The organism is Clostridium tagluense (genome assembly GCF_003865095.1).
In the GTDB taxonomy this organism is placed as follows: Bacteria; Bacillota; Clostridia; order Clostridiales; family Clostridiaceae; genus Clostridium_AD; species Clostridium_AD tagluense.
The window spans coordinates 57,672-145,696 of sequence record NZ_BHYK01000011.1 but is presented as its reverse complement, the minus strand read 5'-3'; the positions used below and the strand labels follow the sequence as shown (position 1 = coordinate 145,696).

The 88,025-nt window shown below is 30.5% G+C and carries 86 protein-coding genes, 1 tRNA gene and 2 pseudogenes (1 of these 89 only partly in view); 29 read left to right on the top strand and 60 right to left on the bottom strand.

Translation table 11 applies throughout. The features are described from left to right. Window positions 1-312: 312 nt before the first annotated feature. From Ctaglu_RS11915 to Ctaglu_RS11905, 4 genes are all read right to left on the bottom strand, one after another. Complete coding sequence (locus tag Ctaglu_RS11915; RefSeq protein WP_125001864.1) at window positions 313-1,227, bottom strand: DUF4349 domain-containing protein; 915 nt, start codon at window positions 1,225-1,227, stop codon at window positions 313-315. A 192-nt stretch (window positions 1,228-1,419) separates the two neighbouring features. Beyond that, window positions 1,420-1,548 carry a CPC_1213 family protein gene (locus tag Ctaglu_RS26190; protein ID WP_258880982.1) on the bottom strand — a complete coding sequence of 43 codons (129 nt, stop codon included), beginning with the start codon at window positions 1,546-1,548 and terminating at the stop codon, window positions 1,420-1,422. 223 nt (window positions 1,549-1,771) lie between these two features. Next, a complete protein-coding gene (locus tag Ctaglu_RS11910) occupies window positions 1,772-3,250 on the bottom strand; it encodes a Na+/H+ antiporter NhaC family protein (RefSeq protein WP_125001861.1) in 1,479 nt (492 codons plus the stop codon). Between the two features lie 221 nt (window positions 3,251-3,471). Next, the gene (locus Ctaglu_RS11905; RefSeq protein ID WP_125001858.1) at window positions 3,472-4,089 is read right to left on the bottom strand and encodes an acetate uptake transporter; all 618 of its coding nucleotides are present in this window, start codon (window positions 4,087-4,089) and stop codon (window positions 3,472-3,474) included. A gap of 258 nt (window positions 4,090-4,347) precedes the next feature. Here Ctaglu_RS11905 and Ctaglu_RS11900 point away from each other — a divergent pair, with 258 nt between their 5' ends. Continuing rightward, complete coding sequence (locus Ctaglu_RS11900) at window positions 4,348-5,172, top strand: MBL fold metallo-hydrolase (protein ID WP_125001855.1); 825 nt, start codon at window positions 4,348-4,350, stop codon at window positions 5,170-5,172. 175 nt (window positions 5,173-5,347) lie between these two features. On the opposite strand, the gene Ctaglu_RS11895 is transcribed toward Ctaglu_RS11900, so the two are convergent. After that, on the bottom strand, window positions 5,348-5,551 hold the full coding sequence (locus tag Ctaglu_RS11895; RefSeq protein ID WP_125001852.1) for a cold-shock protein: 204 nt from the start codon (window positions 5,549-5,551) through the stop codon (window positions 5,348-5,350). A gap of 151 nt (window positions 5,552-5,702) precedes the next feature. Here Ctaglu_RS11895 and Ctaglu_RS11890 point away from each other — a divergent pair, with 151 nt between their 5' ends. After that, window positions 5,703-6,197, top strand: coding sequence for a LiaF transmembrane domain-containing protein (locus tag Ctaglu_RS11890; protein WP_125001848.1), 495 nt, complete (start codon window positions 5,703-5,705; stop codon window positions 6,195-6,197). 104 nt (window positions 6,198-6,301) lie between these two features. Here Ctaglu_RS11890 and Ctaglu_RS11885 read toward each other — a convergent pair. Beyond that, window positions 6,302-6,376 (bottom strand) — tRNA-Gln (locus Ctaglu_RS11885). Window positions 6,377-6,958: 582 nt separating this feature from the next. On the opposite strand from Ctaglu_RS11885, the gene Ctaglu_RS11880 reads away from it, so the two are divergent. Then, the gene (locus Ctaglu_RS11880; RefSeq protein ID WP_125001845.1) at window positions 6,959-7,588 is read left to right on the top strand and encodes a class I SAM-dependent methyltransferase; all 630 of its coding nucleotides are present in this window, start codon (window positions 6,959-6,961) and stop codon (window positions 7,586-7,588) included. Between the two features lie 280 nt (window positions 7,589-7,868). Here Ctaglu_RS11880 and Ctaglu_RS25915 read toward each other — a convergent pair. Next, window positions 7,869-8,102, bottom strand: a pseudogene (locus Ctaglu_RS25915) (ABC transporter ATP-binding protein); the annotation flags it as partial. 387 nt (window positions 8,103-8,489) lie between these two features. On the opposite strand from Ctaglu_RS25915, the gene Ctaglu_RS11870 reads away from it, so the two are divergent. The 3 genes from Ctaglu_RS11870 (at window position 8,490) to Ctaglu_RS11860 (ending at window position 10,012) form a co-directional block, all read left to right on the top strand. After that, on the top strand, window positions 8,490-8,918 hold the full coding sequence (locus tag Ctaglu_RS11870; protein WP_125001842.1) for a flavodoxin: 429 nt from the start codon (window positions 8,490-8,492) through the stop codon (window positions 8,916-8,918). 341 nt (window positions 8,919-9,259) lie between these two features. Then, window positions 9,260-9,553, top strand: a complete 294-nt coding sequence (locus Ctaglu_RS11865) for a DUF2325 domain-containing protein (protein WP_125001886.1) — start codon at window positions 9,260-9,262, stop codon at window positions 9,551-9,553. A gap of 6 nt (window positions 9,554-9,559) precedes the next feature. After that, the gene (locus Ctaglu_RS11860; protein WP_125001839.1) at window positions 9,560-10,012 is read left to right on the top strand and encodes a Fur family transcriptional regulator; all 453 of its coding nucleotides are present in this window, start codon (window positions 9,560-9,562) and stop codon (window positions 10,010-10,012) included. 159 nt (window positions 10,013-10,171) lie between these two features. Here the strand turns inward: Ctaglu_RS11860 and Ctaglu_RS25200 are convergent, their stop codons facing one another. The 18 genes and pseudogenes from Ctaglu_RS25200 to menA form a co-directional block, all read right to left on the bottom strand. Continuing rightward, window positions 10,172-10,321: a hypothetical protein gene (locus Ctaglu_RS25200; protein ID WP_185732688.1), complete on the bottom strand. Its 150-nt coding sequence runs from the start codon at window positions 10,319-10,321 to the stop codon at window positions 10,172-10,174. A gap of 99 nt (window positions 10,322-10,420) precedes the next feature. Further along, window positions 10,421-12,787: a heavy metal translocating P-type ATPase gene (locus Ctaglu_RS11855; protein WP_125001836.1), complete on the bottom strand. Its 2,367-nt coding sequence runs from the start codon at window positions 12,785-12,787 to the stop codon at window positions 10,421-10,423. Window positions 12,788-12,839: 52 nt separating this feature from the next. Beyond that, window positions 12,840-12,971, bottom strand: a pseudogene (locus Ctaglu_RS25910) (ArsR/SmtB family transcription factor); the annotation flags it as partial. Between the two features lie 434 nt (window positions 12,972-13,405). Then, window positions 13,406-14,893, bottom strand: coding sequence for a HAMP domain-containing sensor histidine kinase (locus Ctaglu_RS11845; protein WP_125001832.1), 1,488 nt, complete (start codon window positions 14,891-14,893; stop codon window positions 13,406-13,408). Next, the gene (locus Ctaglu_RS11840) at window positions 14,883-15,569 is read right to left on the bottom strand and encodes a response regulator transcription factor (protein ID WP_125001829.1); all 687 of its coding nucleotides are present in this window, start codon (window positions 15,567-15,569) and stop codon (window positions 14,883-14,885) included. The genes Ctaglu_RS11845 and Ctaglu_RS11840 overlap by 11 nt, the downstream gene beginning before the upstream one ends. A gap of 297 nt (window positions 15,570-15,866) precedes the next feature. Then, the gene (locus tag Ctaglu_RS11835; protein ID WP_125001826.1) at window positions 15,867-17,366 is read right to left on the bottom strand and encodes a sensor histidine kinase; all 1,500 of its coding nucleotides are present in this window, start codon (window positions 17,364-17,366) and stop codon (window positions 15,867-15,869) included. Continuing rightward, window positions 17,363-18,049, bottom strand: coding sequence for a response regulator transcription factor (locus tag Ctaglu_RS11830; RefSeq protein WP_125001823.1), 687 nt, complete (start codon window positions 18,047-18,049; stop codon window positions 17,363-17,365). Before Ctaglu_RS11830 ends, Ctaglu_RS11835 begins: the two co-directional genes overlap by 4 nt. Window positions 18,050-18,170: 121 nt before the next feature. Next, window positions 18,171-18,953: a DUF2705 family protein gene (locus tag Ctaglu_RS11825; RefSeq protein ID WP_125001820.1), complete on the bottom strand. Its 783-nt coding sequence runs from the start codon at window positions 18,951-18,953 to the stop codon at window positions 18,171-18,173. A 54-nt stretch (window positions 18,954-19,007) separates the two neighbouring features. Beyond that, entirely contained in the window at window positions 19,008-19,832 is an 825-nt protein-coding gene (locus tag Ctaglu_RS11820) for a DUF2705 family protein (protein ID WP_125001817.1), read from the bottom strand. Then, complete coding sequence (locus tag Ctaglu_RS11815) at window positions 19,832-20,575, bottom strand: ABC transporter ATP-binding protein (RefSeq protein WP_125001814.1); 744 nt, start codon at window positions 20,573-20,575, stop codon at window positions 19,832-19,834. Before Ctaglu_RS11815 ends, Ctaglu_RS11820 begins: the two co-directional genes overlap by 1 nt. Before the next feature lie 357 nt (window positions 20,576-20,932). Next, the gene (locus Ctaglu_RS11810) at window positions 20,933-21,607 is read right to left on the bottom strand and encodes a CPBP family intramembrane glutamic endopeptidase (RefSeq protein WP_125001811.1); all 675 of its coding nucleotides are present in this window, start codon (window positions 21,605-21,607) and stop codon (window positions 20,933-20,935) included. Window positions 21,608-21,883: 276 nt separating this feature from the next. After that, window positions 21,884-22,882 carry a LacI family DNA-binding transcriptional regulator gene (locus Ctaglu_RS11805; protein WP_125001808.1) on the bottom strand — a complete coding sequence of 333 codons (999 nt, stop codon included), beginning with the start codon at window positions 22,880-22,882 and terminating at the stop codon, window positions 21,884-21,886. 232 nt (window positions 22,883-23,114) lie between these two features. Further along, complete coding sequence (gene rbsB, locus Ctaglu_RS11800) at window positions 23,115-24,023, bottom strand: ribose ABC transporter substrate-binding protein RbsB (protein WP_125001805.1); 909 nt, start codon at window positions 24,021-24,023, stop codon at window positions 23,115-23,117. A 19-nt stretch (window positions 24,024-24,042) separates the two neighbouring features. Next, entirely contained in the window at window positions 24,043-24,972 is a 930-nt protein-coding gene (locus tag Ctaglu_RS11795; protein WP_125001802.1) for an ABC transporter permease subunit, read from the bottom strand. 39 nt (window positions 24,973-25,011) lie between these two features. Next, window positions 25,012-26,517: a sugar ABC transporter ATP-binding protein gene (locus Ctaglu_RS11790; protein WP_125001799.1), complete on the bottom strand. Its 1,506-nt coding sequence runs from the start codon at window positions 26,515-26,517 to the stop codon at window positions 25,012-25,014. 39 nt (window positions 26,518-26,556) lie between these two features. Then, window positions 26,557-26,952: a D-ribose pyranase gene (rbsD, locus tag Ctaglu_RS11785; RefSeq protein WP_125001796.1), complete on the bottom strand. Its 396-nt coding sequence runs from the start codon at window positions 26,950-26,952 to the stop codon at window positions 26,557-26,559. A 56-nt stretch (window positions 26,953-27,008) separates the two neighbouring features. Then, window positions 27,009-27,944, bottom strand: a complete 936-nt coding sequence (gene rbsK / locus Ctaglu_RS11780; RefSeq protein WP_125001793.1) for a ribokinase — start codon at window positions 27,942-27,944, stop codon at window positions 27,009-27,011. Between the two features lie 220 nt (window positions 27,945-28,164). Continuing rightward, entirely contained in the window at window positions 28,165-29,103 is a 939-nt protein-coding gene (gene menA, locus Ctaglu_RS11775; protein WP_125001790.1) for a 1,4-dihydroxy-2-naphthoate polyprenyltransferase, read from the bottom strand. A gap of 259 nt (window positions 29,104-29,362) precedes the next feature. Between menA and Ctaglu_RS11770 the strand changes: the two genes are divergently transcribed. Continuing rightward, a complete protein-coding gene (locus Ctaglu_RS11770; protein ID WP_125001787.1) occupies window positions 29,363-29,917 on the top strand; it encodes a biotin transporter BioY in 555 nt (184 codons plus the stop codon). Window positions 29,918-29,926: 9 nt separating this feature from the next. On the opposite strand, the gene Ctaglu_RS11765 is transcribed toward Ctaglu_RS11770, so the two are convergent. After that, window positions 29,927-30,265 carry an arsenate reductase family protein gene (locus Ctaglu_RS11765; RefSeq protein WP_125001784.1) on the bottom strand — a complete coding sequence of 113 codons (339 nt, stop codon included), beginning with the start codon at window positions 30,263-30,265 and terminating at the stop codon, window positions 29,927-29,929. 96 nt (window positions 30,266-30,361) lie between these two features. Beyond that, a complete protein-coding gene (locus tag Ctaglu_RS11760; protein ID WP_125001781.1) occupies window positions 30,362-31,732 on the bottom strand; it encodes a TRAP transporter large permease in 1,371 nt (456 codons plus the stop codon). A gap of 193 nt (window positions 31,733-31,925) precedes the next feature. On the opposite strand from Ctaglu_RS11760, the gene Ctaglu_RS11755 reads away from it, so the two are divergent. Further along, window positions 31,926-32,198, top strand: a complete 273-nt coding sequence (locus tag Ctaglu_RS11755) for a hypothetical protein (RefSeq protein ID WP_125001778.1) — start codon at window positions 31,926-31,928, stop codon at window positions 32,196-32,198. Window positions 32,199-32,223: 25 nt separating this feature from the next. Here Ctaglu_RS11755 and Ctaglu_RS11750 read toward each other — a convergent pair whose 3' ends face one another. The 6 genes from Ctaglu_RS11750 to Ctaglu_RS11725 form a co-directional block, all read right to left on the bottom strand. Further along, the gene (locus tag Ctaglu_RS11750; RefSeq protein WP_125001775.1) at window positions 32,224-33,435 is read right to left on the bottom strand and encodes an ABC transporter permease; all 1,212 of its coding nucleotides are present in this window, start codon (window positions 33,433-33,435) and stop codon (window positions 32,224-32,226) included. Between the two features lie 13 nt (window positions 33,436-33,448). Beyond that, a complete protein-coding gene (locus Ctaglu_RS11745; protein WP_125001772.1) occupies window positions 33,449-34,141 on the bottom strand; it encodes an ABC transporter ATP-binding protein in 693 nt (230 codons plus the stop codon). Between the two features lie 48 nt (window positions 34,142-34,189). Further along, window positions 34,190-35,344, bottom strand: a complete 1,155-nt coding sequence (locus Ctaglu_RS11740) for an efflux RND transporter periplasmic adaptor subunit (RefSeq protein WP_207669472.1) — start codon at window positions 35,342-35,344, stop codon at window positions 34,190-34,192. Window positions 35,345-35,600: 256 nt separating this feature from the next. After that, the gene (locus Ctaglu_RS11735; protein ID WP_125001767.1) at window positions 35,601-36,473 is read right to left on the bottom strand and encodes a tRNA 2-thiocytidine biosynthesis TtcA family protein; all 873 of its coding nucleotides are present in this window, start codon (window positions 36,471-36,473) and stop codon (window positions 35,601-35,603) included. A 97-nt stretch (window positions 36,474-36,570) separates the two neighbouring features. Next, window positions 36,571-37,623: an FAD:protein FMN transferase gene (locus tag Ctaglu_RS11730; RefSeq protein ID WP_125001764.1), complete on the bottom strand. Its 1,053-nt coding sequence runs from the start codon at window positions 37,621-37,623 to the stop codon at window positions 36,571-36,573. Window positions 37,624-37,809: 186 nt separating this feature from the next. Next, window positions 37,810-38,883, bottom strand: coding sequence for a protease complex subunit PrcB family protein (locus tag Ctaglu_RS11725; RefSeq protein WP_125001761.1), 1,074 nt, complete (start codon window positions 38,881-38,883; stop codon window positions 37,810-37,812). A gap of 244 nt (window positions 38,884-39,127) precedes the next feature. Here Ctaglu_RS11725 and Ctaglu_RS11720 point away from each other — a divergent pair, with 244 nt between their 5' ends. Next, entirely contained in the window at window positions 39,128-39,616 is a 489-nt protein-coding gene (locus tag Ctaglu_RS11720; protein ID WP_373861676.1) for a hypothetical protein, read from the top strand. Between the two features lie 129 nt (window positions 39,617-39,745). Here the strand turns inward: Ctaglu_RS11720 and Ctaglu_RS25195 are convergent, their stop codons facing one another. Together Ctaglu_RS25195 and Ctaglu_RS11715 are read right to left on the bottom strand one after the other, a co-directional pair. Further along, entirely contained in the window at window positions 39,746-39,904 is a 159-nt protein-coding gene (locus Ctaglu_RS25195; RefSeq protein ID WP_164943594.1) for a hypothetical protein, read from the bottom strand. Window positions 39,905-40,099: 195 nt separating this feature from the next. After that, complete coding sequence (locus tag Ctaglu_RS11715; protein WP_125001755.1) at window positions 40,100-40,759, bottom strand: hypothetical protein; 660 nt, start codon at window positions 40,757-40,759, stop codon at window positions 40,100-40,102. 193 nt (window positions 40,760-40,952) lie between these two features. Between Ctaglu_RS11715 and Ctaglu_RS11710 the strand changes: the two genes are divergently transcribed. Continuing rightward, window positions 40,953-41,168 carry a YwbE family protein gene (locus Ctaglu_RS11710; protein ID WP_125001753.1) on the top strand — a complete coding sequence of 72 codons (216 nt, stop codon included), beginning with the start codon at window positions 40,953-40,955 and terminating at the stop codon, window positions 41,166-41,168. A 682-nt stretch (window positions 41,169-41,850) separates the two neighbouring features. Continuing rightward, window positions 41,851-42,033, top strand: a complete 183-nt coding sequence (locus tag Ctaglu_RS11705; RefSeq protein WP_125001750.1) for a hypothetical protein — start codon at window positions 41,851-41,853, stop codon at window positions 42,031-42,033. Between the two features lie 147 nt (window positions 42,034-42,180). Here Ctaglu_RS11705 and pulA (Ctaglu_RS11700) read toward each other — a convergent pair whose 3' ends face one another. After that, window positions 42,181-44,070, bottom strand: coding sequence for a type I pullulanase (gene pulA / locus Ctaglu_RS11700; RefSeq protein ID WP_125001747.1), 1,890 nt, complete (start codon window positions 44,068-44,070; stop codon window positions 42,181-42,183). Window positions 44,071-44,158: 88 nt separating this feature from the next. Beyond that, the gene (locus Ctaglu_RS11695) at window positions 44,159-45,157 is read right to left on the bottom strand and encodes a LacI family DNA-binding transcriptional regulator (RefSeq protein ID WP_125001744.1); all 999 of its coding nucleotides are present in this window, start codon (window positions 45,155-45,157) and stop codon (window positions 44,159-44,161) included. A gap of 481 nt (window positions 45,158-45,638) precedes the next feature. Here Ctaglu_RS11695 and pgmB point away from each other — a divergent pair, with 481 nt between their 5' ends. From pgmB to Ctaglu_RS11675, 4 genes are all read left to right on the top strand, one after another. Continuing rightward, window positions 45,639-46,286 (top strand): beta-phosphoglucomutase, encoded by a 648-nt coding sequence (gene pgmB / locus Ctaglu_RS11690; protein ID WP_125001741.1) that lies wholly within the window; start codon window positions 45,639-45,641, stop codon window positions 46,284-46,286. Window positions 46,287-46,386: 100 nt separating this feature from the next. Then, window positions 46,387-48,696 (top strand): family 65 glycosyl hydrolase domain-containing protein, encoded by a 2,310-nt coding sequence (locus tag Ctaglu_RS11685; RefSeq protein ID WP_125001738.1) that lies wholly within the window; start codon window positions 46,387-46,389, stop codon window positions 48,694-48,696. Between the two features lie 195 nt (window positions 48,697-48,891). Beyond that, on the top strand, window positions 48,892-49,347 hold the full coding sequence (locus Ctaglu_RS11680; protein WP_125001735.1) for a hypothetical protein: 456 nt from the start codon (window positions 48,892-48,894) through the stop codon (window positions 49,345-49,347). A gap of 85 nt (window positions 49,348-49,432) precedes the next feature. Continuing rightward, window positions 49,433-50,020 (top strand): protein kinase, encoded by a 588-nt coding sequence (locus tag Ctaglu_RS11675; protein WP_125001732.1) that lies wholly within the window; start codon window positions 49,433-49,435, stop codon window positions 50,018-50,020. 67 nt (window positions 50,021-50,087) lie between these two features. Here the strand turns inward: Ctaglu_RS11675 and Ctaglu_RS11670 are convergent, their stop codons facing one another. Together Ctaglu_RS11670 and cysK are read right to left on the bottom strand one after the other, a co-directional pair. Next, window positions 50,088-50,567: a PIN domain-containing protein gene (locus tag Ctaglu_RS11670; protein WP_125001729.1), complete on the bottom strand. Its 480-nt coding sequence runs from the start codon at window positions 50,565-50,567 to the stop codon at window positions 50,088-50,090. A 72-nt stretch (window positions 50,568-50,639) separates the two neighbouring features. Further along, entirely contained in the window at window positions 50,640-51,551 is a 912-nt protein-coding gene (gene cysK / locus Ctaglu_RS11665) for a cysteine synthase A (protein ID WP_373861675.1), read from the bottom strand. A 184-nt stretch (window positions 51,552-51,735) separates the two neighbouring features. On the opposite strand from cysK, the gene Ctaglu_RS11660 reads away from it, so the two are divergent. Further along, on the top strand, window positions 51,736-51,924 hold the full coding sequence (locus Ctaglu_RS11660) for a hypothetical protein (RefSeq protein WP_125001723.1): 189 nt from the start codon (window positions 51,736-51,738) through the stop codon (window positions 51,922-51,924). 47 nt (window positions 51,925-51,971) lie between these two features. Here the strand turns inward: Ctaglu_RS11660 and Ctaglu_RS11655 are convergent, their stop codons facing one another. Next, complete coding sequence (locus tag Ctaglu_RS11655) at window positions 51,972-53,987, bottom strand: YgiQ family radical SAM protein (RefSeq protein WP_125001883.1); 2,016 nt, start codon at window positions 53,985-53,987, stop codon at window positions 51,972-51,974. 394 nt (window positions 53,988-54,381) lie between these two features. On the opposite strand from Ctaglu_RS11655, the gene Ctaglu_RS11650 reads away from it, so the two are divergent. After that, complete coding sequence (locus Ctaglu_RS11650; protein ID WP_125001720.1) at window positions 54,382-54,768, top strand: hypothetical protein; 387 nt, start codon at window positions 54,382-54,384, stop codon at window positions 54,766-54,768. Between the two features lie 94 nt (window positions 54,769-54,862). After that, window positions 54,863-56,098, top strand: a complete 1,236-nt coding sequence (locus Ctaglu_RS11645; RefSeq protein WP_307720485.1) for an MFS transporter — start codon at window positions 54,863-54,865, stop codon at window positions 56,096-56,098. 66 nt (window positions 56,099-56,164) lie between these two features. On the opposite strand, the gene Ctaglu_RS11640 is transcribed toward Ctaglu_RS11645, so the two are convergent. The 3 genes from Ctaglu_RS11640 to Ctaglu_RS11630 all read right to left on the bottom strand — a co-directional run bounded on the left by Ctaglu_RS11640 (window position 56,165) and on the right by Ctaglu_RS11630 (window position 59,425). Continuing rightward, window positions 56,165-56,476 (bottom strand): hypothetical protein, encoded by a 312-nt coding sequence (locus Ctaglu_RS11640; RefSeq protein WP_125001717.1) that lies wholly within the window; start codon window positions 56,474-56,476, stop codon window positions 56,165-56,167. A gap of 227 nt (window positions 56,477-56,703) precedes the next feature. Continuing rightward, window positions 56,704-57,567: a DegV family protein gene (locus Ctaglu_RS11635; RefSeq protein ID WP_125001715.1), complete on the bottom strand. Its 864-nt coding sequence runs from the start codon at window positions 57,565-57,567 to the stop codon at window positions 56,704-56,706. A 145-nt stretch (window positions 57,568-57,712) separates the two neighbouring features. Next, the gene (locus tag Ctaglu_RS11630) at window positions 57,713-59,425 is read right to left on the bottom strand and encodes a methyl-accepting chemotaxis protein (RefSeq protein WP_125001713.1); all 1,713 of its coding nucleotides are present in this window, start codon (window positions 59,423-59,425) and stop codon (window positions 57,713-57,715) included. A 416-nt stretch (window positions 59,426-59,841) separates the two neighbouring features. On the opposite strand from Ctaglu_RS11630, the gene gatE reads away from it, so the two are divergent. The 4 genes from gatE to Ctaglu_RS11610 all read left to right on the top strand — a co-directional run bounded on the left by gatE (window position 59,842) and on the right by Ctaglu_RS11610 (window position 63,783). Then, window positions 59,842-61,806, top strand: a complete 1,965-nt coding sequence (gatE, locus tag Ctaglu_RS11625; RefSeq protein WP_125001710.1) for a Glu-tRNA(Gln) amidotransferase subunit GatE — start codon at window positions 59,842-59,844, stop codon at window positions 61,804-61,806. Beyond that, window positions 61,803-63,185 (top strand): Glu-tRNA(Gln) amidotransferase subunit GatD, encoded by a 1,383-nt coding sequence (gene gatD / locus Ctaglu_RS11620; RefSeq protein ID WP_125001707.1) that lies wholly within the window; start codon window positions 61,803-61,805, stop codon window positions 63,183-63,185. Before gatE ends, gatD begins: the two co-directional genes overlap by 4 nt. 139 nt (window positions 63,186-63,324) lie before the next feature. Then, on the top strand, window positions 63,325-63,480 hold the full coding sequence (locus Ctaglu_RS11615) for a lmo0937 family membrane protein (RefSeq protein WP_125001704.1): 156 nt from the start codon (window positions 63,325-63,327) through the stop codon (window positions 63,478-63,480). Between the two features lie 150 nt (window positions 63,481-63,630). Continuing rightward, entirely contained in the window at window positions 63,631-63,783 is a 153-nt protein-coding gene (locus Ctaglu_RS11610) for a lmo0937 family membrane protein (RefSeq protein WP_125001701.1), read from the top strand. Window positions 63,784-63,898: 115 nt separating this feature from the next. Here the strand turns inward: Ctaglu_RS11610 and Ctaglu_RS11605 are convergent, their stop codons facing one another. The 4 genes from Ctaglu_RS11605 to pulA (Ctaglu_RS11590) form a co-directional block, all read right to left on the bottom strand. Further along, window positions 63,899-64,207, bottom strand: a complete 309-nt coding sequence (locus Ctaglu_RS11605) for a hypothetical protein (RefSeq protein ID WP_125001698.1) — start codon at window positions 64,205-64,207, stop codon at window positions 63,899-63,901. Between the two features lie 81 nt (window positions 64,208-64,288). Further along, entirely contained in the window at window positions 64,289-65,233 is a 945-nt protein-coding gene (locus Ctaglu_RS11600; RefSeq protein WP_125001695.1) for a TRM11 family SAM-dependent methyltransferase, read from the bottom strand. Between the two features lie 95 nt (window positions 65,234-65,328). Continuing rightward, a complete protein-coding gene (locus Ctaglu_RS11595) occupies window positions 65,329-66,237 on the bottom strand; it encodes an alpha/beta hydrolase (RefSeq protein ID WP_125001692.1) in 909 nt (302 codons plus the stop codon). 159 nt (window positions 66,238-66,396) lie between these two features. Continuing rightward, window positions 66,397-69,147: a type I pullulanase gene (pulA, locus tag Ctaglu_RS11590; protein ID WP_125001689.1), complete on the bottom strand. Its 2,751-nt coding sequence runs from the start codon at window positions 69,145-69,147 to the stop codon at window positions 66,397-66,399. A gap of 326 nt (window positions 69,148-69,473) precedes the next feature. Between pulA (Ctaglu_RS11590) and Ctaglu_RS11585 the strand changes: the two genes are divergently transcribed. After that, window positions 69,474-70,841 (top strand): MATE family efflux transporter, encoded by a 1,368-nt coding sequence (locus Ctaglu_RS11585; RefSeq protein WP_125001686.1) that lies wholly within the window; start codon window positions 69,474-69,476, stop codon window positions 70,839-70,841. 104 nt (window positions 70,842-70,945) lie between these two features. Here the strand turns inward: Ctaglu_RS11585 and Ctaglu_RS26185 are convergent, their stop codons facing one another. Both Ctaglu_RS26185 and Ctaglu_RS11580 read right to left on the bottom strand, forming a co-directional pair. Then, window positions 70,946-71,077: a hypothetical protein gene (locus tag Ctaglu_RS26185; protein ID WP_258880984.1), complete on the bottom strand. Its 132-nt coding sequence runs from the start codon at window positions 71,075-71,077 to the stop codon at window positions 70,946-70,948. A gap of 44 nt (window positions 71,078-71,121) precedes the next feature. Beyond that, window positions 71,122-71,358 carry a TIGR04540 family protein gene (locus Ctaglu_RS11580; protein ID WP_125001683.1) on the bottom strand — a complete coding sequence of 79 codons (237 nt, stop codon included), beginning with the start codon at window positions 71,356-71,358 and terminating at the stop codon, window positions 71,122-71,124. A gap of 304 nt (window positions 71,359-71,662) precedes the next feature. On the opposite strand from Ctaglu_RS11580, the gene Ctaglu_RS11575 reads away from it, so the two are divergent. The 3 genes from Ctaglu_RS11575 to Ctaglu_RS11565 all read left to right on the top strand — a co-directional run bounded on the left by Ctaglu_RS11575 (window position 71,663) and on the right by Ctaglu_RS11565 (window position 74,238). Further along, entirely contained in the window at window positions 71,663-72,286 is a 624-nt protein-coding gene (locus Ctaglu_RS11575) for a DUF47 domain-containing protein (RefSeq protein ID WP_125001680.1), read from the top strand. Then, window positions 72,279-73,277 carry an inorganic phosphate transporter gene (locus Ctaglu_RS11570; RefSeq protein ID WP_125001677.1) on the top strand — a complete coding sequence of 333 codons (999 nt, stop codon included), beginning with the start codon at window positions 72,279-72,281 and terminating at the stop codon, window positions 73,275-73,277. Before Ctaglu_RS11575 ends, Ctaglu_RS11570 begins: the two co-directional genes overlap by 8 nt. Before the next feature lie 160 nt (window positions 73,278-73,437). Further along, complete coding sequence (locus Ctaglu_RS11565) at window positions 73,438-74,238, top strand: EFR1 family ferrodoxin (protein ID WP_125001674.1); 801 nt, start codon at window positions 73,438-73,440, stop codon at window positions 74,236-74,238. 127 nt (window positions 74,239-74,365) lie between these two features. On the opposite strand, the gene deoD is transcribed toward Ctaglu_RS11565, so the two are convergent. Further along, on the bottom strand, window positions 74,366-75,079 hold the full coding sequence (gene deoD, locus Ctaglu_RS11560; protein ID WP_125001671.1) for a purine-nucleoside phosphorylase: 714 nt from the start codon (window positions 75,077-75,079) through the stop codon (window positions 74,366-74,368). Between the two features lie 364 nt (window positions 75,080-75,443). Here deoD and Ctaglu_RS11555 point away from each other — a divergent pair, with 364 nt between their 5' ends. After that, on the top strand, window positions 75,444-76,106 hold the full coding sequence (locus Ctaglu_RS11555; protein ID WP_125001667.1) for a TVP38/TMEM64 family protein: 663 nt from the start codon (window positions 75,444-75,446) through the stop codon (window positions 76,104-76,106). 141 nt (window positions 76,107-76,247) lie between these two features. Here the strand turns inward: Ctaglu_RS11555 and Ctaglu_RS11550 are convergent, their stop codons facing one another. Continuing rightward, on the bottom strand, window positions 76,248-77,402 hold the full coding sequence (locus tag Ctaglu_RS11550) for a ribose-phosphate pyrophosphokinase (RefSeq protein WP_125001664.1): 1,155 nt from the start codon (window positions 77,400-77,402) through the stop codon (window positions 76,248-76,250). A 333-nt stretch (window positions 77,403-77,735) separates the two neighbouring features. On the opposite strand from Ctaglu_RS11550, the gene nudC reads away from it, so the two are divergent. Further along, on the top strand, window positions 77,736-78,563 hold the full coding sequence (gene nudC, locus Ctaglu_RS11545; protein WP_233439764.1) for an NAD(+) diphosphatase: 828 nt from the start codon (window positions 77,736-77,738) through the stop codon (window positions 78,561-78,563). Window positions 78,564-79,129: 566 nt separating this feature from the next. Next, window positions 79,130-80,308: a DUF4317 family protein gene (locus Ctaglu_RS11540; RefSeq protein ID WP_307720484.1), complete on the top strand. Its 1,179-nt coding sequence runs from the start codon at window positions 79,130-79,132 to the stop codon at window positions 80,306-80,308. A gap of 74 nt (window positions 80,309-80,382) precedes the next feature. Here the strand turns inward: Ctaglu_RS11540 and Ctaglu_RS11535 are convergent, their stop codons facing one another. The 9 genes from Ctaglu_RS11535 to Ctaglu_RS11495 all read right to left on the bottom strand — a co-directional run. Then, complete coding sequence (locus Ctaglu_RS11535) at window positions 80,383-81,078, bottom strand: response regulator (protein ID WP_125001661.1); 696 nt, start codon at window positions 81,076-81,078, stop codon at window positions 80,383-80,385. Beyond that, window positions 81,071-82,654 carry an ATP-binding protein gene (locus Ctaglu_RS11530; RefSeq protein ID WP_125001658.1) on the bottom strand — a complete coding sequence of 528 codons (1,584 nt, stop codon included), beginning with the start codon at window positions 82,652-82,654 and terminating at the stop codon, window positions 81,071-81,073. The genes Ctaglu_RS11535 and Ctaglu_RS11530 overlap by 8 nt, the downstream gene beginning before the upstream one ends. 23 nt (window positions 82,655-82,677) lie before the next feature. Further along, window positions 82,678-83,025 carry an FMN-binding protein gene (locus tag Ctaglu_RS11525; RefSeq protein ID WP_164943627.1) on the bottom strand — a complete coding sequence of 116 codons (348 nt, stop codon included), beginning with the start codon at window positions 83,023-83,025 and terminating at the stop codon, window positions 82,678-82,680. 143 nt (window positions 83,026-83,168) lie between these two features. Next, entirely contained in the window at window positions 83,169-83,912 is a 744-nt protein-coding gene (locus tag Ctaglu_RS11520) for an ABC transporter permease (protein ID WP_125001652.1), read from the bottom strand. Next, on the bottom strand, window positions 83,909-84,661 hold the full coding sequence (locus Ctaglu_RS11515) for an ABC transporter ATP-binding protein (protein ID WP_125001648.1): 753 nt from the start codon (window positions 84,659-84,661) through the stop codon (window positions 83,909-83,911). Before Ctaglu_RS11515 ends, Ctaglu_RS11520 begins: the two co-directional genes overlap by 4 nt. Continuing rightward, window positions 84,658-85,239, bottom strand: coding sequence for a UbiX family flavin prenyltransferase (locus Ctaglu_RS11510; RefSeq protein WP_125001645.1), 582 nt, complete (start codon window positions 85,237-85,239; stop codon window positions 84,658-84,660). The genes Ctaglu_RS11515 and Ctaglu_RS11510 overlap by 4 nt, the downstream gene beginning before the upstream one ends. Before the next feature lie 16 nt (window positions 85,240-85,255). Then, the gene (locus tag Ctaglu_RS11505; RefSeq protein ID WP_125001642.1) at window positions 85,256-86,113 is read right to left on the bottom strand and encodes a UbiA-like polyprenyltransferase; all 858 of its coding nucleotides are present in this window, start codon (window positions 86,111-86,113) and stop codon (window positions 85,256-85,258) included. Beyond that, the gene (locus Ctaglu_RS11500) at window positions 86,094-87,539 is read right to left on the bottom strand and encodes a menaquinone biosynthesis decarboxylase (protein WP_125001639.1); all 1,446 of its coding nucleotides are present in this window, start codon (window positions 87,537-87,539) and stop codon (window positions 86,094-86,096) included. Before Ctaglu_RS11500 ends, Ctaglu_RS11505 begins: the two co-directional genes overlap by 20 nt. Window positions 87,540-87,563: 24 nt before the next feature. Next, a protein-coding gene (locus tag Ctaglu_RS11495; protein ID WP_148097592.1) for a polyprenyl synthetase family protein crosses the window boundary here: on the bottom strand, window positions 87,564-88,025 show its end. 510 nt of this gene lie beyond the right edge of the window; 462 of the gene's 972 nt are visible here — the last part of the coding sequence; its start codon lies off the right edge, out of view — the gene reads right to left on this strand; it ends in the stop codon at window positions 87,564-87,566.

Genomic DNA, 88,025 nt, shown 5'->3' with positions numbered 1-88,025 from the left:
TTTGTAAGAACAAAAACATTAAATTCCATAAGTTTAAGGCTAAAAAGACAACGACCTTATTTCTTAAAGTTGTAATTGACATACAAATATTCCTATGTGCTTTTTTCATAAGTCAGTTAACACTATCTAATTTTTTATATTATTATATATTTCGATGTTTTTCTCTTATTCTTTAGTGATTGTGTTTATATTGTTTTACGTTTTCATTGCTTTTCCTTCTCATATTCATATATAATACAAAAAAAAGAAGCATAATCATATGCTTCATAAAAAAACCTTTTTCATATTGTTTTTTTTAGCAAAGCTCTTATATCAGCTTTTTTTTATATATTTGTATATATATCTAACTATTAAAAATATAATTGATAAAACAAGCAAATAAGGTATGAGTATAGAAATAGTTAAAATTAAACTTTTACCAAAATCCACTACAGATTTCGCCGAGGAAACAAAGCCATTTACAATTTTTCCGACAAAAGACACAGGATTTTCTTTGATTTTATGAACTTCTACTAACTCTATATTTAGTGTGCAAAAATCAATTAAATTATCCCATTTTTTAAGGTTTCCTGTTAAACCTTCAATTTCATATCTAACTGTACTTAATTCTTTTTCTAATACTATTATATCTTTAAGTTCACCAGTTTTCTTTAAAAGTTCTAGTAACCTTTCCTCTTGAATAGTTAATGATTTTAAATGTGCCTGTGTATCGAAATATGCAGAAGTTACATCCTCCGTTGAAATCTGTTTGTTTGTAATGCTTCCTAAATTACCAATCTGTAATATAAAAGCATCAAATTCCGTCTTAGGCACCCTTAATATAAACACACCCTTCCTGCTTTGCTCCGATAACTTTGCCTCAATACTTGTACCTGATATATTGGAACTTTGTACATATCCTCCCATACTATTAGTTTTACTTAAAATCTGCTTTACCGCGACATCAAAGCTTAGTGTTTCCATCTGTATTATTCCATTCCTTATTATCTTACCTTGGCCCACTAAAGAAGCTTTCAAATTAGTCTTTGAATCAGTCCCTGACTTACCCTCATCTTTTGCAACACCAGTACTACCATCACTTAACCCACCATTCCCCTTTGAAACTTCTATACTAGATTTACTTTCATTATTACTAGATGCCTTTTTAGAACCACACCCCCCAGTTGCAAAGCTAATCATTATCATTAACATTAGTATTACTGCTATACTTTTAAATTTCTTTTTCACAAAATCTCCCCCTTTTTAATTATGAATAATATTAAAACTATAAAATTACACTATGTATCGATATATACGTAAGTTTTTTATAAAAATCCCTGCTTTCAGAAAACTTATATAATAATTTTATTAAAGAAATTATTTTTGATAATAAAAGAGAGTTCATAAAGCAGTAATACAGCTTTAGAACTCTCTTTTATTCTAATCTCTCTTTTCCATATGATCAAAAACTATTTTTGCACTTTCTTCATGACCATGTTTAATATTTTTTTTCTTGAAGTTATTATCTTGATTTTTATTATTCTTAGTTGTTTTCATTTTACTATCCATATACACTTCTCCTATCTCGCTATTTTATTTAATAAGCGTTCGCTTTTTTATGTTTATTATTATTTGAATAGCTATATACTATTTTCATCAATTTCTTAGAAAATATACATAATTTCTATTAGCCTTATGGTTCATTTTATAATTTCATCGTAAACAAAGAAAGCACTATGCTGTAATTACAGTATAGTGCTTTGCATATTATATATATTGTATAACTTTACATTTATATAACTAAATCTTCTTTACTACTTTTTACAATATTTTTCTTTAATCTAACATCAGGTTCAGATGGTAATTTAAATAATGGTATGAATCTATCTAACCCTGTTATAGTAAGTAGTAATAATGAACCTACTGCTACCATAGCCATAAAGTTATATCTTATTATGTCCATAGCTACAAACTTGTGAAGTGGATAAACTGCTGAGGCTATACCCACATAGAAAACTATGTATACATGCCATGGAATAAGCTGCGATCCAAATACTCCAAGTGCATCCCCGAAAGTAGCATTTCTTAAACGTAATGTATACATATCCTCTTCGCTACCCTCTACGTTATCTTCAAGTAAGGTTCTAATTATCGGCCCAATTGTTACTATTTGCGCCATTTCATCTGCCAATGCAGCATTTCCTGCAATTGACAATACACCATTCCAAAACATAAGTTCGCGTACATTTCTTGAAATATGCGAAATGAATCTTGATAATGGAGCAAATGCATCCATTTTACTCATGATTCCTCCAAAAGCACCAACCCACATCATCATAACAATAACCCCTGAACCCGCACCTTCAAATCCTGATTTCATTAATTGTAGGAATTTAGGTACAGATTCAATTGTTCCTGCTACGAGTCCAAGCACTAGAGATGTTACTATTCCAAGTCCTAAACATGCAAGAGTTGGAAGTCCCTTAATTGCTACTGCAAGTACAACTAATAATGGAATTATCATATACATAGGAACTCCTGTTTTAACTTGATTTAAAAGTTCGACCGCAGAAGGTTTAGCTTTTTCAAGTGATGCCCATACATCTTTTGGAATTTTATCTATTGCATCTGCTGCATTACAAATAACTGTTGGAAGTCCCATTCCCACGCTTACAGCGTAGAAAATGATTGCAGTTATTGTTAAACATATGAGAGACCATCCTCCTTGATGCTTTATTCTATGAATAACTTCAACCTTTTGGATACCTGAACTTACTACGGTGGTGTCAGAAATAAGTCCTATATTATCTCCAAAGCAAGCTCCACCAGCGATTGCTGCTGTAGTAAGTAATATATTACCTCCTACTATATGGTTTAACCATAGAAAAATTGGAGCACAGGCTGCAAAAGTTCCCCATGAAGTACCAGTTGCAACTGAAAGTACTGCTGTTACCATAAATCCTGTTACAGCTACAGTTCTAGCTGTTAATCCAAGAGTTAATGAAAAACTAATAATTGATGCCCCAACTCCTGTTGCCATAAAAGCCTCTGCCATTGCATAAGCTGCCATTAATATGAAGAAAACCAATTGCATTTCCTTTACATTATCCACAGCTGCATCAACTATGTCATTAAATTTAAACCTACATGTTAATGATGCTATTATAGCTCCGTAAATAGTTGCAATCGGTGCTGCAAGCAGTGCGTTCATTCCAGATATCATAAGACCTGCCATTACGAATACTGGTGATATTTTTAATAATGCAATCATATATAAGCCCCCATCCGACTTTGATTTCGTTTACATGAAGTTAATTCTCTTAACCCACCTAAACGTTTTTTATTACATGCAACATTATATACTATATTTTCTCAAAATTCAATTATTTTCACTGTTAATTGATAAAAATTAGTCATACTTTTGTCCATTTTTACATTTTCAACTTATATAATTGCAATAATATACATTTATTGCAATTATATTTTTGTTGACTATTTTTTAAATATACCAAAAGGTTGTCCAATTGGTAAAAATCGCTTGCCAAAATGAGCATTTAAAACTGCCGCTGCAGAACCATAAAAAGAAACTAGCGCAATTAAGAGTTCAGAATACGCTGCCAGGCTATGTGAAAATTTAGGCATAATTCCAAAAGTACTAAGCGATAATCCTATAAATAGAAAATCAATTAAAACAAAAATTGTAAATAGTACCTTATGTGTCTCTGTAGCACCTATTGTCATAAACAATGAGAATATCAAATATCCTACATAAGCAAACCCTAATTGTTTTGGATCCACAGTTGATGCCAAAGCTTGACCAAATACACCTGCTTTAATTAACCATGTGGCCGCAACTCCCATCCAAAAGAATGCAAAACCTCCAAAAGCTGTTGCTCCAAACACATTGTTACGTTTTGAATCATTTATACATGCAAATAGTTGAGCAAATCCTCCTAAGAATATAGCCCATGGAAGTATAAAAGATGTACCTTCTGTAAGTCCAAGTTTTTGCGAAGATGCTACAAGCGTTACCATGGCAAGTCCGAATAACCCTAATGCTGATGGATCTGCATTTGTTATTTTTACATTTTGTGTTTCGTTTGTAAGCATAATATTGCCTCCTTTTTATTTCCCTTAAAATAATAATTCCTATAAAAAAATAACAGAAAAAATTTACCTTGTCAATTGTTTTGTAGTGTTTTGTAAGTTTATTCTTTTTAATGTTAAATCGCAGAGTGCAAATTAATTTTTGCTACCTTATGTTATAATTCATTTATAGAAATTCTTTTATATAATTTGTTTAAGCTTTACATAAAAGAATATAATTATATAGTATAAACAAATATATTGAAAATTAAGAGGTATAAAATGAACTTTACTAAACTCCGTAAAATCACTGGATATATGTATGAACTACATCGTAGAAACTTTAAGTCTTACTTTAAGCCTATGCTTATTCCCTCCTATGAACCTTTAGTAACAGATTCTGTCCATTGGGTAGGGCATGCTACTGTACTTATTAATTTAAATGGAGTGATTATAGTAACTGACCCTGTGACCTCAATAAATCTTGGTCAAATAAGACGATTAATAAAACCATCCTTAAACTTATCTTCAATTAATATTGATTATATACTGCTATCCCATGGTCATATGGACCACATGAATTATTCAACTCTAATGAAACTAAATAAAAACGCAGTAGTTATTGCTCCTAAGAACTTAGATTTTCCTTTAAAAATTTTAGGATTTAAAAATAGAATACTTCTAAACCCAGATGAGGACTATAGTGGGAGCGGCATAAAAATAAGGGCTTTAAGAGCAAATCATGATGGTAGGAGATATCCTTGGGGCACTGCAGCTGATAGCAATTCTTATATAATTGAGAATAGCACAAAAAAGATTTTTTTCGCTGGGGATACAGCCTATACTGATGTATATAAAAATTTAATGGCAGATGTTGCTATTATGCCTGTAGGATGTTATAAACCTGACGAGTTTCAAGAAATGCATTGTTCTCCTGAGCAAAGCTTTAAAATGTTTAAAATGACAAATTCTAAACTAATGATTCCAATTCATTATAAAACCTATATTTTGGCTCAAGACGATGATAATGTTACCTGCGATACACTAGAAAGAATAAATGACGGAAGCATAAAAATTATCGATATCGGTCAAACTGTAAAATTATAAAATTCAAATAAAATAAGCAGCTGTCCTAGGACTTTTAGATAGTTCTAGGACATTTGCTTTTAAATAAATCTTGGATTTCTTTTTAACTCATCTGATATAGAAATAATGCTTCTATATATACCCCGGTTTGCAACTAGTTTTACAAAAAATAATATCAAAAGATAAAATCATGTGGTTAAAACTTTTGAACATTAATAGCTTGGGGTCCTTTAGGTGCATCAATTACATCAAATTGTACTTCTTCGCCCTCATGCAAATCCTTTCTTGGTCCTTGTTCCTTTATCGCCAAATGGTGAACAAATACATCCTCGCCTTCTTGAGCTGATATAAATCCATACCCTCTTTCAGCATCATACCACTTCACTACACCTGTTTTCATATAATTTCCTCCTTGTCCTTCTCTGAAATATAAAGGATTTAGTGTTTAAATATAGTATTAGCTATAAATGTCTAACTAATACTTTTAAATATGCATAAATTCTATATATAAACAATATAATTATGAATAGTGATTTAAAGAAGTGAATTACATGAAAAAACACAAGGCATTATTTGGTATTCTCTTGATTCTCTTAGGTTCAGTACTTCTAGCTGATCAAATATGCGACATTGACTTTTTTAGTTTTTCAAACTTTTGGCCTCTTTTTATTCTAATTCCAGGTATTTTGTTAGAAATAAGTTTTTTCTCACTAAAAAAGGAACCTGCTATATTAGTTCTTGCTGGAATCTTAACCACTACAGGTTTATTATTTGTTTTTGAAACTTCAACAAACTGGAAATACTCCACTGAAACTTGGCCCATTTATACACTAGGCCTTGCTATTGGTTTGTTTCAGTATTATTTATTTTCCAAAAAAAACAATACCTTACTATTTTTTATATTTTTGCTAGCCTTTATATCTGTATTTTCTTTTGCAGTAAATTTTTTAGGAAACAATTATACTTGGCTTACTTATGGACTATTATTTCCTTGCACAATTATTGTACTAGGCATCTATGTGTTTTTAAAAAACATATTTAAGTAAAAAAAAATCATATAAAAAAAATAATCCTAGCAAAATAAAATTTTGCTAGGATTATTTATATCCATCATTTAAAATATACTATTTTATATTAGACTTAAAATATTTGGCTAGGATGGCAGGATTCGAACCTGCGAATGCCAGAGTCAGAGTCTAGTGCCTTACCACTTGGCTACACCCCAATAAAAAAATAAATAAATAGTGACTCCTAGGCAAATTGAACCCTCGAGTCGTTAAATTACTTTTTTACAACTTCCTGTAATTTACTATAACATAGATTCACTATCTTTGCAAGCCTATATCATTTTATAATATTCTAAAGTAAAAATCTCTTATATTCCCCTATCTCCCACTCAAAACTTTGCTGTTGTAAATTTACAAGTTTACTAAACAATCCATTTTGCCTAAGCAATAGATCTTATAATTTTCCTCATCATAATTAATTTCTAGTGTCTTCATTATTGTATTCACTTTTTCAGCATCCTGTTTTCTCGTTCCTAAAAAGAGTTCTTTTTCTACACTTTATGTAAATAAGATTTACATCCTGCATTACAAAAATAAATAGCAGTAAAAATACCTATTACTATTTTATTGCTACTCTTAAAAGATTATTATGCTCCAAAACGTTATTGCATTTTCTTTGGATATTCCCTTGGAGTCATTCTAAAGGCAATGAAATATTGTATTATGTTCATAAATAGTTTATACTATAATTGATTTGATATTGATTATCATTATCTTATTAAATAGGAAGGTGGAACATTATGAGTGAAATTGCAAAAAGATTAAATCAATGTAAAAAACCAACTGGTGTGTTAGGAAAAGTTATAGCAGAAGGCATGAATATAGGACACTTTGAATTGACTAGTTGGGGATTAGAAAAAATAAATATTAAAAACAAGGATGTTATACTTGATATAGGTTGTGGTGGTGGTAGAACAATAAATAGAATGGCATCAATAGCAACCGAGGGCAAAATTTTCGGTATAGATTATTCATTAGATTGTGTAAAATGGTCAAAAGATTATAATACACAATTTGTAAAAACCAACAGAGTTGAAATTTTACATGCTAGTGTAGAAAAAATCCCATTTGAAAATAATAAATTTGATGTTATATCAGCAGTAGAAACTATTTATTTCTGGCCTAATCTTATTGAAAGTTTTAAAGAGGTTAAAAGAATATTAAAGCCATCAGGAAAATTTATTATAATATGTGAAATGTATTCTAGTGAAAACTTTAAAGAAAGAAATGATAAATTGATTGCACTATCAGATATGAAAATACATACTCCTAAAGAATTAAAAGAATTATTAGAAAAAGCTGGGTTCAATAATATAACAATAGACTTAATGGAAGAAAGAAATTGGTTATGCTGTATATGCGAAAAGTAGAGCTATTATCCATATAAGTCAATAATACGAACATCCTTCGTTATTCAGATATTTAACGTACTTTTAAATATCCACTATGTTAACCTTAAAAGCAAAAATATGCGATTATTTACTCATCGCCATTTTTGCTTTTTATGGGTAGATTTTAAAGCTTCTTAGCTTGTTCATTTTTATCCCAAACCTCGCAGTAATTATCTTTCGCTATGCAATACTCCATCCTTGATATCTAGGTTTACATTTTAGATAATATTATTCTTCCCGTCATAAGTAAATCTAAGGTTTATTTTGATAACTTCCATCCAATTGCCTTTTGGCGAATACCTATAAAATCCGCATAGATGCCTGGTTTCTTAATTAATTGAGTATGTGTGCCACTTTGCACAATTCTTCCATTGTGTATTACTATAATCTGATTTGCTGCTCTGACTGTTTTCAGTCTATGGGCAATCATAATAATTGTCTTATTTTTGGTAAGTTCTTCAATAGCTAATTGTAACTGTCTTTCATTTCTTGGATGGTAAATTTTAAGTGTTGATTAGTATTCAAACAATTTCTTTTTACATATTATCGAGTTCAAGAACTTTTTTATCTCCCTCAGAAGAGAAACATAACAGATATTTTTGAATACAGATTTAAATATTTAAGGCCAGTTCAGTATGATTGAGTAGATTTTTCATATCATTTCCTTAATATTTTTAAAAAAGATAGTAATAATTTTAAAAAATCCCTAACTTAAATATATTATAATGTAGTTGATAACGATAATCAATATCAAAGAAATTAAAATAGTTCTTTATCATCATGAATACAGTAAGAAAATTTTTATAGCTTAAAAACACTTAATTCTAAAAGGTGTTGATATTTATAGAACAATAGGAATATAAATGAGGAGGAAATTAATTTGAAAAATGTAGTAATTATTTATTGGAGTGGAACAGGAAATACTGAGGCTATGGCAGAAGGGATTATGGAAGGCGCAAAAAATGAAGATTCAAACGTTAGATTACTTAATGTGGGTGACGCAAAAGTAGAGGACGTAATAAATGCAAATGTAATAGCTTTCGGATGCCCATCTATGGGCGCAGAGCAGCTTGAGGAATCAGAAATGGAACCGTTTATTGAGTCAATTGCTAGTGTAGTAAGTGGCAAAAATATTGTTTTATTTGGTTCTTATGGATGGGGCAATGGAGAATGGATGACTGATTGGCAAGAAAGAATGGAAAAATACGGTGCGAATGTTATAGTAGATGGACTTATAATTAATAACGATGCTGACAAAGAAGGTATTGAAAAATGTAAGGAAATAGGTGCGTTGTTATCCACAAAATAAAAATATTTTTAATAAAAAATCGATAGTGTTAATACTATCGTGAAATTAATGGAGGGTGTTTTGTGGGAATAGTAGAATTATTTAGAATATTTATATTCAATAATAATACGTAATGCATGTCCAACTATCAAAAAGCATAAGACATCCTCTTTAATTAATTTTAGTAATAGTAATAGAAACTCAAATAACATATGGGAAAGATATAAAAATGAAATTAAATCTAGCATCATGAACTTAATGATGAAAGGGATGAAACCAACCGACCTATTAAATAAAGACCAAAGCCTAGCATATGAATAATAAAAATGAATATCATAATATGTATAAAAGGAAGTGAAACTATGGGAATATTACTCATAGGTGGAGATAATCTTGGCAGTATTACTAAAAATCTAATGAAGAATGGATTCAACGACATAGAACATATAACTGGTAGAAAAAATGATGCTAAAAATTTCAGAATACCTCGAAATATAGATTTAGTAATGATTCTGGTAGACTTTGTAGGTCACCAATTAACAACGGTTGTTAAAGAAGAATCAAGGAAAGCTAATGTAAAAGTTGCATTCTCTAAACGTTCATGGACACACATGGAAAAAGAAATACAAAAGTACATTAAGGAGATAGAGGTTTAATAAAAAATGATTAATAAAAATAAAGACATTGAATATATTGGAAACCAATTGATACGTGAAGGATATAAACATACTTACCAAAGATATCTAATAATAAAGGTGATTTTTGAAAATGATATGCTTATGAATGTTAATGAAATTTATAGTAAAGTCAAAAACGAAAACATAGGTGTTAGCACCATCTATAGGAATATTATAATTTTAGAAGAAGCTGGTATTTTAAAAAGGATAAATATCGCTAATACTAACTATTACACGTTAGAGAAAATAGGTAACAATAAGTTTCACATACATGCTGAATGTATTAAATGTAATAAAATAATAGATATAAGCGAAGGCGAAATATCAGAAATTTCAAATGTTTTAATAAAAGAATTAAATAAAAAACAAAAAATTACAGTTATAAGTACTAGTGTTGTATTATCCGGAATTTGCGAAGAATGTAAGCTGAAACTCTAAATTCAATGTTGAATATTTTCACCTTATTTATGAGCAAAAACATAATTTAACTATTTACTTTCGCTAAAGCATTAAATTTACATACATTTACACATGCCCCGCCTCCTATATACCAAATATTCCTTCGTTATCTTTTATAACCATCGACGTGCATACGCTTCATGGCAATACCCCTCCTTGTCCAATAATAAAAGCATGACAAACTTTTTTATCTTGCATAAGTTCGTTTTTTATAATAGTAAGTAATTCTAATTCCATTAAATTCAAATAAAGATTTCTCCCCCTTTCCACCACTTCAATAAATTTCATAGTTTGCTTCCTGTTTTATAGGACATAAGCGATTAGTTTAAAAGACTCATTCTACATTCACCCCCATATATAATATGCGGCTAAAAAGCCGCATATTTGTTATTTTATTTCACCAACTTTTATAACTCTCATAGAATTTAATACTGCAATTACAGTAACCCCAACATCTGCGAAAACTGCTTCCCATATTGTTGCTATTCCAATGGCTGCAAGTGCTAAGAATATAAGTTTAACTCCCATTGCAAAAACTATATTCTGCCAAACAATTCTTCTTGTTCTTTTTGCTATTTTAATTGCGGAAACTATTTTTGATGGTTCATCAGTCATTATAACAATATCTGCTGCTTCAATGGCAGCATCTGAGCCTAATCCTCCCATAGCAATTCCTATATCTGCCCTTGCGAGAACTGGTGCATCATTTATACCATCACCAACAAAAATCAGGTTTCCTTTTGATCTTTTTTCTTTGTCAAGCATCTCCAATTTCTCAACCTTTTGAACTGGAAGTAGTTCCGCATAGAATTCATCAAGTCCCAATTGCTCTGAAATTTTACTTGCTATTGACTTATTATCACCAGTAAGCATTACAGTCTTTTTAACACCAATCTGCTTTAATCCTTTTATGGCCTCTCTAGAATCTTCTTTTAGTTCGTCTGATATAATGATATATCCAGCATATTTTTTATCAATAGCCACATGAACTACGGTTCCAGCCACCTCAACATATTTGAAAACAATATTTTCTTTATTCATTAGTTTTATATTACCTGCTAAAACTTCTTTTCCTTTAACATTTACCTTTATACCGTGACCTGATATTTCATCATAGTTTTCGATTTCATTTTTGTTAACTTCTTTGCCATAATCTTTTATTATTGAAGCTGCAATTGGATGATTAGAATAACTTTCAGCATATGCAGTATATTCTAATAAGTCATCTTTAACAAAACTGTTTTGTGCATTTATTTCAGTAACCTTGAATACTCCTTTTGTTAGTGTACCAGTCTTGTCAAATACTACTATGTCAACATTATTAAGTGCTTCAAGATAGTTACTACCTTTAATTAATATACCGTTCTTTGATGCTGCACCAATACCCCCAAAGAATCCAAGTGGGATTGAAATAACCAATGCACATGGACAAGATATAACTAGAAATGCTAATGCTCTATATATGGATTCTGAAAACGTGATACCTTGCATTACTAAAGGCGGAATAACTGCCAATAAAACTGCAACGATAACTACTCCTGGAGTATAATATCTTGCGAACTTTGTTATAAACTTCTCTGTTGGTGCCTTCTTACTACTTGCATTTTGAACTAACTCCAATATCTTTGTAACAGTAGACTCTCCAAATTCCTTTGTAACTTCTATTGTTAAAAGCCCGTTCTTATTGATAGATCCGCTTAAAACTTCATTTGGGGCTTCTACGCTACGTGGTACGGATTCACCTGTTAATGCAGAGGTATCAATCATTGATTTACCTTCCACTACCTTACCGTCAAGTGGAACTTTTTCCCCTGGTTTAACTACAATGAGGTCTCCTACTTTAACATCACCCGGAGATACTCGTTGTAAATCATTTCCTACCTTTAAGTTAGCATAATCAGGTCTTATATCCATAAGAGCAGAAATAGATTTTCTTGAATTATTTACTGCTATACCCTGAATGAATTCTCCAACTTGATAGAACAACATTACTGCTACACCTTCTGGAAACTGTTTAATAGAAAATGCACCAATAGTCGCTATACTCATTAAGAAGTTTTCATCAAAAACTTCACCTCTTAAAATGTTCCTAAATGCTCTTAATAACACTTCTCCACCAACTAAAATATAACTGATGAAAAACAAAGTAAATTCAATTGTAGTAGAAAATTTAAATACCATAGCAGCACCAAAAATTGCAGCACCAATGCTTAATCTTATAAGTTCTTTTCTATTCTTCTCTCCTTCGCCAGGACTATTATCAACTTGTTCTTTCTTTTCATCCTCTGTTACGACTTTTACATCTGGTTCAATCTTTTTAACAATAACCCTCACTTCTTCAATGATGCTAGGTAATTCATCTTTGTTATTAACTTCTATAAATAATCTCTTTGAAACAAAATCTACTGAGGCTGATTTTACGCCACTAATATCTTGTACATTTGTTTCAATCTTTACTGCACAATTAGCACAGCAAAGCCCCATTAAAGTCACTACTTTCTTTTCAGCCTTTTGAATAATCTTTTCACGTACAACAACATCCGGTTCAATCTTTTTAACAATAACCTTTACTTCTTCAATGATGCCAGGTAATCCATCTTTGCTATTAACTTCTAAAAATAATTTCTTTGAAACGAAATCTACTGAGGCTGATTTCACTCCACTAATATTTTTTACCTTTGTTTCAATCTTTACTGTACAATTTGCACAATCTAAACCATCCAAGATAAGTTCTGTTTTTATATTTGAGCTCATTTGCACCACTCCCGAATAAATTATTTTATTTTTCATTAATGTGTTGTAATCCCTAATTAAATATTTGTTTAATATGGTCATCATCTAATGAATAGTAGACAACTTTACCTTCTTTTCGTGGTTTAATTAACTTTGATTGCCTTAACCCTTTTAACTGGTGTGATATGGACGATTGACTATATCCTCATGTATTATTGTACAATTGCAACTTTCTATATTATCAAAAGTTTTTTCCATTGTATCACCTATCCTCTCCGTTACTATATGTATTCATATGTTCATATGTTTGTATGTTCATACATAGTATATTACCAAATTTTTTTTAAGTCAAGTTATTCCCGCAGGAAAAAATAAAGCCATAGTTATTATTTGTATGAAAAATCATAATCACACCTTGCAACTAATTAAATTAAAAGCCTACTTAAACCAAATAGTTAAGCCACGCTCTCATAACCTTATTGATTTAATCCTTGCCTTCGCCACCCAAAAAAAAAGAATGTAGCTAGATTTATTTACACAAATCTAGCTACATTCTCTTTTTCATACCGTCTTTATATTACTATTATATTGCCAAAAGTTTATGCATTTCACACCATAGGAGCTATAATTACAGCCACATTATTGTTTTGTTAAAATAAAATAGAATTTAACTCCCATTTCTGTATTTTCCACTCCGCAGCTACCACCATGAAGTAAGATTATATTTTTAACTATGGAAAGACCTAGACCTGTGCCTCCAAGTTTTCTAGTCCTTGATTTATCGATTTTGTAGAAATTATCCCATATCTTACTCGTTTCTGAAAGATCAATTTTGTTTCCACTATTTTCTACTTCAACACAAATAGTATCTTCTCTATTTATCATGGTTACTGTTATAGAGCCACCCTCCTGCGTATGTCTTATTGCATTGGTCATATAATTTGTTATTACCTGTTCTATTCTGTTCCAATCTGCATTGACTTTTATATCTTCAATAAAACTTAATTCTAGTTTAATTTGTTTTTCATTAAATAGGGAGGAAAATTTCTTAGTAACTGATTTTACTAGTTCATGAAGAGTGAATTCCTCTTTAGTCAATTTAAAATTTCCTGATTCTAATTGAGATAAATCCAACATATCTGATACTAAACTGTTCATTTTCCTAGATTCATCCATAATTACATCAATGAAATATTGTTTTTCTTCCCCTTCTAAAACATCATCATTTAAAGCTAATGTATACCCTTCTATAAGGGTAATAGGTGTTTTAAGCTCATGAGAAACCGCTGCTACAAAGTCTTTTCTCATCTCTGTTAATTTTTTTTCTTTTTCAATATCTTTTTCTAATTGTGTATTAGCATCTGTAAGTGAGGTTAATGCTTCATTTAAATTCTCTGATAGAAGATTAAGTGAAGTAGCTAAAGCACCTATTTCATCTTCACTTTTAACCTCACATTTTTCTGTAAAATCAAGCTTTGCCATTTTAGAAGCCGTTTTGGTTATTTTTATAAGTGGCTTTGCAATCATGTTTGAGTAAAAGAAAGAAAGAAGTAAAATTGTAATTAGAGCACCTATATAAAAATACAAATAAAATTCCTTTATAACTTGGACTGCTTCATTTACTGGCTGTAGTGAAGAAAAAACACACACAGTTTCATCTTTCTTTTCATCATATAATATACCTGCTACACTTTTAGGCATATCGGGGTTTTGCTGCGTAATAAAAATAAAGGGTTTTCCCTCATCTTTAAATTTAGTAATACCACCCTGATTTTCTATTTCAGATGACATTATTTGGTTCATGATTCTAACTTTTATGGAGTCTTTTCTTACATCAGCTGTTTTTGCAAGATATTTCAAATTTCCTAATCTATCTCGTATAATTATTTTATAATTATTCGCTTCTTCAAAAGAACTAATTAGGTTAACCTCATCTTCATTTTTTTGGAGCAGACTATATTGACTTTTGAATTTAACAAGGTTAATTTCAAGATTGTCTATTTTCCATTTTTTATAAAACTGTTCAAAAAACTGGGACTGAACTATCAAATTAGTAGTTATGAAAATCACAAAAACTATAGAGGTTATGGCGAAAAGCTTTCTAGTAATGCTCTTTTTACTTTTCATTCTTCACCTCGAATTTATATCCAGCACCTCTTATAGTTGCTATAAGGTAAGATTTTTCACCTAGCTTTTCTCTTAATCTTTTTATAACAGTATCAACTGTTCTTAAATCTCCAAAGTAGTCAATACCCCATAGCGCATCTAATATTTTTTCTCTACTTAATACAATTCTTTTATTAAGTATAAAGTAATTCAGTAGTTCAAATTCCTTTGGGGATAAATTAATCTCAATATTGTCTACAGAAACCTCATGGCTTAAATTATCAACTACAAGGCCATCAAAGCTATCTTCTTCATTAAGAATAACCTCAGTACTATGAGTCCGTCTAATAATCGCTTTTACTTTAGCAACTAATAGCTTTGGAACAAAAGGCTTAGTGATATAATGATCTGTGCCGAGTTCAAACCCTAATAATTCATCATCTTCTTCAGACTTGGCTGTGAGCATTATAACAGGAATATTGGAGGTTTTCCTTATTTCCTTGCAGACGTCCCAACCATCCATAATAGGCATCATTACATCTAAAATAATCAAATCCACTTTATTTTTATTGAATATATCTACAGCTTCACTGCCATTTTCAGCTTGTAAAATAGTATATTTCTCTTTTCTTAAATAAATTGAAACAAGATTTCTAATTCTTTCTTCATCATCTACTATTAAAATGGTTTCATTCATATAATTTTTCTCCTTTATTAAAAGCTTTTCACAAATCAGCTCTATCTCTAAATTTAAATGTTAATTTCTAACTCTATTTTATATTATATAATAATACCACCAATAATCATAATTTTTTATATTTTACTAATACAAAAATTTCCTCTGCAAAAGGGAGGCACAGAGGAATTACAAATTAGTATATTAAATTTAATCATTTTATTAGCATGCTAATGAATTTATCCTTTATCTATATAATAAAGGTACATCATGGCAGTTAAATGGCAAATTTGTTAACAGCTTATGAATAAGAATAATTTATGGTTTAATTACAAAAGCTGGAGTGCCAATTTCTTTTATTACAAACTTTATTCTAGCACCACCTTTCTTTCTGTTTTCTGCTATAATCCATCCATTATGTTTTTCAACCAATGTTTTCACAATAAACATTCCTAATCCTGTATGCCCTTTTTCCCTAGAACGAGAAGCATCTCCTTTATAAAACTTTTGAAATACATAAGGCAAATCCTTTTCTTCAAAACCTTCACCTTCATCCTCTATGGTGAAACTCATAATTGTAGAAGTTATTTTAACAATCATTTTTATACTTTTTCCCTCGGGAGTATATCTTAATGCATTGGAAATTATATTATCTAAAATCTGTTCTACCCTTTGAATATCTATAAAAACCTCAGTAGTTATTACTCTCTCATCTTCAATGCACAGCTTAAATTCAACATTCTTACAGTTTGATAAAATCACATAATCATCTACCTTGTTTTCTAAAAATTCAATAATATTAAGTTTTACCCCATTTAAATCAAAGTCCTGCCTTTCAATCTCTGCTGCAGTATTCATGTCACTTATTAACTTGCCCATTCTTTCTGTATTGGACTTTATGGTATTTAGATATTTTTCTAACCTAATAGGATTGTTAGTATTTCCGCAAAGAAGCACCTCCACATGTCCTTGTATAATAGCAATTGGTGTCTTTAAATCATGGGCTATGGCTTTTATCATTTCTTTTCTGTCCTCTTCCATAATCCATTGATTGTGAAGAGCTTCCTTCAAAGCATTTTTCATATCCTGGAATGAAGCCGCCAGTTTGCCTAGTTCATTATTACTCTTATAGATTATATCAAAATCTAAATCTTTCTCCTTTATTTTATTCGATGCAGCTATTATCTCTGCTATTGGAGTTTGAATTATATAAATGAGCTTTCTAGTTAAAATAAGAGTGAAAAAAATTATAAATATGAAGGGCGAAAATATCAAGAAAATTTGAAAAGCTAACACTAATGTCTCATGTTTTTTATCTGTTATACTTTCTTTGATATTATATTGAAGTGCAATAGTTCCATTTAAAATGCCTTCATTATCCATAATCGGTATGAATTTAATTTTACTAGCTCCGAATATAGAAAAACCTTTTTTTTTAAGATCTTCATATTCGTTAATAGAGTTAATAGAGTTAATTAAAGCTTTTCTATCTTTAATTAATTTTCCTTGTAAAGTTCCATATATAGCATTGCCTTGAATATCTATGACTTGATATTTAATACCATCACCAGGTATTATATTTTCCAATGCTATTTTACTTTTATAATTCAATAAACTGTATCCTTTACTATTTATAAATTTTTCAATATTTGGAATCTGTTGCTCATAATAATTAGCTTGTGCTATTATAGGCTTTTCACCAAAAAACATTACAAATACATATGTAGCAAATGTACCTAAAATACATATGACACTGAGAAAAATAATTAATATAAAGGTAGTGATGATTTGAACCTTAAGGGATGCCTTTTTAATCATTTGCATCTCTCCCATCTATAACCTACACCCCATACAGTTGATATATGGTTAAGCTGTGCATCTACCTTTATAAATTTAGCTCTTATCTTCTTTACATGTTCTGCTACTGTACTAGAATCACCTTCTGCATCATATCCCCATACTTTTCCATAAATTTGTTCTTTAGAAAATACTTGCCCTGAATGTATCGCAAGCAGTTCCACAATATCAAACTCTTTAGCTGTAAGTAAAATTATTTCTTCTCCGTAATACACTTTATGAGCATTAATATCTAAAGTAAGCTTTTCAAAACTTATTTTTGATTTATTATTTAATGGAACTCTTTTTTCACGTCTAAGATGAGCTTCAATTCTTGCTTTGAGCTCCTTTATGCTAAAAGGTTTTACTACATAATCATCTCCACCCACCCCAAGACCTTTAATTCTGTCACTTTCACTTTGCCTAGCACTTAAGAATATTATAGGGCAGGAAATGGCTTCCCTTATTTTCTTGCATACTTCAAACCCATCAAAATCAGGCATCATTATGTCTAGTAAAATAAGATCTAGCGCTTTCGTTGAAGCTAGTAAAGCTTCGCGACCATTATTAGCTGTGTAAACTTCATACCCTTCATCTTCTAGATAATCTTTAATAAAAGATACTATATCTTCTTCATCATCTACAATCAGTATTTTTTCTCTCATAATCATACACCTCTTGATATATTTTCAAACTAACATGTATTATACCATTACATAAACATAAAACATAACATAGGTAAAAGAATTAAATTCTTTTACCTATGTTATGAAAAATCTAATTATATTATATCCTTAAATCTTTCTTGTTAAAAACTAATATGCTAAGTGCTAATCCTATAATTAAAAATCCTATAACCGGAATATAAACCTCCTGTCGCTCTCCCAAACTTAACAATCTTATTATTTTATTAAAAGGCATAATCAAAATATCTACTCCCTGACCAACATATACACTACCAATTAAAAAACTTAAAAGAATTATAAAGGATGCTACAACCTTTGGAATAATTGAAGAAATTAAAGCTGCTATAGCTAAAATAGCATTACTAACAAGATACAAGAGTACAATTATCTTGAAATTATATACAAAAGCTGCTGTAGCATTGTAAACTTTAGAGCTAGTATAAAAGGTAGTTGTAATGACCTTTGGAAAAATAACATATCCAATTATTGTAGAAAGTATAAAGAATGTAACAAGAATAAACATTGTAAATAAGCATTGGACTATTAATTTTGATAACCATAGTTCAGTTCTAGTATAAGGTCTTGTTAATATTAATCTATACTCACCTGATTCAAATTCTCCGCTTAAACTATCTGTAAAAAGCATTGGAAGTACCAGTATAAATAGTATAAATGTCATGTCCTTGAGAAAAAATACTGTAAAATTCAAAGAGTTTATTTCGGCCTTTATATTAGGAGCATAAAAGCCTATTCCACATCCTAAGAATGATGTTTTATACCAGATTACTGAAAATATAAAACTAAAAAGCATTATAAGTAAGCATACCTTATTTTTCTTTCTACTGCGCATTCTTGAAAATTCACTAATTATCAATTCTTTCATTTTATTACCTCCATTTTATAATTTATATAATTGTTTTATAAGACATCAATTTGCTTAAATAAGATGATCCTCTTTAGTAAATATCCTACAGGCTATTCCACCAAAAAATATTATGTGAGAAATCAGAACAATAATAATCCAAGGTGCTAGTGTAGGTTTTTCTGATAAAACCATGCATATTCCAAGGTGTTGTATTTTAGTGATTGTGGAAAAATATAAATGTGTAATTAGGTTTTCCCCTAAAATAGAGCCAAAATATATAATTACTTCTGAAAATACTAAACCACCTATTATTACAGCTATGCTACAGCCCATAGCTCCGGTTACAGTTTTACACTTAACAGCAAAAACCATAAATACTGAAATCATAGCTATAGTAGTTAAAAATCCTAATGCATAATATTTCCCAGAATATAAAAAGGCCTTTAAAATTGTTACTGAATTACTGTGATAGAAAAGCATTATCTTATCTAATCTAGTGGCTGCGAAGTACCCCCATACCGTACTTAGCAGAAAGAAAGTCAGAAAAAATATAAGCATTGTAGTAATTATGGCGGCCACTTTAGCAAAATATATCTCTAAAAATGAATACCCTCTAATCATAACTAATCGGATTTCTCCGCTTCTATATTCCTCAGTAACACACATACAAACAAACAACATAGTGAATATATTAAATAATGTAACTAACACTTCTTGAAATATCATAAAGGGGTAATTTCCAAAAGATACAAATTCAGCACTAGTAACTGCATGAATATAATTATTACTTAGGTAATATTTTGAGGCTCCAGCTATGGACAAGGGAATAAGTATAAAACAAATCCAGGTCAAACGCCTTTTCCATATTCTTTCGAATTCACTTTTATAAAGTTCCATTATGCTGATTCCCCTTTGGCACCTAAAATCTTCAAAAATATGTCTTCAATACTACCTTCACTTATAGAGAAAAATTCTTCAGAAGTGCCTTTGAATTTTAATTTCCCTTCGTTTATTATTACAAATTTCGTACAAATCTTTTGAAGTTCATCTAACAGATGACTAGATACTAAAAATGATATTCCCTGTTCTTTGTTTAGTTTAAGAATAAGTTCTCTTAACTCCTTCATCCCAAGAGGGTCAAGACCATTAGCTGGTTCATCTAAAATAATTATTTCAGGCTTTCCTAAAAGAGCTTGAGCTATACCTAATCTTTGATTCATTCCAAGTGAATAAGTAGAAACCTTATCATTTCCCCTTTTACTCAAGTTTACAATGTCCAAAACCTCTTCCACCCTATTAAATCTTTCTTCTTTGGCAATATTAGGATGTAACCTCACAAGATTTATCAAAATATCCCTTCCAGTCATATAGTTAAAGAATATTGGTGATTCTACTATAGCCCCAAGTTTTACTAGAGCTTGTTTTCTGTGCTTGGTAACATCTATTTCATTGATTAAAAGTTTTCCCGCATTAGGTTTAATAAGCCCTGTAAGAAGTCTAATAATAGTGGTTTTACCTGCCCCGTTAGGTCCTACAAATCCACATATTTCTCCTTTTTTAATTTCAAAAGACACATCTTCTATAATAGTTCTGCCTTTAATTTTCTTACTTACATTTTTGACTTCCATTACATTTTTCATATAATACCCCTCCTAAATTATTCTAATTATGATTTCAATTTATAAATCCAATTAGTACTAATGGTAAATGCTTCACTATTTAAAATTAACTGGTTTGTTTGACTATATTTCAAGTATAAGAGGTAATTATAAAGATTTCATAAAGAAAAATAAAAATTTATATAAACATATGTCAGATTTATTTGAAATAATTGTAAGGATGTAGTAAAAAATCTATCATTTAATATAATTGAAACCATTGCAACTATCGTATGTGTTAATAGAGACGAACTTATAATAAATTGAGATAACTCAAAAGACCAATTAACTGTATTTAGTTAATTGGTCTTTTGGAGTTATTCGATTAAAGAAAAACTTTTAAACTATTCCAAACATCCTTAATCCAATTATAATAATTGCACTATCTGCAAGAATGTGCACTAGCCATGAGTTAATAAAATTTTTAGATTTCGTATCAAGCCAGTTAAATATAAATCCTATGCTAATTAGTCCTATTAGCGCTAACCCAACAAGTCCACTATTAAACCATGTCTTAAAAATTGCTATATGATATAACCCAAATAGAAGTGAAGAATATATATATGCGAATTTTTTCGATTTAAGTTCATAAAGATTTAAGAAAATAAACCCCCTAAAAAAATATTCCTCTAAAAAAGAGTTTCCAAATGTTATATACAATCCAACATAAATAAAACTTGAAGCAGTAATTTTTGAATTGCTTTGGAGTTTTTCTGATATACTCTGCAAATCTATAATATTCCTCAATAGATAATAAGTAATTAGTACTATAAAAAAGGACATTATTCCAAATAAAAAACCCATTTTTAAATGTTCTTTATCTATATTCTTATAATTTATAGCCTTTGAAGGTTTCTGCTTTTTAATAAATTTACTATAGGCGTAAGGAATAAAAATGAAGAATAAGATTTTTATAATAGTTTTAACTACATAACTTACTACTAGCACCTGTTCTACAAAATATAATAAAATGCATGCAACTAAAGAACTTAAAATTATATACTTTTTTTTCATGTTATCTCTCCTTCATTAAATCATCACCGTATAGCTGTTCATCCTCTTTAAAACTGCAATATTAACGACTTCAGAAGGAGATTTACACTTTCTCCTCTACATCATTTTATCTAAAGTGAATAATTATCAAGGTGGTATTCTAATGTATTATCCGCTTGTTTTTTTAATAAAACGCTTATAAAAAACAGTAATTTCCGAAAATACTGTATTATATTTCCAAGGAAATATAATACAGTAATTATTTCCACAATTGCTTGGATTGTCGTTAATAAAAATTTATGTAGTTCCTCTAATAATAAGTTCTGTTTTAAAGTAAACTTGTTTTTCAGTAAGTAGCTCTCCATTTATTACATCTATTAAGATACTGCAAGCTTTTTTTCCCATCATATATATAGGCTGTGATATTGTTGTAAGTTCTGGCTCAATAATTTCTGATATATGAATATTGTCAAAGCCAATAATTGAAATATCTCGTGGAATTTTATAGTCATTTCGGAGTAAAATTTTCATTCCTCCTAGTGCCATCATATCGTTACTATAAAAAATGGCATCTAAATCCTGAAAACAACTTATTATTTTTTTTGTAGCTATAATACCACCTTCAACATTAAAGTCTCCTTCAAATATATACTTTTCATCATATATTCCATAATTCTTCATTGCATCGATATATCCTTCTAATCTTTGCTTGGATATTTCTATATCCTCTCTCCCCTTTACAAAAACTATTTTACGGTTTCCCTTTTCATATAAGTATTGAACACCATCTATTACCCCCTGCTTATTTAAGCAAAAAACTCCGTAATCATCCTTATATCCTTCAATATATCTATCAACTAATACAAAAGGAACATTGTTGTTCTTTAGTATGGTTATACTTTCATTACTTTTACCGCCTGACATAAAAATAATGCCATCTATAAGTTTACTTATAAGAAGTTCAATATATTTTTGTTCCTTCTCTATGTCATTATCAGTGTTGCATATTATCAAATTATATTCTAACCTCTCTGCCTTATCCTCAATAGCTCTTACCATTTCTGAGAAAAATGGATTTGTAATATCTGGAAGTATAATTCCTATAGTACCGGATTTCTTAGTGCTAAGGCTTCTAGCTATGGAATTGGGAATATAGCTCATTTCCTTAGCAATTTTTAATATTTTTTTTCTGGTTACCTCGCTTATACTAGCATCCTTTTTGTTCATAACCATTGAAACTGTAGCCTTTGAAACTCCGGCCATTTCTGCTATATCCTTCATTGTAACATTATTCATAATTTTCCTCCGATTTTAAGTGAATAGTCATTAGTGATTAGTAATCTAGAATTTAATGTTAGCATTTTATGCTACTAATCTATTTAAAACTATTTTTAAATTTTAGTTAATAAATAAAATTATACCAAAATATACCTTGTATTGAAACAGATTGTAAAATTATAACCCAGAGGACACTCCCCTGGGTTATAATTTTATATATTTTATTATTGAGGAAATAATATTTTAATTACTATTTTTTTATAAGCTGAAGTTCTACTGGAATTTCTTTTGCAACTGTTTCCCCTTTTGCAATTTTAATAGCATTTTCTACTGCAACTGATCCCATTAAATCAGGTTTTTGTGCTATAGTAGCTGCCAGTTCTCCACTTGCAACAGCTGCTTTTGCATCAGCATTACCATCAAAACCTACAATAATCACTTTTTTATTTGCAGCCTTAGCTGCTTTTGCAGCTCCTAGTGCCATTTCATCATTATGTGCAAATATTGCATCAAAGGCAGGAGTGGCTTGAATAATATTTTCAGTAACATTTAATCCCTTTTGTCTATCGAAATCTGCTGCTTGACTAGAAACAACTTTAACTCCAGCTTTCTTATCTACTATATTATGGAATCCTTTACCCCTATCTCTTGTAGCAGAGGCTCCTGGAATACCTTGTAATTCTACTAGGTTCCCTTTACCATTTAATTTTTCTAGTATAAATTCTGCTGCCATCTCTCCACCTTTTACATTATCAGATGCAACGTGACAAGTAACTTCTCCACCACTCGCTTTTCTATCTACAGTTATAACTTTTATTTTATTATCATTTGCAACCTTTATTGAGTTTGTAACTGCATCACTGTCTGTTGGATTTATGATTAATGTCACTATGCCTTGTTGAACTAAATCTTCCACATTAGATCTTTCCTTTGCAGCATCATTTTGGGAGTCAAGAACTACAATTTCATACCCCAGTTCCTTAGCCTTCTTTTCTGCTCCTTCTTTCATTGATACAAAGAATGGGTTATTAAGAGTTGATACCACCATTCCAATTTTCTTTCCACCCTCAGCAGCTTTTTTTGTGCCACAGCCAGCAAACGTTCCCATAATTAGTAGGGTTGATAATGCCATTGATAATAATTTCGTTCTTTTTGTCATTTGAATCATCCTCCATTTTTTATTTATTCTTTTTTTCAACCATTACGGCAAGTAGAATAACTAAGCCCTTAACTATTGCTTGATAAAAAGGTGATACGTTCATAAGATTCAATCCATTATTAAGTACACCTATTATTAATGCTCCTATTATTGTACCAACTACACTTCCTTCTCCACCAGCTAAACTGGTACCACCGAGTACTACAGCTGAGATGGCATCTAATTCAAAACCTACTCCAGCATTTGGAGAAGCGGAACCTATTCTACTAGTAACAATTATTCCACTTAAGGCAGCTGCTCCACCACAAATAACATATACAAGTGTTTTAATTTTATCTGTATTAATGCCTGATAATCTTGCTGAGTCTTCATTTCCACCTAGTGCATAAAGATATCTACCATATCTAGTTTGACTTAAAATATAAAATGCTATACCAAATACTATAATGGTTACTATTACTGGAATTGGTAGTCCTAAAAGCATTTTATTACCTATGCCAGAAAAACTTTGGCCTAGTCCTGATATAGGAGTCCCATTTGTGTATACATAAGTTACACCTCTGAAGATAGTCATTGTAGCTAGTGTAACTATGAAAGCTTGTATTCTTCCTTTAGAAATAAGAATACCATTTATAAGCCCTATAGCGCAGCCAATGGCTAAAGCTACAATTATTGCTAAATATACGTTTCCTGTGGACTTTATTATGCTTGCGGCAGCAGCACCACTCACTGCAAGTATAGACCCTACGGATAAATCAATTCCTCCCGTAAGAATTACAAAGGACATTCCTATAGCTATAACTGCATTTACTGAAACTTGAGTAAATACATTTTTAAGATTTGGTATTGTTAAGAACCTAGGTGTAATAAATGAAATAACTATACATAATATCAAAAGACCTATTAGTGATTTATATTTTAAAACCATATTCTTTAAATTATTTTTCACAATATAAACTCCTTTCTCTGTGAGGGCTCTATTTAAACGTTAATCTGTTATGCCCACCGCATATTTCATTATTGCTTCTTGCGTTGCTTCTTTTCGAGATAGCTCACCAGATATTTCTCCTTCGTGCATGATTAATACTCTATCACATATTCCAAGTATTTCAGGCATATCAGAGGATATCATAATAATTGCTTTGCCCATAGCCTTTAGTTCATTTAGAACATCATAAATTTCCTTCTTAGCGCCTACATCTATTCCTCTAGTTGGTTCATCTATGATTAATACTTTAGGTGCAAGCATTAGCCATTTAGCTAATATAACCTTTTGCTGATTTCCACCACTTAAATTTTTAATTAATTGCTGGGCACTAGGAGTTTTTATAGAAAGCTTTTTTATATATTCTTGAACTTCTTTACCTTCTTCTACTTTATTTATACGTTTAGCTCCATTTTCATATTTTTTAAGATTAGCTAAGGTCATATTGCTTGCAACTGACATACCCAGAATAAGACCTTCTTTTTTTCTATCTTCAGAAAGATAGCAAATTCCATTTTTAATAGCATCTTTAGGTGAACAAATATTAACTTCGCAGCCATCAACAAATATTCTACCTGAAGATTTTTTATATTCTCCAAATATAGTTTTTGCCGTCTCTGTCCGCCCTGAACCCATAAGTCCTGAGATTCCTAGAATTTCACCACTCTTTGCTTCAAAACTAACATTGCGAACCTTTTCAGCAAAGCACAAGTTCTCAACTTTAAGAATAGCTTGCCCCTTAGATGATTCCTTATATGGAAATTGTTCTTCTAGTTTTCTACCAACCATCATTGATATTAAATCTTCTTTAGTAATGTCTTTTGTCTTAACCTCACCAATATATTTACCATCTCTTAGAACTGTTATCCTATCACAGATTTGGAATATTTCATCCATTCTATGGGAGATGTATACAATACACATATTTTTACTTTTAAGATTGTTAATTACTTTAAAAAGATTATCTGTTTCAACATCAGTCAGTGCAGTTGTAGGTTCATCCATTATTATTATTTTCGAGTTTTTAGAAAGAGCCTTTGCTATTTCTATTAGTTGCATTTCACCTACATTTAAATCTTTAACCAAAGTATCCACATCAATAGTGAACCCAATATCTTTAAGTAAAATTTCTGATTTTTCTTTTAGCTCTTTTTTATTTATTCTTCTCGTAATTCCATTAAATCCTTCATTTCCTAAAAATATATTTTCCCATATACTTAAATTAGAAAGAAGACTTAGTTCTTGATGAATAATTCCAATTCCATGTTTCTCCGCATCTTTTATACCTTTTAGATCTACTTCAGAACCTCCAATAATAATACTTCCTGCATCTTTATTATAGACTCCACTTAAAATTTTCATTAAAGTGGATTTTCCTGCCCCATTCTCTCCAAGTAAAGCAAGAACTTCTCCACTGTAAGCTTCTATTTTAACATCTTCAAGAGCTTTTACTCCCGGAAAGTATTTTGAAACATTTTTCATCTGAAGTAGAGGCTGCATGTTATTCATTGAATCTCCTCCTCAAAACTTACTTATATCAAACTATAGTTAAAATACAACTCCTGATTTTAGTATTACATTTGCATAGGGTGTTTGTTCACCTGTTCTTACTACTGCTTTACACTCTTTTAACTGAGATTTTAGTTCCTCGTGAGTTATAAATGTAATTTTTACATCCCCAACTGCTATTTTTATATCATTAAATAATTGAGGACTAACTTCAAAAGTCTCTTTAGCAACTATTACTTCCTCTATTTGAAGTTCTGTTAATATAGATGTTAAAGTTTCAAGAAATCCTGGTATATTTTTAATTAATGCAATATCTATTCTTTTAGTTCCATCTGGTATTGGTAGACCGCAGTCCCCTATAGCTAAGGTATCAGTGTGTCCCATTTTAGATATCACTTCAGATATTTGTGAATTTAGTAATGCAGTTTTTCTCATGACTATACCTCCTTCTTGTAATTCCTTAATGCATTATTATATGGAAAGCCCAATTATTAATTGTAATCTTCACCGTAAATGTCTATTACCTCTTTGTAGCTTGGTATTGAGGGTTGTGCTCCTGATCTTTGAACTACTATTGAAGAAACTTTATTACCAAAAACTATAGCCTTTTTAAGATTTTCATAGTTTAATTCTTCAGACCCTAATTTACTTACTACTGCCCCAATAAAACTATCACCTGCAGCCGTTGTATCAATAGCATTAACCAAAATTGCTGGAATTAATTCTGCCTTTTCTTTAGTTATTAATGCTGCACCTTTTGAACCTAGAGTTATTATTACGTAATTCACTCCCATTTTTATGAAATTTGCAGCAGCTTTTTTAGCACTTTCTAAGTCTTCAACTAAAATTCCTGTAAGTTCACAGGCTTCTGTTTCATTAGGAATTATTATATCTGTACATTTCAATAAATTCTCATCTATTTTTTTTGCTGGAGCTGGGTTTAGTATTGTTATAATTCCTTGAGATCTTGCATAATTGAAAGCAGCGATTGTAATCTCACTAGGCGTTTCAAATTGTGCTACTATTGCATCGCAAGCCTTTATAATTGAATAGCTTTGCTTTATCTCATCTATATTAATACTCATATTGGCACCAGCTACTACAACTATTGAATTATTACCTTCACAGTTAACATTAATTATAGCTGTGCCCGTAGTTTCTTTATTATCTTTAAAAACGTAGTCGGTATTTATGCCATCGTTTTCAAGCTTGCCAACCAAAAATTCACCATTGCTATCTAAGCCAACCTTGCCTATCATGTAAACTTCTGAACCCATCCGTCTAGAAGCAACTGCTTGATTTGCTCCTTTTCCTCCAGGCATAGTTGTTAAACTTTTTGCAAAAATAGTTTCACCAATCTTAGGCATGTTTTCTACTTTTAATACTATATCTAGATTTAAACTTCCAAGTATGCATATTTTACTCATATACTACATCACCTCTTATTTACTTAACCGATTAACTGAACCGGTTAAACATATTGTATACGTTTAAATAACCTTTGTCAATAACTAATTCAATTTTTTTATTTCATATATTTCACAATGGTTAAAATTAAAATAACCACCTTAAATAAATTTATCCAATATGGATAGTTTTTATTTAAGATGGTTACTTTATACTTTACTATGAAATTTAAATCTGTTTTTACCAATTTAATATAATCGCTATTGAAACTGATAAAATGTGAACTATGTTAATTAGCGCAAAGTTTTTAACGGAATAAACAAAGGTTTTACTTTTAATGGGATTTTGGTAGAATATTTTTATGTTTTTATTCAATGGTATTATAGTCAAAATTACCAGCAAAGAAATGACTGGAGAAATTTTCAATATAACTAAAATTATAATGTCTAGGTATCCAATATAATATAAGATTTTAAATAGCTTTAATGCATTTTTTACACCTAAATAGTGTGGCAATGTGTATCTATTATTTAATATATCCTCTTTAACATCACAAATGTTATTAGCAAGCATTATGTTTGCTATGCCGCACATTGTAGGTATGGAAATCAAGAAGATATAAAATACTTCCACTAGGTTTAGACTGAGGGTTAACATATTATTAGCATACATGAAAGAAACTATATTTTTATCAAATATATGAATATATAGCGATAAAAATAAAATTATAAAGCCCATGAATACTCCTGAAAATATTTCGCCAAAAGGAGTACGTGAAATTGGAATAGGCCCATAGGTATATAATATTCCCGCTAAAAATGAAATAATTCCAATTAAGAGAACAATTACATTAGTATTTAAAGTTAATAAAATTCCAAAAGAAATTGCTATTAAAAGCAAAATGAAAATTATAGTTAAGGCTGTAGATTCACTGAAGCCATATCCAGGAATTTCATTTTTATTTTCCTGACTTTTTAAAGCTTTTTTGTAATCAATATAATTGTTAATGGCTGTTGTAGCCATATCAAATGCTAATAGAGATATACTCATAATAATAAAATTTTTAGAATTAAAACTTTTATACCGATATAGTGAATAAAGTGTTCCTAATATAAATGGTATCATACTGGCCAATTTTGTTTTAATTTCAATAAATTGAAAGAAACTAGCTAAAGACAATTTTAAACCCTCCTATTAAATAATAAACTTCTGATTATAAGCATTTGTAATGTAAATTCCTCGGGAAGTTAATTATAGCATATTTAAGAAAGTATAATATATAAAGCTAGCTATACTTTGTTTGACTTTGGAAATAATCCATGATAATATATTTGTAAACCTTATTCAATAACAAGGTTTACAATGCCTAACATAACATATCTACCTGGATAGATATTGGTATTAGGTTAATTTATAACTTTTTAGGGAGGAATTTATTTTGAAATTATCTACAAGAGATTTAATAATTACTGCATTATTTACATCACTAACAGCAGTGGGAGGCTTTATTTCAATACCGATAGGCCCAATTCCTGTAACACTTCAAACTCTTTTTGTTGTTTTATCTGGACTTATATTAGGTGCAAAGCTCGGTGCACTATCTCAAATTACCTATGTTATTTTAGGCTTGATTGGAGTGCCTATTTTCGCATCTGGAACTGGAGGTTTAACTGCTGTAGTTAGCCCTACCTTTGGATTTCTATTGTCTTTTATTGTTGCAGCTTATGCAATTGGCAAGCTTACAGAAAAAAACAAGTCTCTTTCTAAAATAATATTTTCTGTTGTTTCAGGAAGTTTTGTAATCTATATTATAGGGGTACCTTACTTTTATTTTATTTTTACAAACTACTTAGGAAAAAGCATAAATTTTTATGCAGCTCTTAAATATGCTTGCATACCATTTATACCTGGGGATATTATAAAAGCAATTATAGCTATAATCCTAGCAAAGCAATTAATTCCTAGGTTGTCAAAATATCTAAATTCAAAGTAATATGTATTACTATTCCCAGGTTGTCCATATCTCTGGTACATAACCCACTGTGGCTTCTTTACCATTCCTTACTATAGGAGTCTTAAAGAGTTGTGGGTTTTTCAATAGAATATCTTCTTTAGTTTCCTCTCCTCTAATTTGATCTAAATTTAATTTTTTATAATCCTTTGATTTTGTGTTAATTAAGTTATTTAAACCTATGGATTTTTTTACACTTTGTAGTTCACCCTTGCTCAGTCCTTTAATATTTAAATCTATGAATTGATATTTTATAGTTCTTTCCTTAAAATATCGTTCTGTTTTTTGTGTATCAAAACACTTTTTGGTTCCAAAACATTGAATATTCATTTGTTTAATCTCCTTAAAATATATTAGTGTGTGTTTTATGCTACCATTAATTATAGCATTGATTTCAATTAATTATTAAGACACCCTAAAAAACAACTATAATATTATTATAGCCATTATAACTGTTGCTACTATTCCAAAAGTAACAGGTATAAAATTTTTCCTAGCTACTTCATAGGCTTCAACCTTACATATTCCTGCTGCGGCAACCACGCTCCAAGGAATTATAGTTCCACCGCCTATCCAAATAGTGATGATTTGACCAAAGGCCGCCACCTTTTCTTTGTCTATAACAATGGCGGTTGAAAAGGTGTTAGCTAAAGTTCCAACAAGAGGAAGGCCCGCAAAACCTGAACCACTAAGCCCAAGAAGTGTGCTTACTGCTGTTTGTATACCTATCACAGAATATTTGGATAGGGGCACCTTACTGGCTGCATATATTCCTATATCAGTTAAAATACCACTAGCACCATTACCCAAAATAGCAGTTGCTGTATTTTCACTTCCTAGAAAAAAGAAAGCACCGATAATAATAATTGGTGCAAATATACTTATGCCAAAAGTAAAACCACTTTTAACGTATTTAGTAACCTCGCCTAAGGATGTTTTAATATCAGTATGAACTATAGATGAAATTATCATTATTATTGCGGCTGTTCCACCTATTAAAGCTGTAGATTCTGGGCCTATTAACCCTAATCTGGTTATAAATATTATATCTATTATAAATGCTAAAGGAGTAGCTATTGCTATGACTTTTGGTCCAATGGACTGTTTTTGCACTAATTCTTTAGTTTCAGTTATTTTATCATTAACCACAATTTCTGTACTTTTATCTTTTCTCATAAGTATAAATGCTGTAGTTATAGTAACTATACTCATTACCCCCCAAAAGGGAATACAATCTTTAATAATTCCTAATGGACTTGCCAAATTCGCAGTCTTGGCCGTTATGGATGGTGCTACTTGAAGAATGAAATCGCTAGATAAGGCAACTCCATTGCCAAATATACATAAAACTACTGCAGCCCATACAGGAGGTACTCCAGATTTTACTGCTACAGGTACCATTAAAGCACCTATAAAAACCACGGCAGGTGTTGGCCAAATAAACAATGAAACCATAGTCATAGTTATACCTAGAACAAAAAAAGACATAGTTTTATTTACCATTAATTTCTTCAAAGGTTTTATAATTATCTCATCTGAACCAATGTCAGTTAAGGCACTAGACATTGCATTAACTAATGCAATAAGGACAACTACTTCAATAAATTCTTTTCCAGATACAACTATCGCCTTATATATAATCTGCACAGCTTCTAAAACATCACCTGTAAAAATATACCCTATTATCCCAATGCCTAAAACACATGGAAGTATAACATCCTTTTTAAGTGTAATTATCACAATAATTATTACAATGATGATTATATATGCATAATGGATTGTACTTAAATTTACCATGTGTTTTTATTCCTCCTGTATATTTATAAAATAATCAATTTGTATTGTTTCCAAAAATGGTTGAAAACATGCAATATATAATAAATCAACCTTTGAAATATATTTCATGACTTTAATTATTATTTATGATAGACTTATGACTAATAAAAAATATTTAACAATAAAATTATATTTTCAAAAATAGGAGGCAAAGATGTTAAAAATTTGGGGGAAATTAATTTATGATAATAGAATTATTGAAGATGAAGTGTCAGTATCGGAAATCCAAGACAGTTATCAAGAAAATTTAAAAGCGTGCATAACAGAGTTATGTTACAAATTTGATATATCAACACCTTACTGGCTAAAATCAAATATTAATGAATATAATAAAAGACATAAAACTAGTTTTGATGAAAATAATTTCATAGAAGAAATTTATTTTGATAAATTTCTGATAGAAGAATTAAAAGCGAATGAAAAATAGTGCCCTCACAGGCACTATTTTAATTTTACTCATATCTGAGGGCATCAATTGGATCTAATTCTGCTGCTTTTTTAGCTGGGTAGATACCAAAAAAAACACCTACTGCTGAAGAGAATAAAATAGAACCAACTATGGATGCCAAAGATATCACTGGCGTTATTCCTGCAAAACTTCCTATTATCTCAGCTCCAACAATGCCCAAAATCATTCCCATTATACCTCCTATTAGGGATAGAATAACTGACTCTATTAAAAACTGCATTAGTATTATTTTAGTTGTTGCTCCTACTGCTTTTCTTATGCCTATCTCCCTTGTTCGCTCGGTCACTGACACAAGCATTATGTTCATTACACCAATACCACCAACCAGTAGAGATATAGCTGCAACTGCGCTTATAAAAGCTGTGAATATTCCAAGGACACTGTTAATTTGCTCAAGAACTGCGAGTGCATTGTCTGCTGAATATATTTCCTTGCCACGGTTATTGTGTCTTGATTCTAACATTTTTATTGTTCCATTTCCTACGGATTCACTATTATCTTGTGAATCTGCAACTACTGTTATTGAACTTATTTTAAATTCCTTGGACTGTAGGGTACTTAAGAAGGTTACTGGTGCCGTTATTATAATGGGTTTACCAGAATTTCCGCCTTTTCCAAAAGGAGAGGATATTCCTTTTTCAACACCTATAATAGTCATCTTTTTCATTAATGCATTTTGACCTATTTTTATACTTTGACCTACTACATCAGAATAACCAAACAATGTAATTGCATCAGCTTCGTCAATTATGCCTACTGTGGCTGCTTGCTCATATTCCTTTTCATTAAAATATCTTCCAAAAATAATTTCTGTGTTATTTATATATGCAAGATCTGGAGAGCCTCCCCTCATAAACGAGTTTTTACTTTTCTTATCAGAAAAAACAGTACCTTGAAGTTGAAAGGCAGGACTTGCATATTTAATACTTTCAATTTTTTGTTTTATCTGTTTAACATCCTCTAAGGTTATATAATCTGTTGATTGGGGATTTTCTCCACTTACTTTAACTGTAAGTGAAGAGGCCCCCAATTTTTCAAATTCACCTGTGATAGCTTTTTGACCTCCTTGACCAAGAGATACAATTGTTATAACTGAACTTATACCAATTATTATTCCAAGCATGGTAAGGAAAGATCGCATTTTATTAGCCTTTATACTTTCTAATGCTGTTTTTACACTTTCAAATATATTCATACTTTCACTCCCTCTATAAAAGGATTCTATGCTTAACAATAGAATCGGATACAATTTCACCGTCTCTAAACCTTATTATTCTATTTGTATGCTCTGCAATATCAGTTTCATGGGTTACCATAAGGATTGTAGCTCCTTCATTATTTAAATCTTCAAATATCTTCATTATATCTTCTGAAGATTTAGAATCAAGGTTCCCAGTGGGCTCATCGGCCATGATCACCGCTGGAGAATTAACTATGGCCCTTGCGATAGCGGCTCTTTGCTTTTGTCCTCCTGATATTTCATTTGGCAAATGACGTACTCTATCTGATAGCCCTACTTTATCAAGTGCATAAAGAGCTTTTTCCCTGCGCTCCCTCGCAGGTATACCCGCGTACATCATAGGAAGCTGAACATTGTCAAGCAAGCTAATTCTTGGAATAAGATTAAATGACTGGAATACAAATCCTATTTCTTTATTTCTTATATAGGCAAGTTCATCACCGCTGAGAATTGAAATATCACGTCCATTTAAAATATACTTACCACTATTCATTTTATCGAGACAGCCAAGTATATTCATCAAAGTAGATTTCCCAGAGCCAGAAGCCCCCATTATTGATGTAAACTCTCCCTTTTCAATTTTAAGATTAATATTTTTAAGGGCTGTGAATTCAAGATCTCCAGTTTTGTATATTTTTATAAGGTTTTTTACCTCTAACATTTATATTCCTCCTTGTATTCCCTTGGTACAAAACAATTATCTCTTACTTTAATTTTTTGCCTCTTTTACAATTATGCCTTCCAAAATTGAAGTTGAAGGGTTCAATATAACTTTTTCATCTTTTTTTACCCCTTTATTTATTTGAACTTCAGTATCTGACTGGAATCCAATAGTTACCTGTCTTTCATGCACTATATTTTTTTCAACAACGTATACTAAACTTTTGCCACCTTTTTCTACCTTTAATGCTTCTGAAGGTATTTTAACAGCGTTTGCAGCTTTACCTACTAATATGTCTATGTCTACATCAAAATCTATCTTTAAATCTGGAGCTTTATCTAGAATAGATATTTCTACTGCTAAGGTTGTTTCACTTCCGGTTACCCCCACTGTTTTAGTCGCTGCGGGGTCTATAAATGAAACACTACCTTTATAGGTTTTTTCTCCATTTTTAATTATTACTTCTTGACCAATTTTAACTTTACTTGCATCATATTTTCCAAGTGAGGCGGTTGCTTTTAAGTTCTCTATATCTTGAACTACTACCACGGCCTCCATACCATTCCCTATGGCACCTTCTATAGCCGTAAGGGTTGTTACAACTCCGGCATTCGTAGATATAATTGTGCTTTTATTTTCTACTAGCTTCTGCTTAGCCGAATTCAAGGATAATTCTGCTAGCTTTACAGAATTATCTGTTTGCTTTAACTTCTCCGAGGAAAATGGCGATAAGGCACTCTTTTGTTGTTTTAAACTTTCCAATTTTACTTTATCCGTTGGATTTGTGCTTTTTTCTAATGTTGCAATTTCTTTAGCCAAATCTGCAATTTTATTTTTAATATTATCATTTTGATTATACAAATCCTCTTTAGCAAGTAATGCATTATCATATTGAATTTGAGCTTGACTAACTGTGGAAGCTAAATCTATAGTATCATAAGTTACTAGGATATCACCTATTTTAACCTTGTCTCCTACTGATACATTAACTTTTTTAATTTTAGATTGAAGACCAAAATATTCTTTACTACTCTTTGAATTCACTTTTGCGGTGGTAGATATATAGGATTTAAGTTCACCTACCGCAGCTATTGAAGTTTTTACAGTTACAATTTTACTAGCCTTCTTTTTTTCACTTATTAGAAAAACACCACTTAAAATACCTACTACAATTAATGCATAAATTACTGTTTTCTTTTTCATCATTAGTCCTCCTTATATGCTTTTGAATATAGATAAAATCTATTACTTGTTATCTATCTTGTATTTATTTAGTACAGATAATACGCTTTAATTTTTATATTTCTAAACCCACCTTAATATTTATATTATACAATACTGGTATAAACTCTTTCTAAAGCATTTCTTGAATTTTTCTAAGATATACCTAAAAGCAAAAATATATTTCAATTTAATAATAAACAGCAGTAGAACTTAATAATTGTTCCACTGCTGTTTATTAATCTTCATCTTTATCATAAAAATCTAAATACGAATAATTTTCTCCGCTTTTTTGCCAACCTAAAATGGAATCCATATTTACATTTTGTGCAGCTCTAAAAATAGATTTATCAACATCACTAAAATTTTTCTTTAAATCTTTAACTAAAGCTTTAATTTCATGGCGCTTGTTTCCTATCTTTTTAGCTGCAACCATGCAGGCACAATTAAGTGGCCAAATACCACTGTTTTGAGTGAAATCTTCAATATATTGTTCTTCAATATAATAAAGAGGACGAATCAATTCCATTCCCTTAAAATTCTGTGCTTTTAATTTTGGAAGCATAGTCTTAAAGTTTCCTGAATAAAGAATATTTAACATAGTAGTTTCAACAACATCATTAAAATGGTGTCCAAGGGCAAGTTTATTGCAACCTAGCTCTTCTGCCTTTGCATATAAAGCTCCACGACGCATTTTAGCGCACATATAACAAGGATAATCTTTTGCTATGTTATCAATTATATGGAAAACACTTGATTCAAATATTTTCACCGGGATATTTAAGTGCTTACAATTGTCAATTAATAATTCTTTTATATTTTCATGATAACCAGGATCCATTGCAATAAACTCTAATTCAAAATTAACACCGCCGTAATGTTGTAACTCTTGAAATAATTTAGCCATTATTAGACTATCCTTACCGCCAGAGATAGCTACAGCAATTTTATCACCCTGGCAAACTAACTTATAATCCACTATAGCTTTAGTGAATTTTGACCAAATATTTTTCCTATAGGTTGTAATAAGACTACGTTCTATTTCAGCTATTGGTTTTCTTTCATTAAATGGAACTCTTATTTCACAACCTTCTCCTGCAATACTACTCATAAAATCACCCCTCTAATACATTAGAATATTATAGCATATTTAAGAAGAGTTTGTCTTTGAAAAGTGTAATGGAATTTATAGTATGTTTTTTTCTTTTCTAATTTTTTAATGTGAATTCTGCATTTGTGATTTTGAATTTATCTTTTAACCCGGTGGTAGTGTATACCTGCTTATCTTTAGTTATAAAAATACCTTCTACTCCAGGCATGGTATTTATGAATTTCATTCCGTCTTCTAGTCCCAATGAAAACACACTAGTAGAAAGAGCATCTCCATCAATTGATTTTTCACTTACTATGGACACTCCTGCTATAGAATTATCACAAGGGTATCCTGTGCTAGTACTTAAAATATGGTGATATTTCTTACCATCTTTCTCAAAATATCTTTCATAAATACCCGAAGTAACAATGGATTTATTTTCTACTTGGATCATTCCGATAATATCACCTCTTTGCGTAAACGGATCTTGAATTCCTATTTTCCAAGGAGTTCCAGTAATATTTTTACCCATAGCAAATACGTTACCCCCAAGGTTTATAATAGCATGTTCTACGCCATTGTCTTTTAAAACCTTTGATACTTCATCAGCAGTATATCCCTTAGCTATAGCCCCTAAATCTATTATCATACCTTTATTTTTAAGAAATGCTGTTTTATTTTTTTCATCTAATATTAAGTTTTTATAATTTATCAGTGCTTTTTTTTCTTGAATTTCACCTTTTGAAGGCACCCTTGCTGCATCAGTACCTATTCCCCATAATTTTACAAGGGGGCCTACAGTTATATCCATTTTTCCACCTGTTAATCCTGCAAATTTCAAACCTTCTTTAAGAACCTCAACGGTTCCATCAGAAATTTTAATTGGCTTTTCTCCGGCTGCATTATTTATATCTATAACCTCACTAGCCTCTTTATTGATACTCATTTTATCTTCAATTTCACGAATTCTTTTGAAAGCACTATCTAATACTTTAGTAGAAGATTTATCATAGATTTTAATTGTACACACAGTTCCCATTAAAAACTCAGTACTAGAAATTGGTTCTACTGGCTTTGTAACTTTTTTAGAACAAGCAGATAGCGTTATTGCTAGTACAATAGATATTGCAATAATCTTGAATTTTTTATTCTTTGATGAAAAAATCATAATTATACACCTCTTTTTCCCATTTAATCAATTACATTTGGCTTAAAGTTTATTATAATATTGTAATGTTTTTTTATCAACAAGAAGGACCTTAGACCTGAGTCTAAAGTCCTTAAAGATAAATTTAATAAATAATTAACTTATTATATAATTTTTCTTAAAAATAGTCAATTTATTATCTTTATATTATTCTACTGTCACTATATCCCTTATTGTAAACATCATTCTATATCCTTCAATAGTAGATTTATTTTTCCATTCATCTGCAATATTTTTTGATACAAATAGATAATAGGTTTCCGAAGATTTATACTTTGTAAGTGGTGTAACTTTCCCATACTTCTTATCATAACTTACACTTAATTCAACATCCACTTTATTTCCTAAACTATCTAAAACATATACTGTATCTCCAGTAAAATTCAAATCTTTAATACTTATATTAAATTTAATTGTCCATTCTTTATCTTCTACTACGTTAGTAAAATTTTTAAATTCCTTCCAATTTTTGTTTTGAATATTTGATGGAAGACTGTTTAGATAAATCTGATTTAAAGGCATTGCCATAGTATCTTTATATTTTAAAGGAGTACCTAGAACATATTTAATAAATACCCTATCCGAAACCTTTAGATCCTTAAATATTTTAGGATTTGATGAATAATAATATTGATAACTACCTTTTTCATCTAAAATAGTAACATAGGTATTTTTATCTATAGTTTCGATTTTTTTAAGAATTCCTCTCATAGAATCAATCCCTATAGGAGACTGTACTTTTTCCATGATAAGATTATTAAAATCTTCGTCTTTTTGGTTTCTAACGGTTATATTTGGTGTTATGCCTATTGCCTTTACAATTGTATAAGGCTGCGTTGTAACTTGTGTTACCATGGTTTCTTTTGTTGGAATTAATTCTTTAACAAATACATTAGTTTTCCCTTCATTATCTTCAATCCCTTTAACTTCAATAGAATATCCACCCGTAGGTTTAGTACCGCTCATTACTGCAATGTAAATATAACCAGTTGAATCATCTACTGTAAAAACAAAGCCTTTTGTATCTTTATTTTTATTAACCATTTCCATTAGAATCTGTGGGGAATCTTTTTCACTTATTACTTCAAAGTTTATTTTATTAACTGTAATACCTTGTTTAGGAACATCACTTATTACATTTGAATTTAATGCAGAAACAGGCAGTGATGTAAAAGTAAATGACATAGTCAATATTAACCCAATTATTATTTTACTCTTCATAAATTTTACCTCCAATTTTATAAATATTCTTTATCTATTAGACGATAGTATAATGCGTAATGTTTCATAATTTAAAATATTTTAACAATAAAGTGACAATTTTATAAAAATTATAATAGTTACATCAATATCTATTGTATATAAATATTGGACTATCTGTTTAACAAGGTATATCCTGTATTTGTAACTACTAACATTGTTAATTTATATGGTAGGTTTTAGTAACTAATAGAGTTATAAAGGAGTGATTTATTTGGATTACGAAATTCTAAAAACAAGCACTCAAGAAACTAGAGATAAATGTTTAAAGAGTGAATTAGGAGAAGAAAAGAGCAAAGTAATAGATAAATATTGCCTTATATGTAATGAAAACTTGTATTGGCAAAGAGTCAAAGATAAGTACCCTACTCAGGAATATTTCAGCTATAAATTCACTAAAAAAGCCTCAACTTTAGGCATAATATTCCAAATTTATAGACTTTGTTATGCAAAAGTAAAGTATTTTGAAAAAAACTGGGATGATTATTGTGCCTGTGTCTATCATTGGAAAAAAGGTTTTATAGAAACCGAAATATACAACATGGAATTTATTAAGCATAAAAGTACTGGTATTGTTATTGATCTGAGAAATTTATGCAACATTAACAAAATAGAAGAATTTATTAAATTATGTAACTATTTAGAAGCCAGAGATGTTTTAGAAAAAGATTGTACTATTACTGGATTAGATTAAATTATTTTCTTCGAAGCTAAAATATCGTTAAAGTAGTAATAAGTGCTAGAGACTCTAGCACTTATTACTTTTAGAAAAAAGCACCTCTAAATGAGAGACTTATCTATTTTAACTATTACTAATATATTTCTATCTATCAAATAAACCGCCAGTTTTTTTAGTACTTCTTGCTGCTTTTTTTTGTTTTCCAATTACCTTATCTGGTCTTGAAATTCCACCTTGCTCAGAACTTTTCTTTTTCTTTTCCTCAATAATTTTTTTCATCATTTCAATATTATTACTTGACATAAATTTTTCCTCCTTTTGTAGCAAATCAAAGTATGTTAGATACTATAGAATTTATGTTTAAGTTTATAATTTATACATTTTTATTTTCTATATTTTTATTCACTACACAAACTCAACTTGTTGTTTTCCCTACTAATCAGTTTATCTTAATTCACTCAAGATTTCAATATAATATTTAAATGTAACAGTACTTTTTTATAAAAATGATGATTTACCTTCTGAAATACTTTTTCCTATCCTTGCCACAATGCTACCTAACTTAATTAACACCTTTTTATATTCCACTTTTATAATCTCATTATCAAATAACGCTTCATAACTTACTTTATCCATATCAAAGTCTAATGCTTTTGAGAAATTGGTTCCATAAAGTTTTTTAATAAACATCTCGCAATCTTCTTTTATTAAAGTATAATGCCTATCATCAAAATGATACCCATTTGTATCATTTTTCAATTTCTCTATAATTCCATATAACTGATAGATATAGCTCATTTCTTTTAAATTAAAGATTTTAGTTAAAGCTACAATAGCCTCAGCATAATTAAAGTTCATAGGTACAGGATAAATACTAGTTTTATTATTACCATCAAATTCTTTTAACATTCTTAAACTTTGAAATAAGGAAGTACATATGTCTAATTGAATAATAGTGGCATACTCATTGAGTTTAAGCTCTTTATCTTGCTCTTGATATTCTCTTTTGGTTTTTTCAATTTTACTTTGTGTTTCAATTGATTTGCAAGTAGAATTTTTGGCTATAAACCAACTGAAAATTCCGCCTAAAATAGCACCAATTATAATAGATATAGATGATATAAGCTGAGCAGGTATAAATGGCAAAAATTCGTGCATTCCAATTTCTCCTTTTCAAAAAAATATTTTCTACATTATATTTTCCATATAAATATATTTTATTCTTATAGCCTTTGCTAATTTTTTTGACAAGACAATGATAATTAGAGTATTGTTTATATATAAAGCATAAACTTTATGGATAATTAAGTTTATGCTTTAAAGTAATTTTATTGAAGGAGACTAAAAGCACATGATTACACCAAATGATAATAGAGGACAAATAAGAAATAATATACCTATAGGAACTACTGTAGATGTTGTTTTAAAAAAAGACCAACGAACTAATACACTAACAAGAGGTGTAGTAAAGAGGCTTTTAACCAACTCTGCTGTACATCATAGGGGTATAAAGGTTATGTTAGAAGATGGTCAGGTAGGTAGAGTTCAAGTCATTATATCAAAATAACAACTAATAGTTTAAAGTTAAAAGCCAATTTACTGTTGTAAATATTCAATGGTAAATTGGCTTTTTCATTTTAATCCAAAATTGTGCTTGCATTTTAGATTAAAATGATATATAATAATAAAGTTACCTAGTAGAAACAAATAATTTTTTAAAGTTATAAACTACTCCCCAATACGTAGTAAAAAAACGGATCATTAAAATCCTTAACAAGAGAAGACATGAATTTTAAAATTTCAATTCTTACCCTCTTCATTCTAAAATCTCTTAATGAATCCCTTATTAAAAATTTTGTTGAATAATGTACTGATAACGCTTATAACATAATACAATTTGTTATAGCAAGATTTATGATTAAATTAAAGGACAAAACAATTATTACTAGTTTTGTAACCTTGTATACCAATAAGGAGGTATTTATATGAAAAACGACGAATTATTTGAAATTACAGAAGAAGTAATTGATGAATGTTTAGAATGTTTAGACTAATTATAAAAAAGCAAATCTATCACTGTCCCAGTCTAGTGTAGGTTTCTTTTTTTTCTATAAAATTATTTGTAAAAATTTAGGTGTTTAATTTTTATAATAAATAATTTAAATAAATAGTACTACAAATAGAGGAAATTTCTCTTTAGTATAGAATATGTCTAAGTATAGAATACTTACTTATAGGGAGGGCATAAAATGTTAACGATTTCTTTTATTAGTGGTGACAAAGAATTACTTGATTTAAAACAATCTGAAGCTGATTTATTTAAAAGCTGGTTTTACAATTTTGAAAACTCCAGACCTCATGAGGTTAATACAATGGGTAAGAAATACTTGTTTAACAAAAAGGCAATAGCTTATATTGAAATAGAGCCTTAGAGTCTGGCATTATATCAAAGCAATTAATAATTTAGAATATGAATTTGAATAAAGCAAAAACCTGCAAATCTTGTGATTGCAGGTTTTTCCATTTCTATACATTGTCACTTTAGGTACACTCTACTCTAAAAAATTCTTTATTAATCATTATCTACATAATATATAGGTAGAAATGGAAGGTATGCTTACTTCATTAATACAAGTTTTTGTTCCCTTGCTTACGCCTGTTTTATCCACTTCATATTCATTGGCTAAAACTTTCCATTCATTAGAATCTGGTAATACTATTTTTATTTCTCCGTTATTAGAATTATGAATTATAATTAATTTACTAAAATCCTCTTTAAAGTTTGAAGTTAATTGGTATGCCACAGAATTATAAGGTGATTCAAGGAATACCAAGGATTTTATTACCTCATAATCATTGTCTAAGGTCATAACCTTTTGGCTTTTTCTTAAAGAGATTAACCCCTTAATATATTCATAAGTTTCCATGTATTCAGCTTTTCTACTCCAGTCTATTCCATTCACAGCGTCACCAGAATTATAGCTATTGTGATTTCCTTGTTTAGTCCTTAGTATTTCTGTTCCTCCTTGAATAAAAGGCACGCCTTGACAAGTAAGAATTATAGCTAGTGCCAATCTATTCATTTTTTCTCTTTCTAAAGGAGTATTACTCGGATTGCTTTTTTCAAATTTATCATATAAGCATAAATTATCATGTGAACTTACATAGTTTATTGATTCTCCAGGTTCTTGCGCAAAATTACATATTTCGTTGCTATATCTAATGCCACCAACAATACCTTTCTTAATTTCTGCCTGGAGACCACCGCCACCATTTACAAAGCCTGCCCAGTTGCCGTCATTATCTCCCTTTATTGCATTTCTCATATCATCATTAAATAAAGATACTTGCAGGCCCCTTTGGCTTCCTTTTCTTACTTGTTTTGACTGGTCTAATGATGATTCTCCACCTGTCCATGGCTCGCCGTAGATAATAATATTTGGATTAATAATTTTTGCTTGCCGGGCTACTTCTTTCATTGTATCAATATCATGTAGAGCCATTAAATCAAATCTAAATCCATCTATCTTGTATTCGCGGGCCCAAAACATAATGCTATCTACTATAAATTTTCTTACCATTAGTTTTTCTGAAGCTATTTCATTTCCGCACCCTGAACCATTAGTGTAGTTTCCGTTCTCATCTCTCCTATAATAATATCCTGGAACCAAGATATCCATTGGTGAATTATCAATAGCAAAAGAGTGATTATATACAACATCCATAACTACACTAATACCATTTTCATGCAAAGCTTGAATCATAGTCTTAAACTCTCTAATTCGAACAGTGCCATCATTTGAATTCGAAGCATAAGAACCCTCTGGAACATTATATAAATAAGGATCATATCCCCAGTTATATCCACCCGCAGTTTCATCCACACTTGCAAAATCATAAACAGGCATTAAATGAACATGAGTTATTCCTAAATCTATAAGATGGTCAAGTCCTGTAACAATACCCTCAGGGGTTTTAGTATCTTTCTCAGCAAAACCCAAATATTGGCCTTTATTTTTAATTCCTGAGTCCGCCCATACTGAAAAATCCCTAATATGAATTTCATATATTATTGCCTGAGTTCTATTAATTGGTAATGCTCTTAGATGATTTTCCCAATTCACAGGATTTATAGAACTGAAATCAACAATCATCCCTTTTTTACCATTGGCACTGCATCCTTTAGTATAGATATCCTGTGTTTCTTTTTCGACACCATTATTTAATACTAAATAATTATAATATTTATTTTTAAAATCGCCCTGAAGATTAAGTTCCCAAACGCCTTTTTGTCCTTTAGTCATGGAATGTCTCTGTCCCAGATCATCACTAAAAGTTTCATACAGGACTACTGTGATTTTTTCCACAGTAGGTGCCCAAACCTTAAAGATTGTATACTGAGGAGTATACACTGCGCCTAAATCGTTTCCATCGTAAGTGAATTCTATGCTTTCTAATACATTTTCCATTAGTTAATCTCTCTCCTTAAAAAATAATAAAAAAACTATGTTCTAAATAATATGTATGTATTTAAAAAATAACTCCAGAAATCTAGAGTTATTTAGTTGATTCTCTTTCAACTAATTTTGTATCAATAATATAGTTGGTTATATATTCTTTTTCATTCTCTAATTTGTTTATTAATAGCTTAACCGCAAAATAACCTAATTCTTCAGAATTAATATCAACTGAAGATAGAGCTGGATTCCTGTAGGCAGTCAATGGAGTATTATTAAACCCAACAATTGAAATGTGCTCTTGCGACATTTCGTTTATAGCTTTTGAGGCACCAAATGCTATTAAATCATCAGTGGTAACAACTGCTGTAGGACTTGAATTCTCCAAAATTCTTTTCATAGCATCATAACCACTAGTTTCTGTAAATTCTGCTACTTGTATCATATTTTCATCTATTTTTACGCCAATATTCTCCATAGCTTTCTTATAACCTTCTAACCTATTTATAGTTACATTAAGTGTAGGCGAACCTCCTATAAACGCAATTTTTCTCTCACCCTTTTGTATTAGATAATTAACAACACTGTACATGGCGTGAAAGTTATCATTATCAACCCATAAAAGCCCTTCTGTATCTTCAGGTTTACCTATTACTACAAAAGGATAATCAGCTTCTTTTAAATAAGCAATGCATTTGTCATTTTTCCTTACTACTGGTAAAATAATGCCATCAACTCTTCTACTATTCATTAAACTTGCTATATACTCTACTTCTTGATCTTCATTATTACTGTAAGTATACATAATATAATATCCTTTTTTTTGCGCATAATGGCTTATGCCTCTCATAATTTGAATGAAAAATGGGTTAACAAATAAATCTTCATCCGTGTTAGGTAAAATAAGTCCTATAGTCTTTGTTGTTTTACTAACTAGACTCCTAGCTATGGCATTAGGATGATAATTCATTTCCTTCATTGCTTTATAAACTTTTTGCTTTGTTGCATCACTAATTTTAGGATTATCTGCAATTACTCTTGAAACTGTTGAGGGTGATACATTTGCAAGCTTTGCTACTTCTCTTATAGTTACCGACATGAAAACTTCACTTCCTAATTTATAAAAATATTCTATGTTGATTATATTATTAAATGTAATATTGTGCAAGGCTGGCTTGAATAAGTGTTAGAGATTATATGAATTACATTAATATATTAGTTTCATATAAAGGAATCACAATTATAGTTAAGTGCTACGCCATTTTATGCAATCGGTTGCAAATTATTTACCCTGATTATAATCTTTTAGCTTAACTCCTGTCAATAATAATATTTTTTTACTTTTGTTGGTATAACTACTTTACCTATACTTAGTTTGTTACACCATTGAATTTGTTGAATGTATACTATTTCATTATTCCAATCGCAATGTTTTGACCTATAAAAAATAATACAAATTATTTTGTGCAAACGCATTCACAAATCCATCATTTTATATTATTATATAACTATAGACATTAACATATTAAAGTAAATACTTTCATTGATATAATAATTTACATAAAATAAAGGAGGAAGCTATGCACAATATTAAAGCAGTTATATTTGATTTAGATGGAGTATTGGTAGATACTGCTAAATATCATTATTTAGCATGGAAGAGACTAGCACAGGAATTAAACATTCAGTTTTCATTGCAAGACAATGAAAGATTAAAAGGTGTAAGCAGAATGCGGTCATTGGATATCATATTAGAGATAGGAAATATTACACTAGACTCTGATACAAAAATTCAACTAGCCCAAAAAAAGAACATTTGGTACGTGGATTATATTTCCAATTTAACTCCAAAGGATATTTTACCTGGGGTTATTGGTTTTTTAGAAAGTCTTAAAGTAGATAGCATAAAAATTGCATTAGGTTCTGCAAGTAAGAATTCTATGCTTATTCTTGATAAGTTAAATTTAACGAATTATTTTGATGCTATAATTGATGGTACAAAAGTTTCTAAAGCAAAACCTGACCCTGAAGTTTTCTTAAAAGGAGCTGAGGCACTTAAGGTATTGCCTAGTGAGTGCATTGTCTTTGAAGATGCGGAGGCCGGAGTGGAAGCTGCCATTAATGCTGGAATGTATTGCATTGGAATAGGTTCTAAAAATATATTAAAAATGGCTCATTTAGTCCTAGCAGGGTTTTCTGATATGACTTTTGATAAATTAAAACTATAAGGCAAAACAATTGAGAATTGTTTTGTGCCCCAGAGAACATCTAATGGGATAAACAATTGAGAATTGTTTAATGCCCCTAAGAATAACTAGGAGGATTTTAATGAAACACTATTATAAATTAGACGAATGGAATATTATTGAACAAGGATTTAATGCAGATAACAATGAAATATCTGAGAGTATTTTTAGTTTAGGTAATGGATATATGGGACAAAGGGCAAATTTTGAAGAAGATTATAGTGGTACATCTCTTCAAGGCAATTATATAGCAGGCGTCTATTATCCTGACAAAACAAGGGTTGGGTGGTGGAAAAACGGCTATCCAGAATATTTTGCTAAGGTTTTAAATTCAACAAATTGGATTGGTATAAACATTAAAATTAATGATATTTCACTAGATCTTGCTAAGTGCAGCGTAAAACAATTTGAGAGAGTTTTGAACATGAAACAAGGATATTTACAAAGAAGCTTTGTGGCAGTACTTTCAAACGGTAATGAGATTGAAGTAAACAGTAAACGATTTATAAGTATGAAGCGAGGTGAAATAGGCACAATTAAATATTCTATAAAACCATTGAACTTTAAAGGTAAACTAGAGATTACACCTTACCTTGATGGAGATGTTATGAATTCTGATTCCAATTATGACGAGAAGTTCTGGGATGAGATTTCTAGTGAAGTTAAACCTTATGAAGGATATATGATGCTTAAAACCAAGAAATTAGATTTCCACATCTGCACATATATGACCTATGAAATAACTAAAAACGGTGAAATTATTAAACCAATTGCAGAATTTAAGCAAAGTGAAAAATACATTTCTAATAATGTGTTAGTTCATTGCAATGAAAATGATGAAGTGGTAATTTATAAATATGTTGCAAATACCTCCTCAAGATATTATGAAAAAGATGAGCTAATTGGAATAACTAAAAAACTTTGCAGCAAAGCTAAAATGGATGGATTTGAAACATTACTAAAAGAACAGGCTGATGCTTGGGAAGAAAAGTGGAAGGAAAGCGATATAGTTATTGACGGCGATATTCCAGCGCAGCAAGGAATTAGATTCAATATATTCCAATTAAATCAGACCTATACAGGAGAAGATTATAGGCTAAATATAGGCCCAAAAGGCTTCACTGGTGAAAAATATGGTGGAAGCACTTACTGGGATACCGAAGCATATTGCATACCATTTTATCTAAGTACTTCACAGGAAAAAGTATCAAAGAATCTTTTATTATATAGGTACAAGCAGTTAGACAAAGCCATAGAAAATGCTGAGAAATTAGGTTTTACAAATGGAGCAGCCCTTTATCCAATGGTAACAATGAATGGTGAGGAATGCCATAATGAGTGGGAAATAACTTTTGAGGAAATACACAGAAATGGAGCCATAGCTTATGCTAATTATAATTATGTGAATTATACTGGAGATAAGTCTTGCCTTGGTGAATTTAGTTTTGAGGTACTTACAGCTATATCAAGATTTTGGGCTCAAAGAGCTACTTTCTCAAAAAGTAAAAATAAATATGTGATTCTAGGTGTTACTGGACCTAATGAATATGAAAATAATGTAAATAATAATTGGTATACAAATAAAATTGCCTGCTGGACTTTAAAGTATACAATTGAGGTCTTAAATTACCTAAGCCAAAATGAACCTGAAAGATTAAGTGAACTTAAGAAAAAGCTTAATTTTAAGGATTCAGAAATCATTACTTGGAATAATATCATTGAAAATATGTACTATCCTTGTGATGAAGAACTTGGAATTTTTCTTCAACAAGATGGATATATGGATAAAGAGCAGATATTAGTTAGTGAATTAGATAAAAAACATCTACCAATAAATCAAAACTGGTCATGGGATAGAATACTACGTTCATGCTTTATAAAACAAGCTGATGTACTTCAAGGTATTTACTTATTTGAAGGGGAATATGATACTGATACAATTAAAAGAAATTTTGATTTTTATGAACCTAGAACTGTACACGAGTCCTCTTTGTCACCTTGCATTCATACTATATTAGCTACAAAAATCGGGAATTATGATAAAGCTTATGAAATGTATTTAAGGACTTCTAGACTTGATCTTGATAATTATAACAACGACACAAAGGATGGTTGTCACTCTACTAGTATGGCAGGAACATGGATGGCAGTAGTCCATGGGTTTGGAGGTCTCAGAGTTTGCGATAATAAATTAATATTAAATCCATTTATCCCTAAGCACTGGCGCTCATGCTCTTTTAAAATAACCTTTAGAGGTGCACTTTTAAACATTAAATTTAATGATAGCATTCTTCAAATACAAAATGAAAATGACATATCAGTTAACTTATCAATTTATAACAGTGATCACACTTTAAATGGAAATGCTTTATTAGAAATTCCAATACAATAAACGTAAGACGTTTAAATAAACGAAAAACGTTTAAATAAACGAAAAATCTTTAAATAAACAATAAGCCTCAGCATATATTTTTAGTGCTGAGGTTTTTTTGTTTACTCATGGCACTTATTTTGATAAGATTATATGGGGTTAAATTATAATTAATTTCAAACAATCAAAAGAAAAATTAAACAGTGGAGGAAAATTATGAATTTTAAGAATATAAAAATTAAAGCAATAGCAGATAGAGTTATGAATAGAGCAGTTAAAAGCGGCTTTAAGAAGGATGATATAGAGGATTTTTATATAGAATCATTATTAAAACAAACCAGCTCACTTAGAATTCGCGATTTTATTGAACTATCCTATTATAAGGGAATATTTAAAGGCTTTCAGTATTCTGAAACATTGATTAATTCAAATATAGTTCAATGTAATTCTGACACTTATGCTGATGAACTCCAAAAACAAAATATTAGCCTAATTAAAAGGCTAGAAGATCTCAATGATATGGTTTTTAAAATTAAAGAACCTCCCCAAAACACAGGCAAAATAATTCAAGATGGGAGAAATTTTGTTTCTTATAGGAACAAATTTACAAATAATATTAATGATGCAATAAAAATGGCATGGGATAACAAAAATTATCTAGATAAAAAATAATTATATTATTTTTATTCATATCTAAGAAATACTTACAAACTTCTATCATATAATATAGTAATATAATTATAAAGAAGATGATAATATGAATGAAAAGTCCGATTATTATATTCAATTAAATAGCAAAGTAGAAAAAATGCTTAGAACATCAGAATTTTTAGGGTCTGGTCATAATGGAATAGTATATTCCCTTCCTAACCAAAGAGTAATCAAAATTTTTAAAAATAAAAGAATTTGTAGCAAGGAATATGATATTTTTATGAAAACTAGAAGAAGTAAATTTTTTCCTAAAGTTTATGAACATGGAGATTACTACATTGTACGAGATTATGCAAGTGGAGAGCGGCTAGACAAATATATAAAAAAGCATGGTATAAATAAAGAAATCTCACATAACATTATAAGGCTTATTGAAGAATTCAAGAAGCTAAATTTTAAGAGACTAGATATTAGGTGTAAAGACTTGTACTTAAAAGAAGATTTTTCAATTACTGTCATTGATCCTAAAAATAATTATTCGAAGAAAGTAATCTATCCTAGACATCTAATGAAAGGCCTAAATAACTTAGGCGTGCTAGATGAATTTTTATCAACAGTTAGTGATGAAAATTCTAAAATTTATGAGTTATGGAATTTTAACTTCAAACAATATTTAGAAAAAAACATCAAATAAATTTGAATAGTTCAAAATAGCATAAAAGGCTTCAATTCACTAAATTGCAGCCTTTTATGTTGCGTCATTATAATACATTTAATCCTTTTAAATCATCTACGAATTGATCAAAGTTTAATACCCTTGAAGCATCTAATATGATTTTTGCACTTCTGAGCATCTTTTTATCTTCAGTCACAAGGGTATAATCTTTATTCCTTTCGCAAATATGGATTAGGCTATAGTCATTTATAGAAATTTTATCTCCATTAACAAAATATATATTTTTATTCTTCTCATATTTAATAGGACTACCACCTATGCAATCTTCAGTAAAACTGGGGCAATTATTAGTAATAATATGCCCTAATAATTTTAAAAATTTATTTGACAGTACAAAGTCTTCGTTGAATTTTGCATATTCTTTTACGGATAACTCTCCAGCAATTTCCTCAGAGATTTTAAAATCAACCCATTCTACATTTTCAATAGTATCTAATAAGGTAGGATATTTATTCCACACTTTTATAACTATATTAGCATCTAATAAATATTCTTTACAAATCATTTTCTTATCTCCTTTTAGAAATAAATCTATATTAGATTTTCAGTAAAAAGATATCTGCATTTTAACTTTATCTTAGAACAAATCCATACTAAAATATCTTTCCGCTCTATCTGGCAAAATAGTCACTATATTTTTATCCTTCCCATATTTCTCTGCCATTTTTTTTGCTGCCCATATATTTGCTCCAGAAGAAATTCCAACTAAAGCTCCTGCTACCCTTGCTATTTTTTTAGAAGTCTCAATAGCATCTTCATCAGTAACCATTATTATATCATCAATCAATGAAACATCTAATACTTTTGGAATAAATCCATCCCCTATTCCTTGTATCTTGTGGAATCCGGGAGTATGCCCTAAAAGAGCAGAAACATTCTTTGGTTCTACAGCAGCAATTATGCATTTTGGGTTCTTGTCTTTTAAAAATGAACCGATACCTTGAAGTGTTCCTCCACTACCTATTCCTGATATGAAAATATCTACATTGCCCTGAAGTTCACTCCATATTTCAACAGCAGTTGTATTATAATGAATTAGTGGATTATTAATGTTAGTAAATTGATTAGGCACGAAAATATTGGAATTAGCCTCTATTTGTCTTTTAACTTCATTTAAAGCTCCTTCTACATTTTCTGACCTAGGTGTTAATATAAGTTCTCCTCCTAGCAATCTAATTATCTTCTTTCTTTCCTCACTCATATTTTCAGGCATTACAATAACAACTTTATATCCCTTTTGAATTCCTACTAATGTTATCCCTATACCCGTATTCCCTGATGTAGCTTCCATTATTGTCATTCCATGCGTAAGCAGTCCTTCTTTTTCTGCTTGTTCAATCATAAATTTTGCAATTCTGTCCTTTATGCTTCCACCTGGATTAAGAAATTCAGCCTTAGCAAATATATTTGAATCATATAGCTTTTTCAAGCTTATAAGTGGTGTATTTCCAATTAAATTTAAAATACTATTAGTATACATTTTAATCACCTACTACGATTATTTTATTAATATTATATTCACTAATAAATAAATGGTTAACTATTATTAAATTCTTTGCTTGTTTCACCTTGATAAATGTAGATAATGGAACTATAATTTAAATAGTAACATATGATTTTTTTACCATTAAACAATGAAAGGAGTAGCTGCACTGTAGCTAATAAATAAAACTATGGAAGTACAAGTATTTTTAAAAGGTAGTAAAGAAGCTGTTATTTATAAAGGCGATAGGATAGATGTTTTAGATTTTGAGATGAATAAAGTTAAATATAAGCAAATTAGATGTTTTCGAAAGGGTTTAAGCAAAAGCGAACTAGTAGAAGAAGAGAGTATAAACAAAATAGTTAAAGTTGAGTTATAAAAAACGCCTACATCCATTTTATGGACGTAGGCGTTTTTTATAACTCACTATCTTCTTTTTTTGCCTCTTACCTTATTTTTATTATCTTGTCTACTTCCATGATTGGTCTTATTTTCAGTTATTGTAGGCTTATTTTTCTTTTTTAAATTTTTATCTATAGGTTTATCTCTGGTGCTACTTTTTATATTGTTTCCTTTATCTTTGCCTCTTATTTCTTTTGATTTTGATTTTATGTTTGTGTTACTTAAGTGTTCTTTATTTTTTTGCCCACGTGGTTTTATTAAACATTTAGGGCCATAACCAATAAGATCTTCTCTATTTGCTTCTATTAATGCTGAATATACTAAATCGTATTTCATAGGATCTTTATATTGAAGTAATGCCCTTTGCATGGCTTTTTCATGCTTGGTTTTAGGTATATGAACTTCTTCAAGAGTATTTGGATCAAGTCCAGTATAAAACATAGTTGTTGATGGTGTTCCTGGCGTTGGATAAAAATCTTGAACTTGTTCAGGTTGATAATTAGTATCCCTAAGATATTCTGCAAGCTCTACTGCTGAACTCATTGGACACCCTGGGTGGCTAGACATTAAATAAGGAATAAGATATTGCTTTTTTTCTATTTTCTCAGTAGCCTTATAAAACTTTTCCCTAAATTTATCATAAGTTTTACCCGCTGGTTTACCCATAAATTTTAAAACTTTATGAGAAACATGCTCTGGTGCAACCTTTAGTTGTCCACTTACATGATGCTTAATAAGTTCATTAAAAAAGGTTTCATTTTTATCTGCCATAATATAATCATAACGCAGACCTGAACGTATAAAAACTTTTTTAATATCTGGCAATTCTCGAAGTTTCCTAAGCAAATTTAAATATTCCATATGATCAACGTTTAAATTCTTACAAGGAGCAGGATGCAAGCATTGTTTATCTCTACAAGCACCTACTTTTAATTGTTTAGCACATGCAGGTTGTCTAAAATTGGCGGTTGGACCTCCTACATCATGAATATATCCTTTAAAACCCTTTAATTTTGTAATTTCTATTGCTTCCTCTATTAGTGAATTTTCACTCCTACTTTGCACAATTCTACCTTGATGAAATGTTATTGCGCAGAACGCGCAGCTACCAAAACATCCTCTTGAACTAACTAAACTGAACTGAACTTCTTCTATAGCTGGAATCCCACCCATCTTTTCATACATAGGATGATAATTTCTTTGATAAGGCAAGCCATAAACAACATCCAATTCTTCTCTAGTAAGTGGCATTTCCGGTTTGTTTTGCACAAGATACTTATTAGTATGCTTTTGTACTATAACGCCACCACGAATAGGGTCTTGTTCATCATATTGTATTTTAAAAGCCTGTGCATATTTTTTCATATCATTGCAGACTTCCTTATAAGATGCTATTTCAACGTGGTCACCAATATTTTCTATATTCTCTGATACATAACAGGTTCCAAGCTCCTGCGTTATGTCTTTTATATCTATACCTTCATTTAATTTATTTGCAATGTTAACAACTTGTTTTTCACCCATACCAAATATTAGTAGATCTGCCCCACTATCGATTAACATGGACTTTCTTACCTTGTCACTCCAATAATCATAATGTGCAAACCGCCTTAGACTTGCTTCTATTCCTCCAATAATAAGAGGAATACCTTTGTATGCTTCTCTTATTTTATTACAGTAGACTATTGTTGCTCTATCTGGCCTAAGACCCATCTTTGCACCAGGAGAATACAAATCTTTTTCTCTTATTTTTTTACTTACTGTATAATGGTTAACCATAGAATCCATATTACCAGCATTAACTAGAAATCCTAGTCTTGGTTTGCCGAGTTTCTTAAAATCTTCTGTATCTTTCCATTCAGGTTGAGCTATTATTCCTACTTTATAGCCTTCATTTTCTAGAACCCTTGAAATAATTGCTGTTCCAAAACTATGATGATCTACATATGCATCACCAGTTACTATAATAAAATCTAGTTCGGTCCAACCTCTATCTAAAATATCACTTTTACTAATAGGTAAATATTTATTATCTTTAATTACTTCCACCTTCTTTTGCTTTAATCGTAAATCACAATATATAATTCAAAATACAATTATAGCATTCTTTGCGCTTTAATTCTTTAAAATAATAAATAAAAGAATTTCTTATTATATTTTCATTTATTCACGAATTTCAATATAAAAAAAGTTTTTGTTAGAAAGTAAGATAGTAAAACCCTAATGCATATATACATTTTCTAAGGGTAATTACTACTTTACCTATTTTCAATTAAAAAGCTCAAATTTACTTTGAAATTATTGGAGTATCTATAGTTTTTTTGCAGGAATGCTTTTTAGAGTAGCATTATATATATAACTACATATAATAAAATGATAGCGAAATTTTCTTTGAATCCCACATTCCTTTAAAATAATTAATAAGGAGATAGGTATGATAGGATTAATAAATAATGAGAAAAGCGAAAAAATAGAACTGGATGAAGAAGCAGTAACAAGTAATAGAAATAATATTCTACAAGCTTTTAAAATAAATATTCATGATGGAAAAGGATTTTATGAAACGGGGCTCAAGAATAGCTTTTGGTCGACACTAATTATTACCGCTAAAATATTCCAGCCTAAAAATGGAATTTGGACAATTATAATTAAAGATAAAGCCAATAAAAATCTAGTAGTTTACAAAAATTATCATATGCTACATGATAGTGAGATTTTATTTAATTATAAAACAGGCTTAAATATAAATTTTTTAATTGAAGCTACTTGGACACAGCCTAAAGACACAATTCTAAGTGGAGAATTATCCATTAGGTACTAGCTTAACTATATCTCAGTATATGATGATTTAATTGAATTCTATTATTTTTTATAATATAATTAATTGAATTAGAATTAAGGGGGATATTAGCTTTATGGAGAGTGAAAAAAAACTTAGTGAGATGGGTGTAGTAAAAAAACAAAAGATAAAAGAAAAATTCCCATACCTAGTGAGTAAATTCAATAACGATAGAGACTTTAAGTTATTTTTAATAGTAGGACTATTTACTGGAATAGCAAGTGGAATAAACTCAACTGTATTTAATAATTTTTTAAGCGATACATATAAATTAACAGCTTCTGCTAGGGGTATCGTAGAGTTTCCTCGTGAACTACCAGGAGTTCTAATAGTTATAGTACTCGGAATACTGGCATTCCTTGGGGACATAAGAATAGCAATAATTGGTATGATATTTGCAGCACTGGGAATGCTAGGACTAGGTTTGTTTTCCCCATCTTTTGCCAGTATGCTTTTATGGATGATGTTACTTAGCCTAGGTACACATATTTTTATGCCACTATCTGCTGGAATAGGTATGAACCTTTCTGAAAATGGAAATTATGGTGCAAGACTAGGGAGGTACAGCGCATATAACCTAATTGCAACTATTGTGGGTTATGCAATTGTATGGGTTGGATTTAAATACTTTAACCTTACCTATCAAATAGCTTTTGTGCTTGCCTCAGTTTTTTATATTTTCGCAGCATTTTTTCTTGGTCTAATGAAATCTAAAAAGCCTAAGAAAAAAAAAGTAACCCTTGTTTTCAAAAAAAAATATACTCTATATTATTGCCTTAGTGTAGTTAATGGTGCAAGAAAGCAGATTTTTTTAACCTTTGCACCCTGGGTACTTATTCAAGTCTACCATGTTAATCCTCCTACTTTTGCAATGCTCGGATTTATAATTGCTATATTAAGCATTTTTACAAGAACCATTGTTGGCAATGCTATAGACAAAAAAGGTGAAAGATTTGTGCTTTCACTAGAAGCTATAGTTCTTATAGTAATTTGTATGGGCTATTCTTTTGCAGATTATTTACTTTCACCAAGTGCAGCTGTGGTTATTATTGCTGCATGCTACGTTATAGATAATTCACTAAGCGTAGTGGAAATGGCAAGATCCACTTATGTAAAAAAGATTGCTATATGTCCAGAAGATGTCATCCCTACTCTTTCTGCAGGTACTAGCTTTGATCATGTAATTGCTATGTCAATACCTTTTATAGGCGGTATATTATGGACAACTATGGGATATCAATATGTTTTCATTGTTGCTGCATTTATTGCTGTTATAAATTTGTTTTTATCTTTAAAAATTAAAATTAATTAATAAAAAAAACATTAAATCTTGTGATTTAATGTTTTTTTATAAAAACTAAAAAAAGTGTGTATAAAATTAAACTTCTTCATTAACCTTTCCTAATAACACAAAAAAATCTTCTTCATTTTTTCGTTCTAAATATGTGTCTATAAGTGCCTGAGTAGACATTTTACTTAAGCCTTTATATCCATTATCTAATATATCAGTTAAAACCTTAATAAAATAATCTTTGCTTTTATCTATATCCTTAAGCATCTTGTAGGCTATATCCTTTATCAATTCTTCTTTTATACTTTCTCGCAGTTTTTCTGTATATTCCCTCATAAATATTTGTGTTTCTTCCGGGTATGCAGAAAAATCTCCTGACATTATATCTTGAATGTTCATTGTGGCACTCCCTTCTGAAACTTCCATATATAAATGAATGGGGTTCTTGAATACTAAATAACTTCTTTTATACTCTCATTTATAATAAAAACTATAAATTACAACATATAAAAACTAATTATTTTCTTCAAGAATTTCACTATCAAGCATCACAATTGACACATTAACGATAGTATATGGCTCGTTTCAAAACCTAGGTATATTATATCGTACTAAAATAACCATGTCTAATGGTATATTTTAGTAGACGCTTCTTTTACTATAATAATTCCAAGTAATCCAGGCCCTGTATGAACCCCGGCTACTGGACTTATTTCTCCAAAGCATAATCTCGTAATGTTTGGGAGAGATGCAATTGTTTCAGAAAAGGGCTTTACTTCTTCATAAGCACCACCATGCATAACCCAAATTTTACAAGGAGTAATTTCAAGAGCTTCTCTTGCTATATCTACAAGCTTGCTTATGGCTTTCTTTTTCCCTTTTGGCTTTGCATAAGTATAGTACACGCCATCACTATTAATTGAGATTATCGGTTTTATATTTAATATTTCACCTATAGTACCAGAAACTTTTCCGATTCTACCGCCCTTGATTAGATATTTAAGCGTATCCACTGCGTAATAAACAGTAATTCTACTTTGTATTTCAGGAAGAGCTGCTACAATTTGATCAAAGCTTTTTCCACTTTGTATCATCTCACCACATTCTTCAACAATTGCTGCTTCACCAATAGTTAGTGATTTAGAATCAAAAACGCAGGTTTCTATAGATGGATGATTTTCACTTGCCAATCTCAATGTATTATACGTACCTGACAAACCTGCAGATATTATTACTGCTATAGCATGTGTATATCCTTCTTCCTCAAGCTTTACATACATGTCTTCCATGTCTTGCATTGAAGGTAGTGAAGTTGAGGGAATTTCATATATAAAATTATCATAAACCTCTTTTGGGGTAATAGTTACTCTGTCAATATATTCTCTGTCTTTATATATTATTCTTAAAGGAAGTACTTTTAAGTCGTACTTTTCAATCATTTCTCTATCAACATCGGAAGTACTGTCAGTAATAAGTGCAATCTTACTCATTTTAACTTCACCTCTCTATAATAAAAAATTTTATTATTTTCAACTAACAAAAGCCATTAATCTTTCAATAAATTGCTAGTTAACAATATTATATCCTTATATACCTATAATTAAAACATTTTTATATTTCTGTAGGGTAATTTTGCTAAAGCTTAAATTTTTGAATCATACCATTTAGTTTTTCTGCTAAGATGGCTTGATTTTGAGAAGCTTTTGTTATTTCTTGGATTGCCATAACAGATTCATTGACACTTGCTAATATTTCTTCTGAGCTAGCAACTGATTCCTCAGCTGTAGCTGATACATTTTCAATTGCCTTTTTAATTTCTGACACAGTTTCATTCACTATATTCATTGAAGTTCCAATATCGTAGGATAAATTATTAAATTCCACAGCGTCATCACCATATTGCTTACCTGTATCTACAAACAATTCATAATCAGATTTAACTTTATTATCAATAAAGCTTAATACATCCTGAGCATTGCTGGAAAGATTTTGAAATGCTTGTTGAACCTTCACAGTTACCTCTTGAATCCTTCCAACTGCACTTGATGATTGTTCAGCTAATTTTCTAACTTCATCAGCAACCACTGCAAATCCCTTGCCTTGTTCTCCTGCTCTTGCTGCTTCAATAGCTGCATTAAGTGCAAGAAGATTTGTTTGACTTGCTATATTTCCTATTTCATCAGCCATTATCTTAACTTCACTAACAACCATGCCTTCTTCAATTGCTTTTAATATGCTTTCTTGCTTAGTGAAATATAATTCATTTGTACTATTAGAACTATTTTCAGCACTTTTTCTAACTTTATTTGCCTTTAATTCTATATCAATTGCAATCTTATTTGCTTTATTTGCCCTTATAGTAACATCAGCCACATTGTCTGCAATACTTTCTGTTGTTGCATTTACTTCTTCTGTTGTGGCACTTAACTGTTCAGATCCTAATGATACTTGTCTTACCGCTTCATTGACAATTTCCATCTTTGATGATATTTCTTCTGTTGTAGCAGATAGCTCTTCACTGGTAGCACTAATATCGGTAGCACTTTCTGATATTTCTCCTATTAATGCTTTTAAGTTTGTTATAGCTTTATTTAAAGCTTTTGCTAAAGCACCAATCTCATCTTTACTATCAATATCAACAGTTTTTGATAAATCATTTTCTCCAATGGCTTCAGCAACACTTAGAACTGTCTTTATCTGTTTTGAAATTGTAAGAGAAATTATTAAACCTAGTGTAATAGCAATAAATAATCCTAGAGCAATTATTACTATAATTTGAACATAAGATTTACTATATAGTGCCTCACTATTTTCATAGTTAGCTTTTGCCATATCTGAAGCTAATTTTAGCTCTTTATCTAGAATTGTAAGCATATTAGTTCTAATGCTAGAAAGAGCTGGAAAAAGTTCATTTGCTTTTGCGTAGTTTCCCTCATCAACTTGTTTAATTAAGACCTCTCTTGCTGTATTATAATCCATAAGTAATTTTTCGAATTCTGCAAACTGTTGCCTATCTAAATCGGTTGTAATGTTAACTTTATATGATACAATAATTGGCTCAGTTTTAGTTTTTAAATCCGTTATATCATTTTTGTACTTTTGTAAATCATTTTTGTTATTAGGCTCAAGAATTAATAATATATTACTTCTGATTTGCAATAAATTTCCTTTCATATTTTCAAGAGCAGTAATACCCATCAAATCCTTATTATAAATATTATAAACATTTACATTGATATTTCTCATACTATAAATTCCAATAAATCCAACAATACCTATGAACAATGCAACTGTAATGAAAGCTGATAATAGCTTTTGACTAATTTTTAAGTTGTTAAAAAATTTCATTAATTTTCACCCCTCAAATTTTTTTGTAATTGACTAAATATTCCCTCTTTTTATAATAATACACTATTATTTTTTTTCTGACAAGATATTTATTTTATCAAGAAAATTGTCGTATAACAATACATGGATTTCATATTTATTTAAATATGGCTAAAATATGTCACAGATAATTCTATATAAAATCTATAAATCATCTTCCAAAAAAATAACTAGCATCCTTGCTAGTTATTTTTTTTGAAGCTACATAACTACATAATTAAAAAATCACAAACATATACTTCTTATAAGAATAGAACAACTAAATACTTGATTCATATATAACTTAGTAGCTAATATTCTTAAAATATAACCGCTGTGCAAAAATATCTAATGATATTTAAGTCTTTAATATATTAATTTTGGAGGATTAAATAAAAATGGAAAATAATTTCATTAAAACTCAGAAACGAATTGGGTATTCCCTTCTTAAGCAGACTGATTCTAATGTCTATAAAGAACTTGGATTTATGTGTGGTCTAGAGGTCCACCAACAACTAAAGACAGAAAAAAAACTCTTTTGCCGCTGCCCAGCTGGTGTTTTTCAAAAGCATGGACAATATGATGCTGAGATTGCACGGCATATGAGGCCAACCTTAAGCGAGATGGGTGGATATGATGGTACAGCACTTATGGAATTTAAGACAAGAAAAAACATAGTGTACCATATTTCCAATTTAACCACTTGTACCTATGATATTGATGATACGCCACCTTTCAAGATAAATAAACAGGCTTTAGGAATTGCATTAGAAGTTGCCTTGCTTCTTAAAACGAATATTGTGGGTGAGCTACACATCACACGTAAGCAATACCTAGATGGTAGTATACCTGCTGGCTTTCAACGTACAGGTATAATAAGCATTGAAGGACAGATTCCTCTAAAAAATAAAATAGTTAGAATCACTCAGCTAAGTATTGAGGAAGATTCTTGTCGTGAGATTTCAGACATTGGCCATGTTAGGATATATACTACTGATCGTTTGGGTATGCCACTTATAGAGACAGTTACTTATCCTGATATGAAAACGCCAGATGAAGTGGCTGAAGCTGCTAACTATATTCGCTTTTTAAACCGTAGTACTGGTAAAGTAAGGACAGGTATTGGAGCTGCACGCCAGGATGTTAATGTTAGTATCTATGGTGGAACTCGAGTAGAAATTAAAGGTGTAGATCATATAAGCTACATTCCTGAATTAGTTCACAATGAAGCTTTTCGCCAAAAGAGCCTTTTAGAAATCCGTAATGATCTTCTAGAAAGGATGCCAAACTTTGAGTATTGGCAAATTAGTCATGTAATTCTTAAGGGCGAAAGCATTACGCCTGTATCTAGAAACATTAGAAACAATTTAAATATACAACATAGACTAGTTGTAGTTAACCTACCAGGATTTAAAGACATTCTCTCATTTTTCACTGGTCCTTGCCGAATGTTTTCCGATGAGATTTCTGACAGATTGAAGGTTATTGCTTGTATAGAAAAACCAAATATGACGCATTCTGAGGAATTCAGAAATGAAAATCAGGATATTAATTTTGAATACCTTCGTAAATTACTTAATTCAAAAGTCGATGATGCCCAAATTCTCTTTTGGGGTCCGGAAGATGATATTAACACAGCTTTAGAGTCTATTGAAGAACGCTGCAGACTAGCTTTTATTGGAGTACCAAATGAAACTCGTAAATCCTTTGTAAGTGGCACCACTATGTTTGAACGAGTACTTCCAGGTGCTGATCGCATGTATCCTGACACGGATTCAGCGCCAATTTCAATTAGTCAAGAGCTTATAGATATTGCAGGCAGGAATTTGCCTATTGATCTTGAGACGCAAATAGCAAAGTTAGATAATTGGAACATACCAGCCGATACTTTTTTCTACATTCTAAGGTACAATCTAGCTCCTCTTATACAAAGAATTTGTGACGATTTTAATACTCAGCCTAAATTTGTAGCCACTCTATTGGGACACAAGCTTAAATCACTGCAGAGAAAATCCAAAGCAGATTTACCATTTGATTTTGAAAGGATATATGAACTCTTTGCCTTTGTAAAAGATCAAGAAATAGAACTTGAGCTTATATATAAGATGCTAACGGTTGTCTATAAACAACCTAAGATGGAAATGAAGTATGTGCTAAAAGCTATATATTTTTCTAAGTGTAGCACTTCCAGTATCATTTCACTTATCCCAATTATGCGGGAAAGATTTAAAAGGCTAAAAACCTCAAAAAATTCGGAAGCAGAACTTAACTGGATTATGAAAAATTTACAAGAAAAAGCCATTGGAAATATGCCTCTCCATGAACTTGCAATGGTAATTCGTAAAGGAGGTCTAGGCAAATGAGTGATATCTTAAAAGGTTACAAGGGCACGTCACTAGAAGTTCTAAAAAATTTTAATATGCGCATATGGAGTGAAGCTACAATAAGAACTACTAGAGGTGATTTTAAAGGTGTTTTACTTCCTCGCTCTGAAAATGATGATGATGGTCACATAGTAATAAAGCTTTCCACTGGCTATAACATAGGAATAGCAGTGGATACTATACAAGATATGAAAGAATATAATTTCAAAGAGATACAATATAAAATTCCAGAAAAAGAGTTTCCCATATCTAAAAGTAAGCATAATATCAAGCTCCTAGGCACAGGAGGTACAATTGCCTCCCGTCTTGATTACCGAACGGGAGCAGTTATTCCAGCCTTTTCTCCTGGTGAATTGTATGGAGCTGTTCCTGAGCTTGCAGATATATGTAACCTAAGCACTGAGAAGCTTTTTGCAGTTTTCTCTGAAAATATGGGGCCCAATGAGTATAAAGTCTTAGCAAAAGCTATTGGAGAGGAAATAAAAAAAGGCACCCATGGAATTATGATTGGTCATGCCACTGATACTATGAGTCATACAGCTGCTGCACTGTCATTTATGGTGCAAAATTCACCTATTCCAATTGTTATGGTAGGTTCTCAACGTTCTTCAGATAGGCCCTCTTCAGATGCTGCACTAAACCTAATTCATGCTGCTAAAACCGCTACGGATTCAGACATTGCAGAGGTGATGGTATGTATGTTTGGACCAACCTCTGATGAATATGGCTTGTTGCACCGTGGTACAAGAGTGCGTAAAATGCACTCTTCCTACCGTTCGACTTTCCGTACCATTGGAGACATACCACTAGCAATGGTAGATAGACAGAAAATAACTCCCCTGAGGCAGGACTACAACCACCGGCGTAGTGACCGAAAAGTAACTATAAATCCTGTATTTGAGGAGCGCGTATCGCTATTGTACTATTATCCTAATATGAACCCTGATATAATCGATGCCATGGTTGATCTTGGTTACAAAGGAATTGTTATTGCTGGTACAGGTCTTGGTCATGTTAATAAGCTGTTATATCCAGCAATTAATCGTGCTGTGCTAAAGGGAGTTGCCATTTATATGACAGTGCAAACACTTTGGGGATATGTGAACATGTTCGTATACGATACCGGACGGGATCTCATGACCATGGGAATGATACCAACAGAAAACATGCTACCAGAAGTGGCATACATTAAACTAGGTTGGGCACTTGGACAAACTACTGACTTGTCTAAAGTTAAAGACATTATGCTAACTCCCATCTGTAGTGAAATCACGGAGAGAGAGCCTTATAACGGTTATCTAATCTACCAAGGAGGAATTCCTGAGGTAGAGGAATTCATTAAAAAATTTCATGAATAGTTAGCATCTATATTTTAAAAACCTAATTATCCCATAAAAATTAATATTAAAATCACTTTGCATATTTCAACTAAATTTAGGTCATTATAATATATAAAGAGATTTAGAAAATAAATATATGTGAAAGGTAGTGTATTATATGGGATTTTTACGTTGGTTAGGCGGAATAGTAATATTCTTTTGGGCCTTGGGACTTATATTTAGAATTGGTGGTAGTATGATACATCTGTTACTTGTAGTTGCTGCAATAGTTTTCGTGGTGGATATGCTTTTCGCAAGAAAAAAGACCTCCTAAACTGTTATACCGACAATATATTGCAATTAAAACTAACTATTTCTTCGAAAATTAGAGCAAAGGCTAACGTATTGTAAATATATGAGTTTATTGATATAATGTTCAAACATATATATTAAATAGATTTATATGTGAAAGGTAGTGTTTTATATGGGATTTTTACGTTGGTTAGGGGGAATAGTAGTATTCTTTTGGGCTTTGGGACTTATATTTAAAATTGGTGGCGGTATGATTAATACCTTACTTATAGTCGCTGCAATAGTTTTCATAGTAGATAGGATTTCAGGAAAAAAAATAAGATAGAAAACTATTTCACTAACAATACTTTTTGATTAAATTTAATAACTTTAAAAAAAGACATAAAGTTAACGCTATAATAGAAAAATAGAGTAAGTGTATTTGATCAAATACACTTACTCTATTTTAATTTTGCCTTTTTTGCTATTCCAATATATAAATGCTCCAGGTATGAACTATCAACTTCTTGGCTTTTTAACATATCTATTCTACTTTTAGCCTTATTTAGACTTTCATTTGCTTCCTCAAAGTCCTTTTGCTTTATGCATGAACTTGCATATTCTAGTAAATAATCAACTTTTATCACTATTTGCGCTAAATCTTCTCTATCTTCGTTGACTAGTTTAATCAATAAGGAGTATATTTTAGCGGACCCCTTTTCATTAAAATTATATAAAAGATCATTAGTTCTACTATTTTTTTTTGCCATATTTAATACCTCGCTATATTGTGTCAATATCATAATTAATATTATATAATCAGTTCAAGTTAAATAACAGAGCTATTTATTTTAACTGCATATATATATATGCCTTTTAAAGGTTCCTTTAGACACTGTACATTTATCATCTATGTGAAATCCTACAGATGTTATTTGCTTATCCATCTCATCAAAAGTAATGATTACCATTCTCGCGGCTATTCGCCGGGTGCTCTCCATAATAGCTAACTGCTCCCCAGGCGTAATTTGTGTAAATATTCCATAAGGAAGATCAACGATGGCCACATCAAATTTATTTTGGATCTCATTCATGTCACCAATGGTTATTACATCTTCATATCCAAAATACCTAAGGTTTGTTTTGGCATTTTTACCAATTAATGGGTTTATCTCATAGCCTTTAATATTAATTCCAATTGAGATAGCTTCAATTAGTACCGTTCCGATGCCACAACAAGGGTCTACAACACTACAGTCTAGATTATTCCCTACGGCTATATTAACTAGTGCTCTACAAACATTTACCTTTAGAGCATTAGAATAGGAAAAAGGTTTTTTATTATGAAATAGCCAATCTGACGTATTGCTTTCACATTCACCAAATATCCATTTATTATCTACTTTTGTAATTCCAAAAGTAATTTCAGGATTTTTCATTTCAGCTTCTCCTAGTATATTAAAGCCTATTTCAAATTCAATGCTACGTCCTTTATGAAACCCCATGGGTTCATCAGTGGAATTGATATAAGCAACCTTATAATTTACACTGGTCAGTTTGTCCATAACAATTTGATCAATAATTTGCTGCATTGTTTCTCCAGTATACATTATAGAAATGCATTTTTTTATAAAAGGACTTCTGGAGGGATCTACATAAATGTCAGAAAATAAGTGCTTTTCATGGAGGTGTTTATTAAAGAGGCACTTTATTTCCATTTTGCATAGGCTTTCTTCATCACTGGAATAATTTGTTGTGTATAAATACCTGTTATCCTTTTGTGGTAGCTGAAACATTAAAGCACACCTTCCTTTCTAGAATATAAAAACCACCTTAATAAAGGTGGTACGTTATTTATGGTTTTACTTATAGTATCAGTATATCACAATACTTAGATTATGTTTATAGCTTTTAAAAATCCATCAACTCTTTTTTCATACTCATCTTTATTTTTCCAATATGCCGCTGCGTGACCGGCACTAGGAGCAATATAGATTTCTTTGTAGCCCTTCTTTACTGAATACATCTGATTACACATAAAAGTAGGTACATAATCATCCTGTTCACCATGAATAAATAATATTGGAATTTCTACTGACCGTAGAGTAGTTATGGGTGAAACATCTTTGAATTTCCACCCAACTCGAATTTTACTTATTATACTTGCTAATTTTACTAAAGGCATTTTTTTTATATTATAATCTTTTTCTAATCTATATTTAAACAACTCTTGTGCATCAGAGTATCCGCAGTCATCTATGCAAAACACAATTCGTGGGTCTATTGCTATATTTTGAAGAGCTATTCCAGCACCCATAGATTCCCCATGCAAGCCAACTATTGTATCTTTACCTAATTTATCGAATATCCAATCTGTGCATTTTTTTAAATCATATTTTTCGTAATAGCCATAGGAAGTGTTTTTTCCACCACTTAAGCCATGATTTCTATGATCATAAATAAAGACGGAAAAGCCTCTTTTTAAAAACATGTCCATGTATTTAACAGAACCATATAAACTCCAAGTTATTCCATGACATAATATTATAATTTTCTTTGAATCTTTATTTGGAAAGAAGAAACCATGAATTTTATAACCATAATTAGAATCTAGATATACCTCTTGTTTTTCTAGGTTATTAAATACTTCTACTTTTATTTTCCCTTTTTCTACTTCATAATCGTAGGTGTAATTATATTTAGCAACTTTAGGAGCTATAATAATACTAGAAAAATGCCAACCTACAATAATAATAGTAACAATAATCAAAATTGATATAAAAAATAATATTTTTATCATCTTAAAATCTCCCTTTCAAATGCGATGTACATTCTTATTATAGACATGTCCCCAAATAAAGTAAATAACAAGAAAGTGAATTCTGTATAATCTTATTGATAACTTAAAAAAGCCCTTATATTTTACAATAAGGACTTTCTAAAAATATATAATATTTTGTTATTCTAGGCTTTGTTTTCTCCCCTTTAAAAATAATATTAGGTAAGTAACTCCACATAATATTAATACAGTATAAATCCAAAAGGGTAAGGTCGTAAATACATTCTCTGATCCATCATAAATTACAATAGAGCTTAGTGCAGGAACCACTAATGAGTCGCCTTTAAACTGTTTTATAGTTTTAACTCCTGATTTTTCACCATCTACTACAATATTCCAGGTACAACTTTTAGATAATTTAATAGTTACATCTTCTCTATTTGCATTGAAAGCTACTACGATGTCAGACCAAGTATCCATGTTAGCATTATGAGATATTTCATAAGCTACAACGTTTTGCGGGGATTTTAAAAATTTTAAATTTTGCTTGATCATCTCTGCTGAATTCATTTTGAAAGCAGGATGTTCCTTTCTTAACTTTATTAAACCTTTAAAATAATTAACAGTGTCAATGTTTTTAGATTTTAGTGTCCAATCAAGCTTATTTACAGTATCATTAGACTTATAGGAGTTGCTATTCCCACCTTTTGTTCTTAAAAACTCCTGTCCCGCTTGAAAGAATGGAATACCCTGGGAAGTAAGGATAATAGAATCTGCCAATTTGTGCATTTTCAATCTTATTTCATTATCATCCTTTGGGTTTGTTAAAAGAAGTTTATCCCATAACGTATTATTATCGTGAGTTTCCACATAATTCACGGATTGAAGAGGGGATATCTTTCCCCAGGTTTTTATATCATTTGAGTAATCTATTCCTCCAACTATTCCTTTTTCTATTTTGGTTTCTTCATAAGATTTACCATTTACAAAACCCTTGGCTTTTGCATCTAATACGCTACCTTTTATTCCATCTCTTATTATGTCGTTGAAAAGTGATATCCCAGGCATTTTACTGGCATTTTTTTGTGTTGCTTTCGCATCTGATAAAAGAGTGGTCCCCATATCCAAACCTTCTCCCATAATGAGAATGGAGGGATCTAAACTACTTAATTTTTTTCTGATTTCAGTCATAGTATTTATATCGAGTAGACCCATAAGATCGAATCTAAATCCATCTAAATTATATTCCTTTGCCCAATACATCACAGAATCTACAATGAATTTTCTTGCCATTGCATTTTCGCTGGCAATTGTATTTCCAAAACCGCTTTCATTTGTAGCAGTACCATCTTTATCGTATCTAAAATAATACCCAGGTACTAATTTATTAAAATTAGAATCATTACTGCTATACATGTGATTATAAACTACATCCATATTTACCCTTAACCCATTATCATGAAGAGATTGCACTGCTTGTTTTAATTCTTTAACTCTCACACTCGGGTTGTATGGATCAGTTGAATAACTTCCTTCAGGAGCATTATAGTTTTTAGGATTGTACCCCCAGTTATACTGTGCCTTACTTGAAGTCTCATCCACACTAGCATAATCAAATATCGGCATAAGCTCAACATGTGTTACTCCTAAATCCTTTATATAATCGACACCTGTCCGCTTACCATCAGTTCCTTTTGTACCTTTTTCAGTAAAAGCCAAAAATTTCCCCTTATTTTCCATACCGCTGTTTTTGTCTATAGAAAAGTCCCTAACATGTAGTTCGTATATAATAGCATCATTTAAATTTGTGAAATTAGGCTTTTCACCTGGATTCCATATTTCAGGATCCGTTCCTTTTAAGTCTATTACCGCACCTTTGTCTCCATTTGCGGACACGGACCGAGCATAGGGATCTACAGCTTCAGTCCAAACTCCCTCAATGTTAACCTTATATGTATAAAACACATCCTTTTGATCTCCATTCAAGTCAAAAGTCCAGGTTCCCTTTTCACCTTTTTTCATACTAGAGTCAATACCAATTTTATCATTCCATTTTTTATAGGTTACAAGCTTTACCTCAGTTGCTGTTGGCGCCCATACCCTAAAGCTTGTTTTATCTTTAGAGTAAGTATTGCCTAAATCAGTTCCTTCATAATAAAACATTTTTTCGAAACTAGCACTTTTCATTACATCTCCAAGCACCACTTCTTTTTCAGGAAAACCTAACTTTGACACCGTAATTTTTTTGCCTAGGTTCACATTTTCGCTAAGCTCTATTTTAGCAACTGTAGTAATACCCGTTATTACTTCATCACTTGTTACTTTTTTTACGGTTAAGATCTGACCATCTGACTTAACTATAATTCCTTCATTTCCTTTCGCAGTAAATGGAAACGCGATGTTTGTTTCTATGCTTATGCTATTCATTTCATCTAATTTTGCAACTATAAATTCACTTGTTTTGCCTATAGCAATTGGAGGAACTGCTGCTAATTTAGAACCCCCTGCACTAGCTTCAGCTAGGGAATAGTATACTTTCGTATCGCCTCCTTTAAGCCAAACTTCTCCAACACCATTATTAAATTTTTCAATAAATCTATCATCCACAGTGTCTTTTCTCCACTCATCCGTACGCACTATAAATCCTAGTTTATTAAGGGCTCCATCAAATTCAGCTACGCAAACCTTACCAAATTCGTCCTTGCCATTAAATTCGAACTTACTTTCATCATTTTTATCAGTCCATAACCACATATTCCATTTTAAATCACTATTTGGAGTTTTAGCATAATGGATAATTATCTTTGTTTTTCCACTTTGGGCAAAAGTTTTAACATTGGGCATTAATAAAAGCAATTCTGTAATAACTAAAACTGCCACAAGAAAAATGCTCAATGTTTTACTTTTGTTCTTCCCTATCTTGAAGTTCATAAATTTCCTCCTCTAAAAAAAAATAAGATTATGATGCTACAATCTATATTTCTTTAGTTTTCTAGTTTTCTAGTTTTCTAGTAAAGTATTCTACGTAAAATTAATAAACCCTTCATTCTTGCAAATTATTATATAAATATAAAACAATAATTGGAATTTATCATATGCTAGTTTATGGATTAATTTGATTTATCTACACTTTATGTAATAATATTAATTTAATAGTAATAATTTAACTAGTTCACTTATAAGAATAAATTAAAAATGATATAATGGATAATATGCTTACTATTATATCACTTTTTATGAAATTGGGGGATTAATTTATGGACATGAAGGAAAGAAAAAATCTTATACTACAAGGATCAATGTACAAGGTAATAATAACCTTGGCGGCACCAATAATGCTTAGTAATTTAATTCAAACTTTATATAGTTTAATTGATGGGATTTGGGTAAGTAAATTAGGTTCAATACAATTTGCCGCTATATCCTTTGTATGGCCAGTTATGTTTCTATTTATATCTATAGGCATTGGATTATTTATTGCAGGAACATCGATTTTATCTCAATTTATTGGCGCATCAAAATATGACAAAGCATCCCAGTACGCCTCTCAGCTTATTGCAATTGCAGTCGTATGTGCTGTTTGTTTTTCATTTGTAGGCTATTTAATGAGCCCGGTTATAATAAATGTTATGGGAGCCAAAGGTGATTTAGCTCATTATAGTGAGATTTTCTTAAAGATAACATTTTTAGATATGCCCTTTACATTTTTGTTTTTTTGCTTTAATGCCATTATGAGCTCACAAGGAAACACTCTAACCCCTACTATATTAAGCTCTATAAGTGTTATTATAAATGCTATTTTAGACCCTATATTTATATTTAAATTTAATATGGGTATTGCGGGAGCTCCTGTAGCTACTATTATATCAAAAGCCCTTCTTGCAGGTGCTGGATTATATATACTTCATAAATCCACTTCAAAAATAAAACCTAGCTTTAAAAATTTTAGTTTTGATAGGAACATATTAAATAAACTATTTAAGGTTGCCATACCATCTGCTATTGGGCAAAGTGGTTCAGCTCTTGGTTTTATAATACTTAATGGATTTATTGTATCTTATGGAACTTCAACACTTGCTGCCTTTGGTATGGTGAACAGAATTACATCCCTTATTATGCAACCAGCCATGGGAATTGGGGCCTCACTAACAGCTATTGTGGGACAAAATCTTGGCTCCGGTCAATTAGAACGTGTTAAAGAGGCTTTTGTTAAGGCATTAAAACTAACCATAAGCATTTCAATTTTAGGATGCATTGTGCTAATTTGGCAAGACAATGAAGTAGTGAATTTTTTTATACGCTCTAAGGATGATAATTTAGTAATATCCGAGGCTGTTATTTATTTAATGTATATTTCTTTTTCAATGCCACTAATGGGAATATTTAGCGTATTTCAAGGAATATTTCAAGGATCTGGTCACACTAAATACTCTATGAATATGGAAATAGGTAGGCTATGGTTTGTAAGACTTCCTATGATATTGCTTTTTAAATATCTTACAACCATTGGATCCACTGGAATATGGATTTCTATGAGCTCTAGTAATTTAATTATCTGTTTGTATGGGTATTACCTTTATAAAAAAGGGGGATGGCAAGAAAAAATTATTAGGACTAATGATTAAATCATCATCTGGGATGCTGAAATGCTATTAAAAAAGGTAACAAATAACTTTAAGTCAGTTACTTGTTACCTTTTTTTAATTATAACTTAAATCTTTACTTATCCTTATTTCCCCCTAGAGTTACCTCTTATGGCCTTCTTCGGTGTTGGCACGGGAGTTTTATTATCACCTTTAGATTCTTGACCATTTGAAGACTTATTATTACTTGAAGGAAATACCGGTTTGTTTTTAGCCATTATAACACTCCTTACTAATTAATGATTTTTACTTTTAACTAAGTTTAGCTTTGTCTTTCTGAAAATACCTTATTAATAAGGTCTACTCCAGAACTACCTACTATATTAGATATTCTTAAAGATAAATTTCCATCCTTATAAATCCTATCTTCGTTTGCATTAATTAAGATATTTAATTTTTCTTCTAGCTTCTCATACGTCATAACACCGTCTAAATAAAAATCTACTAAATCCTTTAAACATGCGGCTAACGCTTTTGGGTCCTTATAAACTTTTCTCATAATGCACTCCTTACTATTCATTTTAATATATATTTATTCTATTGTATCTTCTTATATTATATCCTAATAAATTTAATATTTAAAGATATCTTTGATAAATAAATTTTAGACTACCAAGCTTTCTTGCAATATTTTATTTTAATTATAAATTCATCGCTATATTAGTAATTTTTTATAATATAGTAGTTTATTATTGTACTTTTTTAAGTAATACCATATAATTAGGCTTGTGCGTTTTAATATATATTTTAATTTTTAATAATTTTTAGAAAAAAACACTTTTATTCATTAAAGGAGGAACAATATGTTTAATTTCAAACCAAAAGACAATGTATTTTTCGAACTTTTCTCAAAAGGAGCTGAAATCTTTAATACTTCCGCAAAAGAGTTAAAATTGCTAATAAATGAACTTGATAATCCAGGGGTACGATTGGATAAACTAACACAACTTGAGCATGAAGGAGACCTCGTAACTCATGAATTAATTGAATATACTAAAAAAATGTTTATAACGCCACTAGACAGGGAAGATATATTTAATATAACAAAGGGAATAGACAATATTACTGATGGTATTGAATCAACAGCTCATTTAGTGTACATGTATAATCTGACTTCTGTTACACCAGAAGCTGTTGAACTTATTGACAAACTTGTTGATGTTACGACTGAGCTTGTTCATGTAATTTCAGAATTAAAACATCTTAGTAAAAGCACTTTATTAGTAGAAAAAATTATCTACGTAAACACCTTAGAAAATGAAGCCGATTTGATTTATAGAAAAGCTATGAGAAATCTTTTTGAAAACCCTAAAGATCTTCTATCTGTAATGAAATTAAAAGATTTATATCATCATTTAGAAGATAGTATTGATGCTTGCGAAAAACTTGCAAATGAAATACGAGGAGTTGTTATGAAATATGCTTAGTTCTACAATTATAATTCTTGTTATAATATTAGCGCTCGGCTTTGATTTTATAAATGGATTTCACGACACAGCTAATTCTATCGCTACTTCAATTGGTACTAAAGTACTTACCCCTATGCAAGCATTGGGAATGGCTGCGGTGCTTAATTTTGTGGGCGCTTTGTTACATACTGAAGTTGCAAAAACTATAGGGACAGGAATAATTAATAATGGCATAGCTACTCCAGAAATTGTAGCTATAGCCTTAGTAGGTGCTATTATTTGGAATCTAGTAACATGGTATTTAGCTATACCTAGTTCTTCTTCTCATGCACTTATTGGTGGACTTTTAGGTGCTTCCATAACTTCACATAAATTTGATTTTTCTGTTGTAAATTGGGTTGGGTTTTTTAAGAAAATAATAGTTCCACTTATATCCTCACCAATATTAGGACTTGTATTCGGATTTTCATTTATGTTTTTACTTACATGGTTATTCCATAAAGCAACACATAAAAAAGTTAATGGATTATTTAAAAAATTACAAATTTGTTCTGCAGCCTTAATGGCATATAGTCACGGTTCAAATGATGCTCAAAAATCTATGGGTGTTATAACCATGGCACTAATTGCTGGAGGATTTTTAGACGCAACGAACTTTGCTATACCATTGTGGGTAAAAATCGCCTGTGCATTAGCAATGTCATTAGGTACAATGTCTGGTGGATGGAAAATAATAAAAACCATGGGTGTTAATATGATAAAATTAGAGCCTATAGATGGATTTGCCGCTGAAACTGCTGCTGCGATTACTATTCAAGCTGCTACAGCATTAGGTGCTCCAGTAAGTACCACTCACGTAATAACTAGTTCAATAATGGGAGTAGGGTCTTGTAAAAGACTTTCAGCCGTTAGATGGAGCCTTGCTAAAACTATACTAGTAGCATGGGTCTTAACTATTCCGTGCAGTGCAATTATATCCGGACTACTTGCACTTGTGTTTTATAGATAGCTACATAAAATTTTTATATTTTCTTATTAAAGGCCCACCACATCATATTAATTTAGAGTGGTGGGCTTTTAATACATTAATTAGCATCAAAAAAATTTCTTTAGCACTCTATTATACTAATATTAAGTAATTATTTTTAATTACTGATTGGAGGCCATTTATGATATTTTATTTTTCAGGCACTGGTAATTCTCTTTATGTTGGTAAAAGTATAGCAAAAGAAAGCAATGAAAACCTAATTTCCATATCAGCTACTATGAGGGATAATAAGGAGCACTATGAATACGCGTTAAACCCTAATGAGGTTATAGGCATTGTTTATCCCGTTTATGCCTGGTCACCACCAAAGCAAGTTATTGAATTCATTAATAAGTTGAAGTTAATAAACTATAATAATAACTATATATTTACTGTAGCCACTTGTGGAGCTAACATTGGTAATACTGCTCAGGTTATTGATAAAGCTTTGAAGAAAAAAAAATTACATCTCAATAGTGGATTTTCAGTAGTAATGCCCAATAATTATATTTTCTTTGGGGATGTTGACACTGTGGAAGTTGAAAATAAAAAACTTTTAGAATCCAAACAAGTAATAGCTACTATAAATAATACAATAAAACATAGGGTGGATAATGTTTATCAACTTGAAAAAGGTATGCTACCTAGAGTGATGACTTATATAGTAAATCCGTTATTTAATAAGAATGCTCACAATACAAAGAATTTTCATGTCAATGAAAGGTGTAATGGTTGTGGATTATGCGAGAAAGTATGTAATAGTGGAACAATTACAGTTAAGGAGAAGCCAATATGGAAAAACAACTGTACCCAATGTTTAGCTTGCATACATTTATGTCCAACCAAGGCAATTCAATATGGTAAAGGTACGGAAAAGAAAGGTAGATATAAGCATCCTAAAATTACAGTTAATGAACTGATAATAAAAAATTTAAATACCTAGACTAAAGGTTTATGTTTAAGATACTCAAAAAACCCCTCAATAATTTTTCGTTGAGGGGTTTTTTATAATAATTGCAATATTTTCTTTTAAATTTGCGACTTGACAGGTAGATGACACTTTTTTGTTATTATTCAGCCATCTCTAAAGCTATTTTCATCATATTAGTAAAGGCTTCTTGTCTTTCTTCAGAAGTAGTTAATTCATGAGTTACTAAATTATCTGAAACTGTTAATAAACAAGCTGCTTTCTTACCCAATACATTTGCATTATGGAATAGTGCGAAGGATTCCATTTCTACTGAAGTACAACCATGAGTTTCATAAATATCCTTATACTCATCGAAATTTTCGCGATAAAATACATCAGATGAGTGTACTCTATTTTTATGAACTTTAATTCCTAAATCCTCTGCAATTTTCTCTAACTTATTATTTAGATCAACTGATGCAGCAATTGTATCATCTTCACATCCACTTTGAACTTTTGCATAAGTGGATTCACTCCAAGCATCAGTGGTAAGTATTACATCATATAAGTTTAAATCAGCAGTGTAAGCACCACATGAACCTATTCTTATAATGTTTTCTACCCCATAGAAATTAAATAATTCATATGAGTAAATACCAATACTAGGCATACCCATGCCACTGGCCATTACAGAAATCTTACGTCCTTTATATGTACCCGTGTATCCAAATACATTGCGGACATTATTAAATTTTTCCACATTTTCTAAAAATGTTTCTGCAATAAATTGGGCACGTAATGGATCTCCCGGCATTAATACTGTTTTTGCGATAATTCCTTCTTCTTTTACTTCAATATGTGCTGTTGGTATCATATTGAAACCTCCTTATAATTGTATTTAGTTTGAGAAATATAGTGAATTAATTAAGCTCCTATTGTATTTAATCATACATTATCCATTATAGCAAAAAAATTGATATGAAAAAATGACATTTGTCACTTTTTCATATTAATATTTTTACATAATTAAATTTTTTTTTCTATTCTATATTTTTTATTTTTAATACCTAAGAATATATACACAATCAGTTTTACAATTCGAATTATCTATTTGATATTTCTATAGTTCAACTGTTTTCTATATGAATTATCTATTAGATATACTTAATACTTTATTGTACACTTAATAAGGCTAATAATAGTTTTACGCTACTTAAGGTTGCTACAAGGAGGTTTTTATGAATAAAAAAATCACAAATACTTTAAAAATAATATTCCTTATAATAATTATTGCGATTATTATATGTGCCTTTTGCAATACAAAAACTCTGCGTCATTGTACTCCAGAAAATATGAAAACTTTTATAGATTCTTATGGCATGTTCTCACCAATAATCTATATAATTTTGTTTACATTTGTCCCACTTACACTTTTTCCTGATTCAATTCTTGCTATTGCTGGAGGTATGTGTTTTGGAATGATGGGCGGATTTATTTACACAATGATTGGGGCTATTTTAGGAGGCACTCTTTCTTTTTTTCTAGCCAGTATATTAGGACATAAGGTATTCAACAAATTTATAAAAAAAGACATATCAAATTTAGAAGATGCCATTAAAAATAGAGGCTTTTTATTGGTGTTTATATTAAGACTAATTCCACTTTTCCCCTTTGATATAATTAGCTATGCAGCAGGGTTTTCAGGGGTGAAATTCAAGGATTTTGCCTTAGCTACTCTTTTGGGTATAATACCTGGTATCTTTGTTTTTGTGAACATTGGAGATAAAGCAACGGATATTGGCTCTTCTAGCTTCTATATGTCTATAGCACTTTTAGTAGGACTTATTGTAATATCTTATGTTCTAAAAAAGAAAATTTCATTACAAAAAATTAAGAACTAGTATTATAATAATATTTATAAAGACTATTATAATAAAAGTTAAATTATTCTTTTATTATAATAGTCTTTTATATGTATTTTTATTTTTAAGGATATTTCAGAAGGAAAGTCTCCTACTTATATAAGTGGGAATTACATTTACCTAAACCCTTGATTTATTTAGCAATTCTTTTATACCTTTAGTAGCATCAAGTAGTGGTGCTATGGATTTATCATAATTTAGATTGTTTATTATGCTGGCGATAAACCCCGACATATCAACTTCACGGAACCATTTAGCCTCTTTAACCTCTTTAGGAATATAGGTTAAATTTGTTGAATATATTCTTTCAATTAACCCATCTTCATAAAATTTATTGAATTTTTCTATTCCTTCAGTAAATAATGCAAAAGTTGCTGTAACAAATATTCTTTTTGCTTTACGTTTTTTTAATTCCAATACTATATCAAATATTGACTCGCCAGAAGCTATCATATCGTCAACTATCAAAATATCTTGTCCTTCTACTTCTCTTCCCATATATTCATGTTGTACTATGGGATTTTTACCATTTACTACTTTTGAATGGTCTCTTCTTTTGTAGAAAAGTCCAATATCAAGACCAATTACACTAGAGTAATAAACAGCTCTATCCATTGCACCTGTATCTGGGCTTATCACGAGGACTTTTGCCTTGTCTACTAATAGCTCAGGCTCCTCTTGTAAAATCGTTTTCACTATTTCATAAGTGGGATATACATTATCAAAGGATATAAGTGGTATTGCATTTTGAACGTTTGGATCATGTACATCAAAAGTTATAATATCATTAACCCCTAATCTTTCTAATTCCTGAAGAGCAATGGCACAATCAAGAGATTCTCTATGTTTTCGTCTATGCTGTCTGCTTGCATACAATAATGGCATTATTACAGTTATTCTCCTTGCCTTACCACCTAAGGCAGACAAAACCCTCTTTATATCTTGGAAATGATCATCTGGACTTTTGTGGTTCTCATAACCATACATTGTATATGTACAACTATAATTTCCTACATCGCATAATATAAATATGTCTTTACCCCTAACCGAATCTTCTATAATAATTTTACCTTCACCATTTGAAAATCGAGTATCAGTCATATTTATAAGAAAGGTTTTTTCATCATTCAAGCCACGGTTCATAGGCCCACTGTCATATTCTTTACGTTTTTTTATTAAAAGCTCATTAATTCTATTTCCCAGTTCTGAGCTACTCTCTAGTGCCATAATACCTAGACTACAGTAGGGAATGCTAGGTAATTGTTTAATATCCATAATAATACCTCCTTGATATCCACAAAAGTGGCTTAAAAACTTCAAATGCATATAGTATTTTATATTTTCTCCTATTTATTCTTTAAATATATGAGTATTTATAATTTTAACATATATATAAATGCAAATGAACCCTAAAATATAAGATTCGACTTTTTTTCACAAGATTTTATTGATAATTTTACTGAGACAAGTATCCTCTATATCAAATAATATATAAATTTAGAATATTAAAGATTTTAGGTATATGATATAATTATACCACATTGATAAATTTTTAGATAAATATCAATTGCCTATTAATTATATAAATGTAGATTGGAGATAATACTAATGCGTAATGAAGACAATATGACAAATTTTATACCGTCAGTAGATATGATTTTACCTAAAACAAATAAGGATATATATTTTTTATTTTATAATGATGAATTACTAGTTAAATCTGAAAACAATAAAGCAATAATACCCACTATTTGCGATCTAGAAAATTTAGAATTAATTAATACCCAATATCTTGGGTCTATGGATGGACAAAATTGCTTTTGTGGAGAATTAAATAGTGATGCTTTTATACAAAACGATATGTATTTTAGCAAACTTAAAGCACTAACTCACCAATTATCCAAAGACATGTTTTGGATAAGTGGCAGAGCTATTCAAATAGTAAATTGGAATAATGATCATAAATATTGTGGCAGATGTGGTACATTAGCTCAGAGCGTGGATGGAGAAAGGGCTAAAAGGTGTCCCAAATGTAGCCTGGTAAATTACCCTAGAATCTCTCCTGCCATAATTGTAGCTGTTGTACGAGATGGAAAATTGTTGCTTGCACATAATAATCAATCTGCTAAAGAGTTATATAGTGTAGTTGCTGGCTTTGTAGAAGTTGGTGAGACTTTTGAGGAATGTGTTGTTCGCGAGGTCCAAGAGGAGACTGGGATTACTGTAAAAAATATAAAATATTTTGGAAATCAACCTTGGCCTTTTCCTAACTCTCTTATGATAGGATTTACAGCAGAATATGCAAGCGGTGAAATACAAGTAGATGGAAAAGAAATAGGTGACGCTAACTGGTATAGTTCTAACGAAATGCCTTTAACACCCGATAGTATAAGCATAGCTAAAAAGTTAATCAGTTGGTTTGCTGAAAATTATTAATATTTAACGACATTTCAGAAGAAAAGTCCCCCACTTATATAAGTGGGGGCATATATTACAACAAAAATAAATAAAAGTTAGAATACTTAATTCACAGCGAATTAGATTCTAACTTCTATCTTTTCTTAATATATTTAACAATATTTTATCTCCTTAAACTATATATTGACCTTTTTATCTTAATGTTTAAATTAGTATTGTGTTGGAACTTAAACTTAAATTATTATGGTAAGCTATCTCTTGTATTCCTAAGTAATTACTTTAATGGCTTCTTAGCCGATTGCAATGGCAATCATCATTGAATTCTTAGTCTACTTATAGTTTTTATATATTTTTATGATCTCACCCCACTCTCTTATTTTTCAATTTATTGGGGGTATCAAGTTTCGTTTAAAGATTTTACTAAATATACGATAAGTTGCGCTTCTTATATTTATAATATAACACGCTAATAATACTTTGTCAATAGTTATTATTAATCAATATAGGAAATTTTATAATATCATTCCATAATTTTGTGTTATAATTTTAGCATATAAAAGAAAATAACAATGAAAAGAGGTTTTATGATGAATAAAAAAGAGATTGCAGACATAAGAAAAGAATTTAAATTAGATAGTGGTATGATAAAAATTCAGGAAATTTATAGCGTTTATCTAAAAAAAGATAATGTGCAAATAGATTATGAGCCTGTTATTCATTCAGAATTTGATTTTTTTGATAGAATGGATATGGATAAAAAAGAGTTATTTTTAGGTAATTTTAAGAAAGTGCTTACTGGCGCTATAGATACAAAAATTTTCGAATTAGATTTTCAGAATATCGAAGAAGAAAATAACACTCAAAAGATTTTGGGCACTGCACTAAAAGCAAGTGATAAAGACGAAATTCAAAACACCCTTAATGAGCTTATTAAAAAAATTACAGCTAATTATAAATATGAAACTGATGTGGTGGTTACTTTTATTAAAGCTGAATATTGGTTAGGTTCTAACCATAGAAATATGGAGGCTGATGAAAGCATTGATGATGCAGTACAAGCCTTTAACTTCATTCTTGCGAGTGTAAATAAAATAGAGATACCAAAGAGAACTCTAAAATTTGATTATACTGATAAGGAATTCAAAGCAAATTCGGCTTTAGATTCAGTTATTAATCTTAATTCTCCCTTGGAGGGCTTCATGTTCCCTACTCTTAACAATGGATATTCAGATATTAATAAAATTTTATATTATGCTTCAAAACCTAAAGAATTAAATGGTGATTTCATTGAGAAAGTTCTTAACTGTGATTTTAAGTTTACTGCTGAAGACGAGAAAAATTGCTTTGGTGATATATTGAAATCCATAATCGGCGAAAAAATCAAACCTGAACTTATGCAGGACATTTATGTGAATATACATGAACTCGCCGAGCAAGCTGAAGGTGGTGAAAGTCCCTCTATTGGAATTGAGGATATTAAAAATATTCTGAGTAATTGTGGAGCACAGATTATATCTGATATAGACACTGCCTTCATTGAAACTTGTGGTATAAAGTATGATTTTAAGATAAACAATATTGTACCTGAATTCAATTCAAAATCCATTAAGATTACTAGTGAAATTGCAAATATTACATTAACACCTAAGGATTTAAATTCAGTTAAGCAGGTAAAAAATAGTGATGGTAGAAGATGTCTACTTATTGAAATTGATGAGGATGTTGTAATAGAAGGATTTATTTTAGAAACAGAGGAATTTTAGTAGGTATCATTACTCAGTGATGTTACTTCTTATGTTTATATTAAAAGGAGAATATTACTGCATATTAAATTGCACTAATATTCTCCTTTTATTCTATATTTGTTTTTAGGTCTACCCACTTTACCGTATTCCATTTCAACCACAAGCTTTTGTTCTTTTTCTAAATAGTCTAAGTACCTTCTAGCAGTTATTCTAGAAACTCCGATGTTTTTTGCAATTTGCTCAGATGTAAATGGTTTATCTTTCATATCAGATATACCCACTATAATTTTTTCATAAGTGTACTGATTAAATCCCTTAATGTCACCAATATTTTCATAATATTCTATGACGTGTTTATTTTCTTTTATAGTATATTTATCAATAATTTCTTGCTCCATACTATCAACATTTTTAAAACTATTCTTTCTACTTTTAAATTGAAGCAATGCCTCCTTAAACCTATTGAATATAAAAGGTTTTACTAAATAATCTACTACTCCATATCGAAATGCTTCTTCAACAGTTTCTGTATTCCTATCTGCAGTAATTAATATAACATCACATTTTAAATTTTCTAGTCGTATCCACTTTAATAAATCTGTACCTAGACCCTGCGGAAAAAAAACATCTAATAATATTAGGTCAGGTTTTCCACTTATTATAACTTCTTTTGCTTTTTCAATAGAGTTCACGCTGTCATATAGTGTAAACCCTTCTATTTTTTTTAGAAATTTTTCATTTATTTCTCTCACCATAGGGTCGTCTTCAACAATAAGAACCTTAATCATATGATCTACTCCTTTTCATTGGTATAAATATATCCCATATAGTTCCATTATCTTGTAGAACATTTATGTCACCGCCTGCATAATCTACTATTTGTTTTATAATACTAAGTCCAAATCCTCTGTTACCAGGTTTGGTTGTAAATCCACGCTCAAAAACTTTATCTATTATATTTTCACTAATTCCAGGACCATTATCTTGAATTCTTATTCTAAGTGATTCACTATTGGATATTAATCTTATGGATATCTTACCATTTTCAAATTTCACTAATTCTTCTATAGAATTTTCTATTAAGTTTCCAATTACGGAGCAAATTTCATCTACTGTTATATTTTTAGGAATATCATCTAGATAAGAATTTGCATCAATTTCTACAGAAATTTTAGCTTCTGTTGCTTTATTATATTTGGCAAGTAAGAGCCCTGCTATGTGGGTATTTTTAATTCTTTTGCTAAGAATTTCAGAAACCTCTCCGCGAAGCTTGGATATATGTGAAATATATTCAATAGCCTCATTATACTCTTCTAATTGTATTAGGCCTGAAATAGTGTGAAGTTTATTCATAAACTCATGATTTTGCGCTCTTAAAGCAGAAGTCATTTTTTTAATTCCAGTTAATTCTTCTGCCATGTTCACAACCTCAGTTAAGTCCTGGAAACTAGAGACAACACCTATGATTTCTTCTTTATGATTTTTTAATAGGGTATGACTGCACATAAGTGTTTTACCCGGGCGCATTTTAATTTCTTGATTATATACCGCTTCCTTATTCCTCAATACTTCCATCATTTCATCTGTATAATTTAAGTTCAAAGTAGCAACACTCTTGCCTATATTTTCATCTTCTAGTTTTAAGATTTCCTTAGCTATTTTATTAAAGAGTATTATTTTGCCATCACTATCAATAGCTATAATTCCATTTTTTAGATTCTGCAAAATTAAATCCCTCTGTCCCAGTAGTAGTGCAATTTCCTTTGGCTCTAGGCCAAATATGCTTTTCTTTATTGTATTTGATAAAAAAACTGCACCTACTATGCCCATTAAAAGACCAACTACTAAAGCTATTTTCAAACAAAGTAAATGGAAATCAAGTTCAGCATATACTGTATCTGTTAAAAGGCCCACTAAAACTGCACCTACTTGTTCTCCCTTATAATAAATGGGTACAAAGGCTCTTGTTGCCGAAATCAAAACATTTCTGTCCCTAGCCACATAAGATTCACCCTTTTTTAGCACCTGCTCTTCTCCACCGTCAGCATATTTCCTGCCTAGAGAATTACCATTGGGATAGGAATATTTTATTCCCTTCATATCCATAACAATAATATATTGAAATCTAGTTTTTTCTCTAAAACTCTCTATAGTTTTTTGAACAGTGTCATAATCTTTAGAAGTTGCTAAAGTTTTTTCAATTATATCAATAGATGCAATAGTTACAGCTAAATCCATAGCATTATTACCCATTTGAGTTTCCACAGAATTTTGCACTTGATAATAAGTAACAATTCCTATTCCACCAATGATCATAAATATTATAATGCTTATAAATATTGTTAATTTATACTGCAATTTCAATAGCACTTCACCTCATATTATGATTATTCTATTTTTGCTTTATTTAACCCATCCTTAATAGCTTTAATAAGTCCATTGCTTGTATATGTAGCTCCTGCAACAACTTGAACCTCTGAACTATTAGCTTTTATTACTTTTGGTGGGATTTTTTTATATACTATTTCAGCTATCACTGGAGTTTCTTGTTGCGATAATATCACAATTTCCTTTATTTCATATTGATCCGTTACTATTTTAACCTTTATGGGTCCTATATGCCCTTCTGCGTTTCCCTCATAGGTTCCTTGCTTATAAATAACATTTTTGGAACCACAAGCCACGAGTCCAGTTGCTAAAACTATCCATAATGCTAATATAACTAATTTTCTCAAGTAAGTCTCCTCCTTGTCATTCACGTTAGTTTTTCTGGGGTCAATAGCAATTAATATGATTATATCATTTTTCTACTTTTGTGTCATTTCAAGTATACATTTTAATAAAGCATTATAAAATTTTTAAAATCAGTGTGGGTATCTTATCTCCAGGGACAAAAAATTCCTTCTAAAACATCAGTTATAATAAAGAAAAATAGGCCGATTAAACTTAAGATTAAAATACCTGAATACATTTGAATATAGTTAATCCTCATCCAAGAGTCCATAATAAAATACCCCATACCATACTCTGTGCCAAAGTTTTCAGTAAAGAATAAAACAGATATAGCGGTACCTATACCTATTCGAAGAGATGTTAATAAGGCTTTAAGTATTCCTGGAAAAATAATCTCTTTCATTATTTGAAAATTCGTTGCTCCTAATGAATACATAGGGTAAAAAACCTCTTCAGGGATATTTTTTACTTCATCTCGTATATTAACTACTACAGGAAAAAATGTAATTAAGAAAATCATAACTATTTTTGTTAAATCGCCTAAGCCAAAAATAAGCATTACTATAGGAAGTAATGCTATCTTAGGTATAGGATAATTAAAATATATAACCGGTGAAAATATTAAATCAATTTTTTTAAAATATCCCATTAAAATACCTACAGGTACACCTATTACCAAAGTAAATAGCAACCCTACTATAATTCTATTAAAACTATAAACAACATGGATTGCTATGTCACTTTTAAAAGTTGTAAATATATTTATTATTATTGCATAAGGGGGTGGAAATAATGGCTTATTAATAATCATTGCTATTATTTGCCACAAACCAAAAATAATAAAAAAAGCAATTGCGAAGTTAACTAGTTTATATTCTTTAAGTCTCATTTTACCTCGCCCCCTTTAAGGATTTTTCTAAGTTCATTGTTTATATGTATGTACTCCAAATCAACTTCCCTATTTAATTTTCCAAATAAGGGATTGCTTATAACTTCAACTATTTTTCCTGGGGATGCGGATATTACAGCTATGTTCTTTGCTAAATATATTGCTTCTTTAATATCATGGGTTACAAGTATAGTGGTAACCTTATGTGCCTGCCAAACCTCTAAAAACATTTTTTGAACGTCTTCCCTGGTCATAGCATCTAAGGCAGAAAAAGATTCATCCATTAAAAGTACATTTGGTTTTAATAATAAAGCTCTAGCCATAGATACTCTTTGCATTTGTCCTCCACTTAGCTGGCTTGGATACCTTTTAACAAAGTCTTTAAGCTTTAACTGCACTAGCAGTTTTTCATAAAATTCCATATCAATATGGCCTTTACCATCTTTTATTTTCGCGGATAGAAATATGTTCTGCTCTACTGTTTTCCATTTAACTAGTCCGTAATTTTGAGGTATTAATCCGATTCTATGTGTTTTAGGATTCACTGCTTTTCCATCTATTAAAACTTCACCGGTGTAGTCTACAATAATTCCTGCTAGAACTTTTAATAAAGTTGATTTCCCACCACCAGAGGGGCCAATTATAGCACAAATATCCCCTTTTTTTACTGTTAAATTCGCGTTTTCTATGACTTTGGTATGTTTGTCCACATTTTTATAACAAACACTTAAATCACTTATTTTTATCATTTATTTATGCCCCACTCATGGTACATTTCATTATCTACATTTAAGCTTGAAAGAATCCTCCCTACAGTGATATTTACCATATCTTCAATAGTTTTTGGTTTTTCATAAAAGGCTGGCATAGGAGGTATTATCAAAACATTCAAATTGCTTAAAAAAAGCATGTTCTGAAGATGAATAGAACTAAGAGGAGTTTCCCTTGGAATCAAAATCAATTTTCTTTTTTCTTTAATCATTACGTCTGCAGCTCTTATTAGTAAATTATCGGAAGTTCCGCTACTTATTTTTGAAAGAGTTCCCATTGAACAGGGCACAATTACCATTCCATCAGTCTTAAAGGAACCACTTGCTATAGAAGAAAACATGTCCTCTATATCACATAAATTAAGCCTTCCTTTAGAATTACTAAGATTTTTAAGCCATCCATCAAAATCAATTTCAAGCTCATATTCCAAAACTTTTCTGCCGTTATTTGTAATAACTAAATAAACTTCATTATCACCTTTTATTAACTCTTCTATAAGCCGTACACCGTAGATACTTCCACTGGCTCCGGTAATCCCTACTATATATCTTCCCAAACAAATCACCTCTTAGTTATAATATAAAAAAATCTAATACAGTAAAAATAAATATACAAACACTTACAACTTGATTTATGTTATAAGAAGCGATTTTCATCTTCTTTGTGTTTGTTGGAGACACAATATAATGCTCTAAGATTAGCAAAATGGCGCTGATAAATATGCCAAATAAATATATCCAGCCTCTATGCATTATAAAATATAAACTAATTAAAAGCAAAACCGTAATAAAGTGAAACAGAGAGGATATGCATAATGCACCCTTTAAACCAAATTTAGCGGGTATAGAAAACAAACCGGTTTTCCTATCAAATTCAATATCTTGAGTTGCATAAATTATGTCAAAACCAGCTACCCACAATGTCACAACAGCACCTAAAACAATTGGTGCTATGGCAAATTTTCCTGTTACTGCAAGCCATGCTCCTACAGGAGCGCCACCACAAGTAATACCTAGAATGATATGACATACCCATGTAAATCTTTTAGTATAAGAATAAATTATAAATAGAAAAAGTGCCACCGGTGATAACATAAAACATAGAGGATTTAATTTATAGGCTGCTATTATAAAAATAAAGAAACACAGTAGCACTATTCCTAAAGCTTCATAATCCTTTACCAGGCCCTTTGGCAAATGTCTATTTGCAGTCCTAGGATTCTTTTTATCAATATCCTTATCTACAATTCTATTAAGAGCATTAGCCCCATTTCTAGCTCCAACAAGTGCAATTAATATCCAAAATACTGTAGCAGCTGCTGGTAACCCATTAGCTGCCCAAATCATTGATATTAAAGCGAAAGGAAGAGAAAATAATGTATGGGAAAACATAACTAACTCTCCATAGCTTTTAAGTTTCTTTAATACCATATTCACTCCACCTCTTATCTACCATTTTTTTAACTTCCTCAGACATTTCTATATCATCTGGCCAAGGCCTTGAATGTCCTTCTGATGGCCATTTTTTTGTAGCATCTATACCTAGTCTTGAACCATAAAAAGGAGTATTTGATGCATGATCAAGTGCATCTAAAGGTCCTTCTGAAATTACTATATCTCTACTGGGATCTATATTATTAAATACCTTCCAGGCTACGGTTGAGATATCCTGAGGATCTATATTTTCATCTACAACTATAATCATTTTTGTATACATCATCTGCCCAAGTCCCCATAGTGAATTCATAATTTTGTGAGCATGCTTTGGATAGGCCTTTTTAATTGAAACTATTACACAATTATGAAATACACCTTCTAGCGGGAAATTTATGTCTATTATTTCAGGACATTGAACCTTCATTAAGGGTAAAAAAATTCGTTCTGTAGCTTTTCCTAGATAACAATCTTCCATAGGGGGCTTACCTACAATGGTTGTAGGATATACTGGATGCTTTTTCCTTGTAATCTTTTCAATGTGAAACACTGGGTACATATCTTCAAGAGAATAATATCCTGTATGGTCACCAAAGGGACCTTCTAATCTCTTTTCATCTAAGTCTACATATCCCTCTAGTATAAATTCAGCATTAGCAGGTACATAAATATCATTAGTTATTGATTTAACAATTTCTACAGGTGATTTTCTAAGAAATCCAGCAAAAATCATTTCATCTATCATTTTTGGTAGTGGTGCAGTGGCGGCATATATAGTTGCTGGGTCGCAGCCTAATGCTACTGATACAGGCATTTTCAATCCAAGCTTCCTATATTTTTCATATATCTCTTTTCCGTCTTTATGTAGATGCCAATGCATACCAGTAGTATTTTTATCATATACCTGAAGCCTGTACATTCCAACATTTTGCTGATTAGTTTCTGGATCTACTGTTATTACTAGGGGAAGTGTTATGTATCGCCCTCCATCTTTAGGCCAGCACTTTAATATTGGAAGCTTACTTAAGTCTGCATCTTCTATTACCTCTTGGCAAGGGGCGTTTTTTACTTTTTTAGGAAATACTCTTGCAAGTCTTGCAAGTTTGGGAATAGATTTAACCTTATTAATTAAGGTTATATAATTAGTTACATCCATAAAATCCATTATAGTTGCTGCAATATCATCAAGATTCTCTACTTCCAGGCCGTAATTCATTCGCTCGTAGGTTCCTAGTGAATTAATTAATACTGGGTATTCTGAATTTTTTACATTTTTAAAAAGCAAGGCATGACCATACTTTTTTGAAACTCTATCAGCTATTTCCGTAATTTCAAGCTCACTATCCACTTCGATTTCAATTTCATCTAAAAGTTTTTTATCTCTTAAATGATTTATAAAATCCTGCAAATCTTTATAAGCCATATAACCATCCCTTTCTATATTTTATTAGGAATTACGATTTAATAATTTTTTTGTTACAGCTTTAATTATTTCTTTGCTTTCGCAGTCAGGTAATTTTTCAATATAATCAAAGGCTTTTTTTGTATATTTATCCGCTAAGTTTTGAGCTTTATCTATTCCATTATATTTTTCAATTAATATAGTTATTTGTTTTACATCTTCATCATTTAATGAGGTATTATCTAATATAATAGAAATTTTATTTTCGAAGTCTTCTGCCATAGCATATATTAGTGGTAGTGTATAATAACCTTTTACTAAATCACTTTGAGCATTTTTGCCTAGTTTACTCGCATCTCCACTGTAATCAAGCAAATCATCTATGATTTGAAAAGCCATTCCAATATAGTAACCAACCCTTGCTAATAATTTTGAAGTTTTCTCACTACATTTAGATTCCTTTGCACCAGTATAAAAGCTAATAGCAAATAGCGCTGCTGTTTTTCC

Coding starts and splice junctions, on each gene's coding strand:
- Ctaglu_RS26190 (WP_258880982.1), bottom strand. CDS start 1,548: ATGGATAGTAAAATGAAAACAACTAAGAATAATAAAAATCAAGATAAT.
- Ctaglu_RS11910 (WP_125001861.1), bottom strand. CDS start 3,250: ATGATTGCATTATTAAAAATATCACCAGTATTCGTAATGGCAGGTCTT.
- Ctaglu_RS11905 (WP_125001858.1), bottom strand. CDS start 4,089: ATGCTTACAAACGAAACACAAAATGTAAAAATAACAAATGCAGATCCA.
- Ctaglu_RS11900 (WP_125001855.1), top strand. CDS start 4,348: ATGAACTTTACTAAACTCCGTAAAATCACTGGATATATGTATGAACTA.
- Ctaglu_RS11895 (WP_125001852.1), bottom strand. CDS start 5,551: ATGAAAACAGGTGTAGTGAAGTGGTATGATGCTGAAAGAGGGTATGGA.
- Ctaglu_RS11890 (WP_125001848.1), top strand. CDS start 5,703: ATGAAAAAACACAAGGCATTATTTGGTATTCTCTTGATTCTCTTAGGT.
- Ctaglu_RS11880 (WP_125001845.1), top strand. CDS start 6,959: ATGAGTGAAATTGCAAAAAGATTAAATCAATGTAAAAAACCAACTGGT.
- Ctaglu_RS11865 (WP_125001886.1), top strand. CDS start 9,260: ATGGGAATATTACTCATAGGTGGAGATAATCTTGGCAGTATTACTAAA.
- Ctaglu_RS11860 (WP_125001839.1), top strand. CDS start 9,560: ATGATTAATAAAAATAAAGACATTGAATATATTGGAAACCAATTGATA.
- Ctaglu_RS25200 (WP_185732688.1), bottom strand. CDS start 10,321: ATGAAATTTATTGAAGTGGTGGAAAGGGGGAGAAATCTTTATTTGAAT.
- Ctaglu_RS11855 (WP_125001836.1), bottom strand. CDS start 12,787: ATGAGCTCAAATATAAAAACAGAACTTATCTTGGATGGTTTAGATTGT.
- Ctaglu_RS11845 (WP_125001832.1), bottom strand. CDS start 14,893: ATGAAAAGTAAAAAGAGCATTACTAGAAAGCTTTTCGCCATAACCTCT.
- Ctaglu_RS11840 (WP_125001829.1), bottom strand. CDS start 15,569: ATGAATGAAACCATTTTAATAGTAGATGATGAAGAAAGAATTAGAAAT.
- Ctaglu_RS11835 (WP_125001826.1), bottom strand. CDS start 17,366: ATGATTAAAAAGGCATCCCTTAAGGTTCAAATCATCACTACCTTTATA.
- Ctaglu_RS11830 (WP_125001823.1), bottom strand. CDS start 18,049: ATGAGAGAAAAAATACTGATTGTAGATGATGAAGAAGATATAGTATCT.
- Ctaglu_RS11825 (WP_125001820.1), bottom strand. CDS start 18,953: ATGAAAGAATTGATAATTAGTGAATTTTCAAGAATGCGCAGTAGAAAG.
- Ctaglu_RS11820 (WP_125001817.1), bottom strand. CDS start 19,832: ATGGAACTTTATAAAAGTGAATTCGAAAGAATATGGAAAAGGCGTTTG.
- Ctaglu_RS11815 (WP_125001814.1), bottom strand. CDS start 20,575: ATGAAAAATGTAATGGAAGTCAAAAATGTAAGTAAGAAAATTAAAGGC.
- Ctaglu_RS11810 (WP_125001811.1), bottom strand. CDS start 21,607: ATGAAAAAAAAGTATATAATTTTAAGTTCTTTAGTTGCATGCATTTTA.
- Ctaglu_RS11805 (WP_125001808.1), bottom strand. CDS start 22,882: ATGAATAATGTTACAATGAAGGATATAGCAGAAATGGCCGGAGTTTCA.
- rbsB (WP_125001805.1), bottom strand. CDS start 24,023: ATGACAAAAAGAACGAAATTATTATCAATGGCATTATCAACCCTACTA.
- Ctaglu_RS11790 (WP_125001799.1), bottom strand. CDS start 26,517: ATGAATAACATGCAGCCTCTACTTCAGATGAAAAATGTTTCAAAATAC.
- rbsD (WP_125001796.1), bottom strand. CDS start 26,952: ATGAGAAAAACTGCATTACTAAATTCACAAATATCTGAAGTGATATCT.
- rbsK (WP_125001793.1), bottom strand. CDS start 27,944: ATGAGTAAAATATGCATACTTGGAAGTTTAAATCTAGATATAGTATTA.
- Ctaglu_RS11765 (WP_125001784.1), bottom strand. CDS start 30,265: ATGAATATTCAATGTTTTGGAACCAAAAAGTGTTTTGATACACAAAAA.
- Ctaglu_RS11760 (WP_125001781.1), bottom strand. CDS start 31,732: ATGGTAAATTTAAGTACAATCCATTATGCATATATAATCATCATTGTA.
- Ctaglu_RS11755 (WP_125001778.1), top strand. CDS start 31,926: ATGTTAAAAATTTGGGGGAAATTAATTTATGATAATAGAATTATTGAA.
- Ctaglu_RS11750 (WP_125001775.1), bottom strand. CDS start 33,435: ATGAATATATTTGAAAGTGTAAAAACAGCATTAGAAAGTATAAAGGCT.
- Ctaglu_RS11745 (WP_125001772.1), bottom strand. CDS start 34,141: ATGTTAGAGGTAAAAAACCTTATAAAAATATACAAAACTGGAGATCTT.
- Ctaglu_RS11740 (WP_207669472.1), bottom strand. CDS start 35,344: ATGAAAAAGAAAACAGTAATTTATGCATTAATTGTAGTAGGTATTTTA.
- Ctaglu_RS11735 (WP_125001767.1), bottom strand. CDS start 36,473: ATGAGTAGTATTGCAGGAGAAGGTTGTGAAATAAGAGTTCCATTTAAT.
- Ctaglu_RS11730 (WP_125001764.1), bottom strand. CDS start 37,623: ATGATTTTTTCATCAAAGAATAAAAAATTCAAGATTATTGCAATATCT.
- Ctaglu_RS11725 (WP_125001761.1), bottom strand. CDS start 38,883: ATGAAGAGTAAAATAATAATTGGGTTAATATTGACTATGTCATTTACT.
- Ctaglu_RS25195 (WP_164943594.1), bottom strand. CDS start 39,904: ATGTCAAGTAATAATATTGAAATGATGAAAAAAATTATTGAGGAAAAG.
- Ctaglu_RS11715 (WP_125001755.1), bottom strand. CDS start 40,759: ATGCACGAATTTTTGCCATTTATACCTGCTCAGCTTATATCATCTATA.
- Ctaglu_RS11710 (WP_125001753.1), top strand. CDS start 40,953: ATGATTACACCAAATGATAATAGAGGACAAATAAGAAATAATATACCT.
- Ctaglu_RS11705 (WP_125001750.1), top strand. CDS start 41,851: ATGTTAACGATTTCTTTTATTAGTGGTGACAAAGAATTACTTGATTTA.
- pulA (WP_125001747.1), bottom strand. CDS start 44,070: ATGGAAAATGTATTAGAAAGCATAGAATTCACTTACGATGGAAACGAT.
- Ctaglu_RS11695 (WP_125001744.1), bottom strand. CDS start 45,157: ATGTCGGTAACTATAAGAGAAGTAGCAAAGCTTGCAAATGTATCACCC.
- pgmB (WP_125001741.1), top strand. CDS start 45,639: ATGCACAATATTAAAGCAGTTATATTTGATTTAGATGGAGTATTGGTA.
- Ctaglu_RS11685 (WP_125001738.1), top strand. CDS start 46,387: ATGAAACACTATTATAAATTAGACGAATGGAATATTATTGAACAAGGA.
- Ctaglu_RS11680 (WP_125001735.1), top strand. CDS start 48,892: ATGAATTTTAAGAATATAAAAATTAAAGCAATAGCAGATAGAGTTATG.
- Ctaglu_RS11675 (WP_125001732.1), top strand. CDS start 49,433: ATGAATGAAAAGTCCGATTATTATATTCAATTAAATAGCAAAGTAGAA.
- Ctaglu_RS11670 (WP_125001729.1), bottom strand. CDS start 50,567: ATGATTTGTAAAGAATATTTATTAGATGCTAATATAGTTATAAAAGTG.
- Ctaglu_RS11660 (WP_125001723.1), top strand. CDS start 51,736: ATGGAAGTACAAGTATTTTTAAAAGGTAGTAAAGAAGCTGTTATTTAT.
- Ctaglu_RS11650 (WP_125001720.1), top strand. CDS start 54,382: ATGATAGGATTAATAAATAATGAGAAAAGCGAAAAAATAGAACTGGAT.
- Ctaglu_RS11645 (WP_307720485.1), top strand. CDS start 54,863: ATGGAGAGTGAAAAAAAACTTAGTGAGATGGGTGTAGTAAAAAAACAA.
- Ctaglu_RS11640 (WP_125001717.1), bottom strand. CDS start 56,476: ATGAACATTCAAGATATAATGTCAGGAGATTTTTCTGCATACCCGGAA.
- Ctaglu_RS11635 (WP_125001715.1), bottom strand. CDS start 57,567: ATGAGTAAGATTGCACTTATTACTGACAGTACTTCCGATGTTGATAGA.
- Ctaglu_RS11630 (WP_125001713.1), bottom strand. CDS start 59,425: ATGAAATTTTTTAACAACTTAAAAATTAGTCAAAAGCTATTATCAGCT.
- gatE (WP_125001710.1), top strand. CDS start 59,842: ATGGAAAATAATTTCATTAAAACTCAGAAACGAATTGGGTATTCCCTT.
- gatD (WP_125001707.1), top strand. CDS start 61,803: ATGAGTGATATCTTAAAAGGTTACAAGGGCACGTCACTAGAAGTTCTA.
- Ctaglu_RS11615 (WP_125001704.1), top strand. CDS start 63,325: ATGGGATTTTTACGTTGGTTAGGCGGAATAGTAATATTCTTTTGGGCC.
- Ctaglu_RS11610 (WP_125001701.1), top strand. CDS start 63,631: ATGGGATTTTTACGTTGGTTAGGGGGAATAGTAGTATTCTTTTGGGCT.
- Ctaglu_RS11605 (WP_125001698.1), bottom strand. CDS start 64,207: ATGGCAAAAAAAAATAGTAGAACTAATGATCTTTTATATAATTTTAAT.
- Ctaglu_RS11600 (WP_125001695.1), bottom strand. CDS start 65,233: ATGTTTCAGCTACCACAAAAGGATAACAGGTATTTATACACAACAAAT.
- Ctaglu_RS11595 (WP_125001692.1), bottom strand. CDS start 66,237: ATGATAAAAATATTATTTTTTATATCAATTTTGATTATTGTTACTATT.
- pulA (WP_125001689.1), bottom strand. CDS start 69,147: ATGAACTTCAAGATAGGGAAGAACAAAAGTAAAACATTGAGCATTTTT.
- Ctaglu_RS11585 (WP_125001686.1), top strand. CDS start 69,474: ATGGACATGAAGGAAAGAAAAAATCTTATACTACAAGGATCAATGTAC.
- Ctaglu_RS26185 (WP_258880984.1), bottom strand. CDS start 71,077: ATGGCTAAAAACAAACCGGTATTTCCTTCAAGTAATAATAAGTCTTCA.
- Ctaglu_RS11580 (WP_125001683.1), bottom strand. CDS start 71,358: ATGAGAAAAGTTTATAAGGACCCAAAAGCGTTAGCCGCATGTTTAAAG.
- Ctaglu_RS11575 (WP_125001680.1), top strand. CDS start 71,663: ATGTTTAATTTCAAACCAAAAGACAATGTATTTTTCGAACTTTTCTCA.
- Ctaglu_RS11570 (WP_125001677.1), top strand. CDS start 72,279: ATGCTTAGTTCTACAATTATAATTCTTGTTATAATATTAGCGCTCGGC.
- Ctaglu_RS11565 (WP_125001674.1), top strand. CDS start 73,438: ATGATATTTTATTTTTCAGGCACTGGTAATTCTCTTTATGTTGGTAAA.
- deoD (WP_125001671.1), bottom strand. CDS start 75,079: ATGATACCAACAGCACATATTGAAGTAAAAGAAGAAGGAATTATCGCA.
- Ctaglu_RS11555 (WP_125001667.1), top strand. CDS start 75,444: ATGAATAAAAAAATCACAAATACTTTAAAAATAATATTCCTTATAATA.
- Ctaglu_RS11550 (WP_125001664.1), bottom strand. CDS start 77,402: ATGGATATTAAACAATTACCTAGCATTCCCTACTGTAGTCTAGGTATT.
- nudC (WP_233439764.1), top strand. CDS start 77,736: ATGCGTAATGAAGACAATATGACAAATTTTATACCGTCAGTAGATATG.
- Ctaglu_RS11540 (WP_307720484.1), top strand. CDS start 79,130: ATGATGAATAAAAAAGAGATTGCAGACATAAGAAAAGAATTTAAATTA.
- Ctaglu_RS11535 (WP_125001661.1), bottom strand. CDS start 81,078: ATGATTAAGGTTCTTATTGTTGAAGACGACCCTATGGTGAGAGAAATA.
- Ctaglu_RS11520 (WP_125001652.1), bottom strand. CDS start 83,912: ATGAGACTTAAAGAATATAAACTAGTTAACTTCGCAATTGCTTTTTTT.
- Ctaglu_RS11515 (WP_125001648.1), bottom strand. CDS start 84,661: ATGATAAAAATAAGTGATTTAAGTGTTTGTTATAAAAATGTGGACAAA.
- Ctaglu_RS11505 (WP_125001642.1), bottom strand. CDS start 86,113: ATGGTATTAAAGAAACTTAAAAGCTATGGAGAGTTAGTTATGTTTTCC.
- Ctaglu_RS11500 (WP_125001639.1), bottom strand. CDS start 87,539: ATGGCTTATAAAGATTTGCAGGATTTTATAAATCATTTAAGAGATAAA.